Annotated in this window: 112 protein-coding genes, 1 tRNA gene, 1 other RNA gene and 1 pseudogene (1 of these 115 cut by a window edge); 54 read left to right on the top strand and 61 right to left on the bottom strand. The window is 66.8% G+C overall.

Annotated elements, in window-relative coordinates; all coding sequences use genetic code 11:
• From nuoE to ACNQVK_RS27165, 8 genes are all read right to left on the bottom strand, one after another.
• Positions 1-346 carry the start of an NADH-quinone oxidoreductase subunit NuoE gene (gene nuoE, locus ACNQVK_RS27200; RefSeq protein WP_418032010.1) on the bottom strand. 383 nt of this gene lie to the left of the window's left edge, so the window shows 346 of its 729 coding nt (coding positions 1-346); the start codon lies at positions 344-346; the stop codon falls past the left edge of the window.
• On the bottom strand, positions 343-1,647 hold the full coding sequence (nuoD, locus tag ACNQVK_RS27195) for an NADH dehydrogenase (quinone) subunit D (protein ID WP_418032009.1): 1,305 nt from the start codon (positions 1,645-1,647) through the stop codon (positions 343-345). The genes nuoE and nuoD overlap by 4 nt, the downstream gene beginning before the upstream one ends.
• Positions 1,647-2,324 carry an NADH-quinone oxidoreductase subunit C gene (locus tag ACNQVK_RS27190; protein ID WP_418034362.1) on the bottom strand — a complete coding sequence of 226 codons (678 nt, stop codon included), beginning with the start codon at positions 2,322-2,324 and terminating at the stop codon, positions 1,647-1,649. The genes nuoD and ACNQVK_RS27190 overlap by 1 nt, the downstream gene beginning before the upstream one ends.
• 26 nt (positions 2,325-2,350) lie before the next feature.
• On the bottom strand, positions 2,351-2,905 hold the full coding sequence (locus ACNQVK_RS27185) for a NuoB/complex I 20 kDa subunit family protein (RefSeq protein WP_036388633.1): 555 nt from the start codon (positions 2,903-2,905) through the stop codon (positions 2,351-2,353).
• Positions 2,896-3,264, bottom strand: coding sequence for an NADH-quinone oxidoreductase subunit A (locus ACNQVK_RS27180; RefSeq protein WP_044516957.1), 369 nt, complete (start codon positions 3,262-3,264; stop codon positions 2,896-2,898). The genes ACNQVK_RS27185 and ACNQVK_RS27180 overlap by 10 nt, the downstream gene beginning before the upstream one ends.
• A gap of 173 nt (positions 3,265-3,437) precedes the next feature.
• On the bottom strand, positions 3,438-3,836 hold the full coding sequence (locus tag ACNQVK_RS27175; RefSeq protein ID WP_409542380.1) for a hypothetical protein: 399 nt from the start codon (positions 3,834-3,836) through the stop codon (positions 3,438-3,440).
• Between the two features lie 64 nt (positions 3,837-3,900).
• Positions 3,901-4,416 (bottom strand): YceI family protein, encoded by a 516-nt coding sequence (locus tag ACNQVK_RS27170; RefSeq protein WP_418032008.1) that lies wholly within the window; start codon positions 4,414-4,416, stop codon positions 3,901-3,903.
• A 37-nt stretch (positions 4,417-4,453) separates the two neighbouring features.
• Entirely contained in the window at positions 4,454-4,843 is a 390-nt protein-coding gene (locus ACNQVK_RS27165; RefSeq protein WP_418032007.1) for a nuclear transport factor 2 family protein, read from the bottom strand.
• 58 nt (positions 4,844-4,901) lie between these two features.
• Here ACNQVK_RS27165 and ACNQVK_RS27160 point away from each other — a divergent pair, with 58 nt between their 5' ends.
• Positions 4,902-5,537 carry a class I SAM-dependent methyltransferase gene (locus ACNQVK_RS27160; RefSeq protein WP_418032006.1) on the top strand — a complete coding sequence of 212 codons (636 nt, stop codon included), beginning with the start codon at positions 4,902-4,904 and terminating at the stop codon, positions 5,535-5,537.
• A 5-nt stretch (positions 5,538-5,542) separates the two neighbouring features.
• Here ACNQVK_RS27160 and ACNQVK_RS27155 read toward each other — a convergent pair whose 3' ends face one another.
• From ACNQVK_RS27155 to ACNQVK_RS27120, 8 genes and pseudogenes are all read right to left on the bottom strand, one after another.
• Entirely contained in the window at positions 5,543-5,899 is a 357-nt protein-coding gene (locus ACNQVK_RS27155; RefSeq protein ID WP_418032005.1) for a DUF6285 domain-containing protein, read from the bottom strand.
• Positions 5,896-6,876 carry a phosphotransferase family protein gene (locus ACNQVK_RS27150; protein WP_418032004.1) on the bottom strand — a complete coding sequence of 327 codons (981 nt, stop codon included), beginning with the start codon at positions 6,874-6,876 and terminating at the stop codon, positions 5,896-5,898. Before ACNQVK_RS27150 ends, ACNQVK_RS27155 begins: the two co-directional genes overlap by 4 nt.
• A complete protein-coding gene (locus ACNQVK_RS27145; protein WP_418032003.1) occupies positions 6,873-8,117 on the bottom strand; it encodes an acyl-CoA dehydrogenase family protein in 1,245 nt (414 codons plus the stop codon). Before ACNQVK_RS27145 ends, ACNQVK_RS27150 begins: the two co-directional genes overlap by 4 nt.
• 33 nt (positions 8,118-8,150) lie before the next feature.
• A complete protein-coding gene (locus ACNQVK_RS27140; RefSeq protein WP_418032002.1) occupies positions 8,151-8,762 on the bottom strand; it encodes a TetR/AcrR family transcriptional regulator in 612 nt (203 codons plus the stop codon).
• A 7-nt stretch (positions 8,763-8,769) separates the two neighbouring features.
• The gene (locus ACNQVK_RS27135) at positions 8,770-9,672 is read right to left on the bottom strand and encodes a hydroxymethylglutaryl-CoA lyase (protein ID WP_418032001.1); all 903 of its coding nucleotides are present in this window, start codon (positions 9,670-9,672) and stop codon (positions 8,770-8,772) included.
• A 1-nt stretch (position 9,673) separates the two neighbouring features.
• Positions 9,674-10,872, bottom strand: a pseudogene (locus ACNQVK_RS27130) (CaiB/BaiF CoA transferase family protein).
• The gene (locus ACNQVK_RS27125; RefSeq protein ID WP_418032000.1) at positions 10,869-12,047 is read right to left on the bottom strand and encodes an alpha/beta hydrolase family protein; all 1,179 of its coding nucleotides are present in this window, start codon (positions 12,045-12,047) and stop codon (positions 10,869-10,871) included. Before ACNQVK_RS27125 ends, ACNQVK_RS27130 begins: the two are co-directional and overlap by 4 nt.
• 20 nt (positions 12,048-12,067) lie before the next feature.
• The gene (locus ACNQVK_RS27120) at positions 12,068-13,159 is read right to left on the bottom strand and encodes a homogentisate 1,2-dioxygenase (protein WP_418031999.1); all 1,092 of its coding nucleotides are present in this window, start codon (positions 13,157-13,159) and stop codon (positions 12,068-12,070) included.
• A 175-nt stretch (positions 13,160-13,334) separates the two neighbouring features.
• Between ACNQVK_RS27120 and ACNQVK_RS27115 the strand changes: the two genes are divergently transcribed.
• Positions 13,335-13,892, top strand: coding sequence for a type 1 glutamine amidotransferase domain-containing protein (locus ACNQVK_RS27115; protein WP_418031998.1), 558 nt, complete (start codon positions 13,335-13,337; stop codon positions 13,890-13,892).
• Between the two features lie 7 nt (positions 13,893-13,899).
• On the opposite strand, the gene ACNQVK_RS27110 is transcribed toward ACNQVK_RS27115, so the two are convergent.
• Positions 13,900-14,523 (bottom strand): NAD(P)H-dependent oxidoreductase, encoded by a 624-nt coding sequence (locus ACNQVK_RS27110; RefSeq protein ID WP_418031997.1) that lies wholly within the window; start codon positions 14,521-14,523, stop codon positions 13,900-13,902.
• A gap of 13 nt (positions 14,524-14,536) precedes the next feature.
• Complete coding sequence (locus ACNQVK_RS27105) at positions 14,537-15,703, bottom strand: acyl-CoA dehydrogenase family protein (protein WP_418031996.1); 1,167 nt, start codon at positions 15,701-15,703, stop codon at positions 14,537-14,539.
• Between the two features lie 462 nt (positions 15,704-16,165).
• On the opposite strand from ACNQVK_RS27105, the gene ACNQVK_RS27100 reads away from it, so the two are divergent.
• On the top strand, positions 16,166-17,143 hold the full coding sequence (locus ACNQVK_RS27100; RefSeq protein ID WP_418031995.1) for an esterase family protein: 978 nt from the start codon (positions 16,166-16,168) through the stop codon (positions 17,141-17,143).
• Between the two features lie 79 nt (positions 17,144-17,222).
• Here the strand turns inward: ACNQVK_RS27100 and ACNQVK_RS27095 are convergent, their stop codons facing one another.
• The 4 genes from ACNQVK_RS27095 to ACNQVK_RS27080 form a co-directional block, all read right to left on the bottom strand.
• Positions 17,223-18,221 (bottom strand): oxidoreductase, encoded by a 999-nt coding sequence (locus ACNQVK_RS27095; RefSeq protein WP_418031994.1) that lies wholly within the window; start codon positions 18,219-18,221, stop codon positions 17,223-17,225.
• A gap of 83 nt (positions 18,222-18,304) precedes the next feature.
• Positions 18,305-19,525 carry an acyl-CoA dehydrogenase family protein gene (locus tag ACNQVK_RS27090; RefSeq protein ID WP_418031993.1) on the bottom strand — a complete coding sequence of 407 codons (1,221 nt, stop codon included), beginning with the start codon at positions 19,523-19,525 and terminating at the stop codon, positions 18,305-18,307.
• A gap of 39 nt (positions 19,526-19,564) precedes the next feature.
• Positions 19,565-20,962 carry an acyl-CoA dehydrogenase family protein gene (locus ACNQVK_RS27085; RefSeq protein WP_418031992.1) on the bottom strand — a complete coding sequence of 466 codons (1,398 nt, stop codon included), beginning with the start codon at positions 20,960-20,962 and terminating at the stop codon, positions 19,565-19,567.
• Between the two features lie 94 nt (positions 20,963-21,056).
• The gene (locus ACNQVK_RS27080; RefSeq protein ID WP_418031991.1) at positions 21,057-21,506 is read right to left on the bottom strand and encodes a winged helix-turn-helix transcriptional regulator; all 450 of its coding nucleotides are present in this window, start codon (positions 21,504-21,506) and stop codon (positions 21,057-21,059) included.
• Between the two features lie 125 nt (positions 21,507-21,631).
• Between ACNQVK_RS27080 and ACNQVK_RS27075 the strand changes: the two genes are divergently transcribed.
• Complete coding sequence (locus ACNQVK_RS27075) at positions 21,632-22,549, top strand: NADP-dependent oxidoreductase (RefSeq protein WP_418031990.1); 918 nt, start codon at positions 21,632-21,634, stop codon at positions 22,547-22,549.
• A 2-nt stretch (positions 22,550-22,551) separates the two neighbouring features.
• On the opposite strand, the gene hisN is transcribed toward ACNQVK_RS27075, so the two are convergent.
• Positions 22,552-23,334, bottom strand: coding sequence for a histidinol-phosphatase (gene hisN, locus ACNQVK_RS27070; RefSeq protein ID WP_418031989.1), 783 nt, complete (start codon positions 23,332-23,334; stop codon positions 22,552-22,554).
• A gap of 23 nt (positions 23,335-23,357) precedes the next feature.
• Between hisN and ACNQVK_RS27065 the strand changes: the two genes are divergently transcribed.
• Complete coding sequence (locus ACNQVK_RS27065; protein ID WP_418031988.1) at positions 23,358-23,705, top strand: hypothetical protein; 348 nt, start codon at positions 23,358-23,360, stop codon at positions 23,703-23,705.
• Here the strand turns inward: ACNQVK_RS27065 and ACNQVK_RS27060 are convergent, their stop codons facing one another.
• Positions 23,706-25,076: an FAD-dependent oxidoreductase gene (locus ACNQVK_RS27060; RefSeq protein ID WP_418031987.1), complete on the bottom strand. Its 1,371-nt coding sequence runs from the start codon at positions 25,074-25,076 to the stop codon at positions 23,706-23,708.
• Positions 25,077-25,225: 149 nt separating this feature from the next.
• On the opposite strand from ACNQVK_RS27060, the gene prfB reads away from it, so the two are divergent.
• The 8 genes from prfB to ACNQVK_RS27020 all read left to right on the top strand — a co-directional run bounded on the left by prfB (position 25,226) and on the right by ACNQVK_RS27020 (position 31,508).
• Positions 25,226-26,335 carry a peptide chain release factor 2 gene (gene prfB, locus ACNQVK_RS27055; protein ID WP_044516995.1) on the top strand — a complete coding sequence of 370 codons (1,110 nt, stop codon included), beginning with the start codon at positions 25,226-25,228 and terminating at the stop codon, positions 26,333-26,335.
• On the top strand, positions 26,322-27,296 hold the full coding sequence (locus ACNQVK_RS27050; protein WP_418031986.1) for a mechanosensitive ion channel family protein: 975 nt from the start codon (positions 26,322-26,324) through the stop codon (positions 27,294-27,296). Before prfB ends, ACNQVK_RS27050 begins: the two co-directional genes overlap by 14 nt.
• On the top strand, positions 27,293-27,823 hold the full coding sequence (locus tag ACNQVK_RS27045) for a hypothetical protein (protein WP_418031985.1): 531 nt from the start codon (positions 27,293-27,295) through the stop codon (positions 27,821-27,823). The genes ACNQVK_RS27050 and ACNQVK_RS27045 overlap by 4 nt, the downstream gene beginning before the upstream one ends.
• Before the next feature lie 45 nt (positions 27,824-27,868).
• Positions 27,869-28,558 carry a cell division ATP-binding protein FtsE gene (ftsE, locus tag ACNQVK_RS27040; RefSeq protein WP_044517000.1) on the top strand — a complete coding sequence of 230 codons (690 nt, stop codon included), beginning with the start codon at positions 27,869-27,871 and terminating at the stop codon, positions 28,556-28,558.
• Positions 28,559-29,455 carry a permease-like cell division protein FtsX gene (gene ftsX, locus ACNQVK_RS27035; RefSeq protein WP_418031984.1) on the top strand — a complete coding sequence of 299 codons (897 nt, stop codon included), beginning with the start codon at positions 28,559-28,561 and terminating at the stop codon, positions 29,453-29,455.
• A 10-nt stretch (positions 29,456-29,465) separates the two neighbouring features.
• Positions 29,466-29,957 (top strand): SsrA-binding protein SmpB, encoded by a 492-nt coding sequence (smpB, locus tag ACNQVK_RS27030; RefSeq protein ID WP_036439802.1) that lies wholly within the window; start codon positions 29,466-29,468, stop codon positions 29,955-29,957.
• 108 nt (positions 29,958-30,065) lie between these two features.
• Positions 30,066-30,434, top strand: a transfer-messenger RNA (tmRNA) gene (gene ssrA, locus ACNQVK_RS27025).
• Between the two features lie 129 nt (positions 30,435-30,563).
• The gene (locus tag ACNQVK_RS27020; protein ID WP_418031983.1) at positions 30,564-31,508 is read left to right on the top strand and encodes a cutinase family protein; all 945 of its coding nucleotides are present in this window, start codon (positions 30,564-30,566) and stop codon (positions 31,506-31,508) included.
• A 6-nt stretch (positions 31,509-31,514) separates the two neighbouring features.
• Here the strand turns inward: ACNQVK_RS27020 and ACNQVK_RS27015 are convergent, their stop codons facing one another.
• A complete protein-coding gene (locus tag ACNQVK_RS27015) occupies positions 31,515-32,750 on the bottom strand; it encodes a sensor histidine kinase (RefSeq protein WP_418031982.1) in 1,236 nt (411 codons plus the stop codon).
• A gap of 143 nt (positions 32,751-32,893) precedes the next feature.
• Here ACNQVK_RS27015 and ACNQVK_RS27010 point away from each other — a divergent pair, with 143 nt between their 5' ends.
• The 4 genes from ACNQVK_RS27010 to ACNQVK_RS26995 all read left to right on the top strand — a co-directional run bounded on the left by ACNQVK_RS27010 (position 32,894) and on the right by ACNQVK_RS26995 (position 39,039).
• Positions 32,894-33,622 carry a TIGR02206 family membrane protein gene (locus ACNQVK_RS27010; RefSeq protein ID WP_418034360.1) on the top strand — a complete coding sequence of 243 codons (729 nt, stop codon included), beginning with the start codon at positions 32,894-32,896 and terminating at the stop codon, positions 33,620-33,622.
• A gap of 197 nt (positions 33,623-33,819) precedes the next feature.
• Entirely contained in the window at positions 33,820-36,690 is a 2,871-nt protein-coding gene (locus tag ACNQVK_RS27005) for an RND family transporter (RefSeq protein WP_418031981.1), read from the top strand.
• 113 nt (positions 36,691-36,803) lie between these two features.
• On the top strand, positions 36,804-37,076 hold the full coding sequence (locus ACNQVK_RS27000) for a hypothetical protein (protein WP_418031980.1): 273 nt from the start codon (positions 36,804-36,806) through the stop codon (positions 37,074-37,076).
• Positions 37,077-37,629: 553 nt separating this feature from the next.
• Positions 37,630-39,039 carry a DUF4185 domain-containing protein gene (locus tag ACNQVK_RS26995; protein ID WP_418031979.1) on the top strand — a complete coding sequence of 470 codons (1,410 nt, stop codon included), beginning with the start codon at positions 37,630-37,632 and terminating at the stop codon, positions 39,037-39,039.
• On the opposite strand, the gene ACNQVK_RS26990 is transcribed toward ACNQVK_RS26995, so the two are convergent.
• Together ACNQVK_RS26990 and ACNQVK_RS26985 are read right to left on the bottom strand one after the other, a co-directional pair.
• Positions 39,011-39,673 carry a TetR/AcrR family transcriptional regulator gene (locus ACNQVK_RS26990; protein WP_418031978.1) on the bottom strand — a complete coding sequence of 221 codons (663 nt, stop codon included), beginning with the start codon at positions 39,671-39,673 and terminating at the stop codon, positions 39,011-39,013. The genes ACNQVK_RS26995 and ACNQVK_RS26990 overlap by 29 nt on opposite strands.
• Positions 39,670-41,007 (bottom strand): aromatic ring-hydroxylating oxygenase subunit alpha, encoded by a 1,338-nt coding sequence (locus tag ACNQVK_RS26985; protein ID WP_418031977.1) that lies wholly within the window; start codon positions 41,005-41,007, stop codon positions 39,670-39,672. Before ACNQVK_RS26985 ends, ACNQVK_RS26990 begins: the two co-directional genes overlap by 4 nt.
• Positions 41,008-41,107: 100 nt before the next feature.
• On the opposite strand from ACNQVK_RS26985, the gene ACNQVK_RS26980 reads away from it, so the two are divergent.
• Together ACNQVK_RS26980 and ACNQVK_RS26975 are read left to right on the top strand one after the other, a co-directional pair.
• Positions 41,108-42,868: an N-acyl-D-amino-acid deacylase family protein gene (locus ACNQVK_RS26980; RefSeq protein WP_418031976.1), complete on the top strand. Its 1,761-nt coding sequence runs from the start codon at positions 41,108-41,110 to the stop codon at positions 42,866-42,868.
• An 18-nt stretch (positions 42,869-42,886) separates the two neighbouring features.
• Complete coding sequence (locus ACNQVK_RS26975) at positions 42,887-43,900, top strand: alpha/beta fold hydrolase (RefSeq protein ID WP_418031975.1); 1,014 nt, start codon at positions 42,887-42,889, stop codon at positions 43,898-43,900.
• On the opposite strand, the gene ACNQVK_RS26970 is transcribed toward ACNQVK_RS26975, so the two are convergent.
• Positions 43,845-44,462 carry a TetR/AcrR family transcriptional regulator gene (locus ACNQVK_RS26970; protein WP_418031974.1) on the bottom strand — a complete coding sequence of 206 codons (618 nt, stop codon included), beginning with the start codon at positions 44,460-44,462 and terminating at the stop codon, positions 43,845-43,847. The genes ACNQVK_RS26975 and ACNQVK_RS26970 overlap by 56 nt on opposite strands.
• A 133-nt stretch (positions 44,463-44,595) precedes the next feature.
• Here ACNQVK_RS26970 and ACNQVK_RS26965 point away from each other — a divergent pair, with 133 nt between their 5' ends.
• The 6 genes from ACNQVK_RS26965 (at position 44,596) to ACNQVK_RS26940 (ending at position 49,553) form a co-directional block, all read left to right on the top strand.
• Complete coding sequence (locus ACNQVK_RS26965; RefSeq protein ID WP_418031973.1) at positions 44,596-45,546, top strand: metal-dependent hydrolase; 951 nt, start codon at positions 44,596-44,598, stop codon at positions 45,544-45,546.
• Positions 45,539-46,699: a hypothetical protein gene (locus ACNQVK_RS26960; protein WP_418031972.1), complete on the top strand. Its 1,161-nt coding sequence runs from the start codon at positions 45,539-45,541 to the stop codon at positions 46,697-46,699. The genes ACNQVK_RS26965 and ACNQVK_RS26960 overlap by 8 nt, the downstream gene beginning before the upstream one ends.
• 68 nt (positions 46,700-46,767) lie before the next feature.
• Positions 46,768-47,823, top strand: a complete 1,056-nt coding sequence (locus ACNQVK_RS26955; protein ID WP_418031971.1) for a DUF2993 domain-containing protein — start codon at positions 46,768-46,770, stop codon at positions 47,821-47,823.
• Positions 47,823-48,380: a chorismate mutase gene (locus ACNQVK_RS26950; protein ID WP_418031970.1), complete on the top strand. Its 558-nt coding sequence runs from the start codon at positions 47,823-47,825 to the stop codon at positions 48,378-48,380. The genes ACNQVK_RS26955 and ACNQVK_RS26950 overlap by 1 nt, the downstream gene beginning before the upstream one ends.
• Before the next feature lie 73 nt (positions 48,381-48,453).
• Entirely contained in the window at positions 48,454-49,125 is a 672-nt protein-coding gene (locus tag ACNQVK_RS26945; RefSeq protein WP_418031969.1) for a hypothetical protein, read from the top strand.
• Complete coding sequence (locus ACNQVK_RS26940) at positions 49,122-49,553, top strand: hypothetical protein (RefSeq protein WP_418031968.1); 432 nt, start codon at positions 49,122-49,124, stop codon at positions 49,551-49,553. Before ACNQVK_RS26945 ends, ACNQVK_RS26940 begins: the two co-directional genes overlap by 4 nt.
• Positions 49,554-49,566: 13 nt before the next feature.
• Here ACNQVK_RS26940 and ACNQVK_RS26935 read toward each other — a convergent pair whose 3' ends face one another.
• Positions 49,567-51,138, bottom strand: coding sequence for a PTS transporter subunit EIIC (locus ACNQVK_RS26935; RefSeq protein ID WP_418031967.1), 1,572 nt, complete (start codon positions 51,136-51,138; stop codon positions 49,567-49,569).
• Positions 51,139-51,283: 145 nt separating this feature from the next.
• Between ACNQVK_RS26935 and ACNQVK_RS26930 the strand changes: the two genes are divergently transcribed.
• The 4 genes from ACNQVK_RS26930 (at position 51,284) to ACNQVK_RS26915 (ending at position 56,461) form a co-directional block, all read left to right on the top strand.
• Positions 51,284-51,754 (top strand): PTS sugar transporter subunit IIA, encoded by a 471-nt coding sequence (locus tag ACNQVK_RS26930; RefSeq protein WP_418031966.1) that lies wholly within the window; start codon positions 51,284-51,286, stop codon positions 51,752-51,754.
• On the top strand, positions 51,755-52,540 hold the full coding sequence (nagB, locus tag ACNQVK_RS26925) for a glucosamine-6-phosphate deaminase (protein WP_418031965.1): 786 nt from the start codon (positions 51,755-51,757) through the stop codon (positions 52,538-52,540).
• Positions 52,541-53,686, top strand: a complete 1,146-nt coding sequence (gene nagA / locus ACNQVK_RS26920) for an N-acetylglucosamine-6-phosphate deacetylase (protein WP_418031964.1) — start codon at positions 52,541-52,543, stop codon at positions 53,684-53,686.
• Between the two features lie 87 nt (positions 53,687-53,773).
• Entirely contained in the window at positions 53,774-56,461 is a 2,688-nt protein-coding gene (locus ACNQVK_RS26915; RefSeq protein WP_418031963.1) for a LuxR C-terminal-related transcriptional regulator, read from the top strand.
• Position 56,462: 1 nt separating this feature from the next.
• On the opposite strand, the gene ACNQVK_RS26910 is transcribed toward ACNQVK_RS26915, so the two are convergent.
• Positions 56,463-56,672 (bottom strand): hypothetical protein, encoded by a 210-nt coding sequence (locus ACNQVK_RS26910; protein ID WP_418031962.1) that lies wholly within the window; start codon positions 56,670-56,672, stop codon positions 56,463-56,465.
• A gap of 20 nt (positions 56,673-56,692) precedes the next feature.
• Between ACNQVK_RS26910 and ACNQVK_RS26905 the strand changes: the two genes are divergently transcribed.
• Positions 56,693-57,052, top strand: coding sequence for a DUF488 domain-containing protein (locus tag ACNQVK_RS26905; protein ID WP_418031961.1), 360 nt, complete (start codon positions 56,693-56,695; stop codon positions 57,050-57,052).
• Positions 57,053-57,113: 61 nt separating this feature from the next.
• Entirely contained in the window at positions 57,114-57,755 is a 642-nt protein-coding gene (locus ACNQVK_RS26900; RefSeq protein ID WP_273732541.1) for a GNAT family N-acetyltransferase, read from the top strand.
• A gap of 13 nt (positions 57,756-57,768) precedes the next feature.
• On the opposite strand, the gene mbtN is transcribed toward ACNQVK_RS26900, so the two are convergent.
• From mbtN to crcB (ACNQVK_RS26865), 7 genes are all read right to left on the bottom strand, one after another.
• Positions 57,769-58,944 carry a mycobactin biosynthesis acyl-ACP dehydrogenase MbtN gene (gene mbtN, locus ACNQVK_RS26895; protein ID WP_418031960.1) on the bottom strand — a complete coding sequence of 392 codons (1,176 nt, stop codon included), beginning with the start codon at positions 58,942-58,944 and terminating at the stop codon, positions 57,769-57,771.
• On the bottom strand, positions 58,941-60,506 hold the full coding sequence (mbtM, locus tag ACNQVK_RS26890) for a long-chain-fatty acid--ACP ligase MbtM (RefSeq protein WP_418034358.1): 1,566 nt from the start codon (positions 60,504-60,506) through the stop codon (positions 58,941-58,943). Before mbtM ends, mbtN begins: the two co-directional genes overlap by 4 nt.
• Before the next feature lie 5 nt (positions 60,507-60,511).
• Positions 60,512-60,781: an acyl carrier protein gene (locus ACNQVK_RS26885; RefSeq protein ID WP_019348478.1), complete on the bottom strand. Its 270-nt coding sequence runs from the start codon at positions 60,779-60,781 to the stop codon at positions 60,512-60,514.
• A 92-nt stretch (positions 60,782-60,873) separates the two neighbouring features.
• Entirely contained in the window at positions 60,874-61,602 is a 729-nt protein-coding gene (locus tag ACNQVK_RS26880; RefSeq protein ID WP_418031959.1) for a sulfite exporter TauE/SafE family protein, read from the bottom strand.
• 202 nt (positions 61,603-61,804) lie between these two features.
• Entirely contained in the window at positions 61,805-62,872 is a 1,068-nt protein-coding gene (locus ACNQVK_RS26875) for a DUF190 domain-containing protein (RefSeq protein WP_418031958.1), read from the bottom strand.
• Positions 62,869-63,234 (bottom strand): fluoride efflux transporter CrcB, encoded by a 366-nt coding sequence (crcB, locus tag ACNQVK_RS26870; RefSeq protein ID WP_418031957.1) that lies wholly within the window; start codon positions 63,232-63,234, stop codon positions 62,869-62,871. Before crcB (ACNQVK_RS26870) ends, ACNQVK_RS26875 begins: the two co-directional genes overlap by 4 nt.
• A complete protein-coding gene (gene crcB, locus ACNQVK_RS26865; RefSeq protein WP_418031956.1) occupies positions 63,231-63,626 on the bottom strand; it encodes a fluoride efflux transporter CrcB in 396 nt (131 codons plus the stop codon). Before crcB (ACNQVK_RS26865) ends, crcB (ACNQVK_RS26870) begins: the two co-directional genes overlap by 4 nt.
• Before the next feature lie 70 nt (positions 63,627-63,696).
• Between crcB (ACNQVK_RS26865) and pgm the strand changes: the two genes are divergently transcribed.
• The 5 genes from pgm to ACNQVK_RS26840 all read left to right on the top strand — a co-directional run bounded on the left by pgm (position 63,697) and on the right by ACNQVK_RS26840 (position 67,935).
• Positions 63,697-65,331: a phosphoglucomutase (alpha-D-glucose-1,6-bisphosphate-dependent) gene (gene pgm, locus ACNQVK_RS26860; protein ID WP_418031955.1), complete on the top strand. Its 1,635-nt coding sequence runs from the start codon at positions 63,697-63,699 to the stop codon at positions 65,329-65,331.
• Complete coding sequence (locus ACNQVK_RS26855) at positions 65,328-66,590, top strand: MFS transporter (protein WP_418031954.1); 1,263 nt, start codon at positions 65,328-65,330, stop codon at positions 66,588-66,590. Before pgm ends, ACNQVK_RS26855 begins: the two co-directional genes overlap by 4 nt.
• A 55-nt stretch (positions 66,591-66,645) precedes the next feature.
• A tRNA-Ala gene (locus ACNQVK_RS26850) sits at positions 66,646-66,718 on the top strand.
• Positions 66,685-67,512, top strand: coding sequence for a hypothetical protein (locus ACNQVK_RS26845; RefSeq protein ID WP_418031953.1), 828 nt, complete (start codon positions 66,685-66,687; stop codon positions 67,510-67,512). Before ACNQVK_RS26850 ends, ACNQVK_RS26845 begins: the two co-directional genes overlap by 34 nt.
• Positions 67,513-67,620: 108 nt before the next feature.
• Positions 67,621-67,935, top strand: coding sequence for a DUF732 domain-containing protein (locus ACNQVK_RS26840; RefSeq protein ID WP_418031952.1), 315 nt, complete (start codon positions 67,621-67,623; stop codon positions 67,933-67,935).
• A gap of 256 nt (positions 67,936-68,191) precedes the next feature.
• On the opposite strand, the gene ACNQVK_RS26835 is transcribed toward ACNQVK_RS26840, so the two are convergent.
• The 5 genes from ACNQVK_RS26835 to ACNQVK_RS26815 all read right to left on the bottom strand — a co-directional run bounded on the left by ACNQVK_RS26835 (position 68,192) and on the right by ACNQVK_RS26815 (position 72,003).
• Complete coding sequence (locus tag ACNQVK_RS26835) at positions 68,192-68,917, bottom strand: hypothetical protein (RefSeq protein ID WP_418031951.1); 726 nt, start codon at positions 68,915-68,917, stop codon at positions 68,192-68,194.
• A gap of 17 nt (positions 68,918-68,934) precedes the next feature.
• Entirely contained in the window at positions 68,935-69,120 is a 186-nt protein-coding gene (locus tag ACNQVK_RS26830; protein WP_090434029.1) for a DNA-directed RNA polymerase subunit alpha C-terminal domain-containing protein, read from the bottom strand.
• 87 nt (positions 69,121-69,207) lie between these two features.
• On the bottom strand, positions 69,208-69,642 hold the full coding sequence (locus ACNQVK_RS26825) for a DUF6319 family protein (RefSeq protein WP_418034356.1): 435 nt from the start codon (positions 69,640-69,642) through the stop codon (positions 69,208-69,210).
• Positions 69,643-69,750: 108 nt separating this feature from the next.
• Positions 69,751-70,455 carry an HAD family hydrolase gene (locus ACNQVK_RS26820; protein WP_418031950.1) on the bottom strand — a complete coding sequence of 235 codons (705 nt, stop codon included), beginning with the start codon at positions 70,453-70,455 and terminating at the stop codon, positions 69,751-69,753.
• Positions 70,456-70,506: 51 nt separating this feature from the next.
• A complete protein-coding gene (locus ACNQVK_RS26815) occupies positions 70,507-72,003 on the bottom strand; it encodes a potassium/proton antiporter (protein ID WP_273732532.1) in 1,497 nt (498 codons plus the stop codon).
• 79 nt (positions 72,004-72,082) lie between these two features.
• Between ACNQVK_RS26815 and ACNQVK_RS26810 the strand changes: the two genes are divergently transcribed.
• Together ACNQVK_RS26810 and ACNQVK_RS26805 are read left to right on the top strand one after the other, a co-directional pair.
• Positions 72,083-72,775: a potassium channel family protein gene (locus tag ACNQVK_RS26810; protein ID WP_418031949.1), complete on the top strand. Its 693-nt coding sequence runs from the start codon at positions 72,083-72,085 to the stop codon at positions 72,773-72,775.
• A 10-nt stretch (positions 72,776-72,785) separates the two neighbouring features.
• Positions 72,786-73,076, top strand: a complete 291-nt coding sequence (locus ACNQVK_RS26805) for a hypothetical protein (protein WP_418031948.1) — start codon at positions 72,786-72,788, stop codon at positions 73,074-73,076.
• A gap of 3 nt (positions 73,077-73,079) precedes the next feature.
• Here the strand turns inward: ACNQVK_RS26805 and ACNQVK_RS26800 are convergent, their stop codons facing one another.
• From ACNQVK_RS26800 to ACNQVK_RS26790, 3 genes are all read right to left on the bottom strand, one after another.
• Positions 73,080-74,462: an NtaA/DmoA family FMN-dependent monooxygenase gene (locus ACNQVK_RS26800; protein WP_418031947.1), complete on the bottom strand. Its 1,383-nt coding sequence runs from the start codon at positions 74,460-74,462 to the stop codon at positions 73,080-73,082.
• 19 nt (positions 74,463-74,481) lie between these two features.
• On the bottom strand, positions 74,482-75,642 hold the full coding sequence (locus tag ACNQVK_RS26795) for an LLM class flavin-dependent oxidoreductase (protein ID WP_418031946.1): 1,161 nt from the start codon (positions 75,640-75,642) through the stop codon (positions 74,482-74,484).
• Positions 75,643-75,796: 154 nt separating this feature from the next.
• Positions 75,797-76,309 (bottom strand): methyltransferase family protein, encoded by a 513-nt coding sequence (locus ACNQVK_RS26790; protein ID WP_418031945.1) that lies wholly within the window; start codon positions 76,307-76,309, stop codon positions 75,797-75,799.
• An 89-nt stretch (positions 76,310-76,398) separates the two neighbouring features.
• On the opposite strand from ACNQVK_RS26790, the gene ACNQVK_RS26785 reads away from it, so the two are divergent.
• Entirely contained in the window at positions 76,399-76,998 is a 600-nt protein-coding gene (locus tag ACNQVK_RS26785; protein WP_418031944.1) for a TetR family transcriptional regulator, read from the top strand.
• On the opposite strand, the gene ACNQVK_RS26780 is transcribed toward ACNQVK_RS26785, so the two are convergent.
• Genes ACNQVK_RS26780 through ACNQVK_RS26770 form a run of 3 tightly spaced genes read right to left on the bottom strand, consistent with a single transcriptional unit; the run spans position 76,974 to position 79,439 of the window.
• On the bottom strand, positions 76,974-77,633 hold the full coding sequence (locus ACNQVK_RS26780) for a nucleotidyltransferase domain-containing protein (protein ID WP_418031943.1): 660 nt from the start codon (positions 77,631-77,633) through the stop codon (positions 76,974-76,976). The genes ACNQVK_RS26785 and ACNQVK_RS26780 overlap by 25 nt on opposite strands.
• Entirely contained in the window at positions 77,620-78,426 is an 807-nt protein-coding gene (locus ACNQVK_RS26775; RefSeq protein WP_418031942.1) for a Fic/DOC family protein, read from the bottom strand. The genes ACNQVK_RS26780 and ACNQVK_RS26775 overlap by 14 nt, the downstream gene beginning before the upstream one ends.
• Entirely contained in the window at positions 78,420-79,439 is a 1,020-nt protein-coding gene (locus ACNQVK_RS26770) for a putative nucleotidyltransferase substrate binding domain-containing protein (RefSeq protein ID WP_418031941.1), read from the bottom strand. Before ACNQVK_RS26770 ends, ACNQVK_RS26775 begins: the two co-directional genes overlap by 7 nt.
• A gap of 172 nt (positions 79,440-79,611) precedes the next feature.
• On the opposite strand from ACNQVK_RS26770, the gene ACNQVK_RS26765 reads away from it, so the two are divergent.
• From ACNQVK_RS26765 to atzF, 5 genes are read left to right on the top strand one after another with little or no spacing between them, the layout of a single operon-like run.
• On the top strand, positions 79,612-81,153 hold the full coding sequence (locus tag ACNQVK_RS26765) for an amino acid permease (protein ID WP_418031940.1): 1,542 nt from the start codon (positions 79,612-79,614) through the stop codon (positions 81,151-81,153).
• A gap of 3 nt (positions 81,154-81,156) precedes the next feature.
• Positions 81,157-81,984 carry an urea amidolyase associated protein UAAP1 gene (locus ACNQVK_RS26760; RefSeq protein WP_418031939.1) on the top strand — a complete coding sequence of 276 codons (828 nt, stop codon included), beginning with the start codon at positions 81,157-81,159 and terminating at the stop codon, positions 81,982-81,984.
• A complete protein-coding gene (locus tag ACNQVK_RS26755; protein WP_044517130.1) occupies positions 81,981-82,601 on the top strand; it encodes an urea amidolyase associated protein UAAP2 in 621 nt (206 codons plus the stop codon). The genes ACNQVK_RS26760 and ACNQVK_RS26755 overlap by 4 nt, the downstream gene beginning before the upstream one ends.
• A complete protein-coding gene (locus ACNQVK_RS26750; RefSeq protein WP_418031938.1) occupies positions 82,598-84,592 on the top strand; it encodes a 5-oxoprolinase/urea amidolyase family protein in 1,995 nt (664 codons plus the stop codon). Before ACNQVK_RS26755 ends, ACNQVK_RS26750 begins: the two co-directional genes overlap by 4 nt.
• A complete protein-coding gene (gene atzF / locus ACNQVK_RS26745) occupies positions 84,589-86,250 on the top strand; it encodes an allophanate hydrolase (RefSeq protein ID WP_418031937.1) in 1,662 nt (553 codons plus the stop codon). Before ACNQVK_RS26750 ends, atzF begins: the two co-directional genes overlap by 4 nt.
• Before the next feature lie 18 nt (positions 86,251-86,268).
• On the opposite strand, the gene ACNQVK_RS26740 is transcribed toward atzF, so the two are convergent.
• The gene (locus tag ACNQVK_RS26740; RefSeq protein ID WP_235732821.1) at positions 86,269-86,847 is read right to left on the bottom strand and encodes a TetR family transcriptional regulator; all 579 of its coding nucleotides are present in this window, start codon (positions 86,845-86,847) and stop codon (positions 86,269-86,271) included.
• Between the two features lie 183 nt (positions 86,848-87,030).
• Here ACNQVK_RS26740 and ACNQVK_RS26735 point away from each other — a divergent pair, with 183 nt between their 5' ends.
• The gene (locus ACNQVK_RS26735) at positions 87,031-88,617 is read left to right on the top strand and encodes an FAD-dependent oxidoreductase (protein ID WP_418031936.1); all 1,587 of its coding nucleotides are present in this window, start codon (positions 87,031-87,033) and stop codon (positions 88,615-88,617) included.
• On the opposite strand, the gene ACNQVK_RS26730 is transcribed toward ACNQVK_RS26735, so the two are convergent.
• From ACNQVK_RS26730 to ACNQVK_RS26715, 4 genes are read right to left on the bottom strand one after another with little or no spacing between them, the layout of a single operon-like run.
• The gene (locus ACNQVK_RS26730) at positions 88,595-89,494 is read right to left on the bottom strand and encodes a DMT family transporter (RefSeq protein WP_418031935.1); all 900 of its coding nucleotides are present in this window, start codon (positions 89,492-89,494) and stop codon (positions 88,595-88,597) included. The two genes, ACNQVK_RS26735 and ACNQVK_RS26730, sit on opposite strands and share 23 nt — an antisense overlap.
• Before the next feature lie 45 nt (positions 89,495-89,539).
• Positions 89,540-90,547, bottom strand: coding sequence for a 4-hydroxy-2-oxovalerate aldolase (gene dmpG / locus ACNQVK_RS26725; protein WP_418031934.1), 1,008 nt, complete (start codon positions 90,545-90,547; stop codon positions 89,540-89,542).
• Positions 90,544-91,485 carry an acetaldehyde dehydrogenase (acetylating) gene (locus ACNQVK_RS26720; protein WP_418031933.1) on the bottom strand — a complete coding sequence of 314 codons (942 nt, stop codon included), beginning with the start codon at positions 91,483-91,485 and terminating at the stop codon, positions 90,544-90,546. The genes dmpG and ACNQVK_RS26720 overlap by 4 nt, the downstream gene beginning before the upstream one ends.
• The gene (locus tag ACNQVK_RS26715) at positions 91,482-92,132 is read right to left on the bottom strand and encodes a TetR/AcrR family transcriptional regulator (RefSeq protein WP_418031932.1); all 651 of its coding nucleotides are present in this window, start codon (positions 92,130-92,132) and stop codon (positions 91,482-91,484) included. Before ACNQVK_RS26715 ends, ACNQVK_RS26720 begins: the two co-directional genes overlap by 4 nt.
• A 63-nt stretch (positions 92,133-92,195) precedes the next feature.
• On the opposite strand from ACNQVK_RS26715, the gene ACNQVK_RS26710 reads away from it, so the two are divergent.
• From ACNQVK_RS26710 to ACNQVK_RS26695, 4 genes are read left to right on the top strand one after another with little or no spacing between them, the layout of a single operon-like run.
• A complete protein-coding gene (locus ACNQVK_RS26710) occupies positions 92,196-93,788 on the top strand; it encodes a bifunctional 3-(3-hydroxy-phenyl)propionate/3-hydroxycinnamic acid hydroxylase (protein WP_418031931.1) in 1,593 nt (530 codons plus the stop codon).
• Positions 93,785-94,660: an alpha/beta fold hydrolase gene (locus ACNQVK_RS26705; protein WP_418031930.1), complete on the top strand. Its 876-nt coding sequence runs from the start codon at positions 93,785-93,787 to the stop codon at positions 94,658-94,660. Before ACNQVK_RS26710 ends, ACNQVK_RS26705 begins: the two co-directional genes overlap by 4 nt.
• On the top strand, positions 94,653-95,669 hold the full coding sequence (locus ACNQVK_RS26700) for a VOC family protein (protein WP_418031929.1): 1,017 nt from the start codon (positions 94,653-94,655) through the stop codon (positions 95,667-95,669). Before ACNQVK_RS26705 ends, ACNQVK_RS26700 begins: the two co-directional genes overlap by 8 nt.
• Entirely contained in the window at positions 95,666-96,697 is a 1,032-nt protein-coding gene (locus tag ACNQVK_RS26695; RefSeq protein ID WP_418031928.1) for an amidohydrolase family protein, read from the top strand. The genes ACNQVK_RS26700 and ACNQVK_RS26695 overlap by 4 nt, the downstream gene beginning before the upstream one ends.
• An 87-nt stretch (positions 96,698-96,784) precedes the next feature.
• On the opposite strand, the gene ACNQVK_RS26690 is transcribed toward ACNQVK_RS26695, so the two are convergent.
• Genes ACNQVK_RS26690 through ACNQVK_RS26680 form a run of 3 tightly spaced genes read right to left on the bottom strand, consistent with a single transcriptional unit; the run spans position 96,785 to position 100,271 of the window.
• Positions 96,785-97,927, bottom strand: coding sequence for an acyl-CoA dehydrogenase family protein (locus tag ACNQVK_RS26690; protein ID WP_418031927.1), 1,143 nt, complete (start codon positions 97,925-97,927; stop codon positions 96,785-96,787).
• Positions 97,928-98,989 carry an IS630 family transposase gene (locus ACNQVK_RS26685; protein WP_016895231.1) on the bottom strand — a complete coding sequence of 354 codons (1,062 nt, stop codon included), beginning with the start codon at positions 98,987-98,989 and terminating at the stop codon, positions 97,928-97,930.
• A gap of 43 nt (positions 98,990-99,032) precedes the next feature.
• The gene (locus ACNQVK_RS26680) at positions 99,033-100,271 is read right to left on the bottom strand and encodes an acyl-CoA dehydrogenase family protein (protein ID WP_418031926.1); all 1,239 of its coding nucleotides are present in this window, start codon (positions 100,269-100,271) and stop codon (positions 99,033-99,035) included.
• Between the two features lie 200 nt (positions 100,272-100,471).
• On the opposite strand from ACNQVK_RS26680, the gene ACNQVK_RS26675 reads away from it, so the two are divergent.
• Together ACNQVK_RS26675 and ACNQVK_RS26670 are read left to right on the top strand one after the other, a co-directional pair.
• Complete coding sequence (locus ACNQVK_RS26675) at positions 100,472-100,834, top strand: PAS domain S-box protein (protein WP_418034354.1); 363 nt, start codon at positions 100,472-100,474, stop codon at positions 100,832-100,834.
• Between the two features lie 115 nt (positions 100,835-100,949).
• Positions 100,950-101,921 (top strand): IS481 family transposase, encoded by a 972-nt coding sequence (locus ACNQVK_RS26670; RefSeq protein WP_047328137.1) that lies wholly within the window; start codon positions 100,950-100,952, stop codon positions 101,919-101,921.
• Here ACNQVK_RS26670 and ACNQVK_RS26665 read toward each other — a convergent pair.
• On the bottom strand, positions 101,918-102,571 hold the full coding sequence (locus tag ACNQVK_RS26665) for a ScbR family autoregulator-binding transcription factor (RefSeq protein WP_418031925.1): 654 nt from the start codon (positions 102,569-102,571) through the stop codon (positions 101,918-101,920). The genes ACNQVK_RS26670 and ACNQVK_RS26665 overlap by 4 nt on opposite strands.
• Before the next feature lies 1 nt (position 102,572).
• Positions 102,573-103,322, bottom strand: a complete 750-nt coding sequence (locus ACNQVK_RS26660; protein WP_418031924.1) for a TetR family transcriptional regulator — start codon at positions 103,320-103,322, stop codon at positions 102,573-102,575.
• A gap of 333 nt (positions 103,323-103,655) precedes the next feature.
• Here ACNQVK_RS26660 and ACNQVK_RS26655 point away from each other — a divergent pair, with 333 nt between their 5' ends.
• Positions 103,656-104,525, top strand: coding sequence for an FAD-binding protein (locus ACNQVK_RS26655; RefSeq protein ID WP_418031923.1), 870 nt, complete (start codon positions 103,656-103,658; stop codon positions 104,523-104,525).
• On the opposite strand, the gene ACNQVK_RS26650 is transcribed toward ACNQVK_RS26655, so the two are convergent.
• The 3 genes from ACNQVK_RS26650 to ACNQVK_RS26640 all read right to left on the bottom strand — a co-directional run bounded on the left by ACNQVK_RS26650 (position 104,505) and on the right by ACNQVK_RS26640 (position 109,353).
• Positions 104,505-106,304: a putative bifunctional diguanylate cyclase/phosphodiesterase gene (locus ACNQVK_RS26650; RefSeq protein ID WP_418034352.1), complete on the bottom strand. Its 1,800-nt coding sequence runs from the start codon at positions 106,302-106,304 to the stop codon at positions 104,505-104,507. The two genes, ACNQVK_RS26655 and ACNQVK_RS26650, sit on opposite strands and share 21 nt — an antisense overlap.
• Positions 106,305-106,384: 80 nt before the next feature.
• Positions 106,385-108,589 (bottom strand): Rv1355c family protein, encoded by a 2,205-nt coding sequence (locus ACNQVK_RS26645; RefSeq protein WP_418031922.1) that lies wholly within the window; start codon positions 108,587-108,589, stop codon positions 106,385-106,387.
• An 8-nt stretch (positions 108,590-108,597) separates the two neighbouring features.
• Complete coding sequence (locus ACNQVK_RS26640) at positions 108,598-109,353, bottom strand: hypothetical protein (protein WP_418031921.1); 756 nt, start codon at positions 109,351-109,353, stop codon at positions 108,598-108,600.
• A 442-nt stretch (positions 109,354-109,795) separates the two neighbouring features.
• On the opposite strand from ACNQVK_RS26640, the gene purU reads away from it, so the two are divergent.
• Positions 109,796-110,704 (top strand): formyltetrahydrofolate deformylase, encoded by a 909-nt coding sequence (gene purU, locus ACNQVK_RS26635; protein ID WP_418031920.1) that lies wholly within the window; start codon positions 109,796-109,798, stop codon positions 110,702-110,704.
• 22 nt (positions 110,705-110,726) lie between these two features.
• Positions 110,727-111,179: a MaoC family dehydratase gene (locus tag ACNQVK_RS26630; protein WP_418031919.1), complete on the top strand. Its 453-nt coding sequence runs from the start codon at positions 110,727-110,729 to the stop codon at positions 111,177-111,179.
• Positions 111,180-111,313: the final 134 nt, after the last annotated feature.

Below are 111,313 nucleotides of genomic sequence, written 5' to 3'. Positions count from 1 at the left end.
CCATGATCGCGCACAACGTGTTGGTGCACACGCCGACGAGATATTCGCCGGTAGGGGTGCGCCGGTACATCGAATAGAACGTGGCCACCGCGGTGACCTCGGCATCGGTCAGTCCCAACAGCCCGGCGCAGAAACCGATTCCGGCGGGGGTGAGGCATCCGTCCTGCGCCTGCACCAGGTGCAGCAGCGGCAGCAGCGCCGAGCGGGCGTCGGGGTAACGGGCGATGATCTGCTCGGCGTCGGCAGTGAGCCGGGCTGTCACCTCCTCCGGATATGCCGCGGGCCCGTTGATCGGCGGGCCCGCTTCATCGGGGCGTTGCCCCAGCTCCAGGAACACTTCAGTCACCTATCCACACCTCCCATGACCGGATCGATCGACGCCACCGCCGCAATGGCATCGGCCACCATGCCGCCTTCGCACATCGCCGCCACCGCTTGCAGATTCGTGAACGAGGGGTCGCGGTAGTGCACGCGGTAGGGCCGGGTGCCGCCGTCGGACACCATGTGCACCCCGAGCTCCCCCCGCGGGGACTCCACCGCGACGTACACCTGCCCGGCCGGTACCCGGATGCCCTCGGTGACGAGCTTGAAGTGGTGGATCAGCCCCTCCATGGAGTGGCCCATGATCTTGGCGATGTGCTCGGGGGAGTTGCCCAGTCCGTCCGGGCCGACCTTGAGATCGGCCGGCCAGGCGAGCTTCTTGTCGGTGATCATCACAGGACCGGGGCCGATTTTCCCCAGCTTCTCCAGGCACTGCTCGACGATCTTCAACGACTCCCGCATCTCCTTGACCCGGATGATGTACCGGCCGTAGGAGTCGCAGCGGTCATCGGTGATGACGTCGAATTCGTAGTCCTCGTATCCGCAATACGGTTGTGCACGACGCAGATCGTGGGGGAGTCCGGTGGAACGCAACACCGGACCGGTGATCCCGAGCGCGATGCACCCGGTCAGATCGAGATACCCGACACCGACGGTGCGCGCCTTCCAGATGTAGTTCTCGTTGAGCAGATCCTCCAAGTCCTGCAAGCGGTTCGGCAGCAGATCGACCAGTGCCCGGACCTGGCTGACCGCGTCGTCGGGCAGGTCGGCCGCCAGCCCGCCCGGCCGGATGTAGGCGTGGTTCATGCGCAGGCCGGTGATCGACTCGAAGACCCGCAGGATCTCTTCGCGTTCCCGGAACCCATAGAACATGGCCGACATCGCACCCAACTCCATACCGCCGGTGGCCAGCGCCACCAGATGTGAGGAGATCCGGTTGAGCTCCATGAGCATCACCCGCACGACGCTGGCCCGTGGCGGGATGTCGTCGGTGATGCCGAGCAGCTTCTCCACACCCAGGCAGTACGCCGTCTCGTTGAAGAACGGCGAGAGGTAGTCCATCCGGGTGACGAAGGTGACGCCCTGGGTCCAGTTGCGGTATTCCAGGTTCTTCTCGATGCCGGTGTGCAGATAGCCGATGCCGCAACGGGCTTCGGTGATGATCTCGCCCTCGATCTCCAGGATCAACCGAAGCACCCCGTGGGTCGACGGATGCTGGGGACCCATGTTGACCACGATGCGTTCGCCGGCGTGCTCGCGGGCCGCGGCCACCACGTCGTCCCAGTCCTGTCCGCCGACCACCACGACGGGGGATTCGGTGCTCATCAGTTGTAGGACCTCCGCTGATCGGGCGGCGGAATCTGCGCGCCGTGGTACTCGACCGGAATCCCGCCCAGCGGATAGTCCTTGCGCTGGGGATGGCCGATCCAGTCGTCGGGCATCTCGATCCGGGTCAACGCCGGATGCCCGTCGAACACGATGCCGAAGAAGTCGTAGGTCTCGCGCTCGTGCCAGTCGGTGGTGGGATATACCGAGAACAGCGACGGTATGTGCGGATCTCCGTCGGGCGCCGCGACTTCCAGCCGGATCCGGCGGTTGTGGGTGATCGACATCAGCGGGTAGACCGCATGGAGTTCGCGGTCGGTGTCGTCGGGGTAGTGGACCCCGCTCACCCCGAGGCACAGCTCGAACCGCAATTGGGGATCGTCGCGAAGGACGCTGGCCACGGCGGGTAGTTGGACCCGGCTTACCTCCAGGGTCAGCTCATCTCGATGAACCACCACGCGCTCGATCGAGACCGCATAGCGCTCCTCGCCGAGGAGGTCGGCGAGCCGGTCGATCACCTCGTCGAAATACCCGCCGTAGGGCCGGGGGGAGCCGCCCGGCAATGCCACCGAACGCACCAACCGGCCGTATCCGGACGTGTCGCCCGTGCCCGTGGCGCCGAACATGCCGCGGCGCGTCCCGATCACCTCGGGCCCCTGACCGGTGCCCGCGTCGATGCTCTCGCCGCTTCCGTTGACCGTGCTCACCGCAGCAGGCCTTTGAGTTCGATGGTGGGTGTGACGGCCAGTGCGGCCTGTTCGGCTTCCCGGATGGCCTCCTCGCGGTTCACCCCGAGCGGCATCTGCTGAATCTTGTCGTGCAGCTTCAGGATTGCGTGCAGCAGCATCTCCGGTCGTGGCGGGCAGCCGGGCAGGTAGATGTCCACGGGAACCACGTGATCGACGCCCTGGACCACCGCATAGTTGTTGAACATCCCGCCCGAGGAGGCGCAAACCCCCATGGCCAGCACCCATTTCGGCTCGGCCATCTGGTCGTAGATCTGTCGCAGCACCGGCGCCATCTTCTGGCTCACCCGGCCCGCCACGATCATCAGATCGGCCTGTCGCGGCGTCGCCGAGAAGCGCTCCATGCCGAACCGGGCGATGTCGAAACGTGGTCCGGCGGTCGACATCATCTCGATGGCGCAGCAGGCCAGGCCGAACGTGGCGGGCCACAACGACCCTTTACGCACGTAGCCTGCGACTGCCTCGACCGTCGACAGCAGGATTCCACCTGGCAGACGTTCCTCTAGTCCCAATTCAGGCCCCCTCGCCGCCAGACATAGGCGTATGCCACGAACACCGTGAGCATGAACAGCAGCATCTCCACCAGCGCGAACAGACCGAGACTGTCGAACGCCACGGCCCACGGATAGAGGAAGACGATCTCGATGTCGAACACGATGAACAACATCGCGGTCAGGTAGTACCGGATCGGCATGCGCTGGCCGGTCACGCCGGCGGCCCCGGGCTGCATCGGCTCGATCCCGCATTCGTAGGCCTCGAGTTTGGACCGGTTGTAACGGCGCGGGCCGATCACGAGCGCGATCCCCACGGAACCTACGGCGAACGCGGCCGCGATCGCTCCGAGAACCAGGATGGGCGTATATAAATTCATGCCACTTATCGCTCCCTCGCTGGGCTGTCGATGTGAGCTAACCCACAGCCTAGCGAGGTTTGCGGCCTGCGCCACACATTTTGGTTAGTATCGTTTCATATCGGGGCAGCGTGTCGCTGCGGCCACAGCCATGCCGCGAACAATCAACGGCAGCAGGGCAATTCGCGAAGAAGCTACTGGACCGGGGTGCGCAACAGCGACACCACCGCGTCGCCCAACCGGATCGGGTCGATCGGGTGTGGCACCGCCGCCTCGGCCTGTGACCAGCTAGCCAGCCAGGCATCGTCGGGCCGCCCGGTGAGCACCAGGATCGGCGGGCACTTCGCGACCTCGTCCTTGAGCTGTTTGGCCACCCCCATGCCCCCGGCGGGGGTGGCTTCACCGTCGAGGATGGCCAGGTCGATACCCCCGGCGTCCATCCGCGAGACCACCATCGGTGCGGTGGCGATCTCCACGTATTCCAGTTCGGGCAGTTCCGGATGCACGCGTTTGCCCAGTGCGAGACGTACCTGTTCGCGGGTGCGCGGGTTGTCGCTGTACACCAGGATGTGCAGCGGCGCGGGGCCGGCCATGACGCCGATGCTACTGCTCAGGGTGCCGTGGACCGGACAACTCAGCGAATTCTGTTGCGGGGCATCAGACTCGGGTGAACACAAGTTCACCCGACAGGACCGTCGTCGGACCGACCATCCCGAGCAGGTCTCCCGACACGCCGAAGTCGTCTCGCTGAACCTCACACCGGCCCGACAGTCGCAGCGCGCCGTCGTCGAGTACCTCCGCGTCGACCGGTAATTCGACGGGCTTCGACACTCCGCGAACCGTCAGGACCGTCGTCAACCGCACGCTGTCGTCGGACGGCTCCAAACCTGTCACCTGCACGGTGATGTCGGGATGAGTCTCGACGTCGAAGAAATCGGCCGACCGCAGATGGTTGTCCCGCTTACCGATCCCGGTGCGGACCGATGCCGCTGCGATCACCACCTGGCCGTTCACCCCGGTGCCGGCGGATCCTTCACCGGTGAACTCGGTGAACCTCCCGGTGACCGTTGCCAGGCCCCACAGCGTCTTGTTCCGGAACGTCACCGTGGACCGGTCCGGGTTCAGCGTCCAGTTTCCGGCGCTCGCGGTCAGGATGTCGCTGGTCGTGGCCATGACACCTCCATTTCGTCGGTTCGGTTCAGGTGGACGTTCAGGTGAACAGCGGCGCGATGTCCTTCGGATCGAAATACTCGTCGATGCGATGGATCAGACCGTCGGTACCCACTCTGATCACGATGCACACCCGCAGTGCGATCAATGTGCCGTCACGGGTACCGGCGTGCAGGACATGTTGCTGGACGAAGCCGCCGTCGAAGAACTGCCGGTCCAGCACCTCGTAGTGGCGCTCTCGGGTGGCGTTGATGAACCAGTCGATGACCTTCAGCGCGCGGGTCCGGTCGTTGTCCTTCGGATCGCCGGCGTGCCATACCGCGACGTCGTCGGCCCACAGTTGGGCCACGCCCGCCTTGTCGCCGCGCTCGATCGCAGCGAACAGTCGGTGTGCGACGTCGTCGACGACTGAGACTTCGGCAGGGGACATCATCGGCTCCTCGGTTAGGGCTTGACCTAAATGGCCATTCAGGTTTCAGACTCGAATCATGAACTCCACGCCCGCACATTCGCTGTTCGACGAAGCCTACGAGTCCCGTTCCGCGCCGTGGGTCATCGGCGAACCGCAACCGGCCATCGTCGAGTTGGAACGCACGGGCCGCCTGGGCGGCAAGGTGCTCGACGTCGGCTGTGGCGCCGGCGAGCACACCATGCTGCTGACCCGGCTCGGCTATGACGTGCTCGGCATCGACTTCTCCGAACATGCCGTCGCCCAGGCCCGTGAGAACGCCGCGCAGCGGGGTGTCGACGCGCATTTCGCCGTCGCCGACGCGACCCGCCTCGGCGAGTCGCCGGGCCCGCGTTACGACACCATCGTCGACAGCGCGCTGTTCCACGTCTTCGACGACGCCGACCGGCCTCGCTATGTGGCCAGCCTGCACCGAGTGGCCCGTCCCGGTGCGACGGTGCATGTTCTGGCACTGTCGGACGCGGGCCGTGGATTCGGGCCGCAGGTCAGCGCCGAGGTGATCCGCCGGGCCTTCGCCGAGGGCTGGGAACTGGAGGCCCTGGCCACCACGACGTACCGCGGCGTGGTCGGCGCTGCTCATGCGGAGGCGCTGGGCGAGCAAGTCGGAGCCCGGGTGGACGAGCCGGCGTGGCTGGCCCGGATCCGCAGGCTCTGACGGGTTCACTGCTCGTCGTAGCCCGGATGCGCGGCGGCAAGCCGTTGACGTACCAGGGCACGCAGGCAGGCGGTGACGTCGTCGGGTCGGTCGTCGAGTTCACCGGCCCGGATCGCCGCGGCCAGCACGGCCTCATCGGTGAACCCGAGACCCGCCAGGGCCGTCAACGAGGTAGTGGCCCCATCCGGGGTGTCGGAGGCCAGCAGTTCGCGTTCGACCATGCGTAGCGCGTTGGCCGCGACCCTGGCCTGGAATTTCACCGGAGCCGCGACCGTCTCACTGTCGCGCACCTCGGTGTCGAGGAATTCGGCGACGGCGGCGACGAGCTCGGCCGCCGTCGGCCGTCCGTACAGGTTGCTCACCAGCTGCTCCCGTCCAGCAGACCCAGCAGGTCCCACTCGGTCTCGCAGACCCGACGGCCGATCGTGGCCAGCTCCACCGAACGGGTCTGCCCGCTCAGGTGACGTTCGGCCTGATAGCGGCAGATGACGCCCCAGCGCAGCGTGGCGAGCACGAGCCACCACCGGATCGCCGACCTGTCGAGGGTGGCGCCGCCGGCTTCCTCATAGGCGTTCAGAAAACTCTCGATGCTGCCCAGCCCGCCGGCGCCGAGGGCTGCCGGGGCCCCGAACCGCCAGGCCCGGATGCAGAACCAGGTCAGGTCCTCGTACACCTCGCCGAGGTGCACCAACTCCCAGTCCAGGACCGCGGCCAGGCCCGAGTCGTCGACGATCACATTGCCCATCCGGAAGTCGCCGTGCACCAGCCGCACTGGCGACGCGGGCGGCCGGTTGGCGGCCAGCCAGCGAAACGCCCACTCGAAAGTGGCCGTGGTGTCGCCCATCTCGTCGAGCTGTTCGCGCCACTGGGTCAGCTGGTCCTGCTCGACGAGACCGGGTAGTGCGGGCGGTGAGGCCCGGTGGATGGCGGCCAGCGCCTGTGCGCACTGGGTGAGCAGCCGGGTCCGGCCGGCATCGTCGAGCCGGCGTTGGATGCGCCGCACGATGGTCTCGCCACCGATGAAGTCACAGATCAGGAAGGGATCACCCAGCGCGGCAACGGAATTGTCGGCGACCAGAACGTGGGGGACCGGTGCCCCGGCCAGCGCCGCCGCCCGTTGGGCGCCGGCCTCCAGTTCCATCCCGGCATGTATCTCGTCGGGCGCGCCGGTGCGCAGGATCAGCGGACGCCGAGCCGAGTCCGTGACGGCGTCGAAGGACCAGGTGGTGCGGCTGGCTCCGCCGGTCAGCTCGCGCAGATTCTCCACCGCCGGTTCGTCGCCCAGCACCGGCGTGAGGACCTCGACCAGCCGCGGAACGAGGAGGGCGGCCTCGCTCACCGCTTGGCCTTGCCGAACCCGAACAGCCGCTGCGCCACCCGGCGCATCTGGATCTCCTCGGCACCTTCGGTGATGCGGTAGCGACGATGATGGCGGTAGATGTGCTCGAACGGTTCGTGACGGCTGTAGCCGATGCCACCGTGCACCTGCATGGCCCGGTCGGCGGCTTCGCACACCAGGCGGTTGGCGCGGTAGTTGGCCATCGACACCTTGTCGGACACCTCCATGTGGTGGTTGTGGTCCAACTGCGTTGCCGCGTACCGGACCAGCAGCCTGACCATCTGCGCCTCGGTCTGCAGTTCCACCAACGGCCACTGCACGGCCTGGTTCACCGCCAGTGGCTTGCCGAACACCATGCGCCGGTTGGCGTAGTCCACCGCGCGGTCGATACAGAACTGGGCCGCGCCCAAGCTGCTCGCCGCCTGACGAATCCGGTTCTCGTGCAGGAACGTCTGCCCGACCTCCAGGCCGCGGTCGACCTCGCCGAGCACCGCATCGGCGGGCACCCGCACGTTGTTCAGCTCGACCTCGCCGTGATCGGTGGGCATGTTGAACGTCCACCAGTAGAACGGGACGGTGAAGCCCGGGGAGTCGGTGGGCACCAGGAATGCGCTGATGCCACGGGCCTGTCCGGGTTCGCCGGAGGTCCGGGCGAAGATCAGATCGTGGGTGGCGCGGTGTACTCCGGTGTTCCACCGCTTGCGCCCGTTGATGACCCAGCCGTCCCCGTCAGGTGTCGCGGTGGTCTCCAGCCAGGTGGCATCCGAACCGTGGTCGGGCTCTGTCAGACCGAACGCCATCGACCGCTTGCCGGTGAGCATCGCCTCGACCCATTCGGACTTCTGCGCCTCGGTACCGAACCGGTCCATCATGATCACCTGCGGGAAGTTGCCCACGATCGAGGACTCGTCCTGCAGATCGTTGTGCAACCCGAGGCCCTTGTGCGCCAGGTGTTCCCGGATGACCGCCATGTCCAGGTTGCTGCCGTCACGCCCACCGAATCGGGCGGGCAGGCCGTACCGCAGCCACCCGGCCGCATCCGCACGCCGACGCATCTCGTCGAGCAGGTCCTCCCAGGCCCGGGCGGGCACTCCGCCGTTCTCCCAGTCGGTGCGGGCATATTCGCGGCGCTGGTCGAAGTACTGCATGTGCTCACGCTCAAGCGGCTTGATCTCGGCCTCGATGAACTCGTCCATCTCGGTGAGCACGGATGAAAGATGTTCGGGCAAAGCGAAATCCACGATGATCTCTCTTTCTCGGGTCAGAGGCTCGGGTCAGAAGCCGTACAAGGTTCTCTTCCAGATGGTGGACAGGGTGGCGATGGCGTCGGCATCGCCGATCTCGATGCCGAGTCCGGACTGGCCGACGAAGACGGTGGTGAAGTTCTCGAACAACAAGGCGATCGCCGCGCCCACGTGTTCCGGCTGCAGTCCTTGAGCGTGGCCCTGTTCCTGGGCGTGGCGCACCGACGCGATCACGATGTCGATGCCGAACCGCCGGAACTTGTTCTGCACGTTTGCGAATCGCTGCTGGGTGGCCGCCAGCTGGGCTACCGCGATCATGATGCCGATGTTCTGTTTGAAGATGTTCCAGTAGCCGGTGACCACCGTGGTGAAGAAGTCGGTGTCGTCGGGGGAGTCCGGCAGGTGCAGATTCAGTCCGGATGGTTCCACGACGTCGTGCAGGAACGATTCGGCCAGCGCCGCCAGCAGATCTTCTTTGTCGGTGAAATACCGATAGAACACCGCCGGGCTCTTGCCCGCGGCCGAGGTGATGTCGGACAAGGTGGTGCCGTGAAAGCCCCTCTCGGCGAACAGCTTCCGCGCGGCCAACTCGATGGCGGACCGCGTCTGTCGGCCCTTGGTGCCCAGCTCGGCGGCGGTCATCGACGCCTCAGCCCAAGATCCGGTCGCCGGCCCGCAGCAGCGCGCTGGGAAGTTCATGGCCCACGGCATCCTGGGCGACACGGGCCGCGTCGATGGCCGCGGTCAGTTCGACATCGACCTCGATATCGCTGTCGCGCAACATGTAGACCAGGTCTTCGGTGGCGATGTTGCCGCTGGCACCCGGCGCGAACGGGCAGCCGCCCAAACCGCCGACCGACGCGTCCAGGCGGGTGACCCCGGACTGGACGGCCGCATAGGCACTGGCCAGTCCCGCGCCGCGGGTGTTGTGGAAGTGTGCGCCCAGTGGCAGGTCACCGATCAGCGGCCGGACCTTCTCGATCAGCGAGCTGACCCGGCGCGGGGTTGTGGTGCCGATGGTGTCGGCGATCGCCAGGCGGCTCGCTCCGAAACCGACGGCAGCCGAGGCGATGTCGAGCACCCGCTGCGGATCGGTCGGGCCGTCGAACGGGCAGTCCCACGCCGTGGCGATGATCACCTCCACCGAGGTGTCGCTGTCACCCGCGATGGCCACGATGTCGGCGATCTGTGCCGTTGCCTCGGCCGAGGTCCGTCCCACGTTGGAATGGGAGTGGGCATCGGAAGCGGACACCACGTACTCGATCGAACGCAGGCCGGCGGCGATGGCGCGTTTGGCGCCGTTGGGGCTGGCCACCAGCGCGGAGAACTCCACCTCGGGGAATCTGTGTAGTTCTTCGGCGAGTTCGGCCGCGTCGGCCAGTGCCGGCACTTTCGAAGGTGAGACGAATGCCGTGGCCTCCACCTCCCGCACTCCTGTGGCGACGATCGCTTCGAGGATGGCGACCTTGGCGGACAACGGAATCGGCGTCTCGATCTGCAGGCCGTCCCGCAGGCACACCTCGCGGATATCGACCTTCGTCGGCAGGTTCATCTCACAGCACCCCCTCTGTACGCAGGGTTTCCAGGTCTTGTGCACTGCGCCCGAGCAGGTCGCCGTACACCTCGTCGTTGTGCTGGCCCGGGCTGAGCCGGCGTTGCGGATCGTGCCGGGTGACTCGGAGAGCACCGGGACCACGCCCGGGCCTTTCACGGTCCGTCCGATCCGCTCGTCGAAGTGATCGGCGATCATGCCACGGGCCTGCAACTGCGGATCCTGCACGACCTCGGCCACGGTGTTGATCGGCCCGCTGATAACTCCGGCCTGCGACAGGGTTTCGATGATCTCCTCCGGCTGCCGTTTGCCGGCCCAATCGCCGATGATCTTGTCCAGCTCGTCCTGATTGCGGCCGCGGGCAACGTGATTGGAGAACCGGTCGTCGGTCGCCAGCTCAGGGCTGCCCATCGCCGCGCACAACCGGCGGAACACGGTGTCCTGGTTGGCGGCGATCACCACCCAGCTGCCGTTGGCGCTCTGGTAGATGTTCGACGGCGCGATACCTTCCAGCCGCGTGCCCGACGGCCCGCGAACCACCCCGCCGATGTCGTAGTCGGGGATGGTGGATTCCTGTATCGCCAGGCAACTTTCGGTCAGCGCGGTGTCGACGATCTGCCCCTCGCCGGTGACGGTCCGCCGGTACAGCGCGGCCAGGGCGCCCTGAGCGGCGAACATGCCGGCCAGGCTGTCGCCCAGCGACAGGGCCAGCCGCGGCGGGGGGCCGCCGGGGAACCCGTTCATGTGCCGCAGCCCGCTCGACGCCTCGGCCACCGAGGCGTAACCTGCCTTGCCGGCGTCCGGGCCGGTCTGTCCGTATCCGGACACCCGCACCAGGATGATTCCCTTGTTGCGTTCGCGCAGAACGTCGTAGCCCAGATTCCACTTCTCCAGGGTGCCGGGCCGGAAGTTCTCCACGATGATGTCCGACTGCTCGACCAGCTCCAGGAACAACTCTCGGCCCTTGGCGGTGCGGAGGTCCAGGGTGACGGCCTTCTTGTTGCGGGCGTGCACGGTCCAGAAGAAGTGGTGCCCGTCGAGTTCGGCCTGTCCCCAGGTGCGCAGCGGATCCGGGGTGGACGGGAGTTCGATCTTGATGACCTCGGCGCCCATGTCGCCGAGCAGCCTGCCGGCGAACGGGCCGGAGATCAGGGTGCCGAGCTCGATCACCCTGATGCCGTCCAAAGCTCCGGTCGTCATGCCGGATCCAGCGAAAATCCGTGCCGGTGCAGCCAATCCGTGCAGATCGCGACGGCCTGGCGCAAGGTGCCGCGCTGATCCGGGCCCGAGTAGTAGTGGTTGGCGCCGGGGATCTCGTGCATCTCCTTGTCGGAGTGACCGATCGCTTGATAAAGCCGGCGGGTGTGACTGGGCGTGCAGGCGTCATCGGCCAGGTTCCCGATCACCAGGGCGGGGACCGCGATATCCGGGCCGGCCTTGACGGCGTCACCGTTGGCGTCGTCGTAGCTCCACTGCGACAGCCAGCTGCGCAGCGTGCAGAATCGCGCCAGGCCGACGGGACTCATGTTGACCACCTGGGGATCACCCAGATAACAGGTTCCGGGTTTGCGATCGTTGGGATCGACGGTGGGGTCCAGCCATCGCGGGTCGGCCATGGTGCCGTGCACGACGAACGCGAACTCGTCATCCGGCCGCCCGGCGGCCCTGAGCTCGGCGAGCTTCTCTTTGACCCACTTGGTGATTCGCCGGTTGCGGGCGATCTGGGCCTGGTGGTAACGCTCCAGGAACTCCGCTGTGTAGGGCGGCTGGTTGGGATTGTCCGGGTTGTACAGGTCCAGCTCGGGGTCGCGCTTGGAGGGATCGTTCTCATCGAGGATGGACGCGTCCATCCACTCGGTCATGGTGCCGTGCCGGCTGATGTGGGCCGCCAGCAACATGATTCCGTCGGCGGGGATCAGGCCGAGCTTGGTGAGGTCGGGCCCGTCACCGGACGGGCTCGCCGTCACGGTGGGATTCTGTGCCTGCTGCTGGTAGAACACCGACAGCGACCCACCGCCGCTCCACCCGGCCAGCACCACCTTGTCGTAGCCGAGCCGGTTCTTCGCGTCCTTGATGCACTCGCCGAGATCCTCGACCACCTTCTCCATGAGCAGTGCCGAGTCGGTGCCCCGGAACCGGCTGTTGCAGTAGATGACATGGTGTCCGGCGCGGGCCAGGGCATTGATCATCGGCAGGTATGCGCCGCCGCCGATCGGGTGCATGAACACCAGCACCGTATCGGAAGGTTTCGATTTCGGCCGCAGCAGGTAGCTCTCCAGCACCACGAGCTCGGCGACACCGCCGTACACGTCGCGCACCGACGAGTTGTTCTGGTAGGCAACCAGATACGGGATGCGGTCGTATTCGTGCTTCACAGGTGCTTCTACGGTGGTCACTAGTGCTGCCCCAGATCGTTGGCGAGGATTTCGGCGGACGGGATGAGACGGCGACGGGTGTCGATGGCGATCACCGACCAGTCGACCCGGTCGTAGTCGTCGAACTTGCGGCGGGCTCGTTCCCGCGCTTTCTCTGGTGCCCCGTGGTGAACACCCTGCGGTGCATGGGAGACCAGGCCGGGCGGCATCGGGATGCCGTAGAGCGAACCGCTGTGGAAGAACGCGATCTCGTCGTAGTCGACGTTGCGGTGATACCACGGGGTGCGCTCGGTGCCCGGCACGCTCTCGGCGGGCTTGGGCAGGAAGTTCATCACGTACACGCCGGTGGCCTGCATGAAGAGGTGCACGGTCGGTGGCAGGTGCACGCTCTCGGAGGTGATGACGGTGTAGTCCTCGATATTGAAGGTGAACGGGAAGTTGTCGCCCCGCCAGCCTTCCACGTCGAGCGGATGATGTTGGTAGAACAGCGAAGTCGGACCACTGTCATGGATCAGCCGAACCTCGTACTCGTCCCGCCCGTCATCGTCGATGGGCTGCGGTTCGGGGATGGTCACCTGCGCCGGGTCAAACGGGAAGTGGCGGCCCAGGGTGCCCGCCGGCGGGACCCGGAAATCCTCGGTGGCCTGGATCATGAGCCACGTGCTCTCGGTCTCGGGCACCTGGCGGAACGTGCACGCCTTGGGGATGTAGACCCAGTCGCCCTCGCGGTAGCGCAGCGGGCCGAACTCGGTCTCCAGCAGGCCCGATCCCTTGTGTACGAACAACAGCAGGTCGCCGTCGACGTATCGGACGAAGAACGGCATCTCCTCGGTGCGCCGGCTCAGCAGGACCTGGCAGTCGGCGTTGGAGAACATGAGCAGCGGGCCGCCCCGGGCATCGGTGGCGTCGCTGGGCTTGAGCTCACTGGACAGCACGTCGGTGGGGCGCAGCGGGCCGACGGTGCGGTAGGCGGTGGGGTCGTTGCGCCGGTACATGTTGGCGGTGCGGCCGACGAAACCGCCGCGACCGAGTTCGTCGTCCTTGAGGCCGTCGAGGTCGGCATGCACCCGTTTCGGGGTCTTGCCTTTACGCAGGTGGACGAAGGATTCCATGCTCGACTCCTGAAGGGTGCGGGCTAAAAACTGAAAGTGACTTTACTTTTTGTTACGGCCGGTGACAAGAGGCGGGGGGACTGAACTTCTGCGTTTCGGGTCCGGCCTCCCGGGGTAGCCCTCGAGCGGGCGCCCAGGCTCTCTGCTGCCCGCCGGTGTCAACGAAAGGACTGTCATGAGAAAGGAATTGGAAGGCCGCAGGGTCGGGATCCTTGCCGCCGACGGTGTGGAGCGCATCGAACTGGAACAACCGCGCGCGGCCGTCGAGAACGAGGGTGGCCACGTCGAGCTGCTGTCGCTTCGGGCCGGCGAAATCCAGGCCCGCGATCACGATCTCGAACCCGCGGGCAGCTTTCCGGTCGACCGCACGGTCGCCGAGGCGAAGGTCGATCAGTTCGACGCGCTGATCCTGCCGGGCGGGACCGTGAACCCGGACAAGTTGCGTCTCGACGAAACCGCGGTGGCCTTCGTCCGCGATTTCGTCCGGTCGGGCAAGCCCGTCGCGGCGATCTGTCACGGTCCGTGGACCCTGGTCGAGGCGGACGTGGTGCGCGGCCGCACGCTGACCGGCTATCCGAGTATCCGTACGGATCTCGGCAACGCCGGTGCCACCGTGGTGGATCGGCAGGTCTGCATCGATGGCAACCTGATCACCAGCCGCGCTCCCGGCGATCTGCCCGCGTTCTGTGAGGCGATCACCGAGGCGTTGGCGTGTACTCCGGCCCAGACCTGAGCGCCGGTCAGGCCTCGGCGGCGCGGGCGGCTTCCCGGGCCAGCTCGACCGCCTCCGCGCGCATCTGTTCCCGTTCAGCAGGTGTCCACCGGGTGGTGGGCTCCACGACAAGGGTGTCGACGCGGTAGCCCAGCATCCCGAACACGTACTCCAGATAGGGCTTCTGGAAATCCTGCAGCTCAGGGTGGCGCCCGTCGTACGCGCTGCTGCGGGTCAGGATGAGCTGCAACGGTTTTCCCTCGCCGAGGGTGCCGACGTGTTCACCGCGCTCGTTCAGGGTGAAGCTGGCCACCGGTTGCACGATGATGTCGATCCACGCCTTGAGCGCATGCGGCACATGCCAGTTCCACATGGGGGAGGACACCACCAGGCGGTCGAAGCCGCGCACCCGCTCGATCTCGCCGAGCACCTGCTGCCATAACGCCTGCTGATCCTCGGTGATCGGTTCGCCGAACAGTTGCGCGAACTTCGCGATCGCCGCATCCCGGCCGAACCGCAGCACATCGTCGTCCCATACCGAGAACCGTTCCACCCCGCCGACGCCGTCGGCGGCATCCAGATAGGCCAATGCCAACTGTGAGGACAGCGCGTCGTCCCCTTTTGGGCTGGCCTCGATCCACAGAGTCCGCATCAGTTCAGCTCCCTCAGATCATGGAGGTCCGGGGGATCTTCATCCCCAGCGCCAGTGCACCGGCCAGCTCGCGGCTGGTGTCGTAGTCGAACACCACGTGGCCCGACAGGACGTCGACATCGCGCTTGAACCGCTGCAGTGGGCTGGACAGGAAATGGATGCTCGCGCCGCCTGCGCCCAGGAGATCGGCGATCACCGACTTGGACTCGCTGACGATGTGCGCGGCCGACAGCCGGGCCTGTGCGCGCACCGGCTTGTCCACCGAGTCGCCCGACGCCACGATGGCCTCGATCTCGCCGACGGTGTCGGCCAGCAGGGCACGCAACGCGCGGACCCGCACCTGAGCCCCGGCCAGATGGGCCTGGGCGATCGGCTTGTCCTTCTGTATGACCCCTTCATAGGGCAGTACGCGTTCGCCGAGGCGCTGCGCGTAGATCTCGGTGACCCGCTCGGCGCTGCCCAGGGCGGGCATCGCCGCCAGCAGAGCCAGGGCGGGCACCATCGGCCAGCGGTAGGCGGTGCTGTCGTGCAATCCGGCGCCCGGGGCCGTGCCGGAGTAGATGTCGAGCACTTTCACCAGTCGGTGCTCGGGCACGAAGACATCGGTGGCGATGGCGTCGTTGGAGCCGGTGGCGCGCATGCCGTCGGTGTGCCATACGTCGGCCACGGTCACATCGCCGATCGGCAGCAGCGCCAGCGCCGGATACAGCGCGTCGTCGGGTCCGCACAGGGCGGCGACGATGATCCAGTTCCCGTGCATGACGCCGGTGGCCCAGGACCATCTGCCGGTCAGGCGGATGCCGCCGTCGGCCGGCAGCCCGCGCCCGGTCGGCGCGAGTGGGGCAGGGGCGAGGAACGGGCGGCCGGCGAATGCCTCCTCCTGGGCCTGCTCACCGAACAGCGCCAGCATCCAGTTGTGCAGGGCCAGGAAGCCGATGGTCCAGGCGCTCGACGTGCAGCCGTGAGCCATCCGGCGCACGGGATCCAGGATTGCCGGGAAATCGGCCTGCAGGCCGCCGAAACGGGCGGGCACCAGGAGCTGGGTGAAACCGGACTCGACGAGGTCGGTGACCGTGGCATCGGGTAGCCGGCGCAACTCCTCGGCTTCGGCGGCGCGGTCGGCCAGTCGTGCGACGAATTCGGGGCTGATGACGCAGTCGGCGGTGGGGGGCGAGATCATGGCCCGAAAGCTACCATACTTTTTAGTATGGTCCGGTTTCGGAGCTGTGGAACGGCTCCTGGCGGGCATTTCGAAAACCGGTTGGCGACGATCGGATAACCCTCCGGACACCAGTTGTGAACGGAAAGGCATCGGCGTTCATCGACTGCCGCTGGTGCCGTCCGGGGGTATGAGGCGTTTTCCCAGCTAGATCGCCTGCGCGGCCGTGATAGATAAAGCCGAATTCACTTTTTTGAATCCGAAGATATGCAGTTCGGCGGCGCGCGGCGGGTTTTCCCCCGTCGTGGGCCCGTGATTTACTCATGGCGCAACAACTGAATTCTTCGGTCCGCTCTTCAGAGGCACCGGCTCAGACGGGCGGGCGTGACAGTGCAGTGACTCCGTCGCTGTGGTGTCGCTTGGCGATGCTGATCGCCGACCGCGCAAATGGCGTAATGACCGGAAGACGGATGGATTCGCAGTATGACCTTCATTGACAAGATTCGTGGCCATTGGGCCCGCCGCATGACGGTGGCGGCTGTGGCAGCGCTGATGCTGCCTGGCTTGATCGGCGTTACCGGCGGATCGGCGACCGCGGGGGCATTCTCCCGGCCGGGCCTGCCGGTGGAGTACCTGATGGTCCCGTCGCCGTCGATGGGCCGTGACATCAAGATTCAGTTCCAGAGCGGTGGGCCGGGTTCGCACGCGGTGTACCTGCTCGACGGCCTGCGCGCCCAGGACGACTTCAACGGCTGGGACATCAACACCAACGCGTTCGAGATGTTCCTGAACAGCGGTCTGTCGGTGGTCATGCCGGTCGGTGGTCAGTCCAGCTTCTACACCGACTGGTACTCGCCGGCGTGCGGTAAGGCCGGCTGCGTCACCTACAAGTGGGAGACGTTCCTGACCAACGAGCTGCCGGCATGGCTGGCCGCCAATCGCGACGTCGCAGCCAACGGCAACGCCGCAATCGGTCTGTCGATGGCCGGCTCGGCCTCGCTGATCCTCGCGACCTACCACCCGGACCGGTTCATCTACGCCGGATCGATGTCGGGCTTCCTCAACCCCTCCGAGGGCTGGTGGCCGTTCCTGATCAACATCTCCATGGGTGACGCCGGTGGCTTCAAGGCCAACGACATGTGGGGTCCGACGGAAGACCCGAACAGCGCGTGGAAGCGCAACGATCCGATGTTGCAGATCCCGACGCTCGTCGCCAACAACACCCGGCTCTGGATCTACTGCGGTAACGGACAGCCCAACGAGCTGGGCGGCGGCGACCTGCCTGCCACCTTCCTCGAAGGCCTGACCATCAAGACCAACCGCACCTTCCAGGACAACTACATCGCCGCGGGCGGCACCAACGGTGTGTTCAACTTCCCGGACAACGGCACGCACAACTGGGCCTACTGGGGCCGGGAGCTGCAGGCCATGGTTCCGGACCTGCAGCGGGTGCTCGGCTGAGCCGAACAGCACGCGATAACGAAATCGCCCAGAACACCACGTGTTCTGGGCGATTTCGTTTGTGTGGGGTGTCCGCGGTCTAGAAGCCGCCGGCCACCTTCACCACTGCGCGGCCGGAGTACCGGCCGGCGCGGACCTCGTCGAGCACCTCGACGACGTCCTTGACGTCGATCTCATGGGTGACCTCATCGAGGTGACGCGGTTTGAGCGGTCCGCCCAGCTGTGCCCACAACTCGCGCCTGGGCTGGATGGGTAGCTGCACCGAATCGATGCCCAGCAGCGATACCCCGCGCAGGATGAACGGCATCACGGTGGTGTTCAGGGCCGCGCCGCCCGTCAGCCCGCTGGCCGCCACGGCCCCGCCGTACTCCAGGGTGCTCAGCACCTCGGCCAGCGTGGTACCGCCGACACAGTCCACCGCCGCAGCCCACCGGGTCCGGCCCAGGGGACGGGGCTTGGCGTCGGGATCGGCCGGGAGGCGGCCGATCACCTCGGATGCCCCCAATGCGCGAAGGTGATCGGCCTGCTCGGGCTTTCCGGTCGACGCCACCACCTGATAGCCGGCGGCGGCCAGCAGGTCCACGCTCACCGAACCGACCCCGCCAGTCGCACCGGTCACCACGATCGGTCCGTGCGGCGGCTTGATACCGCGGCCGACGAGAGCGAGGACACTCATGGCGGCGGTGAACCCAGCGGTGCCGATCGCCGCGCCCTCGCGCGGACTCAACGCACCCAGCACTACCACCTGATCGGCGGGCAGCCGCGCGTATTCGGCGTAGCCGCCGTGATGACCGGTGCCGATCTGATAGCCGTGGGCCAGTACGAGATCGCCGGGCACGAAGTCCGGGGACTCCGAGCTCACCACCTCACCGGTGAGGTCGATGCCCGGGACGATCGGATAGTCGCGCACCACACCGCCTTTGGGGGTCAGCGCGAGCGCGTCCTTGAAGTTGACGCTGCTGTACAGCACCCGGATGGTGACCTCGCCGGCCGGCAGATCGGATGCCTGCAGTGTTTCGACCGCCGCGACGATGTCGTCGCCGTCCTGCCTCGCTACCAGTGCTTGAAACGTATCCATGGCCTCACCCTATTGGCCGAGCAGACGCGAAAACCCCCCAAAACCGTGGTCTTGGGGGGTTTCGCGTCTGCTCGCCGGAAGAGCTACTTGAGCTCGGCCGAGGACAGGCCCAGCAGGCGGCGGGCGACCACCAGCTGCTGGATCTGCTGAGTGCCCTCGAAGATGTCGAGGATCTTGGAGTCGCGGGCCCACTTCTCCAGCAGGGTCTGTTCGGAATAGCCGGTGGTACCGGCCATCTCGACTGCCTTGAGGGTGATGTCGCTGGCCACCCGGGCAGCCTTGGCCTTACCCATGGAGGCTTCCTTGGAGTTGGGGATGCTGTTGTCGGCCTGCCAAGCGGAGCGGACGGTCAACAGGTAACCGGCCTCCCAGTCGGCCTCCATCCGCAGGAACTCCGCCGCGGCGGCGCTCTGCGCATGGGCCGGCTTGTCGTAGGAGATCTCGATGCCGGCATCGGTGAGGATCGCGCGCAGGTCCTCCAGCGCGGCCCGGGCGATGCCGACCGCCATGGCCGCCACGATCGGCCGGGTGTTGTCGAAGGTCTCCATGACCCCGGCAAAACCCTTCTCCACGTGGACCTCCGGATCACCCAGCAGGTTGTCCTTGGGGATGCGCGCGTTCTCGAAGCGGATAACCGCGGTGTCGGACGCCTTGATCCCCAGCTTGTGCTCCAGGCGCTCGACGGTGACGCCGGGGTGCTCGCGCGGCACGATGAAGGACTTGATGGCCGCCCGGCCCAACGACTTGTCGAGCGTCGCCCACACCACGATGTGGCTGGCCCGCGAACCCGCGGTGACGAAGATCTTCTCGCCGTTGATCACGTACTCGTCGCCGTCGAGCACCGCGGTCGTGGTCACCGCCGCCGAATCCGACCCGAACGACGGCTCGGTGATGGCCATCGCGGCCCACACGTCCTTGCCGAGGCGGTCGAGCTGCTCGGGGGTGGCCACCGAGGAGATGGCGGCGTTGCCGAGGCCCTGCCGCGGCACCGACAGCAGCAGGGCGACATCGCCCCAGCTGACCTCGAGCGCGTTGAGCAGTGCGGACATGTTGGCCCCGTTGACCGTGACGTGCTCGCCCTTGGTGTTGGCGTCGTCGCGGAAGGCCTCGGCACCGGCGAACGAGATCGTCTTGGCTTCCGAGATGCCTTCGAAGAGCGTGGCCAGCGTGTCCAGCTCGACAGGGTAGGCGTGCTCGGCGAGGTCGTACTTGCGCGAGATCGGGCGAAGCATCTCGGCGGCGCCCTGGTGGCCCTTCTCGATGACCGCCTGGAGCTTGCGGGGCATTTCCAGATTGATTGCCATGATTAGTCTTTCAGCTCAAGAAATGGAATGACGGCTGGATCAAATAACCACGACACCCTCGGCGACGCCGATGGCCCGCAGATCGCGGTACCAGCGCTCGACCGGGTGTTCCTTGGTGTAACCGTGACCGCCGAGCAGCTGCACGCCGTCCAGGCCGATCTGCATGCCCTTGTCGGTGCCGAGCTTGCGCGCGAGGGCGGCCTCACGGGCGAACGGCAGGCCCTGCTCGGCGCGGGCGGCGCCGCGCCAGGTGATCAGCCGCAGGCCGTCGAGCTCGATGGCGATGTTGGCGGTCATGAACGCCACCGACTGGCGGTGGGCGATCGGCTCACCGAACGCGGTGCGCTCCTTGATGTACGGGATGACGTAGTCGAGCACCGCGTGCGAGGTGCCGACCGCCAGCGCGGCCCAGCCCAGCCGGGACAGCGCGATGGCCTCGCTGTAGTCCTGGTCGGTGGCGCCATCCTCGCCCAGCCGGTTGGCCAGGGGCACCGCCACGTTGTCGAGCTCGATCTGGCCGAGGGCGGCCGCACGGATACCCATGCTCGGATCGGCCTTGACGGTGAGACCCGGTGACGAGGCCTCGACGATGAACAACGCCGGCTTGCCGTTCAATTGCGCTGCCACGATGAACAACTCGGCATCGGCGGCGGCCGGAACCAGCGACTTGACCCCGGACAGGCGGTAGCCGCTGGGGGTGCGCACCGCGGTGGTCTTGAGCGCGGTGGGGTCGAACAGGGCGTGCGGTTCGGCGATCGCCACACAGGCCTGCGGCACGTTCTCGCCGGCGAATTCCTTGAGGTAGGTGGCCTGCTGGTCGGCGCTGCCCCAGTGGGTGAGTGCCGAGGCGACGCCTCCGGGGGCGAGGATCGGCAGGGCCAGACCCATGTCGCCGTAGGCCAGTGCCTCGGCGACGAGTGCGTTGGTGACGGTGCTGCGGTTCTCGGCGATGCCGTCGAAGTCCTCGGGCACGTTGACGGCGGTGATGCCCAGTTCAGCGGCCTTGGCGATCAGGTCCGCCGGGTAGACGGCGGCCTCGTCGGCGTCGTGCGCGGCCGGTCGCAGGATCTCCGCGGAGAACTCCCGGACCGTCTCGACGATCATCTGCTGGTCTTCGTTGGGGGTCAGGTCGAAGTAGTCGGCCCCGCTGGACTTCAAGCGGGTCGGGGCCTTGCCCAGGCCCTGAACCCGCTGGAATTGCCGGGTGGCCGCACCGGCGGCCGAAAATGCCTGCTTGACACCGTATTTCAGGCCGCGGTTGAGCGGATCGCGCAGGCCGTAGCGGTCCAGAAATTCCTGACCGACGATGGGCGTGATCAGCGCCAACCCGATGTCGGTCGCTGTCCGCTTGTGCTTGTGCAGTCCGACAGCGCTTTGCTGGCCGGAGCTGGAGGGACGGGAGGGGGTGCCGTTCTTGGACGGCAGGGTGTTGGTCATGTCAGCTGCCTCTGCTGGTCGTGGCGACGCATCTGACCGTATCTTACTCCGGAGTAAGGTACGGCATCTGTTACCAACTTCACACCGCCTGCACTCAGGGTTCCGCCGGCGAAATCCGGTCGTACTGCTCGCGGTTCAGACGCACCTCGTCCATGTGGGCCTCGGCCCATGACTTGATCCCGATCATCAGGTGGTGCAGGGAAAAACCCAGTTCAGTGAGCTCGTAGGTGACTGTGACCGGCACGCTCGGGGTCACTTTGCGGGTGAGCAACCCGTCGCGCTCGAGGGATCGCAGCGTCTGGGTGAGCATCTTCTGGCTGACTCCGGCCAGGCGCCGGGACAGCTCGGAGTAGCGCATCTGACGCGGTTCGCCCACGTCGCCGGCCCCCGGGTGCGGACCGTCGCCGCCGAGCGCCGCCAGGATCAGCGCGACCCACTTGTCGCTGATCCGGTCGAGCAGTTGGCGGCTGGGGCAGTTCGCCAGGAAGGCGTCGTATTCCAGCTTTGCTCGTGCCCGCTTCTGGGCCGCGGTTGTCGTCGGCACGCCGGCTCCATTCGATCCGAGGTGAGTTACGCACTTCGAGGTGCGTACTTCCCATTGGAGAGTTACCCCTCCATCGTGGAGTACGAGAGCAGTTCCCCACAAGGTTCCAAAAGGAGTGAATTTTCATGTCTGTTGCCACGTTTCGCACAGCGGTCGTCCGTACTCCGGGCGGACCGGATTCAATCGAGATCGTCGATGCCCCCCTGGTCGAACCGGGTCCCGGCCAGGTCCGGGTGAAGGTCGCCGCGGCCACGGTCAACCCTGTCGACCTCGCTGTGGTCGCCGGCGTCTTCCACGATCTCGGGCTGGTGGACCAGCCGAATTGGACCGGGCTCGGCTGGGATTTCGCGGGCACCGTCGAGTCTGCCGGTCCTGGTGTGGATCTGGCCGTGGGCACGCGCGTCGCCGGGGTGGTGGCCGGATTCGACCGGGACTACGGCACCTACGCCGAGTATCTGGTGGTGTCCGCCGCCGACGTCGCGGTCGTGCCCGGCGCGCTGGACCTGATCGCCGCATCGACGTTGCCGCTCAACGGATTGACCGCAGCGCAGATCCTCGATCTGCTCGGCGACGCGGCCGCCGGCGGTCGCCGCCTCTTGGTCACCGGTGCCGCCGGCGCGGTCGGGGGTTACCTGCTCGTGCTCGCCCAGGAGCGCGGCTGGACGGTGACCGGTCTGGCCCGCGAACATGACGAGGAGTTCGTCCGCAGTCTGGGAGCAGACTTCACCGTGGACGCCGAACCGGGGTGGGACGCGGTCGCGGACGCCGGTGCGATGCAGCAGTCGGCGCTCGCGCTGGTCCGCGACGGCGGGCGGTTCGTCGGAGTGCAGCCGAGTTCCCAGCTGCCGACCGAACGCGGTATTGCCGTCGCGGCCGTGACGGCCCACCCCGACGGCATGCGGCTTGCCGACCTGCTGGCCCGTACGGTGTCGGGGCAGCTGCCGGCCCGGGTGCATTCCGTGCTGCCGTTGGATCAGGCGGCTGATGCCCACCGGACACTCGCCAAAGGCGGCGTACGTGGACGGATCGTCCTCCAGCCGTGAGCTCAGTTGCCGGCGAGCCGGTCCAGCACGGCGGCGTGGAGCGGCCCGTTGGTGGCCAGCGCACTGCCGCCGTGCGGGCCCTCGGCGCCGTCGATGCTGGTGAAGGTGCCGCCGGCCTCGCGGATGAGGATGTCGAGGGGGGCGATGTCCCACAGTTTCACCTCGGGCTCGCAGGCGATGTCGACCGCGCCCTCGGCGACCATGCAGTACGACCAGAAGTCGCCGTAGGCGCGTACCCGCCACACCGCGTCGGTGAGTTCCACGAACCGGTCGCGACGGTGCTCCCACCCCGTCGTCAGGTCCGAGTACGACAGGCTTGCCGATGCGAGGTCCGTGACGCCCGACACCGACAACTTGCGGGTCGCCCCGGCGAACGAGCCGAACGCGCCCTGGCCCAGCCCGGCCCACCAGCGCCGCGCCAGGGCCGGCGCACTGACCACCCCGATGGTCGGGACGCCGTCGTCGAGCAGTGCGATCAGCGTGCACCACACCGGGACGCCGCGGACGAAGTTCTTGGTTCCGTCGATCGGGTCGATCACCCACTGGCGGCCGGTCAAAGTCGTTGTCCCACCGAATTCTTCGCCGAACACCGTGTCGTCCGGGCGGGCCGCCGCCAGCGAGTCGCGCAGTGCTTCCTCGGCGCCACGGTCGGCGTCGGTGACCGGGGTCAGATCGGGCTTGGTCTCGATGTGCAGATCCAGGGCGCCGAAGCGATCCATGGTCAGTGCGTCGGCCTGGTCGGCCAGTTCGAGGGCCAATGCCATGTCATCCGCGACGGAACTCATGGCTGCAGTCCTACCATGGCCTGGTGTGGGAATTCGGCATACTCCTGTTGCTCGTGGGTGCTCTGGTGCTGCTACTGGCACCACGGATCATGCGGCGCCGGGGAATTCGCGGTGAACTGGCGCACGGCACCCTGCTTGTGACCGGGGTGAGCCCGCGTCCGGACGCGACGGGGGAGCAGTACGTCACCATCACCGGCGTCATCACCGGACCGACGGTCAGCGAGCATGTCGTGTATCAGCGGATGGCTGTCGACGTGAACAACTGGCCGGCCATGGGAACCCTCTTCCCGGTCGTCTACTCGCCGAGCAACCCGGACAAGTGGGCCTTCGCGCCCGCGGAGCCGCCGCCGGACGGACCGCCGCCGGCCTGATCAGGCGTGTGCGATCCGGAGCAGTTCGGCCACGCTCGCCAGCTTCACCCGGGGGCGCCCCACCGATTCGCCTGCGGCGCGCTCATGCGCGTCGATCAGCTGCCAGTGGTCGCCGGTGACGAGGGCGGGCTGGTGTTCCAGCAGCCATTCGGCCAGTTCGCGCTCGTACTCGGAGCCGCGCTCGTCGACTCCGCTGGCCCGGAGGTCTTCCAGCAGGGTGTCGACGGTGTCCTGGGAGTCCTTCTTGTTGCTGCCGATCACGCCGGACGGTCCCCGTTTGATCCAGCCGACCACGTACTCGTTGCTGCTGCCGTCGATGCGTCCGCCGGTGTGCGGAATGGTGCCGGAGCGTTCGTCGAACGGCAGCCCCGGTGTGGGCACACCCCGATAACCGACCGCCCGCACCACCAGCTGGACGGGTAGCTCTTCGCGGTCGCCGGTGTCCTTGGCCACCATGCGGCCGTCCGCGTCACGGACAAGTTCGTTGCGGCCCAGCACAATCGACTCGACACGATCCTCGCCGCGCAATTCGATGGGGGAGGTGCAGAAGCGGAACACGATGCGCCGCTTGGCCTCTCGCGGCTGCTCATCGACGTACTTCCGCAGCACCCTGATGTTCTGCTTGACGGTCTTTCCCGCCGCCTCGAGGTCTTCGTCGGTGATGCTGTCGAAATCGGCCGGGTCGAGGATGACGTCGACGTCGCCCAGCCCCTCAAGGTCGCCGAGTTCGCGGAGTTCCAGCGTGGTGAACGTCGCCTGCAACGGTCCGCGGCGCCCGATCACGACGACCTCTTCCACCCCGCGGGTGTCCAGAGAGGCCAGCGCGTGGTCGGCGATGTCGGTGTTGGCCAGGGCCTGTGGGTCGCTGACCAGGATGCGGGCCACGTCCAGTGCGACGTTGCCGTTGCCGACCACCACCGCGCGTCCGCCCGCGAGATCGGGTGCCATGCCGTCGAAATGGGGATGGGCGTTGTACCAGCCGACGAAATCCACCGCGGCGACGCTGCCGGGCAACTCTTCCCCGGGGATATGCAGCGCCCGGTCGGATTGCGCACCGATGGCATAGACCACCGAGTCGTAGCGCTGCGCCAGCTCGGCCGGAGTGATGTGCTCGCCGACCTTGATGTTGCCGAAGAACCGGAACCGGGGATCGGCCGCGGTCTTGTCGAACTGCGCGCTGATCGACTTGATCTTGGGGTGGTCGGGCGCCACTCCCGAACGCACCAACCCCCACGGGGTCGGCAGCATTTCGAGCATGTCCACTCGCACGTCGCGATCGGAGTCGGGCAAATCGGCGAACTTGAGCAGCGATGCGGCAGCAAAGAATCCCGAGGGGCCGGAGCCGACGATCGCTACATGATATGGGCGCATACCCTGCCTTCTTAGAGCGGAAAAGCCGTCACAGCCCGACTCAACTGCGTGCTGTGACGGGTACCACCCGATGCTAAACACAGATCGTCTGCGCTGCCGCCAGTCGGAGAGAACTGCCGCCGAAATGCCGCCGGGTACCCTGAACATTCGTGGATCCAGACCGCCAAGCAGCCGTAGCCGCACTCGACACCACCCTGACGACCGTGGAGCGGGTGCTCGACATCGATGGCCTGCGCCAGCGGATCGACATGCTCGAGCAGCAGGCCTCCGATCCGAAGCTGTGGGACGACCAGTCGCGCGCGCAGAAAGTCACCAGTGAGCTCTCGCATGCGCAGAGCGAGATGCGCCGGGTGCAGGACCTGCGTCAGCGCGTCGACGACCTGCCGGTGCTGTTCGAACTTGCCGCCGAGGAAGGTGGTGAGGACGAGCTGGCAGAGGCTGACGCCGAGCTCGCCAAGCTTCGCGAGGAGATCGAAACCCTCGAGGTCCGCACCCTGCTGTCGGGTGAGTACGACGAGCGCGAGGCCGTCGTGACGATCCGCTCCGGCGCCGGTGGCGTCGACGCCGCGGACTGGGCCGAGATGCTGATGCGGATGTACATCCGATGGGCCGAGAAGCACGATTATCCGGTCGAGGTGTTCGACACGTCCTACGCCGAGGAGGCCGGGATCAAGAGCGCGACCTTCGCCGTGCACGCCCCGTTCGCCTACGGCACCCTCTCGGTCGAGCAGGGCACGCACCGGCTGGTCCGGATCAGCCCGTTCGACAACCAGAGCCGGCGCCAGACATCGTTCGCCGACGTCGAGGTGCTGCCCGTCGTGGAGACCACCGACCACATCGACATTCCCGAAGGGGATCTGCGGGTCGACGTGTACCGCTCCAGCGGTCCCGGCGGGCAGTCGGTGAACACCACCGACTCCGCGGTCCGGCTCACCCACATCCCCACCGGTATCGTGGTGACCTGTCAGAACGAGAAGTCCCAGCTGCAGAACAAGGTCGCGGCCATGCGCGTGCTGCAGGCACGGCTGCTGGAGCGCAAGCGATTGGAAGAGCGCGCCGAGATGGATGCGCTGAAGGGCGACGGTGGCAGCTCGTGGGGTAACCAGATGCGGTCCTATGTTCTGCACCCCTATCAGATGGTGAAGGATCTGCGCACCGAGTACGAGGTCGGAAACCCGGCCACGGTGCTGGACGGAGACATCGACGGATTCCTGGAAGCAGGGATCAGATGGCGCAACAGAAAAGATGACGACGACTAATACAGTGCTAGCCCTTCCCCTCGCCGAGCGCTGGCACGATTTTTGGCGCGGCGAGATCGGCGTGTGGATCCTGACCACCGGCCTGCACATCGCCCTGCTGATCATCGGCGGCCTGCTGGCCGCACGCTTCATCAACTGGGCGGCGCAGCGGGTGGTGCGCCGGATCGACGCGGAGTATCAGGAGAGCGATCAGCTGGTGCGCTCGGAGAGCGCCAAGCATCGGCAGGCGGTCGCCTCGGTGATCTCCTGGGTGTCGGTGGCAGTCCTGTTCATCATCGTGCTCGTCGAGGTCACCGACGCCCTACAAGTGCCGGTCGCCTCCCTGGTCGCCCCGGCCGCGGTCCTGGGCGCCGCGCTCGGTTTCGGTGCGCAGCGCATCGTGCAGGACCTGCTCGCCGGCTTTTTCATCATCACCGAGAAGCAGTACGGCTTCGGTGACCTCGTCAGGCTGACGATCGCCGCCGCCAACGAGGCGGAGGGCACGGTCGAGGACGTCACGCTGCGCGTCACCAAGCTGCGGTCGTCCGAGGGCGAGATGTACACCGTGCCCAACGGGCAGATCGTCAAGGCGCTGAACCTGTCCAAGGACTGGGCACGCGCAGTCGTCGACATCCCCGTACCGGCCACGGTCGACCTCAACATGGTCAACGACGTCCTCAACGATGTCGCCGAGAAGGCGGCCGAGGACGGCGAGCTGTCCAAGCTGCTGCTCGACAAGCCCCAGCTGATGGGCATCGAGAGCCTCGGAGTCGACACCGTGAACCTGCGGATGGTCGCCCGGACCCTGCCGGGCAAGCAGTTCGACGTGGGCCGACGGTTGCGAATACGGGTGGTGCGCGCGCTGCGCCGCGCCGGCGTGGCCTCGTCAGGCGCGTCGGTCGCCGCGGCAGGAGACGTCATGAGCCAGCCGGTTGCCGAGACGGCCGCGACATCTGCGTCGGCGCAGGAGCCGAAGAAGTGAAGAAACTCGACTTTTCGCGGGTGACCGCCGCCGCCGACCGCGTCTGGCGTAGCCGGGTGGGGCGGCTGCGCACCTCGACGGTGGTGCTGATCGTCGTCTTCATCGCGCTGTCCTGGGTGCAGCAGGAGTACCGGCCGCAGCAGGCCGCACCGCAGTCGCCCGACACCCAGGTGGTGCCGCCCGGATTCGTGCCCGATCCTGACTACACCTGGGTGCCGCGGACCAAGGTGCAGCCGCCCCGCACCACGACGCCGACCGAAACCCCGGAGACGACCGAGACCACGATCCCGACGACCACGACGCCGACCGAGACGCCGGAGACGACCGAGACCACGACTCCCGGTGCGCCGACGAGTCCCACCACGACGCCGCCGCCGGGCGCTCCGCGGACGACGGTGATCGATCCGGACGGCCCCGGACTGCTGCCGCCCTTCACGTTGCCGCTGGGCCCCGGCCCGGCTCCGGCGCCGCCGGTCGAGCAGCAGCAACCAGCCCTGGAGCCGGTGGCGCCGACATTGCCGCGATAGCCTGACCAGCCCGATGCTCTCGCCCCGCTACACTGGCGTGCCGTGATGATCACCCTCGACCACGTGACGAAGCACTACAAGTCTTCGGCGCGCCCAGCGCTCGACGACGTCTCGTTGAAAATCGACAAGGGTGAGTTCGTCTTCCTGATCGGTCCCTCGGGTTCGGGCAAGTCGACGTTCATGCGGCTGCTGCTGGCAGCCGAGACGCCCACCTCGGGTGACATCCGGGTGTCCAAGTTTCACGTCAATAAGCTCCCCGGCCGGCACGTCCCGAGCCTGCGCCAGGTCATCGGCTGCGTGTTCCAGGACTTCCGGCTGCTGCAGCAGAAGACGGTGTTCGAGAACGTGGCGTTCGCCCTTGAGGTGATCGGCAAGCGCGGCGAGGTGATCAACCGGGTGGTCCCGGACGTGCTGGAGATGGTCGGCCTATCCGGCAAGGCCAACCGGCTGCCGAGCGAACTGTCCGGTGGCGAGCAGCAGCGTGTCGCCATCGCGCGGGCCTTCGTCAACCGCCCACTGGTCCTGATCGCCGACGAGCCCACCGGAAACTTGGATCCCGAGACCAGCAAGGACATCATGGATCTGCTGGAACGGATCAACCGCACCGGAACCACGGTGCTGATGGCCACCCACGACCATCACATCGTCGACTCCATGCGCCAGCGGGTCGTCGAACTCGAACTCGGCCGGCTGATCCGTGATGAGCAGCGCGGCGTCTACGGAATGGATCGCTAAGTGCGCTTCGGCTTTCTTGTCAATGAAGTTCTGACCGGGCTTCGTCGCAACGTCACGATGACGGTGGCGATGATCCTGACCACCGCGATCTCGATCGGGTTGTTCGGTGGCGGTCTGCTGGTGGTGCGGCTGGCCGACCAGTCCCGCGACATCTACCTGGACCGCGTCGAGAGCCAGGTGTTCCTGACCGACGACATCTCGGCCAACGATCCCAACTGCGACGAAGAAGCGTGCAAGACGCTGTACCGCATGATCGACGACCGCGACGACGTGCGCTCGCTGAGCTTCCTCAACCGCGAGCAGGCCTACGACGACGCGATCAAGAAGTTCCCGCAGTACAAGGATGTCGCGGGCAAGGACGCGTTCCCGGCGTCGTTCATCGTCAAGCTCAACGACCCCGAGCAGCACGAGGCGTTCGACAAGGCGATGCAGGGTCAGCCCGGTGTGCTCAACGTGCTCAACCAGAAGGACCTGATCGACCGATTGTTCGCGGTGCTCGACGGCCTCAGCAGCGTCGCCTTCGCGGTGGCGCTGGTGCAGGCGATCGGTGCGGTGCTGCTGATCGCCAACATGGTTCAGGTGGCCGCCTATACGCGGCGCAACGAAATCGGCATCATGCGACTGGTCGGCGCGACGCGCTGGTATACCCAGTTGCCATTCCTCGTGGAGGCGATGATCGCGGCCCTGATCGGTGTGGTGATCGCGATCGTCGGGCTGATCGTGGTGCGAGCGGTATTCCTGGAGAAGGCGCTGGACCAGTTTTATCAGTCGAATTTGATTGCCCGGGTCGACTACGCTGACGTGCTCTACTTCAGCGCACCGTGGATGCTGTTCCTCGGCCTGGCGATGTCCGGCATCACCGCGTATGTGACGCTGCGGCTCTACATACGAAGGTAGTCGTGAACTAGTGGCGACCAAGAAGTCCAGCCCCGCCGGCAATAAGCAGATTGTGGCCAGCAATCGCAAGGCGCGGCACAACTACATGATTCTCGATACCTATGAGGCGGGTATCGCGTTGATGGGCACCGAGGTCAAGAGCCTGCGCGAAGGCCAGGCCTCACTGGCCGACGCGTTCGCCACCGTCGACGACGGCGAGATCTGGCTGCGCAACGTGCACATCGCCGAGTACCACCACGGCACCTGGACCAACCACGCGCCGCGGCGCAACCGCAAGCTGCTGTTGCACCGCAGGGAGATCGACAACCTGATCGGCAAGATCCGCGACGGCAACCTCACGCTGGTGCCGTTGTCGATGTACTTCTCCGACGGCAAGGTCAAGGTCGAGCTGGCGCTGGCCCGCGGTAAGCAGGCCCACGACAAACGCCAGGACTTGGCCAAGCGCGACGCCGACCGGGAGATCACCCGCGAGTTGGGCCGCCGCGCCAAGGGCATGTCCTGAGCATTTGCACCGCGAGCGACACGAAAATGCCTCGGAATAATGGCTTGGCGTTCGCCGTTGGCTGTGACGTACCATTGACTGTCCTGCTGAGATTCGGCAGGGATGCGAGGGGCTGATCGGTTTCGACTTCGCGCATCGAATCAAGGGAAGCGTGCCGGTGCAGGCAAGAGACCACCGTAAGCGTCGTTGCAACCAATTAAGCGCCGATTCCAATCAGCGCGACTACGCTCTCGCTGCCTAAGCCAGAGCGTGTCTGTCAGACCGGGAGCGCCCTCGGCCCGGACCCTGGCATCAGCTAGAGGGACCCACCCACGGGTTCGGTCGCGGGATCCGTGGGGACATCAAACAGCGACTGGGATCGTCATCTCGGCTTGTTCGCGTGACTGAGAGATCCGAGTAGAGGCAAAGCGAACTGCGCACGGAGAAGCCTCGAGGAAGTGCCGTAGGACCCGGGTTCAATTCCCGGCAGCTCCACCGGAAAGATGCAGGTCAGGGATCTAATCCCTGGCCTGTTTTCTTTTGCCTCCACCACGTCGTCGCGGCGGAACCCTGAGGTCGGTCCAGGCACCGAGGCCCATCTGTCCTGGATACGGGTTAGATTGAGGCATGATTTCTCGCCGCATAGCTAGCCCTCAGGGCAGTGCGCGGTCAGGTGGTCGCTGGGTCGGGCTTGGCGCTGCTGCACTTCTCACCACGGGCATTCCGCTCGTCGCTCTCACCGCGCCGCCGGTGGCGGCCGCCGACGACTGTGCCGATGCGGAGCTCGTCTTCGCGCGCGGTACCGACGAACCGGCGGGCATGGGCCGGGTCGGAGATGCCCTCGCCGATGCGATACGCAAGCAGACCCCCAGCCTCAACCTCAAGACCTACGGGGTGAACTACAAGGCCAGCAAGCTGCAGTTGCACGGCGGTGACGGCGCCAAAGACGCGATTTCGCATATCAAGTCCACGCTGTCCTCCTGCCCCGACACCAAGATCGTGCTCGGCGGCTATTCGCAGGGTGCCAGCGTGATCAACATCGTGGCCGGAAACCCGCTGGGCAACATCAAGTGGGGCGATTCGCTCCCGCCTGAATATGCGGACAACGTCGCGGCGATCACCACCTTCGGTGACGTGGGGACCCGGACGAAGCAATCGATAGCAGCCCAGAGCGCACTGTACGGGTCCAAGGCGATCGACCTGTGCAACCCCATGGACCCGATCTGTCACGAGGGCCAGGGCAACGAATGGAGCGGGCACACCGAGGGTTACGTCCCCGTGTACACCACCCAGGCGGCGGCATTCGTGGCGTCGAAGCTGCTCGCCGGCTCGGGCCAGTCGGTGCCCGGGTACGGCCCGGCGCTGCCGGATTACGGATATGGCCCGGAGACGCCGGGTTACAGCCAGTACCCGGGCTACGGGTCTGCGCCGGGGTATGACCCCAACACCTCGCTGCACGGTCCGCAACCGGGGTACGGTCCCGAGACGCCCGGGTACGGGCAGCAGCCACCCGGGTCCGGTCCGTCGACACCCGTGCCTGCCCCTCCGCCAACCGGGATCGGATGGGTCTGAGCGGTTTCAGCCCGCTGTCTGCGACGGCAGCGAGATCGCGATCTCGGTGCCGCGGGCATCGTGGACGTCCAACATGCCCCCGAGCGCCAACACCTTGGCGCGAATCGACGCGAAGCCGATGTGACCGGTTTCGACGCTCAGTGCGAGGCGCTCGGGTCGTATGCCAACGCCGTCGTCCGCGACGCACAGCGAGGCTCGCCCTTCGGACCGTTGCAGCGTGAACCTGAGGTTGTCGGCCTTGGCGTGCTTGATCACGTTCGTCGAAAACTCGCGCGCCGCACTGTAGAGCAGGTGGTCGGCGTCGGTTCGCAGGTCATCGGGCCAGTCGTCGAAGTCCAGGTGGACGGCCAGGTTGGTGCGCGCCGCGATGCCGTCGGCCAGTGAGGTGATGGCGGCCCTGCGCCCGGCTCGCGCCAGCACCTCGGGGTGCAGTTCACGGACCACGTCGCGAAGCAGTCGGGAGCACTCGCCGAGCGCCAGATCGACGCGGTCCATCGATTCCGCGGATCCTTCGCGGACCTCTTCCATCTCCCGGCGTGACGCCAGGACGTACTGCAGTGCTCCATCGTGGAGTCTTTCGGACAGGGTTTGCCTCTCGCGCTTTTCGAGGGTGACGATCTCTTCCAGCAGCTGACTGCGTTCCAGGGCCAGCCGGGCGATCGTCCGCTCTTTCGACTGCTGGATCCATGACAGCGCGACCGAGCCTGCGGCCAACCCGAACAACACTCCTGTCGTCGTGAGAATCGAACCCCACGGCTCGTCTCCGTTGGCCGCCTGGTTTACCCAGAGCACGACGACGTATGCGACGACAGTGGGGACGGCGATCACCGCGCTCACGAACGGATCGAGCTGAGCCGCGGCGATCAGTGGGATCAGGAACAGTCCATAGTGGAGCACATCGGAGGTCCAGGTATTCGGCGAGCTGAGGCCTGATTCCACCGAAAGTAGCGACACCACAGCGACATCCGCGCACAGCATGAGCAGCGCAACCGAACGCCGGGCCTCGATCCCGGCGTCATTGGCCGGCCGCAGCGCCCAGAAACCCCAGCAGGCGATGGCTGCTATGTAGCCGATCCAGACCAGCCCGTAGGGCCAGCGGTACGTTTCGGGCGGTTGTAGGAACAGCGCGAAGAAGATGAACGCCACCAACAGGACCCGCAGGGCGAATTGCAGCAGCAGCCCGCGAAAAGCCGCGCCCTGGGCGTACTGCCCCAAAGCCGTTGCCGCCGCGCGCCTGACCATTCTCGACTCCCGCCAACCGCAAGGTTCGGCAGGAGTATAGGGCGATTCGATCGTGTCCTGAGGCAGGTTAATGAAGTTTCCCCACTGGCCTGCGATCATGGATAACGGTTCCTGCGTGTGACGAGACGGGGGAGTTGATCGAATTGTTCTCTGCGCAGCGCGAGTTTTCGGCGTACGGCCCGTCGCATTTGGTCGTGCTGGCGGTGTTCGCAACGGGCGCCGTGCTTCTGGTGATGATCGGCCGCAGGCAGACCGAGTCGCAGGCCCGAATCCTGAGCCGTGTCCTGGCGGTCCTACTCGTCGCGGCATTCATCGTCGCCCTTGTCTACAAGCTGGTCGATCCCACCATCGACACCTCGGTGCCGCTGCAGTTGTGTGATCTCGCGGAACTCGCGGCGGCCTATGCCTTGTGGTCGCAACGGCATTGGGCCTTCGTCCTCACCTATTACTGGGGCCTGGTCCTGAGCTCGCAGGCGTTGATCACACCGGATATCGGCACGCCGAAGGAGGGCGCTCCCGACTTTCCCCACCACCTCTTCGTCACCTTCTTCACGCTTCATGTGCTCGTCGTGCTGGCGGCGATCTATCTCACGTGGGGGAGAGGTATGCGACCTCGGTGGCGCGACTACCGCTTCGCCGTCGTCGCGACCCTGGGATGGGCGGCATTCACTCTCGCCTTCAACGCGATCACGGGGGCCAACTACGGCTATCTCAACCGGAAGCCTCCCACCGCGTCGCTGCTGGACGTACTGGGCCCGTGGCCGGTGTATCTGCTGGCTGAGGTCGCGATCGTGCTGGCCGTGTGGGCGCTGATGACCTGGCCGTGGGAGCGGGTGAGGCAGCGTGCGACGACGGCCGCGCCCCAGCTGTGAAGTTGCTGTCAGTAGGCGTGCAAAGTGATTGTTGACACTGACACTTTGACAGGCTAGGTATATTACGCGCGTTTGCGAATGTGTATCGCTTGCGACCTGTCCCACCCGGGCGACAGTGGCCTGATCGAAGGGGCGGGTTGTGTGCAGACCACGGCATCGCGGACACGCGCGGAAGACCGCACCCCGGAGCACACGCGATGAGTAGCCACAGCAGCGGCACGCAGGACAGGTCGGGCATCGCCCGGGCCATCCGTGTGCTGGCGGTACCCATCGTGCTCGGCTGGATCGCTCTGACCGTCCTGACGAATGTGCTCGTCCCGCCGCTGGAGAAGGTCGGTGAGGAGCACACCGTCGGGCTGAGCGCCAATGACGCCCCGGCGATGATCGCCATGCGCAAGATCGGCGCCAATTTTCAAGAGTTCGATTCCGACAGCAACGCCATGGTGGTGCTGGAGGGCGAGCAGCCGCTCGGCGACGACGCGCACCACTACTACGACGGCGTCGTCGACAAGCTCGAGGCCGACACCGCCCACGTGCAGCACGTCGCCGACTTCTGGGGCGACCCGCTGACGGCCTCGGGCGCGCAGAGCAACGATGGCAAGTCGGCTTACGTCCAGGTCTATCTGCGCGGCAACCAGGGCGAGACGCTGGCCAACGAGTCGGTGTCCGCCGTCCGTGAGATCGTCGACCAGTCGTCGCCTCCGCCCGGGGTCAAGGTGTACGTGACCGGCGGCGCGCCGCTGATCAACGACCAGCACCACGCCGGTGACAAGAGCATCGCCAAGGTCACCACCATCACGCTCGTGGTGATCGCCGTGATGCTCGTGCTCGTCTTCAGGTCTGTCGCCACCATGATCCTGGTGCTGGTCATGGTGTTCATGGAGCTCGGCGCTGCCCGCGGCATCGTGGCGTTCCTGGCCTACACCGACATCATCGGGTTGTCGACCTTCGCGGTGAACCTCCTGACGTTGATGGTCATCGCGGCCGGCACCGACTACGCGATCTTCGCGATCGGTCGCTATCAGGAGGCGCGCGGCGCCGGCGAAGACCGAGAAACCGCGTACTACACGATGTTCCGCGGCACCTCTCATGTGGTCCTGGGTTCCGGCATGACCATTGCCGGTGCCATGTTGTGTCTCAGCTTCACGCGCCTGCCGTATTTCCAGACCATGGGTGTGCCGTGTGCTGTGGGCACGTTCGTCGCAGTCGTCGCCGCGCTGACGATGGGCCCGGCGGTCATCGTGATCGGCAGCCGGTTCGGGCGTTTCGAGCCCAAGCGCAACATCCGGTCTCGCGGCTGGCGTCGCGTCGGCATCGCGGTGGTGCGGTGGCCCGGTCCGATCCTGGCCGCGACGCTGGGTCTGGCGCTCGTCGGCCTGCTCACGCTGCCGGGCTACAAGACCAATTACGACGCCCGCAAATACCTGCCCTCCGACCTGCCTGCCAATGTCGGATACGCCGCGGCCGAACGGCATTTCAGCGCCGCCCGGATGAACCCCGAGCTGCTGATGGTGGAGGCCGACCACGACCTGCGAAACCCGGCGGACTTCCTGGTCATCGACAAGATCGCCAAGGGGATCGTCCGGGTGCCCGGCATCTCCCGGGTACAGGCGATCACCCGGCCCAACGGCCGCCCGATCGAGCACACCTCGATCCCGTTCCTGCTCAGCCGGCAGGGCACGACCAACACGATGAACCGGAAGTACCAGCAGGACCGCATGGACGACATGCTGGTTCAGGCCGATGAGATGCAGAAGACCATCGACACGATGGAGCAGATGTCGCGGCTGACCCAGCAGATGGCCGACATCACGCATTCGATGGTGGCCAAGACCAAGGTGATGACCCTCGATATCGCCGAATTGCGCGACAACATCGGCGATTTCGACGATTGGCTGCGTCCGCTGCGTAATTACCTCTATTGGGAGCCGCACTGCGCCGACATCCCGATGTGCTGGTCGATCCGGTCGATCTTCGACACCCTCGACGGCATCGACGCCCTGACCGATGACGTTCAGGAGCTGGTGCCCGAGCTGGAACGGCTGGACACGTTGATGCCGCAGTTGGTCGCGCTGATGCCCGAGCAGATCGAATCCATGAAGTCCATGAAGACGATGATGCTGACGCAGCAGGCCACGCAGGCCGGTCAGCAGGATCAGATGGCCGCGATGCAGGAGAATTCGACGGCCATGGGCAAGGCCTTCGACGAGGCCCGCAATGACGACACGTTCTACCTTCCGCCGGAAGCCTTCGACAACAAGGACTTCAAGCGCGGCATGAAGAACTTCATCTCTCCCGACGGAAAGTCGGTGCGGTTCATCATCAGCCACGAGGGCGATCCCGCGACGCCGGAGGGCGTCAACCATGTGGACCCGATCAAGCTGGCGGCCAAGGAAGCGCTCAAGGGCACGCCGCTGGAAGGCTCGAAGATCTATCTGGCCGGCACCGCGGCCACGTACAAAGACATGAAGGACGGATCGTTCTACGACCTGCTGATCGCCGGAATCGCCGCGGTATCACTGATTTTCATCATCATGCTGCTAATCACACGCAGTGTGGTGGCGGCGGCGGTGATCGTCGGTACGGTGCTGCTGTCCCTCGGCGCGTCATTCGGATTGTCCGTGCTCGTCTGGCAGCACCTTCTCGGGCTGGAACTGCACTGGATGGTGTTGGCGATGTCGGTCATCCTGCTGCTGGCGGTGGGTTCCGACTACAACCTGCTGTTGGTGTCGCGGTTCAAGGAAGAACTGTCCGGTGGCCTGAAGACCGGCATCATCCGGGCGATGGCGGGAACCGGTTCGGTGGTGACCTCGGCGGGCCTCGTGTTCGCCTTCACCATGGCGTCGTTCGCATTCAGCGATCTCAAGGTCATGGCACAGGTCGGCACCACCATCGCACTCGGCCTGCTGTTCGACACCCTCATCGTGCGGTCGTTCATGACCCCTGCGATCGCGGCGCTGCTGGGCCGGTGGTTCTGGTGGCCGCAGGTCATTCAGTCGGCGGCGTCGAAGCGGCGACTGGCCGAGCTACAGCGCCGGCCGACATACAAAGCCTCCGCACAGCCCTGACTTAATAAGCAGACCTAACCTAATTGATGGAAGCCGGAAAACATCCGCTTCCGCTGACTCTGGACCGACGGGGCGATCCATAGTCTGGTTCTGCAAGTCAGAGGGGTTGGAAGATGCTGAAGTCCATCGCCATCAGCGCCGCAGCGGCCGGCGCACTGGGCCTGGCCGCACTGGGGATCAGCACGGGGGTGGCCAATGCGGCCCCCGCGCCGGTCGCCGGATCGGGAGTCGGTTGGGCCGAGCACCCCGGGTGGGGTTACGGCCCCGGCCCGTGGGGCCCGCCGCCGCCGCCGCCCGCCTACGGGGCCGGTTGGGGCTACGGCGGCTATGGTCCGCCGTCGGTGTGTGCCACCGGGCCGTTCCGGTTGGTGCAGGTCTGTAGCTGACAGGCAAAAGAAACTGCCCATGTGCGAGCCGAAAACCCTCGCACATGGGCAGTTTCGTTCAATTACTTCTTGTTGCCCCCAGGCCGCGGGGGTGGCGGCGGCTTGGCCTTGGTCGTCGGCTCGAACTTGCCGCCCTTTTTCGGATCGAATGTTCCGGCCATGGTGATCCCTCTCGCTCGTTTCGATAGTTCCACCACTTCCCACCGTAACCACGATGGCAAGGCCCGGCGGGGCGAACGGCGATGAACAACTGAGAGTTCGGTGTGAACCGTGCAGGTGCCAACGGTTTTCGCAGCGGATCGGCGCGACGAGGCCGACGAGAATCACGATGAGCAGAACGTAGCCGGCCATGCCGGGTCACGGTGGTGGCGCGTGGCAAGGCAACACGCCGGGTCTGGTTGCGACACGGTCACGGGACGATACCTTTCGGTACATCACCGGTCACATCGGCAACATTGATCACTAACGTCACATCAGCCAACTGTGACGTCATGTCGACGTCCCTGCATTGGGAAGGTGTGACATGTCGCGACGTCCTCGAGGTGCTTCGACGATGGCAGCGGCGGCCGCAATCGGACTCGTCGTCGCCGTCGGCGTAGCGCCCTCGGCATCGGCTGAACCATGTGAAGGTGCTGCTGCGGCCGCGCAACCCCTCCCTAACCAGGCCTTCCAGATCCCCAAGCCGTCCAGGCTCGCCCCGCTCAACCGGCCGATCGGGCACATGCCCGCCGGGGCCAACGACCGGGCTCCGCTGCCGAAGCTCGGGCAGTTGCCGCTGGCCCTGCTCAAGGCGCTGATGCCCAACTCCGGGCAGGTCAGGCAGAAGGCGGCGGTCGTCCCGGCACCCAATCCCGGCGGCGCCCAGCCTGTCCCGAACGCGGCACAACCGGCACCGGCCCCGGCGGCGGCTGCGCCCGCACCGGCTCCCGCGGCTCAACCGGCGCCAGGGGCGCCTCCCGGCACATCGATCGTCGGGTGGGTGACCGGCCCCGACAGCCCCAACCAGACGATCAAGCGCTTCGCCATCACCGGCACCGACCTCGGAATCATGTGGGACAACGGGGATCCGGTGAACCGTCAGGTACTCATGGCCTTCGGCGACACCAACGGATACTGCGGCATTCCCGGCAAGCAGTGGCGATACAACGCGCTGTTCCGCAGCCAGGACGGATCGCTGTCGAACACCGTCGCTGTGCCCGACGGTGTGGTCGCCAACAAATACTCGGGTTCTCCGGTGTGGCGCCAGGGTATTTCGAAGCAGATCATCAACAGCATCGGCCGGGCGCCGGAGGAGACCGGCATCATCCCGACCGCGGGCGTCGCCGTCGGGCGCAACCAGTATCTGAACTTCATGTCGATCCGGAACTGGGACAGCCCCGGAGCATGGTCGACCAACTTCTCGGCGATCGCGATGTCGCCGGACAACGGTGAGAACTGGGGTGTCTACCCGGGGACCATCCGTCCGCCCGGTGGCGGCAACGAGAACTTCCAGATGGGCGCATTCCTCAAGCCTGGCCCGGGAGATCCGTACATCTACACCTTCGGCACCCCGAACGGGCGCGGCGGGTCGGCCTATATCGCGCGGGTGTCGCCGGCCTTCATTCCGGACCTCACGAAATACGAGTACTTCAACGCCGACAACAATGCCTGGGTGCCGGGCAATCCGGCGGCGGCGACACCGGTGATCCCGGGTCCCGTCAGCGAGATGTCAGCCCAGTACAACACCTATCTCAAGCAGTACCTGGTGCTGTACGGCAACGGGATGAACGACGTGGTGATGCGGACCGCGCCGGCCCCTCAGGGGCCGTGGAGCCCGGAGCAGTTGATCGCACCGTCGTCACAGATCCCCGGCGGCATCTACGCGCCGTATCTGCATCCGTGGTCGACGGGCAAGGAGCTGTACTACAACCTCTCGCTGTGGTCGGCCTACAACGTCATGCTGATGAAGACCGTGTTGCCCTGACCCGTCCATTGGTCTGTCGCCCAGGTGACAACGGCGCCAGCATCGCCTCGAGGCCGTATTCGAACACCGCGTCGTAGTCGGTGGGGGACTGCAGGGCCGCGACGAGGGCCTGATCGGGCCAATCCGCGGTCCACAGCGACGGGTCCTCCTCCTGGTGCCGCGGGCCCCGTACAGCCGAGAACAGCATCACCGCAGAGGCGGTCACGTGCACCTGCACGGCCCGCAGCACCAGTGCGGCGCGGGCCCCGGTGAGGCCCGCCTCGGCCAGTTCGGCGGCGAGTTTCTGCTGGACCGGCAGGAACAACGTCGGTGTCCGGTCCCGCTCGTGGGCGATCGCCAGGAGATGCTGGCGGCGGATCAGCAGGCTGCGCTGGTTGCGGGCAAGCGCGGCAATCCGATTCACCGGAGTGTCGCCCTCCATGGGCAGCCCGGCCATCTCGGCGACCAAGCGGTCGACCAGGCTGTCGAAGAGCGCGTCACGGCCGCCGACATGCCAGTAGATCGAGGTGACGGCCACGCCGATCCGCTCGGCGAGCCCGCGCATCGAGAATGCGTCCACCCCATCGGATTCGATGAGACCGGCCGCCGCGTCGAGGATGACGTCGGCGTCGATCGGCTTTGCCTTCGGACTCATCCGCCGGCTTCCGCCTGACAGATGCGTTCTGGCCCGGGCAGGTCGAGGTAGCGCTCGAGATTGCGGTGCATGTTGATGATTCTCCGCTCCTCGGCCGACAGCACCAGATGGGTGAACCCCGGCTGGTGCATACCGCGCTGCAGGCCGGTCAGTACGGCGATGTCCTGGCTCATCACCACGCCGGGGTGGGCTTCGTCGGCGCCCATCCGGACGTCCGTCGGCCTGACCCGCGGTGCTTGCGGCGGCATGCGGGTCATCAGCGTCATCACGAGCTGCCCTCGGTCGGGGTCGGGGCCGGGCAATGACGTCATCACCGTCAGATGGTCGGCGCTGGCCAGCAGGGTCAGGTTGGGGAAGACGTTGTACTGGTGCAGACACATCACCTGGTCGGTGCTGGCCCACCCGATGTCGACGCCGCGCCCGGCCGCGAATTCCTTGATCTGCGTGGCGATCACGTCGGCCACCGTCTGGCCGTGGGACTGCCGGTCACGGGGAAAGGGAGTGCCTTCGGCCACGCCCATCAGCGCGCCCTGGGTGTACACGTAGGCGTCCCACACTTCTTCGTCGCTCAGCGATCCGGCGAGTCGCGGGCTGGGAACTCCGTAGAGGGATTCGGATTTGCCGGTGTGGCCCCAGATCTTCTGTGGTGCGTACACGTCGTCCATGCACCGGTGCAGTTCGGGATGCAGCGTCTGGACGTGATAGGTCTCGCTGTAGCCGTCGGCGATCGTCTTCCAGTTGGCGTCGACGTCGATGGTCATCGTTGCGTAGCAACGGAAGTCGCCGAGGCCGCACCAGGCGATGTCGCCGGGGACCGCCTCCAGGTAGTCGGCCAGGGGCATCGCACCGGGGTCGAGGTTGACGAAGACCAGCCGTTCCCATGTGTCGACCCGCACCGGAGCCAGCGGAAACTCGGACATGTGCACCGACCCGAACCCCTTGCGGTTCGGGATCCGTTTGAGCGCCCCGGCCAGGTCCCAGGTCCAGCCGTGATACCCGCATTTCAGTTCCCGCAGCGAGGAACCGGCGCCGGTGCACAGGGCGTTGCCGCGATGGCGGCAGGCGTTCTGGAAGGCGCGCAACCCACCGTCGTCCCCGCGGACGATCAGCACCGAATAGGGGCCGCAACGGTATTCGAAGTAGTCGCCCGCCTCGGCCACGTGATCGACCGTGCATGCGACCTGCCAGACCCGCGGCCACATGCGCTCCACCTCGAGTTGGGCGAACGCCGGTGAGACGTAGCGTTCGGCCGGCACCAGGGTGGGGCGCGCGGGTGGATCACCGATCGCGTCCACCCGTCGTGGGTGGTCGGTGTGCGTGGAACTCAGGGCCATGGAGGTGCCTCCCACTGAGAAGGACAAACTCGGGACGGTGGCAATGTAACGGTGTTACATTGCCACCGTAGCGGCCTCCACGCCTCAAGGGAGCAAAAACGTGTTCGATCTCAAAATTACCGGCGGCACCGTCGTCGACGGGACCGGTGCGGACCGGTTCACCGCCGATGTCGCGATCAAGGACGGCAAGATCGTCGAGGTGCACCGGCGCGGCGCCGACGACCCGGCCCTGGGCGGCGATGCAGCCGAAACCATCGACGCCACAGGCAAGATCGTGGCCCCCGGCTTCGTCGACATTCACACCCACTACGACGGCCAGGTCTCCTGGGACGCCGTGCTCGAGCCGTCCAGCAACCACGGCGTCACCACCGTGGTGGCGGGCAACTGCGGTGTCGGCTTCGCGCCGGTCCGGCCCGGCCAGGAAGAGTGGCTGATCTCCCTGATGGAGGGCGTCGAGGACATCCCCGGCACGGCCCTGACCGAGGGCATCACCTGGGGCTGGGAGACCTTCGGCGAATACCTGGACGTGATCGGGCAGCGCGAACTGGCCGTCGACATGGGCACTCAGATCGCCCACGGCGCCATCCGGGCCTACGCCATGGGGGAGCGTGGCGCCCGCAACGAGCCGGCGAACCCCGATGACATCAAGGCCATGGCGAGGCTGGTGCAGGAGGCCATCGAGGCCGGGGCACTTGGCTTTTCGTCGTCGCGCACCATTGCGCACACCGCCATGGACGGCGAGCCGGTGCCCGGCACCTTCGCCGCCGAGGACGAGTTGTTCGCCCTGGGCCGGGCCACCGCGGCCGGTGGCGCGGCGGTGTTCGAGCTGGCCCCGCAGGGCGCCGCCGGCGAAGACATCGTCGCACCCAAGAAGGAACTCGAATGGATGCGCCGCCTCGGTGAGGAGATCGACTGCGCGCTCAGCTTCGCCCTGATCCAGGTCGACGCCGATCCCAATCTGTGGCGCGAGCAGCTCGATCTGTCGGCAGCGGCGCACCAGGCCGGCAGCCGGTTGTTCCCGCAGGTGGCGGCGCGGCCGTTCGGCATGCTGCTGGGCTTTCCCGGTCACCACGCCTTCACCCACCGCCCGACCTACCGGCGCCTGCAGGCCGAATGCACGCGTGAGGAGCTGGCCGAGCGGCTCGCGGACCCGAAGGTGCGCGCGGCGATCCTGGCCGAGGAAGACCTGCCGATCGACCCGGGCAAGCTGTTCGACGGCATGTTCATGCTGGCGCAGAATGCGGCAAATCGCCTGTACCACATCGGGGAACCGCCGGACTACGAACCGACCGAGGAACGCACTGTTGCGGCGATCGCCAAGCAGCGCGGCCTGGACCCGCTGGCCGCGATGTACGACCTGATGCTCGAGGCCAACGCGGGCGCGATGCTGATGTACCCGATGTTCAACTACTCCGACGGCAACCACGATGCGATCCGGGAGATGCTCACTCACCCGGCCGGCGTGCTGGGCCTGTCCGACGGCGGCGCGCACTGCAGCATGATCTGCGATGCCTCCTACCCGACGTTCCTGCTGACGCACTGGGCCCGCGACCGTCATCGCGGCGAGAAGCTGCCGCTGGAGTACGTGATCCGCAAGCAGTCGCACGACACCGCGCAGCTCTACGGGATGTCGGACCGCGGCGTCATCAGCGTGGGCAAGAAAGCCGACGTCAACGTCATCGACCTGGACGCGCTGACCTTGCACGCGCCGAAGATGGCGTATGACCTCCCCGCAGGCGGAAAGCGGTTGGTGCAGGGCGCGAGTGGTTACGACGCGACGATCGTGAGCGGCACGGTGACCCGCAGGCACGGCGTCGACACCGGTGCCCGCCCGGGTCGGCTGGTGCGCGGGATCCGCTGATCCGTAGGGTCTTTCGCCATGGCGGATTTTCGTTACGATCCGCGTCAGCGCCCGGCGCAACCTCCGGCGCCGGCTGCTGACGCTTTCACCATCCACACTGCCGTTGTCGCCGAAGAGGTTTCGCTGGCATTTGTCCGCGAGGGCATCGGCGGTGTGCCCCTTCTGCTGGTGCACGGCTATCCCGAGACCAAGCGGATCTGGTGGCGCAACATCGAGGCCCTGGCCGCGGCAGGCTTCGAGGTCATCGTCCCGGACCTGCGCGGTATGGGTGACAGCTCGACGCCGCCCGACGACCGGCACGACATCGTCACGTACTCCCGCGATCTGTATGCGCTGGTGCACGACGAGCTGGGGCACGAGTCCTGCCTGATCGCCGCGAGCGATGTCGGGGCTGTGGTCAGCACCGACCTGATTCACCGGTTTCCCGGATTCGTCACGCAGTTCTGTGTTTTCAACACCGTGCCGCCCATGGCCGTCGACTACTCGGGAATCGGCACGCGGCATCCGGGATCGGTCGGCGGTGCGGCCGACCCCACCGGCGACTACCGGTGGATGCAGGGTGCCTTCCCCGACGAACTCGCCGCAATGCTGACCACACCCGAGGCGCGCAGGCAGTGGGTGGCGGCGATGTACACCAATCGGTTGTGGGGCTCGGCCTACGCGTTCAACCAGTCCGACGTGGATTTCATGACCGAGCCGTTCGCCGACGAGGCGCGGCTACGCGCGGGCTGGGCGTCCTACCAACTGGCTTACGGCCGCGCGATGTCCGACATCCCGTTGATGGATGCGGTCGAGGTGCCCACGTTGGTGCTGTACGGACCCGACGATCATGTGGTCGGCGAGGATTTCGTCCCCCGCACCGAGCGCGCGTTTCTCAATCGCATCGGGCCGTTGGTGATTCCGGGTGCGGGTCACTTCCTACAGTGGGAGCGCGCCGACATCTTCAACCGGCTGATCCCCGCGGTGTTCGGCGACGTCATCGCGAACCATCGGCGGGCTGCGCCAGAATCGACCCGCCCAGCCAGCGTCTGACGAAGCGCCGCAGTTCCTCGGGGCTGCGGGTGGGATCGTTCGGCGCGACGAAGAACGACAGCATCGTGCGCAGGGTGAACTCCACCAGGTCGCGCAGCGATGATTCGTCGTACCCGTACTTCTCCCAGTCGACGTCGAAGCGCGTGATCATCCGCATACCGAACGCCTGGCCTTCGTCGGAGGCCACGTTGACCGAGCTGGCCGCGGCCTGGGGTCCCGACAGCATGATGCGCAGGTGCGGTATCCGGGCGACCTCCGCCAAGGTGAACATGACGCCCTCGGTCATCGCCTCGGCGGGATCGGTGATGCCGCGCACGCTCTCGGCGAGCCGGTCGAGAAACCCGTCGACCGTGGCGATGGCCGCCGCGTGCATCAGGGTCTCGGCCGTGGGGAAGTAGCGGTACACGGTCTGGCGGATGACGCCGAGCGATGCCGCGACGTCGGCGATGCTGATGCTGGTGCCGGTCTCGGCGATCAACCGCACGGCCGCGGCCACGATGCGTTCCGAGGCTTCCTCGTCGCTGCCGGGCGGCTGCCCGTCCCACCCCCGCCTACGCGCCACGGTCTGGATTCCTGGCCGGCAACATCCCTGCAGGATATCGCCACCTGTCGTTGACGGGCCGCATCCGCGTGTAGTAATCATACAAAGCAAGCGTTGCTTGTATGATTACTTTGGACGAGCTGAGGTGGCACCGATGACGGATCTGATCGTGCGGAAGATGCGGTTCGCGTTCGCGGACCACCGTGTCCCGTTCCTGTGGAACGAGGACAACCCGGCCTTCTCGTCGATGGCCAATGCCGTGTCGTTCCTGGCCATCGCCTTCGAGAAGATGATCGGCCAGATGATCACCGAGGCCATGCCGTTCATCACGGATCCCGAGGTGGCCGAGGAGGCCCAGGCCTTCGTGCGGCAGGAGGGTCAGCACTCGATGGCCCACCGTCAGCACGCCAAGGGACTGCTCAAGACGTACCCGGCCTTGAAGGAAACCCTCGACGAGGTGATCAAGGCGTTCGACGACCTCACCGCAGAGACTCCGCTGAAGTACCGGTTGGCCTACACCGCCGATCTGGAGGCGACGTTCACGCCGGTCTTCAAGTTGATGCTCGATCATGACGACACGCTGTTCGCTCCGGGGGACGACCGGGTGGCGTCACTGTTCCTGTGGCACTTCGTCGAAGAGGTCGAGCACCGCAGTTCGGCGCTGATCATCTACGACGCGGTCGCGGATGACCCGTGGTACCGGATGCGGGTCGCCCCGTCGATCTTCAAGCACGTCTGGGCAGTGATGAAAATCGCCTGCGAGGGGTTCAACAAGCACGTTCCGCTGGAGGAACGCAAGATCGACGCCCTGTCGATGTTCGGCATGCAGGCACGGAAAAAGACACTGCTGCAGAAGCTTCCGTTCGGCAACGCCCCCTATGACGGACCGATCGCAAACGCATTCGCGCACCTGCCCAAACGGGAGATGCTGACGGCCGTCGCGGGCGTGGTTCGCAGCCAGATCCCGGGCCACAACCCGGCCCACGAGAAGCTGCCGGTGCTGGCCGACGAATGGTTCCGCCGTTATGAGGAGGGCTACGAGGTGACGCAGTGGTACACCGCCGGCGACGCCGCGGAGCAGAAAGCGACCACCGCCGATGTCTGATCTGTGTACCCCGACCTTCTCGGGTTTGGCTGAACGCCTGGGATTTTCGTGTGACACCGCTGGAGGACTGGTCGAGTTCCGCAACCCGTTCGGGCTGGAGAACTGGACGCTGCCGGTGCTGGAGATCACCGTGATCGTCGGCGCGGTGCTGGCCCTGGTGTACGCCATCGTGCGGCTGCGCCGGCACAACGACCCGACCAACCTGGTGTTGTGGTTCGGTGCCATCGCCTATCTGCTGATCATCGAACCGCCGCTGTATTTCCCGGGCGCGTTCGGGATCGCCGACCACGTCGACACGATGTTCGCGCACAACGTGTTCACCGTCGACTTCCTGTGGGGCCGGCTGCCGCTCTACATCGTGGCGATCTACCCGATGATGGCGACGGTGGCCTACGAGATCGTCCGGATCCTCGGGGTCTTCCGCAGGCGCGGTGTGCTGGTCGGCGCGATCTGTGTCGGGTTCGTCCACCACGCGTTCTACGAGATCTTCGACCACATCGGGCCACAGCTGCGGTGGTGGGAGTGGACCCTGGACCATCCGATGAACCAGCCGTTCTTCGATTCGGTGCCGCTGCCCAGCGTGGTCGTGTTCGCGGCCCTGTGGCCGATGTCGCTGGCGTTCTGCGTACAACTGTTCGTCGGCCGCCACGTCCAGGACGGCAAGACGTTCACCGGCTTGCAGATCCTGTGGCGCACCGTCGTGGTCGGCGTGCTGGCGTCGATCGGCACCGCGATCCTGCCGCTGCCCGCCACGCTCGCCGCGACGATCTCGGGGAGCACCGCGGTAGGCGGGGTGGTCTATGCCGCCGAACTCGTGGTGCTCACCGTGGTGGCGATTCCGGTGCTGTTCAGTCAGTGGTCGAGCCTGCGCAAGGACCGCGACCCGGCCACCGTGCGCCATTCGAACCCGCTCATCCTGGGCTACGCCGCGGTGTATCTGGCCGTCATGACGGTCCTGTGGCTGACGGCCCTGCCGGCGTACTTCGGTGCCGTCGACGGTGTCACCTCCAACGGTGATCCGATCGGCAGCCTCGCCTACGCGGTGATCTGCGTGCTCATCGCTGGGTTGTCGATCGCCGCGGCCGCTACCGCAAACCCGGCTGAACTGCAGAAACCGCTCGATGTGGAGACATCGGACAGCGTCGGAAGCTAGGTATGGGCGGCGGATTCACAGGCGCGCCACACCGCTGACGCGATGTGTGATGGGGCAGAATTGCGGAGATGCCGACACCGCCGCAACGCCCTGGCGATCCCGGCCGGCGAGGCGCGCCAGGCCGGGGTCCGGTGCCGCCGCCCGACCCCGCCACCCGGCGACTGCCCCGACCGGGACGCCCCGAGGCGCCGACCGAACAGATCCGGGCACGCCAACAGCCGCCCGAGGTCGCGACCGAGAAGATCCGGGCGCGGTATCAAGCCCCGGAGGCGGCGACCGAGAAAATCGCGCAGAACCGCCCACCGGTCGCGCCCCGGCCCGGGGGGCCACCTCCGCCGCCGCTGCCCCCGGTCGAGCCCAATCGGTCGCCGCCTCCTGAGCCTGCCAAGCCGTCGTCACGATGGCGCAACCCGCTGGCGATCATCCTCGCGGCCGTCATCGTCGTCGCGCTTGTGGTGATCGGGCTGACCGGCGCCGAACTGTACGCCCGGCACAAAGCGGGCTCGGTGCTCGTCGCCGTGACCGAATGTGTGGTGGAGGACAGTGCCACCGTCTCGTTCGGGGTGAAACCGCCGTTCCTGTGGCAGCACATCACCGGCCACTACACCAACATCTCGGTGGAAACCGGCGGCAAGCAGGTGCAGGCCGCCAAGGGCATGACCGCAGACGTGGCGCTGTCCGACATCCGGTTGCAGGGCACCGAGGATTCCAAGGGCACCATCGGATCGTTGAGCGCCACGCTGAGCTGGACGTCGGCCGGTATCAAGGACACGGTGGCCGAGAACCTGCCCGGCGTCGGCTCCCTGGTCACCGATGTCAGCACCGACCCGTCGGCGGGAACCATCACCATCGAGGCGGTGGGGGACACCAAGGTGACGGCAAAGCCGTTGGTGAACGACGGACACCTGAACCTGGAGATCACCGACGTCAGCGGTCCGTTCGAGAAAGACACCGTGCAGGCAGCGCTCGACGGCCTCATGACGAAGCTGAACGACGCCTACCCGCTCGGGATCCACGCGGACAGCGTCTCGGTGACCGACACCGGTGTGGTGGGCAAGTTCTCCAGCCAGAACGCGTCCATTCCCAACGACGAATCCGACGACGCCTGCTTCGCGAAGCTCTGATGCGGGTACGAATCGCGGCGGCCGGGGCGGTGACGCTCGCGGCGCTGATCGGCGCTCCGCTCGCCCGCGCCCAGGAACCCGGCCCGCTACTGCCGCTGGTCGACGCCGCGGCGCAGCGCCTGCAGACCGCGGACCCGGTGGCTGCCAACAAGTTTCGCAACGGTGGATCGATCGAGGACCCGCGCCGCGAGCAGCAGGTGATCGATGCCACCACTGCCGAGGCTGCCGGCCGCCACATCGACCCGGCCTACGTGGCCCAGGTTTTCCGGGATCAGATCGACGCGACCGTGGCCGTGGAACACGGACTGTTCTCGCAATGGAAGCTGGATCCGGTAACCGCTCCCGCAAGCGCGCCCGATCTCGCGGCGTCGAGAACCACCATCGACGGGCTCAACCACACGATGGTGAACGAGATCGCCGACCAGTGGCCGACCCTGCATTCACCGTCGTGCCCGGCCGACCTGGCGAGCGCCATCGATGGCGTGGCCACGGCGCGAAATCTTGATCCGCTGTATCGGCAGGCGCTGGACTACGCCACCAGGTCTTATTGCCGCTGACCGTCGGGCGCATTCGGGAATTGACGTTTCTGTCGACGGTGCGCGGGTACTCCTGGCCGCAGGAGGTCTTGAAATGCCTACATGGAGTTGGATCGTCATCGCTGTAGTCGTCGTGGTGATCGTGCTGCTAGCGGTGATCGTGGCCGCATCGATGATGCGTCAGAGGCGCAGCGAGCGGCTCAAGGATCAGTTCGGCCCGGAATATGAGCACACCGTCGAGAAAGCCGGTGGTCAGCGTGCTGCGGAGCGGGAATTGCTTGCGCGCGAACGGAAGCACAACAAGCTCAAGATCAATGAGTTGCCCCCCGAATCCCGGGCGCGGTACGTCGAAGCGTGGGGTGTGACCCAGGCAGGGTTCGTCGACGACCCGTCGAAATCGGTCGGTGAGGCAGATCGCCTGGTGACCGAGGTGATGCGCGAACGGGGTTATCCGATAGACGATTTCGAGCAGCGTGCTGCCGACGTCTCGGTCGATCACCCCAAGGTGGTCGAGCACTACCGCGCCGCGCACATCCTGCACCTTGCTCAAGAGCAGGGTGACATCGGCACCGAGGCGCAACGTGAGGCGATCGTGCACTATCGCGCGCTCTTCGAGCAGTTGGTCGGCGCTGGACCCGGAACACAGGCCGGGCCCGATCCCCGGGCCGCCGAACATGTGACGCAGACCGAACACGACAACCCGGCCCGGCGTGAGACCGGCAAGAACGAAGCCGGCACGGATTCCACCAAGGAGGCGCGAGCATGACCACCCACGACGAACAAGCGACAACCGCCCGACCGCAGGCCGCGGAAGTGCCGGAGACCCGGGCCGCGGAAGTGCCGGAGTCTGAGGGTGGGGACACGGCGGTGCCTGCGCACGAGGCAGATTCAGGAGCTGCCGAGGCCGAGCCGTCGAGCGAGGACAACACGATGTTGTTCGCCGGCGAGCATCGGTCGGGATTGCACTCGCGCTGGAACGACGTTCAGGCGGCTTTCGTCGACGACCCGAAAGAGTGTGTGCAGAAAGCGGACAACCTTGTCGCCGAAGTCGTCGAGGAGCTCACCGCGAGCTTCGCCGACACCCGGTCCCGGCTTGAGGCGCAATGGTCTCGGGGCGAGGAGGCGTCCACCGAGGATCTCCGCGTGGCTCTGACGCGCTATCGCGATTTCTTCCAGCGGCTGCTGTCGGTGTGAGGCCCGTGAAGGGCTACAAACTGTCCACTATGGCGTTTTTCAGGGCCTCGGAACTGGTGCCGAACACCGCCTGAACGCTGTTCCCGACCTCGATGACGCCTGCGGCGCCGAGGGCCTTCAGCCGGTCTTGGTCGACCTTGCTCTTGTCGGCGACCTCCATGCGGAGCCGGGTGATGCAGGCATCGACATTGACGAGGTTGTCCCGGCCGCCGAAAGCCGCGATGATCTGTTCGGCCTGAGTGTCCGCGCGCGCGGGTGCGGTCAACGTGCCGGTGCCGCCTGCGGTCACCGAGGTGGTGGAATCGGCGCCCTCACCGAGGTTGGCCCGTTCCTCGGCCTCGAACTCCGTCTCGGGTTCACGGCCGGGTGTGAGCATGTTCCACCTCTTGATCGCGACGTAGAACAACACGAAGTAGACGATCGAGAACACCGCTCCCATCACGATCAACAGCCAGATGTTCTTCGCCGCGGGCGCCCCGCCGTACAACAACAGGTCGAGGAGCCCGGCCGAGAACGAGAAGCCCAGGTGGATGTCGAGCAGGTAGGCGATCGCCAGGGACAGCCCGGTCAGGACCGCATGGATGACGTAGAGCGGGAACGCCACGAACATGAACGCGAATTCCAGCGGTTCGGTCACGCCGGTCAGGAACGCGGTGAGGGCGGCTGCCGAGAGGATGCCGACCGCCACCTTGCGTTGCTTCTTGTTCGCGGCGAGGATCATCGCCAGTGCCGCGGCGGGCAGACCGAACATCAATACCGGGTAGAACCCCGAGGTGAGGATGCCCGCTGTCGGGTCGCCCGCCGCGAACCGGGTGAGCTCACCGGTGACCACGGTGCCGTCCGCGTTCTGATAGTCGCCGTAGAGGAACCACACGTAGGAGTTCGGGATGTGGTGCAGGCCCAGGGGAATCAGCATGCGGTTGGCGAATCCGTAGACGAACGCCCCCAGCGCACCGCTGCCGCCGATGAACCGGCCCAGCCCGGTCAGTCCCGCGTCGAAGATCGGGTAGAAGTAGCTCATCAGGAAGGCGATGAACAAGCTCGCCACGGATACCACGATCGGGACGAACCGCCGTCCCCCGAAAAATCCGAGATAGGACGGTAATTGGATGGTGTGGTACCGGTCGAACAACCATGCCGTCACCAGACCCACCACGATTCCGGCGAACACGCTGTAGTTGATCTGGGCTTGATCGCCGGCCTTGTCCACCTCGCCGGCCAGCACGATGGGGGACATGGTCTTGAAGACCGCCGCCATCACCAGGTAGCCGACCACCGCTGCCAGCGCCGTCGAGCCGTCGGCCTTGCGGGCGAAGCCGATCGCGACACCGACCGCGAACAGCAGGGGCAGGTTGGTGAACAGCGCGTCGCCTGCGGCACTCATCGCCTTGAAGAAGGGGCCGATGACGGGCGAGTCGATCCGGCCCAGCAGGTCGGGTTGGCCCAGCCGCAGCAGGATGCCGGCGGCGGGCAGCACTGCGATCGGCAGCATCAGGCTCTTACCGAGTCTTTGCAGTTGTGCGAACGCTGGTATGCGCAGACCGGATTTCGCCTGTGCTACTTCAGATTTCGTCGTATCGCTCATAGCCTTATCGCCCTCCTGGCCACCCAGCGTGACCCGCCGCGAAGCTGAGCGGAAGCTTAGACGAGAACCCGTAAACTTGAGGCCGTCTTCCGGCCGCGCTCGTATTGTTTGTGGCACGAGCACCCCGCCCAAAGGAGCCCCACAAGTGAGCAGCACGCGAGTACTCGCCCCGGTTGCGGGGCGTGCAGTAGCACTACGGGACGTTCCGGACCCCGTGTTCTCGGCCGGCATGGTGGGGTACGGCGCCGCGGTGGACCCACCGCGCGGGGTGATCGACGCGATTGCCCCGGTCAGCGGCAAGTTGTTGAAACTGATGCCGCACGCCTACGTGATCATGACCGCCGACAACGTCGGCGTCCTGGTCCACCTCGGGCTGGACACCGTCGCACTGAACGGAGAAGGCTTCACCACGCATGTGAGTCAGGGCGACGAGGTCACCGCCGGCCAGGTGGTGATCACTTACGACGTGCCGGCCGTGGAGGCGAAAGGCCTGAATCCGATTGTCCCCGTTGTGGTCATGGACGAGCGTGAGCCCGGCAATGTGACGGTGGCCGAGCCGGTGGCCGCAGGTGCCGACATTGATTCGGGTGCAGACCTTTTCACGGCGAACAAGTAGATGGAAGTCATCATCCTCGCCGATGCCGCGAAGATCGGCGGCGTGGCCGCCGATGCGGTCGGCGCGCTGCTCGACCGCAAACCGGACGCGGTTCTGGGCCTTGCCACCGGCTCGTCGCCGCTGGCGATCTACGACGAACTCGCCGCGCGGTGCAGCGCCGGGCAGGTCTCGTTCCGGCAGGCCCGCGGCTTCACCCTCGACGAGTACGTCGGCCTGCCCGCCGACCATCCCGAGCGCTACCGCAACGTGATCGACACCGTGTTCGTCTCGCGCGTCGACTTCGCCCCGGGTGCGGTGCTGGGCCCCGACGGCCTGGCGACAGACATTCCGGCGGCATGCGCGGCATACGAAGATGCCATCCGCGGCGCGGGCGGAGTCGATCTGCAGATCCTCGGCATCGGTACCGATGGACACATCGGCTTCAACGAGCCCGGATCCTCGCTGGCGTCGCGCACCCGCATCAAGACGCTGACGCAGCAGACCCGCCTCGACAACGCCAGGTTCTTCGGAGACGATCTGGACGCGGTGCCGACGCATTGCCTGACCCAGGGGCTGGCCACCATCATGGCGGCCCGGCACGTGATCCTGGTGGCGCTCGGCCGTAGTAAGGCCGAAGCCGTGCACCATCTGGTCGAGGGTGCCGTGAGCGCCATGTGGCCGGCGACCATCCTGCAGCATCACCCACACGTCACGGTCCTGCTCGATGACGCTGCGGCACAGCGGCTTCAGCTCATCGGCTACTACCGTGAGACCTACCGCTCGAAACCGGATTGGCAGGGCATCTGAATGCTGCTGACCGCCGGCACGCTGATCACGGGCGCAGAACTGTTGCGGCCGGGGTGGATTGACGTGTCGGGCGGCCGGGTGACGGCCGTCGGCGCCGGTGCGCCGCCCCGGCCCGCCGATCGCGATCTGGGCCCACTGACCCTGGTGCCGGGTTTCGTCGACACCCATACGCACGGCGGTGGCGGCGGCAGTTTCTCGGTCCCATCGGAGGCCGACGCGTCGGCCGCGGTGGCGCTGCACCGTCGGCACGGCACCACCGCCATGATCGCCTCACTGGTCACCGCGACCCCGGACGATCTGCTGCATCAGGTGAGGGCGCGGGCCGAGGACGTCCGGGCCGGGCGGATCGACGGAATCCACCTCGAAGGTCCGTGGCTGTCGACCGTGCGGTGCGGGGCCCATCAACCCGCGCTCATGCGCGACCCGGATCCGGCTGAGATCGACCGGGTGCTCACCGCCGCCGCGGGGACGATCCGGATGGTGACGATCGCGCCCGAGCGGAGCGGCGCGCTCGCGGCGATCCGGCAGTTCGTCGACGCCGGTGTGGTGGTGGCCGTGGGTCATACCGAGGCGACCTACGAACAGACCCGCGCGGCGATCGCGGCCGGTGCCACGGTCGGCACGCATCTGTTCAACGCCATGCGCCCGATCGACCGGCGAGAACCGGGCCCGGTGATCGCGCTGCTCGAAGATCCTTCCGTCACCGTCGAACTCATCACCGACGGGGTCCACATCGACCCAGCCATCTACCGGCATGTCACGCGTTCCGCCGGCCCGGATCGCGTTTCGCTGATCACCGACGCGATGGCGGCCACCGGCATGTCCGACGGGCGGTATCACCTGGGCCCGGTGCAGGTCGACGTGGTGGACGGGGTGGCGTTCGTCGGGGGCACCGACACCATCGCAGGGAGCACCGCGACCATGGACCGGGTGGTCCGATTCGCGGTCACCCATTGTGGACTGCCCCGCGACGAGGCGCTGCTGCTCGTCGTTCGTCAGGCCTCGCTGAACCCGGCGCGGGCGATGGGTCGGCCCGGTGACGGCCTGATCCCCGGGGCCGCAGCCGATCTCGTGGCACTGGGGGCGGATCTGACCGTCGCGGCGGTGATGCGCCGGGGCGTGTGGGAGCTGGAACCGGCGGGGTAGGTCGCTCGTCGCACGCCCTTCGCCCGAGAAGTGTTTTCTGAGGCAAACATTCGCGTTGCGGCGGCAGTGAATAGCCGTTACAAATTCTTGCACCGGCGTACCGTCACCGGGGTAACGCCGCGGAGCATCTGGGGGTCGTTTTTGTCGGACTGGCCATTTGTCGCACGGGATGTCGAGTTGCGCGAAGCCGCGCAGGCGCTGCGGGGCGGCTCTCGCGGGGTGGTTCTCGCCGGAAAGGCCGGAGTCGGGAAATCGGCGCTGGCGCGGGTACTGGCCGAGGGCCTGGAGGCAGACGGTTGCCCGGTCCGGTTCGTGCTGGGGACCGAGACCGGGCAGGCGGTGCCACTCGGGGCATTTCGCCACGCGCTCACCCTCACCGATGCGCATGACCCTACGGTGATGCTCGCCGTGGCCCATCAGATGCTGGCCTCCGATCCCGACCTGGTCATCGTGGTCGATGACGCGCAGCACCTGGACCCGTTGTCGGCGCTGTTGATCCAGCAGCTCGCGGTGCACGGCTCACCGAGGCTGATCGTCACCATCGGGAACGGCGCGGCCGCATCCGATGCGGTGACGGCGTTGTGGAAGGAACAGCTGCTGCTGCGGTTGGACCTCGAACCCTTCACCCGGGAGCAGACCGCTGAGTTGGCCGCGGCGGTACTGGGCGGCGAAGTCGACGAGCGTGCGATTGCGGAACTGCACCGGTTCTCCTCGGGAAGTCCGCTCTACCTGCGGGGTGCGCTCAACGCGGCCCTGGGCGACTCGGCGTTTGTCTGCGATCAGGGCCGCTGGCGGTTGCGCGGGCAGCTGCGGGCGAGTGCCGATCTGCACGCACTGATCAATTCCCGGTTCGACACGCTGACACCGGACGAGCGGGACGCCATGGAGGTGGTCTCCACCGCCGAGGTGCTCGACTGGGACGTGTTGGTGGGGGCCTGCGACCTCGAGGCGATCTCCAGACTCGAGCGCAGGGGAGCGATCCAGGTGCTCAACGACGCGGCCTGCACCCTCGTACAGCCCGGCCATCCCATCATCGGAGAAGTGGCCCGCAGCCGGTGCTCGAAAACTCGTTCCCGGCAGATCAATACGCTGCTGGCCGCGCTGCTGGGGGCACACCTGCAGTCGGCGCAGAACGGGCGGCTGCCTGACGTCCGGGGACGCATACAGCTGGCGCGATTCATGGCGGGCGGCAACGGTCCTACGGATCCGGGCGCCATCGCCGACGCCGCAGCCAGTGCGGTCACCATGTCCAACCTGGCATTGGGAGAGGAACTGGCGCGATACGCACTGGATCACGGCGCAGGGGTGCCCGCTGCGATCGTGCTGGCCGACGCGATGAGCTGGCAGGGGCGCGGCGAGCAGGCCGAGGAGCTGCTGGCCCGGTCGGTGCCACCGGCCGGCGACGAACCGATGCTGGCGCGGTGGGGCTGCCTGCGGGCATCCAACTTGTTCTTCGGGTGTGCCCGCCCTGACGCGGCGCGGTCGGTGCTCGCCGTAGTGCGGCAACAGGTGCACTGCCCGCAGACGTTGAGCCTGGTGGTGGCGATGGAAGCGGTTTTCGCCTTCTTCGCCGGCGAGCTCGCCGGTGCGATCGCGCTGGGCACCGAAACTCTGGGCGCCGAGGCGTTGTCGATCACCAACGGGTCGACGGCGAACGTATGGGCGGCACTGGCCACCTCAAGTGCGCTGGCCCTGTCGGGCCGTTCGGACGAGGTTGCCGCGGTGGCGCAGGCGGGCGAGTTGGCAGCCGAGGATTGCGAGTCGGGGCCGCAGCGCTACTGGCTGGCTTTCGCGCAGGTATCGGCCGCCGTGGCCGAAGGGGAGCTCGAGCGGGCGCAGCGGGTCTGTGACCGATACGCCGTGCTGGCGGCCGGTTCTCCGCAGGCCGAGGCCATTGTCACCGCGCTGAGTGGGCGGGTGGCTTTGGCCCGCGGTTGCCTGCCGTCGGCGGGTGAAGCCCTGCAGGCCGCCTTATGGGCCACCCCACAGGTCCTTCCGCCGGGGTGGCTGATGGTGGTCGCCGCATGGCTGGCCCAGGTCGAGGGGATGCGCGGCAACGGCGCCGCCGCGGGCGCCGCGTTGCTCCGGGCCGAGGCTGCCGCAGCCGGGCCGCTCGAAGTGTTCCGGCCAGAGCTGGACTTGGCCAGGGCCTGGACGGCGGCAGCGGTCGGTGACACGAGATCGGCCGTGGATCACGTTGCCCGGGCGGCACAGTGCGCCAAGGCGGGCGGTATGGAGACGGTTGAGCTCACGGCCCTACACGCAGCGTTGCGATTCGGGGAAACCTCGGGTCAGCGCAGGATCCAGCAACTGGCGCGCCGCCAGGGCGGCCGGCTGGCCGAGGCCATCGCCGCGCACAGCCGCGGCCTCGCCCGCCAGGATCCCGATGAACTCGTCGCGGCCACGGACCGGTTCGAGGTGATCGGTGCGCTGGGGTTGGCCGCCGATGCGGCCGCGCACGCGGCCAGAGAGCATGCCCGGGCGGGTTGCCGCGGCGGTGAGTTGGAATCGGCCGCGCGGGCGCTGTGGCTGTCGGGCCAGAGTGGCGCGCTGACCCCGGCCCTGTGCTGCGCCGGTGACCCGCTGCCACTCACCGAGCGGGAGTGGGAGATCGCCAATCTTGTCGGTATCGGGATGAGCAACCGCCAGATCGCGGGCGAGTTGTGCCTGTCGGTGCGTACCGTCGACGGCCACCTGTACCGCATGTTCGCCAAGCTCGGTGTGGAGGACCGCGACCACCTGGCCCGGCTGGCACGTTTCGGCCCGGCCAGTTGAATCAGGCGGGGCGTTCCGGGTCCTCGCTGGAGGTCCGCGCACCCACGAAATCGAACAGTCGCGGATCGGTGGAGCTGAACCGGTCCACTTCCTCGCCGCCATCGCATCGCAGCAACGCGATCGTGAGACTGTCCGCGGTGCGGGTGAGGACGCACCAGTGCGCGCCGGAATCTTCCCAGCGCCGCAGATCTGCCACCCGATCGAGGCTCATGCCTCCTACCATGGCATGTCATGGCCGAGAAGAACCGTGTGCGGTTGGCCCGTGTGTACACCGAACCCGAACCCGATGAGGGGCAGCGGGTGCTGGTGGACCGGCTGTGGCCCAGGGGCCTGAAGAAGACCGACCCGCGGGTGGGGCACTGGCTGCGCGCGGTTGCCCCGTCGACGGAGTTGCGGCACTGGTACGACCACAAGCCGGAGCGCTATGACGAGTTCGCCGCGCGCTACACCCAGGAGCTGCAGTCCGGTGAGGAGGCCGCGGGGCTCGATGAGTTGCGCGCGTTGGTCAGCGAGGGCCCGGTCACCTTGGTGACCGCCACCCGCGAACTCGACCTGAGCCACCTGACCGTCCTGGCCGAGCTGCTGGCCTGAGGTCGGCGGCGGGGAGGAAGGTAAACCTACCCTCAGTCGCTACGGTAGGCTCGGCGCTCAAATGAGCGATATCGATACCGACTTGCCGGGTGCCCCCGTGCTCAAGCGCGAGCTGACCGACATCACCGATGAGGTGCGCGCAGTCGACGCCCCGCCGACCCCGATCCTGGCCGAGCCGTACGACATCCGGGTGGCCGACGCCGGTGCCGACGCCGAACTGGTGTCGGAATGGATGAACCGCCCGCACCTGGTGGAGGCCTGGGAGTACGACTGGGCGCCGGACCGCTGGAGTCGGTATCTGCAGGCTCAGCTCGACGGTGAATACTCGCGGCCGTTCATCGCGAGCTTCCGCGGCAAGCCTGTCGGATACATCGAGTTGTACCGGGCGGCCAAGGATTCCATCGCACCCCGGTACGCTGCCGATCCGTACGACATCGGAATGCACGCCGCCATCGCCGATCTGAGATTCGTCAACCGCGGCATCGGCCCGATTCTGTTGCCGCGCATCGTGGCCAACGTGTTCGAGCTCGAACCGAACTGTCGACGGGTCATGTTCGATCCGGACCATCGCAACAACGGCGCCCGCCGGGTGTGCGAATGGGCGGGATGCGAATTCCTGGGCGAGCACCAGATGTCGAACCGGCGGATGGCCCTCTACGCGCTGCCGCGCACACCCGACGACGCCCTGGGCGCCGCCGGGTAGCTGGCGAACCGGTTCAGGCTCCGGCGAATTCGGCGTAGCCGTCGTAGTCGGGCTTCATGGCCGCGGCCACCAGCTCCCACAGCACCTCGTCGGTGCCGCCACCGACGCGGGCCAGCTTCATGTCGCGCCACCACTTGCCCAGTGGCGTCTCGTCGACCAGATAGCCCGAGCCGCCGAAGATGTGCATGCACTCGGATGCGACCTCTTCGCCCAGCCGTGCGGCGGTCACCTTGAAGGCGGCGGCGGCCCGGAGATCGAGCTTGCCCTGTGCGGCCGCCCCGGCCAGGGCGTAGCGCAGAAGATCGACGCGGGCCTGCAGATCGGCGATCCGCATCCGCAACGCCTGGTGCTCGTAGAGGCTGTGGCCGAACTGCCGGCGTTTCATCATGCGCGCCAACGTGATCCCGAGGATCCGTTGTGATCCTGCGGCGACCTGTCCGGCGATCGACATACGCTCGTGGGCCAATCCCCACGAGATCGCCGCCAGTCCGGTGCCGGCCCGGGCCACCAGATGATCTGCGGGCACCCACGTGTCGATGTGCACCGCAGCCGTGGCCAGGGGGCCGTTGCCGACCTTGCGATACGGCGTCTGGATCTCGACCTGGGAGGTGGGCACCGCGATGACGACGACATTGCCGTGCCTGCTGGTCGGATCGTGGTCGACGTTGCGGGCCACCACCATGATGTGATCGGCGATCGTCGACAGGGAGACGAACTTCTTGATGCCCTTGATCTCGAATCCGTCACGGGCCGTGCGGACTTCGGTCTCCACGATCTGCAGGTCCGAACCGCCGGATTCCTCGGAGGCCGCGATGCACAGCACGGCCTCGCCGTGGATGGCCTGTTCGCAGATGGTGCGCAGGTGATCGGATTTGCCGAAGCGACGCAGCAGGGCGATCGCCGAATCATGCAGGCTGACCCCCACGCCGATACCCGAGGAGCCGGTCCGGCCCAGTGCCGAGGCCAGTTCGATCAGCTTGGCCACGTCAGGTTGTTGTCCGTCGCCCCACTTCTCGCTGAACACCCCGTTGCGGCCGAGGTGCTCGATGAGTTGGCGCGGAAAGCTCTCGGTCTCTTCGGCTTCGGCGGTCCATGCCTTGACCTGGTCGTCGAACACCCGATCCAGCAGATCGCGGTACTCGTCGAGCGTGGTGGTGGCCGGCGCCGGTGTGGGCACTGTGGCGGTCATGACTTCGCTGTCTCCAATTGTCGTTTGACCTCCAGGCGACGCAGCTTGCCCGAGGAGGTGCGGGGGAGTGACCCCGGTGCCAGGAACACCACGTCGGCGGGCACGATGCCGCACTCGGATGCCACCTGCTGGATGACCTGGCTGCGGGCCCCGGCCTCGTCGGGGCCCCGGAATTCGGCCGCGATCACCAGGCCGGAGCGGACCGACTTCTCGCCGGCACCCACGGCCACGACGGCGCCTTCACGAACGCCCTTGACCTGAGCGGCAACCCGCTCGATCTCGGTGGGGAAGATGTTGCGCCCGGCCACCGTGATCAGTTCCTTGCTTCGCCCGCAGACCACCAGCCCGCCGTCGACGAAATAGCCGAGATCGCCCGTGGCGAACCAGCCGTCCGGGTTCAGCGGCGTCTGGCCGAGGTAGCCCGACATCATCGAGGTGCCGCGGATCTCGATCTCGCCCACCTCGCGGTCGACGATGCCCGCGTTGTCCTCGCTGGGACGCAGGCGCACTTCCATCCCGGGGATGGCGTCACCGAGGACGGCGAGTTGCTGCCGGTTGGACCCGGCGTCCGTCGCGACGGTGATCTCGTCGAGAACCACACCGAGTCCCGGCACGGGAACCGTGACAGCACAGGATGATTCCGCCATACCGTACGACGGCGAGAGGGCTCCGGGGTTGAAGCCGAATCGGGAGAGCTCGGTGCCGAACCGGCTCGTCGCCTCGCAGTCGACCGGCTCGCCGCCGTTGAGCGCGAACCGCACGGCCGACAGGTCCAGATCGGTCAGGCGCTTGGAGTACTTGCCGATCAGGCCGTAGGCCATGTTCGGCGCGGCGGTCAGGGTGGCGCGGCTCTCGGTGAGCCACCGCACCCAGCTGAACGGTGAGGCCGCGAATGCCATGGTCGGGGCCTGCCACACCTCGATGCCGTTGACCGCTCCGGCCAGCAGGAAGGTCAGTCCCATGTCGTGGTACAGCGGCAGCCAGGAGCACCCGATGTCGCTGCGCGACAGGCTGATCCGCTCGCTGAGTCCACGAAGATTGGCCAGCACCGCCGATGGTGTCAGCTGTGCGGTGCGGGGGGTGCCGGTCGAGCCGGCGGTGCCCTGCAGGACCGCGAACTGGCCGGCTCCCAGCGTCAGCGTGGTGGAGCGTTGGGCGTGGGCGACGACGGCGTCGTCGTGGATCCTCAGCGAGGTCTCGGCCGTCCGCAGCAGATCCAGGTAGGGGCCGTGGCTGAACACCGTGCCCACGCCGATATCGGAGAATCGCTTCAACGTGGACTGCGCCCACGTGTCCGCGTCCGCGCCCCGGATCGGGCCGGGCAGAACCGACAGTGCCGCGCCGGCCAGGACGGCGCCGATGGCCGTCGCGATGCCCTCAACGGTGGGCTCACCGACCACACCGACACCGGTCGCACCGTCTTGGCCGATCTGTTCGGCGACGTTCTCGGCGCGCGCGTACACCTGTCCCCAGGGATGGCGGGTCCAGGTGCGTGTCTCGTGGTCGTACACCACGAGGTCGGTGTCAGTGGTGGTCAGCGACGCGGCGAGCGCCGATGCCAGCACGCTCACTGGCTGCTCTGCGCGGCAGGCACTTTCGCCAGGATGGCCGCTTCGAGGTCACCGACGGTGTCGCAGCTGAGCAGGTCTTCCTCGGAGAGGGCAACCCCGAGCTTGTCCTCGATCGCCACCATGCCGACGGCGAATGCCACCGAGTCCAGGCCGACGTCGTCGATGAGTCGGGATTCCCTGGTCACCCGGCGGACGTCGACGTTCATGTCGTCGCGAAGGATCTCGGTGAGGGCGGCGCTGACCGCTTCGGGTGTTGTCGACTGCATGGGGTGGCACGGTACACGGCAGGGGAAAGGTAGGCTAGCCTTACCCGCTCGGCTGTGAGGTCGCTAACTGAGTCGGCGGCTGGGGAGCCCGCTCAGACGGAACCAACGGCGATGAACATGCCGCTCGCAGCGGCAACCAGGACCAGGTCGATCAGGCGTGCGTAGGTGTGCGGCTGAAGTCGATGCACGATCCGGCGGACCAAGAACGGGCCGATCATCAACGCTGCGCCGATCGCCAGACCGCCGGCGATGAGACCCGTTGTCAGCACCCCGCCTTGACCGAACGTGGCCAGCTTCGCGGTGTACAGAAGCAATGCGCTGGCTGCTTCGGATCCGAGGAAGGCACCTGCCCCGAGCCCGTAGCCGGTGAACATCGGCACGCTCAACGGTCCCGTCGACAAGACCAGGCCGGTCAGGAAACCCACCACCGCACCCGCGATACCGAGCTGCCACAGCCGCACCCGCCATGCGCGCTTGGCCATCGCTCGACGAACCGGAATCATCACGAGGAAGAACCCGCCCAAGAGCCCGTCGACGATTCTCGGGGAGATCGTCAGCAGGGTGTGCGCACCGAGGACGGCGGCCGGAGCGCCCGGTGTCGCATAGGCGAATACAGGACCCCAACGGATCTCTCGCCACCAGGCGGCCACTCGGCCGATATTGGCCATCACGGCGGCGATCGCCATCATCGGGACCGCTGCGCGCGGCCCGTACAGAAGTACCAGCACCGGCAGCAGCACCAGTGACGATCCGGTCCCGACCAGGCCGCCGAGTGCGCCGGCGCCCAAGGCGAGAACGAAAACCAGGACGAGAGTCAGCATCGCAGGACCTTCTCGCCGGCGCGGGGCACGCCGACGGAGATCCTCCAGGCTTTTGTCCGTTCAGATGACCGCGCTCCGTCTGGGACCACGGTGGCGCCGCTCGGACCAGACGCACACCATCCACTGGCGCACCGGAACCCTAGGCGCTATCTCCCTCACCCTAACAATGGCGGCCGGCGCTTGCCGGGCACGCGGCCGACCTTCAGAACTGGGCCAGATCCGTCCCGCCGAAGCGTTGACCCGTATCGGTAACCGTCACCGAAGGCACCCGTTCGGAGCTGACCACGCCATGCTCGCGGGTGATCTCGTCGATGATCTCGAACGACGCGGCGATCCGCTGCGGCGTGTCGACCACGATCGTCGTCACCGGCACTTGCCGTCCGAACTGAAACAGCTTGTCGCCGTGCGGCTTGCCCTCGCCGGTGAAGCCCCAGACCGCGCGCAACACGGTGGCACCGCCGGCGGTGCCGGATTGGAGCAGCCTGCGGACGATGGCCCGGTGGACGGGCACCCCGTCATGTTGTGCGGTCTCGGACGTGTGGACCATCAGCTTCTGCCACAGCGGACGGCCCTTCTCGTCGGTGTCCGGCAACTCGGCCGGACACGCCAGCAGTTGACCGCCCTGCTTGCACAGTTGCGCCCGCTCGACGGTGAGCAATGGGTTGTTCTCCAACAGCTCGGTGAGCTCACCGAGCACGGCGTTCACCTGGGGCCCGGTCCCGAGCCCGATGATCATGAGCGGTACCTCGGTGTTGCGGCTGAAGAACCCGGCGCGTCGACGCTGGCCGTGCGCGGTGCCGTCCACTCCAAGGAACACGGTGGCCCCCGCGAAGCCGCGCTGATACAGCAGGTCGCACACCGCACGATAGGCCGGAACTCCGCCGATCCGGTGATGACGACCGACATAGACGGTCAGCTTGCAGAAGTCGGTGACCGTCGGCGCCGGCGACTGGCGCCGGATCAGCTGGGCCCGTTCCAGGGTGATCAGGCCACGGGGAACCAGCTCCACAGTCTGCGCGGCCAGCGCGGAGATCTTGTCGGCCGCATCGACAGCCGCGATGGCGATCGGGGGATCCTCCGAGGCACTCAGTGTCTCGTCGGTGCGCAGGTGGTGGTGTGGACCGAAGCTGGAGATCCCGCGCAGCATCACGCTGATCGCGATGTCGCTGCCGCCGTACAGATCCAGGAGAGCGTCGGCGACGAAGCGGTGCTCGTGGCGCAGCCGCTCGGCGAAGTAAGCGGTCAGCTTGAGGTAATCGGTGGTGGTCACAGCCGGCCTCCCAGCAACATGCCCAGCCACGCCGCGGTCAGGCCGAGCACCACGCTGACGACGATGTTGCCCACCGCGGGCCAGATCCGGCGTTCCTCACCAAGGCGTTGCGTCTCCAGCATCCAGGTGGAGAACGTCGTGTAGGAGCCGACGAATGCGGTACCGGCCAGCAGCGCGGCGTGCCGGTCCAGAGCCAGCCCGCCCAGGAACCCGAGCACAAAGGCGCCGCTCAGGTTGACCGCCAGGGTGCCGAACGGGAAGCCCCGGGTGTGGCGGGCGGACACCGCGCGGTCGAGGAGGAACCGGCAGACCGCCCCGACACCGCCCAGCAGCAGGACCCCGGCCCAGACGACGGCGGTCATCGCAACGCGGCCCGGCGAACCAGAGCGGTGGCGAGCACGACCGCGAGTAACCCGGCGGCGACGCTGGCCGCGGTGTAGCCCGCGGCCAATGCCCAGTTTCCGTGCTCGAGCATGGTGACCGTCTCGACCTGCATCGTGGAGAACGTGGTCAGCCCGCCGCATATCCCGGTCCCCAGCAGCGGCCTGCGGTAGCTCGACACCGGCAGCCGCTCCAGCAGTCGCGTGGTGAAGTACCCCAGCATGAACGCGCCGACGATGTTCACGATGAACGTCGGCCACGGCCAATGCCCGGGTTGAGGTGCTGCGAGCACCGCCAGGCCGGCACGCGCGAGCGTGCCCAGCGCTCCGCCGACGAAGACGGCGGCCAACTCTCGGGGGTCATGGCCAAACATGAAGTAAAAGTATGGCGTCTGGTGTGTGAGTGCCGGGCACCGACATCCGATCGGGAGCACAATCGGGTTCATGGCTGCCAATCCCCGCGCCGGACAACCGGCTCAACCCGAGGATCTGATCGATATCGCCGCGGTGGTGACCGCCTACTACACCCGCAGGCCCGACCCCGACGACATTGCGCAGCAGGTGGTGTTCGGCACCTCCGGGCACCGCGGCTCCAGTCTGGACACCGCGTTCAACGAAGGCCACATCCTGGCCACCACCCAGGCCATCGTCGAGTACCGCGCGGCGCAGGGCACCACCGGCCCGCTGTTCCTCGGCCGCGACACCCATGCCCTGTCGGAACCCGCCTGGGCCTCGGCACTCGAGGTGCTGGCCGCCAACGACGTTGTGGCGATGATCGATTCGGCCGATCGCTACACCCCGACGCCGGCGGTCAGCCACGCCATCCTGACCTTCAACAAGGGCCGCGACACCGACCTGGCCGACGGCATCGTGGTCACCCCGTCGCACAACCCGCCGCGCGACGGCGGCTTCAAGTACAACCCGCCCAACGGCGGCCCCGCCGACACCGATGCGACAGGGTGGATCGCCAAGCGCGCCAACGAGATCCTGCGTGACGGGTTCAAGGACGTGAAACGCATGCCGCTGTCGCGGGCGCTGCAGATCGCCCAGCGTCACGACTACCTCGATGCCTACGTCGCGGATCTGCCCAATGTGGTGGACCTGCACGCGATCGGGGCCGAGGGTATCCGCATCGGTGCCGACCCGCTCGGCGGCGCCAGCGTGGACTACTGGGGCGCGATCGCCGAGCGGTACAAGCTCGACCTGACCGTGGTGAACCCGCTGGTGGACGCCACGTGGCGGTTCATGACCCTGGACACCGACGGCAAGATCCGGATGGACTGCAGCTCACCGAATGCCATGGCGTCTCTCATCGCCAACCGGGACTCGTATCAGATCGCCACCGGCAACGACGCCGACTCGGACCGGCACGGCGTCGTCACCCCGGACGGCGGGCTGATGAACCCCAACCACTATCTGGCCGTGGCGATCGACTACCTCTACACCCACCGGCCGAACTGGCCGGCCGCCACCGCGGTGGGCAAGACCGCGGTGAGCAGTTCGATCATCGACCGCGTGGTGGCCGGGCTGGATCGCAAGCTGGTCGAGGTGCCGGTCGGCTTCAAGTGGTTCGTCGACGGGCTGATCGGCGGCGGTATCGGTTTCGGCGGCGAGGAGAGTGCCGGGGCCTCGTTCCTGCGCACCGACGGGTCGACGTGGACCACCGACAAGGACGGCATCATCCTGGCGCTGCTGGCCTCGGAGATCCTGGCGGTCACCGGGTCGACGCCTTCGCAGCGGTATGCGGAACTGGCCGAACGCTACGGGTCGCCCACGTATGCGCGCATCGACGCCCCGGCCGACCGAGAGCAGAAGGCGCGGCTGGCCAAACTGTCGCCCGAGCAGGTCAGCGCCACCGAACTGGCCGGCGAGCCCATCACGGCGAAGCTGACCTCGGCACCGGGCAACGGCGCACCGCTGGGCGGGCTGAAGGTCACGACGGAGAACGCCTGGTTCGCCGCACGACCGTCGGGAACCGAGGACGTCTACAAGATCTACGCCGAGTCCTTCCTCGGCCCCGACCATCTTGCGGAGGTGCAGGAGGCCGCCAAGGACGTGGTTAATACAGTCATTGGGTGAGCCTTACGGAGGACGACTGTCAGAGCGTCACCAAGTCGAAGCTGCCTGGTGAAGTCTGGGTCCTGATCGTCGCCAACGCCGTCATCGCGCTCGGCTACGGCGTGGTGGCGCCGGTGCTGCCGGCCTACGCCCGCCACTTCGGGGTCAGCATCAGCGCCGCGACCTTCGTCATCACCGCATTCGCGCTGATGAGGCTGTGTTTCGCGCCGGCCACCGGGGTTCTGATCCAGCGGTTGGGGGAGCGCCGGATCTACGTCTGGGGTCTGCTGATCGTCGCCGTGACCACCGGGGCGTGTGCGTTCGCGCAGACGTATTGGCAGCTGCTGCTGTTCCGGTCGCTGGGCGGTGTCGGCTCGACCATGTTCTTCGTCTCTGCGCTGGGGTTGATGATCCGCGTCAGCCCGGAGGACGCCCGCGGCCGGGTGGCCGGGATGTTCTCCTCGGCGTTCCTGATCGGGTCGGTCGGCGGGCCGGTGCTCGGCAGTCTCACCGCGGGGCTCGGCCTGAGCGCTCCGTTCGTGATCTACGGCGCCGCGCTGTTGGTGGCGGCCGCCGTGGTGTTCATCAGCCTGCGGCACTCGTCGCTGGCCGCGCCCGCGCCGGACGAAGGTGCCACGGTGACCGTCCGCACGGCGCTGCGCAACCGGGCCTACCGGGCGGCGCTGTTGTCGAATTTCGCCACCGGGTGGTCGGCCTTCGGACTCCGAATTGCCTTGGTGCCGTTGTTCATCGTCGACGTGCTGCATCGCGGCCCCGGGATGGCAGGACTGGCGCTGGCCACCTTCGCGGTCGGCAACGTGTCAGCGGTGATCCCCAGTGGTTACCTCTCCGACCGGGTGGGGCGACGCCTGCTGCTGATCGTCGGGCTCACCGCGGCCGGGATCTCGACCGTGATGGTCGGGTTCACCGACGGGCTGACGTTGTTTCTCGTGAGCGCCTACATCGCGGGGTTCTCGACCGGAATCTTCACCGCGCCTCAGCAGGCCGCGGTGGCCGACATCATCGGCAACAAGGCCCGCGGCGGCACCGCGGTCGCGACGTTCCAGATGATGGCCGACGTCGGTTCGGTCGGCGGCTCACTGCTGGTCGGGCTCATCGCGCAGTACCTGTCGTTCTCGTGGGCCTTCGTGATCAGTGGGGTGATCCTGCTGCTCGCCGCCGTCGGCTGGATCTTCGCTCCGGAGACCCGCGGACGGCCCTCCGCAGAGCACACTCCGGCCCGCGCGCTCGGTCCGGAGGCCGGTGGCGAGGTCCCCTGACCAGCGATTTTGAACCTGGGGTAGCGGTGGTGTAACTTCGTGGGGCACGACAAACGGGGCTATGGCGCAGTTGGTAGCGCACCACACTGGCAGTGTGGGGGTCAGGGGTTCGAATCCCCTTAGCTCCACGTTTGAAAAACCCGCTCTGACTTCGGTCGGAGCGGGTTTTTTGGTTTGCTGTTCGGTTGGGAATGGCGCCTCATACGCTAGGGGGATCGCTGTGCTGTGGATCATCGGTGGTTGGGGCAACCGTCCTGATTCTCTTGAGTCAGCCGTTGACCGGTTGCAGCGCTCGCTGAGTCGCATCCCGGAAGAATCTGGGAAGTACGGGCCGTGGGGATATTGGCAGCGCCGACATCCCGATGACGAAGATTCTCGACTGGATTTCGTACCGATCGATGCCGGCGACGCCGGCGCCCTTGCCGATGCCATCGTGCGGGAAACGGAGCAAGTCCGACTCGGGCCTAACACGGCGCCCGGTGCGTACGTCGATCTGTCGAGGCCCGTAACCGTCCAGCGATCACCGACCAGCTCGGCCTGGTTCAAATGCATAGTGCGAGTGGGCTTCATCGACCAACCACGGCCGCTCAACCACATCGCATTTGAGGTTGACGACGACACCGACGAGCCCATTCTTGCCGGTTACCTGGGCGCACTGATCGAAGCGTGGCAGCCTGACCGCCTCGGGGTACTCACTGTCGCAACCAAACGGGCCCAGGGCCATAAAGGGCCGCAGGTCGCAGTCGGCCGCCTAACCTACATTGCGGACAGTGTCCCGCTGAACACCAATGCTCTTGGCGGTGAAGTGGATGTCGCCGAAGCCGAGGGCGGCCGGTACATCAGGGTCCCTGGCACTCCGGCCGATCCGAGCCTCGAGCACATCCGTCAGGTCCGCAAAGCACTCGGATACGCCGACGTGTGAGTCATCTGGCGCTACGGTGCGGCGATCCGTCAAAAAAATTGACGATCCAGTCAGATGATTAGTTGAAAAGCCACAGATAAATCCAATAGGACCGGTACCGTTCCGCTCGTGAAAAGCCAAGCGGCCAGTCGCCGGATGACGCTATCGATCGTCATAGCAGCAAGTTTCGCGTCGTTCGCGATTGGAGCATCAGGAAATGCTCACGCTGATGAGCAGAGTTATCTCGGGGCGCTCGGGCCCCAACTCTTGCCATCGACGTCGTTGCTGGTGCTCGGTCGCACCATCTGCGACAAGCTTCACTACGACGGCGCGACCCCGGAAAATGTCCTGATGTCCTTTGAATTGATCGGTTGGGCAAATCCTCAAATGGTGGACGCCGCTCAACATGAGCTGTGTCCGGACACGCTCGCACCCGCGCCATGACGAAAGGTGCCGGCCTCCTCCGCGGCTCTATGGGTGAAAGCCCGTTGCCGCGGAGGCCGGCATCTGGTTCGACAGAAACGCCTCGCTCGAAGTCGGACAAGACCTTTCGCGCGGCCTCGATCACGAGACGGGTATCAAACGCCGGATGAGGCGCGCCGGGGCATGCGGCGAGAGGTTCCAGACGGCGGCGTTGTCGATGCCTGTATAGGCGGGCACGCCGTCGACGAGTAGGTCCGGAACACGTGGCTCTCCGAGCTCATCGGCTGACCACGCGAACAGTGCCTCGACGCGTGGGCGGATCAGCCCGATGTCGAGGACGTGGCCGAAGCTGTGTTCGTCGTCGACGTAGTCCGAGAGCTTCCCCGAGCGGGTACGCGTCGGGCAGAACTCGCGAGAGGGACAGGAAGATGCCGGTCATGCCGAGACGCGGGTCGCCGAGCAACGGGGCGAGAGGGGCGCACCAGCCCAGCGCGAGACGGGGTGCTGCGACGAGTGCGTGAGCGAACAGCACCCGCACCAGCACCAGGTTGATGAAGAACCGCTCGATCGGGTTCTCCTTCGCCGCCAGCTGCTCGTGGTCGAGGTAGGCGGCGACCACGGCGGCGTTGTGGGCGCGGTACCAGTTGTGAACCGTTGGGCACCGGGCGAATTCGATGCACAGCTGTGCACTGGGCGAGGAAGCCTCGTTCCGGTACCCCTCAAGAACTGCTCTGGATTCGGCGGTGTCGTGAAGCAGTCGCTCGTTGACCGCGCGCCACCATGGGCTTCCGGGCGCGGTCTCGTCGGCTGGCCGGGTGGGATTGAGCAGCCCGCGGCGGATCTGCCAGCCCATGAACGCCAGGGCCGCGCGACGGTAGGGCAGGTGGTCGCCCCGTCGGTTCGGAGAGCCCTCGTAGAGTGCGGCCATCAGGGCAACCCGTCCGGCGGGATCGTCGCGGACGGTTGCCACCTGATCGTCAGCGCGGTCGGCTGCGCTCTTCATCCGGCGGCCGCCGGCACCTACACAGCCCGCACTTCGGCGAGGCTGAGATACCCGAAGTTGCGTAACGCCAGGAGTTCGGCGTCACTGGCCGACTGAACCTCGCCGAGTCGGCGGTAGCCCCCGCGGACCAGTGCGCGTGCGGTTCGGGGGGTGAACTGCTCGAAGTCGGCTGGGATCGGGGGCAACTCTTGGCCTTCACCCATACCGCTGACCGTAGCTGAAAAGGCGACGCGCGATGCCTTATCGCGCTCGTCGCGGTGAGCGTACCGGACCGACTTCGCGCGACCGCCTCACTCCAAGTCGGACAAGACCTTGCGGGCCGCTTCGAGTTCGGCTTCCAGGGCGGCGACTCTGGCGGCCTGCTGGGAGCGTGCTTCTTCGATGATCTCGTCGATCGGGGTGGCGAGGTCATCGTGGAGTTCCTTGGCGGCGCGGGAGACCGCGGCGGCCGCGACCGCGAGGTTGCGGGCGAGATAGGTGGTGCCCTGCTTGAGCTCGGCGTGCCATTCGCCGTCGGCCGTACCGGTGACGGTGAGGGTCAGCTCGATTGTCTTGGACCGCTTGCCCGCTGCCTTTTTGGCCGGGGCTTTCCTGGGCTTGTCGTCGGCGGGCGTTTCGGAGGTGGGCGCGTCGCTCTCGGGCGTGCTCCCGGTCGGGGAGGTCAATGTGTCGGGAGTGTCGGAGTCGGTGGTCAACGTTTCTGGCGCCTGAGTGTCTACAGTCATTGTCACGGCGAACTCCTTCTAAGCATCGCATGCGCTGGGCGGGCTGGCGGTCGCAGATATTAGAACACACGTTCGATGTCCGTGGTCAAGTCGACGCGCCCGCTGCGTTCACTTCGCCGGGTGGACAGCCTCGCTGATTCGAGCGCCGACGACAGACCTGTCCAAGTGCCGGAGCAGGTCACGCGGATCGTCGAAAATTCCCTGCGCACCGGCCTTTTCGAGTTCACAGTCGGCGACGCCGCCGCAACGTACGCCGATGAACGGCACGCCGGCGCGAGTCGCTGCTTTACCGTCCCACACCGCGTCGCCGACGAAGACCGCCCGACCGGCGGATACGCCGGCGCGTCCGAGGGCCACCTTGACGATGCCGGGGTCGGGCTTGGCGGTGTCCACGTCCTTCGACGACGTTGCCGCCGCGATGGCGTCGTCGCTGTCGAGAACCTCTCGGGTGATGGTGAGTTCGTCTTCCGGCGCGGAACTGGCGAGGACCACCCGGACCCCGTTCTCAGCGAGATGGTGTAGCAGTTCTCGTGCGCCCGGGAGGCGCACGATCAGATCTGCGCTCTCCCTGTAGAGACCGCTGTGACGGTCCTTGAGCCGTTGCTGCACAGCATCACTGGCGTTCCCGGACAGGGTCCTCACCAGGGTGCTGCCGTCCATGCCGATACTGCGATGTATCCGCCAGGACTCCACGTCGATGTTCTCCTCGCGGAACGCCTGAGCCCAGGCGTGCACGTGGAGATAGTTCGAGTCGACGAGGGTTCCGTCGACGTCGAACAGCACGGCAAAGGGATTGCTCGACGTACTTGCCATGCCGCGCGGTATACCCGTCTGACAGTTGGGCAAACGGGGCGCCAACCGGGCTCAGTCCTCGAGCCCGTATTCGTCGAACCAGTAGGCGAGTTTGCCTCGTCGGCTGACGGCGCGCATGCGCGCCTCGGCCGCGTGCCGCATCTTGCTCGTGGTGACGATGAGCAGTTCGTCGCCGACGGCGATGCGCGTGTCCGGTAGCGGTACGAACGTGCGGCCGTTGCGGATGATCAGCGTGATCACCGCCGGATCGGGCAGGCGCAGTTCGAGGATCGTCACGTTGTGCAGCCTCGAATGGGGTTGCACGGTCATGGTCAGTAGCTCGGCGTCGAGCACATCCAGCGGCGCGGCCTCGACCTGGATCTCGCGGGTGATGTCGCGGGTGATCAGCCCCAGAGCGTTGGCCACGAATTTGATACTGGGCGCCTGGACCAAGGTGAAGATCACCACGAGGACGAACACGATGTTGAGCAGCCGGTAGCTGTCGGGCACACCGGCGACGATCGGGAATGTGGCGAGCACGATCGGCACCGCACCGCGCAGCCCGGCCCAGGACAGAAAGAGTTGTTCGCGCAGCGGGATCCGGAATCCGGCCAGCGACAGCACCACCGACACCGGCCGGGCGATCAGCAGCAGCACCAACCCGATGACGATCGCCGGGATGATGTCGCCGGGCAGATCGTGGGGGTTCACCAGCAACCCGAGGAGCACGAACAGCCCGATCTGTGCCAGCCAGCCCACTCCCTCGGCGAAGGACCGGGTGGCTGATTTGTGCGGCAGGCCCGAGTTTGCGAGAACCACCGCGGACAGATAGGCGGCGATGAAACCGCTCGCGTGAGCACTGCCCGCGGCAGCGAACGCGATGAAACCCAGTCCGAAGGTGGCGATCGGGTAGAGACCCGAGGCGGGCAGCGCGATCCGGCGCAAGGCGAACGCACCGGCGAACCCCACGCCCAAGCCCAGCAGTGAACCGGTGACCAGTTCGTAGAGCAGATCGGTGATGGCACCTTCTGGGTGGAACACGAACGGCACCACGCTGAACATCAGCACGAGGATGACCGCGGGTGCGTCGTTGAAACCGGATTCGGCCTCCAGCAGGCCGGCCAGCCGACGGGGCAGCGGCAGGATCCGCAACACGGAGAACACGGCGGCCGCGTCGGTGGAGGCGACGATGGCCCCGAGCAGCAGCGCGAGTTGCCAGTCCATGCCCAGCAGCAGGTGCGCACCGACGGCGGTCAGGAGGGTGCTGACCACCACGCCGACGGTGGCCAGCGCCGAGGCGGGTGCCAGGACCCCGCGGATATCGGAGAAGCGTGTGGTCAAACCACCTTCGACGAGCACGATCGCCAGCGCCGTGGTGCACACGTTGCGGGCCAGTTCGACGTTGTTGAACTCCAGCCCGATCCCGTCGACGCCCAGCACCATGCCGACCAGCAGGAAGAATAGGAGGCTGGGGAACCCGATCCGGGTCGCCACGCGCGTGCCGATGATGCTCGCCAGCAGCACGATGCCGCCGGTGAGCAAGGTGAGGTACAGCTGGTTCAGGCTCATCGGGAATTAGTTAATCAGGACGAAGGGCCGTGAGTGTGCCGTGCGAATAGGCGAAAATGGCTGAGTGGCGGAACGGAATATGCGAGTAGTGGTTGCCGGTGCGGGCAATGTGGGTCGTTCCGTTGCGCGTGAGTTGCTCGATAACGGCCACAAGGTGTTGCTGATCGAGCAACTGCACCGCCGGTACGAGCCCCACACGGTGCCGGTCGCCGACTGGTTGCTGGCCGACGCGTGCGAACTCTCGGCGATGGAGGAGGCCGGGATCGAAACCTGCGATGTGCTGATCGCGGCCACCGGTGATGACAAGTCCAATCTCGTGGTCGGGTTGCTGGCAAAATCGGAGTTCGGGGTGCCACGGGTGGTGGCCCGCATCAACGACATCCGCAACCAATGGTTGTTCGGGCAGGACTGGGGTATCGATGTCGCGGTGTCGACGCCGGGCTCGTTGGTGGCCGGCATCGAGGGCGCCATCGATGTCGGGCACATGGTGCGGTTGATGACGCTGCGCGGGGGACGGGTGGAGCTGACCAAACTCACGCTGCCGGAGGACAACCCGGTGGTCGGTCAGCGGGTGGACCGGCTGGACCTGCCGGTGGATACCGCGCTGGTGACCGTGGTCCGCGGAAACAAGGTCAGGTTCCCCAAGCCTGACGACGTGCTGGAAGCCGGCGACGAGCTGCTGTTCACCGCCAACCGCACATCGGAGAATTCGCTGCTGGCCGCCATCCACGGCGGGGAGTTCCTCCGGGAAGTGGTGTCCGACGAGCCCTAGGCTGATGCCCATGGACGCCGAAGACGCCGAACCGGAACGCCGGCTGGTCATCAGGGTCAATTCGAACGCCAAGATGTCGCGCGGCAAGGCCGCGGCGCACGCCGTGCATGCGGCGCTCAAGCTCTACGGCATCGAATACGACCATCCGGTCATCGTGATCGGCGGCAAGCCCGACGAGATCCTCGCGCAGACGGTGCACGTGCGCGACGCCGGGCGCACCGAGTTGGAGCCCGGCACGCTGACCGCGGGGGCGAGCTGGGAGTACAAGGACCGCGCCGAACCCGACGAGGCGGACGAGTAGCCGCTATCCCGTTGCGGCCGTGTGCGCCCCGTGTCCGGGGAGCTCGGGCAGAGCCAGGCCCAGATGCTCGCGCAGGGTCGTCCCCTCGTAGTCGGTGCGGAACACGCCGCGCTCCTGCAGCAGTGGGACGACGCGGTCGACGAACGGGTCGAGCCCGTCCGGGGTGACGTGGGGGACCAGGATGAAGCCGTCGCTGGCGTCGGATTGCACGAGATGGTCGATGGATTCGGCGATCGTGGCGGCCGAACCGACGAAGTTCTGCCGCCCGGTCACCTCGACGATGAGCTCGCGGGTGGTCAGGTTGTGTGCCTCGGCCTTGGCGCGCCATTCGTTGGCGACCGCGATCGGGTCGCGGTGCATCCGCACACTGGCCCGTCCCTTGGCGATGGTGTTCTCACCGACCACCGGGTCGACCGTGGGCAACGGACCATCCGGGTCGTGGTCGGAAAGGTCGCGGTTCCACAGCTGTTCGAGGAATTTGATCGCGGTGGCGGGGGACACCTGGGCCAGCCGCACTTCGTGGGCCAGGTCGGCAGCCTCGTCGTCGGTGTCTCCGAGGACGAAGGTGGCTGCGGGAAGGATCAGCAACTGGTCGTGACGGCGCCCGTATTTGGCCAGGCGACCCTTGACGTCGGCATAGAACTTCTGCCCCTCCTCCAGCGTCCCGTAGCGCGAGAAGATGGCATCGGCGGCCGCCGCGGCGAACTCACGCCCGCGATCGGAGTCCCCGGCCTGGAAGATCACCGGACGCCCCTGCGGGCTGCGGGGGACGTTGAACCGGCCGCTGATATCGAAATGATCGTTGCGGTAGGCGAACTCACCGGCAGCCGGGTCCGACAGGAACACGCCCCGGTCCTTGTCGGCGATGACTTCGTCGCCGTGCCAGGAGTCGAACAGCGTGTGGGTGGCGGCCAGGAAGCTCTCGGCCCGCTCGTAGCGCTGGTTCTCGGGCAGGAAGCCGCCGCGGCGGAAGTTCTCGCCGGTGAAGGCATCCCACGAGGTGACGACGTTCCAGGCGGCCCGGCCGTCGGACAGGTGGTCCAGCGAGGCGAATTGCCGTGCCACCTCATAGGGTTCGTTGAAGGTCGAGTTGATGGTGCCGGTCAGCCCGAGCCGGTCTGTCACCGCGGCCAGCGCGGCCAGGACCGTGAAGGTGTCCGGGCGGCCGACGACGTCGAGGTCGTAGATCTGGCCGCCTTGTTCGCGCAGCCGCAATCCTTCGGCCAGGAACAGGAAGTCGAACTTGCCGCGCTCGGCGGTCTGCGCGAACCGGACGAAGGAATCGAATTCGATGTGGCTGCCGGATTCGGGGTCACTCCACACCGTGGTGTTGTTGACCCCCGGGAAGTGTGCGGCCAGATGAATCTGCTTGATGGGCTTGCTCATGGGCGTTTCCTGGTCCGTGTCAGACGGTCGTGTAGCGGTTGGCGGGGCGGGTGAGGCCGAGCAGGCCACGCAGCGTGGAGGCTTCGTAAGCCTCGCGGAACAAGCCGCGGCGTTGCAGGTCGGGGACCAGTGCATCGGTGATCTGCTGCAGGTCGTGCGGCAGGGACGCCGGGCGCAGCCGGAAGCCGATGACGCCGGCGGTGTGCCAGGCCTGCAACAGGTCGGCCAGCTCGCTTGGGGTTCCGACGAAAATCTCGGCGTCGCTGCGGTATTCGGTGCCGGCCAGCTCGTCGAGGCGGTCTCGTCGGGCCTGCGCCGCATCGGTCGTGTCGTCGAGGAACACCACCAGGTCGGCGAATACCCGCACCGGCGGAGCCTGCGTGGGGCGGAGCGCGGCGATGGTGTCGACCAGGGCGGTGGCCTCGTCGGCGCTGTGCGGGGTGACGAACCCGACGTCGGTGCGGCCCGCGATGAGCTGGTAGGCGGGGTCGACGTGGCCGAGCGCGGCCACGATCGGTTGCCCCTGCGGCGGCCGCGGGGTGATCGACGGCCCCTTGACCGAGAACGACGCGCCCTCGAAATCGATGTAGTGCAGTTTGTTTCGGTCGACGAACCTGCCAGTGACCACATCGCGGATCTCGGCGTCGTCCTCCCAGCTGTCCCACAAGCGACGCAGCACTTCCACGTAATCCGCGGCCTCGCCGAACAATTCGGTGGTCAGCGCGGCACGATCCTCGGGCAGTGCGCGTCGGCCGAAGTGTGCGGCGGCATCCCGGCGAGACGACACCTGGACCCGTACCCCGGCGCGGCCGGTGCTCACGTAGTCGAGCGTCGCGATGGCCTTGGACGCATGGAATGGCTCGGTGTGGGTGGTGACGACGGTGGGCACCAACCCGATGTGTCGGGTGCGGGGCGCGACACGCGCGGCGATGAGCACCGCGTCGAGACGGCCGCGCACCTGGTCGATGCGGTCATCGGGGCGGAACGGGTGATCGGACTGCAGGGTGAGTCCGTCCTCGATCGTGGCGAAGTCGAGCAGGCCGCGTTCGGCCTGGATGACCAGGTCGGTCCAGTAGCGCGGGGACAGCGTTTCGGTGGGGCGGGCCAGCGGCTCGCGCCACGACGCCGGGTGCCAGCCGGTGCCATCGAGTGCGACGGCGAGGTGCAGTGGGGTCCCCATCGACGGTTCTCACTTTCAGTCGCGGTCTCTGGCGACAACGCGAGCTCACACCCGGGTAATCCCGGGCGGGAGCCGCTGCGAGTGTCCAACCCAGTTTGACCTGCCTGAAGAGATCGACGCAGGGTGATGCGAAACCCGTGCCTCGCTGTGGGCGTCAGGCCGGGGCCCACGGCGTCACCCGCGGAATCCAGCGGGGCACGTGCCGGCGGTACGCCTCGTATTGCGCGCCGAACCGCCTGACGAGGTGCGGCTCCTCGATCGTCGGGATCGCGATGACGACGATGGTGCAGAACAGGGCGAACCAAGCGAACAGCCAGGGTGAGGCCGTGGCGACGGCCGTGCCGAGCTGGATGCAGAACACCGCGGTCATCATCGGGTTCCGGACATGCCGATACGGCCCGCGCAGCACGAGGTTGATCGGGGACCCGATCGCCAGTGTGCCTTCGCCGACGCGGTCGAACAGCACGACGGTCCAGACCAGGAACCACAGCCCGAGCGCGATCAACGCTGCCCCCGCGAGGGTGAGCAGTAGGCCCGAAGGGGTGCCGAAATCGGGCGCTCTCACGCCGGTCAGCCAGATGATCAGGCCCGGAATGAAGACCGTCATGGTGGCCGGGGCGATCAGCACCGAGATCAGGTGTCGCCACCAGAGTCGCCGGTTGGTCATGTCGAACTCCTTTGTTCAACCTCTGTTGAAGAAAGACGCTACGCCCGGGTGCGACATAGGTCAACGGGTGTTGACGTAAGCTCGCGGCCATGTCGGAGACCCGGCGCAGCGGCCGGTGGCGCACCGGGCAACAGAACAAGCAGCGCGTCATCGACGCGGCCCGCGAGCACTTCATGCGTGACGGCTATGAGCGTGCGACGGTGCGCGGGATCGCCACCGACGCCGGTGTGGACGTCGCGATGGTCTACTACTTCTTCGGCAACAAAGAGGGCTTGTTCAACGCATCGGTGCTCGATACTCCGCAGCATCCGTTGCACCAGCTGGCGCTGTTGCTCGACGAGGGAGCCGAGGACATCGGGGCGCGTCTGGTCCGTGACGTCGTTCTTCGTTGGGATGAGGGAGCGTCGTTCGACCCCCTGCTGACGGTGTTCCGGTCCGCGAGCATCCAGCCCATGGCGCGCAAGCTGTTACACGATTCCCTGGCCGGGCCGGTGGCTCAACGCGTGGCGACGGAGTTCGGCGTCGACAATGCCGAGCTCCGAGTCGAATTGGTGACCGTACACCTCGTGGGACTGGCATTCGCGCGGTATCAGCTCAAGATCGAGCCGATGGCGTCGGCCGGTGTCGACGATCTGGTCGCCTGGATGGGGCCGACCGTGCAGCGCTACCTGACGGATCCGAATCCCTGAATCCGTAGTTGCGCCAACCAGGGATGGTCGGGGTAGAGCCGGGTCAGCCAGCTCAGGAGCCGTGTTCGCCCCGTGCTCGTCAGTCGTGGTGCCGTGCGGCGGAAGTCCTGCTCGTCTTTGGTCGCGGTGCGGTGCGCCTTGAACAACAGCGCGACTTCCGGTATCAGGTAAGGGATTCCGTCGCGGAAGCCGATCAATTCCTGGTAGGGCAACCTGATCGACGGATCGCGCCGGCACAACCATTGATCTCCGGAGTGCGGCTCGCGGAAGACATCGAGGTGATACCGCCCGGTGGTCGGGTCGCGGCACCAGGTTTGGTGCAGCGCGGGGTGATCGCCCACGTCCGAGTAGGGCCACAACCGGCCGCCGCCTGCAACGTCCCAATCGAATCCGGCCAGTGCGGCCGCGATCTGCGGAAAGTCCCGGCGGGGGACGGCGATCTCGACGTCGGCGTGCGGCCGAGGCGGATCACCGAGGTACAGGTCGATCGCCCATCCCGCGGCTACACACCACGGAGCATCGACGCCGGTCAACCGCCGGGCCACCTCGGCCGGAGTCCATGGGTCCCAAAGCTGGTCAGCCTCGGCGGCGCTGATCGCCAGGCCGTGCGGGGGAAGGTCATCAGACATCGGCATCCAATATCCTCTGTGGCCGTAGCCGTCCGCGCAGCACGGCCAGGAACGGCCGTGGGTCGGCGCGCCCGTCGCGCCGGAACGGCATCGAATCACGGGACGCACTGATCCACTCGGAACGGGACATGCCGTCGAGGCGTAACCGGCGCCCGGCCCGGTCGGCGAGCAGGTGCAGCAGCAGGGTCCCGGTGCGTCCGTTGCCCTCCCGGAAGGGGTGGATCTGGTTGTAGTCGGCATAGATTCGGGCCAGTCGGTAGGACAGCGTGCCGTCGTCGACCTCGCTGCCCTCGTCGGCGAGCCTGCCGATCTCGACGTGTAGTGCCTCCAGGGCGGGTGGAATACGTGCGCACAGGCCGAAAGAGCTGTCACCCTTGCGGAGTTCGACGATGCGGGGTTCGCCTGCCCACGCGTAGACATCCCCGAACACGTGCTGATGCAGCGACCGGATGTCCAGATCCGTGTCTTGGGCCCGGAGGTGTACCTGCAGGATTCTGCCCGCGGTCGCCACGAATTCCAGCTGCGCGAGCACAATGGCGTCCTGCACGCCGAAGTTGTTGCGCAGCACAGATGTTCCCGGGATGAAATACGGGCGGCGGCGGGTGAACACTCGTCGGCGTGGCGGTGGGGCAGTGGTGGGGAGATGCCGCCCGAGGTACTCGCCGAAGGTCTCGGCGCCGGAGAGCAGAGCAGTCAGGGAGTCGATCTGGCCCGGCGTGGGCCGCCAGCCCTCCAGTCGCTCGGCGGCAACGGTCTGGGCCAGGGCATGACGCTCGGCCTCGTCGGGCTCGGTCACCACGTCGAAAACGTCGAGGTCGACGCCAGGTAGTCGAGTTTGCGCCGGACCCCGGTGAGTTCGCGGCCGATGCTGCGCAGGGCGGTGCGGTCCTGCGGTGAGAGTTCTGACAATTCGACCCGCTCAGGGAAACCGGCCGAGTCGGCGCCCTCGGCCGGCCAGCGCGCGGCCCGCACCCGCCAGCGGATGCTGGACCCGATGGCGTGACATTTCGCGAGCACCCGGGCGTCGTCAGCGTCGAGGTAGCGGGTGCCGGCCGCCGCGGCGATCCGGTCGGCGGTGGGCAGGGCGTCGGATCCGCAACTGAGCGCGGCCCAGCGCGCGATGCGGACCACCGGGTCGACGGCTGCGAGCTTGATGTCGATGCGGCTGTCACTGGACGTCAGTACACGCAGCCGGGACGGGACGTAGGCGCGGGCGAAGGTGGAGTCCTGCAGCATTGCCGCCAGTGCGGCCGGCTGCGCCCTGGCTGCGATACCGGCCTGATCGCGGATATCGGGTCCGTCACCGACGGGGACGGCGTCGGCCAGCAGGCCGATCATCACCACACCCCGATCGGCCGTGGGGTCGGCGGCCCACCGGCCGATGCCGACCGCCCAGTCCTGGGCGGTGCGGTTGAACCGCACCCGGGAGGCGACCGCACCGTTGTCGTCGGCCCGGAATCCGCAACAGGCCAGCAGATCGTGGACGTGTGCGGCCTGGTGCAGGGCCGACTCCGAGGTGACATCGGGACCGCGGACCACCAGCGTTTCCAGGTCCGATCCGGGCAGGGCATCCCCGCGGCCGACGCTGCCCGAGGCGTACCAGTCGATGCCGGGGGCCACCAGCCGCGCCGCGGCGGACAGCGCGGCGCGGGCCACGGCCGACCACGCCTCGGCGACGGAGGCGGCACCGGCGCGGGTGTCGATCACGGTCTTCACCGCATCGTGGGCTGCTGCCGCCGCCACCACCAGGTCGCTCTCGCCGGCCGCCGACGCAATGCGTCGGTGAGCGTCGTCCAACGGAGCCACAGCCATGTCGGCGATTGTGACAGGCGAAGGGTCCGGTGAGGATTCGGCAACGCAATGCTTACCGCCGGCTACACGAACGAAACACGTGGGTGACAGCTCGGACATGCCAAGACGCTTATCTATCAAGTGACAGTTAAGGAGCTGGCGGCATCGCCCCCGAGCCTGAGAGAAAACGCCTATGACCAGCAGCGCTACCGAGAAACGGCGAGAAGTGGCCGACAGTTCTGGCGACCATGACGATCTGGCCGAGTTTGGTTATGACCAGCAGTTGCACCGTCGGCTCGGCAAGTTCGAATCCTTCGCCGCGGGCTTCTCCTTCGTGTCCATTCTGACCACGATCTTCCAGTTGTTCGGCCTCGGGTTCGGCTTCGGCGGCCCCGCCTTCTTCTGGACCTGGCCCGCGGTGTTCCTCGGCCAGTTCCTCGTCGCACTGTGCTTCGCCGAGTTGGCCGCGCGCTATCCGATCTCGGGTGCCATCTACCAATGGTCCCGGCGGATGGGCGGCGAGGTGATCGGCTGGTTCGGCGGCTGGTTCATGATCCTGGCCCAGATCGTCACCGCCTCGGCCGCTGCCATCGCGCTGCAGGTGGTGCTGCCGTCGATCTGGTCCGGGTTCCAGGTGATCGGGGAGGACCCGGCCCTGACCTCCCCGAGCGGGGCGGCAAACGCGGTGCTGCTGGGCACGGTCCTGCTGGTTCTCACCACCACGATCAATTGCCTTGGCGTCAAATGGATGTCACGCGTCAACAGCGCCGGGGTGATCTGCGAGATCGTCGGTGTCATCGCGGTCATCGGAGTGTTCTTCACCCATGCCCAACGTGGCCCACAGGTGGTGTTCGACACCGGTCACGCCGGCGGCCAACCCGGCTACGTCTGGGCCTGGATCATGTCGGGATTGATGGCGGCCTACGTCATGGTCGGTTTCGGCTCGGCGGGTGAACTCGCCGAGGAGACCCGCAACCCGCGTCGTGTCGCGCCACGCACCATCCGGCTGGCGCTGTCGGTCTCGGCACTCGGGGGCGGGCTGATGATCCTGGGCGCCCTGATGGCCGCCCCCAGCCTGACCGACGGACGCCTGGCCACCGAAGGCCTGCCCTACGTACTCGACACCGTGCTGTCCTCACCGTGGGGCACGGTGCTGCTGATCGACGTCTGCATCGCGATCACGATCTGCACCTTGGCAATCCAGACGGCGGCCTCCCGGCTGATGTTCTCGATGGCCCGCGACGGGCGGCTGCCGGCATCGTCGATCCTGTCCCGGGTCAACAGCCGCACCGGTACGCCGATCTGGCCTTCGGTGCTCATCGGTCTGCTGTGCATCGGGGTGCTGCTGGTCAACGTCGGCAACTCGGCCATCTTCGCGACCCTGGCCAGCGTCTGCATCATCCTGATCTACCTCGCCTACCTGCTGGTGACCGCGCCGCTGCTGTATCGCCGGCTCAAAGGCTGGCCCGCCCAACGCAACCAGGTCGATGCCGAAGGCCTGCCGCTGTTCTCCCTCGGCAAGTTCGGTGTCGTCGTGAACGTCCTGGCCGTGCTCTACGGCGCGGTGATGATCGTCAACCTGGGTTGGCCGCGTGCCGAGATCTTCAACCCCACCGGCGAATTGCCGATCCTGCAATGGGCCGGACCCCTGAGCATCGCGGCCGCTGTCGTCCTGGGCGCACTGTGCTTCCCGCGCGGCAAGACCCACCCCAAACCCGTCACGATCGGAGCCTGACCGATGACCACCGCCACAACCACCGGTGCCCGCGACCACGCCCGGGCACAGGCAGGCACCCTCACCGACTCCATGCCGGTCGTGCCGGCAACGAGCTGGCCCACCCCGCCACAGGGCGTTGCGTCCGAGCGACTGACATGGGCGGAAACAGTTCCCGGTGGCCGCTACACCAGCAAGGTGCTGGCCCGCGGCACCCGGCTGCGGCTGCGCGATCTGGATGGCACCGCGTGCGCCCACCTGCTGCTGTGGCGGGCAGACGCACCCTGGGAGCGGCTCAATGTCGCCGACACCGTGAAAGTTCCTTGGCAGGCCTACCTTTCGGCAGGGCACCCGCTGCTGAGTGACCAGGGACGGGTGCTGGCCACCCTGGTGTCCGACACCTCGGGCCACCATGACGCCCTGTGCGGCACCACGACCCTGACCGGCAATACGGCCAAGTACGGTGCGGGCGAGGTGGAGTCGTCCAGCCCCGCCGGGCGGGAACTGCTCGCGCTGGCCGCCCTCAAGAACGGGCTGACCCGTCGCGACGTGGCGCCGAGCCTGTCGTTCTTCCACGGCGTTCGGGTGGACGCCGACGGCGCGCTGGTGTCCACCGGGTCGGCCGGGGCCGGCACCGCCGTCGAACTGATCACCCATCTGCCGCTGACCGTTGCGGTCGCCAATACCGCCCACCCACTGGATCCGGCGCCGCGGTTCACCGTCGGCTCACTCGAGGTGCTGGCCTGGTCAGCGCCCGGTGACCTGGCCGAGATCGGCGCCACGGTCAGTGGCCGCGATCCCGAATACCAACGCGCCTACCTGAATTCCGAAGATGTCTGGAGTGCCCGATGACTGTCACCGCTGCCCACACCGTTGTCGATGAAATCGTCGCCCCCCGCGCCCCGTGGTCGAAGATCGTGCGGGCGGGCGACGTGCTCACCATCGTCGACCTGCACGGCAACCAGGCCGTGGACACCCTGTTCTACGGGGCGGCCGATCACGGCGTGCGGTACAGCGCGCCGGCCACGATCGCGGCTCAGGGCAACATCTTCCTGACCACCGGATCGGTGCTGCGCGACAGCGACGGTGCACCGATGCTGACCATCGTCGACGACGAGGTCGGTAACCACGACACCCTCGGCGGGGCCTGCTCGCAGGAATCGAACACCCTGCGCTACGGGCACCACACCAAGCATCAGCACGCCTGTGTGGAGAACTTCATCGGCGAGGGTGCGCGGTGGGGGCTGACCAAGGCCGACATCGTCAGCAACATCAACTTCTTCATGAACGTCCCGGTGGACCCCGACGGCGCGCTGGGTATCGTCGACGGCCTGTCCGCTCCGGGCAAGACCGTGTCGCTGCGCGCCGAGATCGACACCCTGGTGCTGGTGTCGAACTGCCCCCAGATCAACAACCCGTGCAACGGATTCGACCCGACCGCCGTGCGAATGGTCGTGACGCGCCCATGACCACACTAGAGGTGATCCGGCCCGGCATGGCCACCACGATCCAGGACTGGCCGGGGCGGACCGGGTACTGGCAGATCGGGGTGCCGCCCTCGGGACCGATGGACGACGTGTCCTTTCGGCTGGCCAATATCGCGGTCGGCAATCCGGAGGGCGCGCCCGGTCTCGAGGCCACGATGGGCGGACCGGCGTTGCGGTTCGACACCGACACCTGGGTATGTGTCACGGGTGCGCCCGCTGCCGTGACCATCGACGGAACGCGGGTCGCGCAGTGGGTACCAGTCCTGGTCAAGGCCGGTCAGGTCCTGGACGTGGGAATGGTCGACGGCCCGGGCCTGCGGATCTACATCGCGCTGGCGGGCGGTCTGCAATCCGACGAATACCTGGGCAGTGCGTCGACATTCACTCTCGGCCGGTTCGGCGGGCACGAGGGCCGGGCGCTGGCCGTGGGGGACAAGCTGGAAACCCTCGACGCGGCCGGCGGCACCCGCCGCCGCATCCTGTTCGAGGAACAGCCGGCCATCAGCGACCACTGGTACATCGCGGTGACCGTCGGCCCGCACTCCGCGCCGGAGTTCTTCACGCGCAACGACATCGACACACTGCTCAAACATGACTACGAGGTGCACTTCAACTCCGACCGCACCGGTGTCCGGTTGATCGGGCCGAAGCCGGAATGGGCCCGCCCCGACGGTGGGGAAGCCGGATTGCACCCGTCGAACATCCATGACAACGCCTATTCGGTGGGATCGCTCGACTTCACCGGGGACACCCCGATCCTGCTCGGTCCGGACGGCCCGAGCCTGGGTGGTTTTGTCTGCCCTGTCACCGTCACCGCTGCCGACCGCTGGAAACTGGGTCAACTTGCCCCCGGTGCCACGATCCGGTTCGTCCCGGTCCGGGCGTCCGCGGCACCCGCGCCGGCCACGGTCGGCGTCGCGCGGCGTGCCTCGATCCCCGCGGTGTTCTCCGCCGGTGGTGACGAGGACGACGGAATCATCGCCGGCGCAACCTCATCCGATGGCACCACGACGGTCACCTATCGCCGGATCGGGGACGACAACGTCCTGGTCGAGTACGGCGAGATGCGGCTGGACCTGGCGCTGCGGGCCCGCGCGCACGCACTGCACCACGCACTCGAACAACACCGGCCGGACGGGCTGATCGACCTCACACCGGGGATCCGGTCGCTGCAGGTCAAGGTGGACCCGGCCCGGCTCCCGCAGGCCAAGCTGGTGCCCCTGCTGACCGAGCTCGAAGCCTCGCTGCCTGCCGCGCAGGATCTCGTGGTACCAAGTCGCACCGTGCGGTTGCCCCTGAGTTGGGATGACCCGTCCACCCGGGAAGCGATCGAACGCTACATGCACGGCGTGCGCGCCGATGCGCCGTGGTGCCCGTGGAACATCGAGTTCATCCGCCGCATGAACGGCCTGGCCTCGGTCGAGGACGTACACCGAATCGTCTATGACGCCGAGTATCTGGTGCTCGGTCTCGGCGACGTCTACCTGGGTGCCCCGGTCGCCACCCCGCTGGATCCGCGTCACCGTCTGGTGACGACCAAATACAACCCGGCGCGGACCTGGACCCCGGAAAACGCGGTCGGAATCGGTGGGGCATACCTGTGCATCTACGGGATGGAGGGCCCGGGCGGATACCAGTTCGTCGGCCGCACCACCCAGATCTGGAACCACCGTCACCCACTGGTGGCCCAGGGTTTCGAGCCCGAACACCCTTGGCTGTTGCGATTTTTCGACCGCATCCAGTGGTATCCGGTGTCCGCCGAGGAGCTGTTGGACCTGCGTGCCGACATGGCAGCCGGACGCGGCAAGGTCGAGATCACCGACGGAACGTTCTCACTGGCCGAGCATGAGGAGTTCCTGGCCGCCAACGCCGAGGACATCGCGGCTACCCGCGCGGCGATGGAAGCCGCCCGGGGTGAGGAGCGCGAGCGTTGGGCGGCGGCAGGAGAATTCGCACGAAAGGAATCTGCGTGACCCGCATTGCCGAGATCTACCGCGCCATCGCCGACAGCGGACGCGACGAGGTGTTCATCCACCTGCGCCCGCAGGCCGAGGTGGAGGACGAACACCGCGCCGCGCTTGCCGGTGACGGCCCGTTGGCCGGGTTGCTGCTCGCCGTCAAGGACAACGTCGACGTGGCCGGGGTACCGACCACTGCGGCGTGCCCGGATTTCAGCTATATTCCCGATGCCGACGCACCGGCGGTGACCGCTCTCAAGGCCGCCGGTGCTGTCGTCATCGGGAAGACCAACCTCGACCAGTTCGCCACCGGATTGGTTGGGACACGCAGTCCCTATGGCGCAGTGCGGGATTCCCGCCGGGCGGACTACATCTCCGGTGGGTCGAGTTCGGGTTCGGCGGTGGCCGTCGCGCTCGGCTTCGCCGACATCGCCATCGGCACGGACACCGCAGGGTCGGGTCGCGTTCCTGCCGGACTACAGGGCATCGTCGGAATCAAGGCCACGGTCGGACTGGTCTCCACCGAGGGTGTGGTCCCGGCTTGTGCGAGCTATGACTGTGTGACGATCTTCGCCGCCAACCTGGTCACTGCCCAGTCGGCGATGGCGGTGATGAGTGCCGGTGCGCCGCAACGGCAGTGGCCGGCCGACGTCCCTTTCGCCGCGCCGGTGACTCCCCGAATCGCGATACCGGACACATTGGCCGGGCTCGATGATGAATGGCAGGCCGCGTTCGGCGCTGCCGTGCGCCAGGCGAACGACGCCGGATTCGAAACGGTCCCGATTCCGATGGATGACTTCTTCGCCGCGGCCGGCCTTCTGTACAGCGGCGCACTTGTCGCCGAAAGGTGGTATGCGGTAGGGGAGTTCGTCAGCTCGGCCGGTCCCGATGCGAGGCTGGACCCGACCGTGGCGGCCATCATCACCGCGGCGGGAACGTATTCGGCGGCGCAGCTGCTGCGGGACCGGCGGCGGGTCGAGGAGCTCCGCGGTCAAGCGTTGGCCCAGCTCGCCGGCTGTCACGCGCTCATGGTCCCGACGGCTCCCGAGCATCCGCGCATCGACGAAGTCGCGGCCGACCCGGTCGCGGTGAACTCCCGGATGGGCCGGTACACCAACTTCTGCAACCTGTTCGACATGTGCGCCATCGCGATTCCCGCGGGGGTGGTGTCCGACGGTGCGCAGTTCGGAATCACCCTGCTGGCGCCGGGATTCCACGACGGCGTCATCGCCGATCTGGCAGCCCGGTTCCTCGACGTTCCGTCGGCCGAGACCTGGCCGGAGTCGGGCGGCGCGCCATTGACCGAACTCGCGGTGTTCGGTGCGCATCTGCGCGGGCAGCCGTTGGAGCATCAGCTCACCGGGAGGGGTGCGCGCTGGGCGGGTCCGATCACCACCGCGCCGCACTACCGCCTGTATGCGCTCGACACGGTCCCGCCCAAGCCCGGCCTGACCCGCGTCGGAGAAGGCGGGGCGCCGATCGTTGGTGAGCGGTGGCTGTTGTCCCCGGCCGCGCTGGGAGAGTTCCTGGCCGAGTTACCGGAGCCCATGATGCTCGGGAAGGTGGAGCTCGACGACGGGCGCTGGATCACCGGATTCGGTTGTGACCACATCGCTCCCGCACAAGGCCGTGACATCACCGAGTACCGGGGTTGGTTGGCCGCGATGGCGTGAGCCGGAATGGGTGGCCCGTCAGTCTCCGGGGACGATCAGCGAGACCATCGTCTCGAGCTGACGGGCCATCTGCCGGTAACTCATCGCGCCCGTTTGTGCCTGCAGCAGTGCGCCCCAGAACACCGACTCCAGGGTGGCGAGTACCTCCGGCCACGCCCCGCCGCCCAAGGCCGTCGAGATCCGGCGGGTCACCTCGGCGGCGATCCGTGAGCGGACGTCGTCGACCATGTCGTCGTCGGTACTCACCAACGCCTGGGTGCAGGCGCGGGCCAAGCGGGGCTCGTCGGCCATCAACAGCGTGAGTGCCGTGAGCTGCTCGACGACTCGACTGGTCGCACTGGCCGCGGGATCGATGTCCAGCGGGAGCTGAACCACCCGGTCGAGGTAGAGCTCGGCGAAGACCACCTCGATGGACGGGAAGTGTGCGTAGAGCGCCGCGGGCGCGAGCTTGGCGCGCGCGGCCAACTCGGGCACCGAGACATGCGAATGCGCATCGAGCAGTTGTGCCGCAGCGCCGAAGACGCGACGCTGCGTGCGAATTCGCTGACCGTGCGCGTCGTGTAGGCGAGTGACAGTTGCCACCACCGGCCTGGACATGTGTCCAAGATATAGATCTGCGACGTCGTTGGCAATCGCTCCGTCAAACAGCCTGTATCGAGCCTTTTTCGGCGGCGCTCTTCGTGTAGTTCGACCGCAGCCGAGTGGGTGCGTGAGGCTTTCGAGTCGATAAACCAGACAGGTGTCCAGTAGGATCTACCCAGATCTGAAAGGGGAGGTCCGATGGCTTACGTGATCACGCAGAACTGCTGCAAGGACGCCAGCTGCGTTCCGGTGTGCCCGGTGGACTGCATCCGCCCGGCTGAGGGCGGGCTGGACTCCGCGTCGGCCGAGATGCTGTACATCGATCCGGAATCGTGCATTGACTGCGGGGCCTGCTTCGAGGAGTGCCCGGTCGGAGCGATCCACTACGAAGAGGACCTGCCCGGCGAACTGCAGCGGTTCAAGGACCTCAATGCCGCCTACTTCGAGCGTCATCCGCTCGAGCCGGTGAGCGCACCTGCGCCGGCGTCCCGGGCGCGGGTCGAGCCGGGGGCACTACGGGTGGCCATCGTCGGATCCGGGCCTGCCGCCTGCTATGCCGCCGCCGAGCTGATCGATGTCGACGGCGTGGAGATCAACCTGTTCGAGCGGCTGCCCACGCCGTTCGGATTGATCCGGGCGGGCGTGGCGCCTGATCACCAGCACACCAAGTCGGTGGTCGACATCTTCGAGCGGGCATTCATGAACCCGCGGTTCGCCAGCCATTTCAACGTCGAGGTCGGCCGCACCGTCAACCACGACGAGCTGCTGGCCCATCACCACGCGGTGATCTACGCGGTGGGCGCGGCCACCAGCCGGCGGCTGGGAATCGACGGCGAGGATCTCATGGGTCACCATGCGGCGGCCGAGTTCGTCGGTTGGTACAACGGGCATCCCGACCACGCCGCGCACCAGTTCGATCTGTCGGGCGAGCGGGCGGTCATCGTCGGCAACGGTAACGTCGCCCTCGACGTCGCCCGGGTGCTGTTGATGGACCGGACCGCGCTGACAGCCACCGATATCGCCGAGCACACCCTGGATGCGTTGGCCGACAGCGAAATCCGGGAAGTGGTGATCCTCGCGCGTCGCGACATCGGGCACGCCGCATTCTCGGCGGGGGAGTTCCTGGCGCTGGGGCATCTCGACGGTGTCGACGTGATCGTGGACCCGCAGGACCTACCCGCCGATGACGAGCACGACGACGTCGAGACCTCGTTCAAGCTCGCCATCGCACGCGAATACGCGCAGCGCAGCACGACTCCCGGGCACAAGCGCGTGGTGTTCCGCTTCGGCACAACCCCGGTCGCCATCCACGGAACCGGCCGTGCCGAAGGGTTGGAGGTCAGCAGCGAGGTCCGTGGCACCGAGGTGATCGAGACGTCGCTGATCCTGCGGTCGATCGGCTATCGCGGCCTGCCCGTCTCCGGGCTGCCCTACGACGAGGACTCCGGGACCGTGCCCAACGACTCGGGCCGTGTCGTGCCCGGCACCTACGTGACTGGCTGGATCAAACGCGGACCGCGTGGGGTGATCGGCACGAACCGGTTGTGTGCCGAGCAGACCGTGGCCCAGTTGTGGGCGGATTTCGATGCCGGCCTGTTGACTCGTGACGTCGAGGGCGTCGAGTCGCTCGATGCGCTGTTGGCCGCCCGGGGAGCCGAGCCGGTCGGGTGGCCGGGATGGCGTGCGATCGACGCCGCCGAACGTGACCGCGGGGTGCAGGCGGCGCGGCCCCGGGTGAAGTTCGTGTCGATCGAGGAGATGCTCAGCGCGGGCCTGCGCGGCTGACTTCGGCCTCGACCTGCGGATCGGGGTCGCGGGGTGTGCGGGTCGCCAGGACCGACCCGGCGAGGATCAGCGCCAGCCCGGCCACGTTGTACACGGTCAGCGGCTCGCCGAGCACGACGACGCCGGCGGCCAGCGCAACGGCCGGGTTGATGTAGGTGAACACGAGCGCCCGCGCGCCCCCGACCTCGCGGATCAGCGCGAAGAACACGACGAATGCCAGCGCGGTGCAGACCACGGCGAGCGCGGCCAGCGCGATGAGCACGCGCCGCGACGGCATCTGATCGGGCCAGGTCAGCAGTGCCGGTGTGGTGTAGATCAGTGCTGCGATCGTCAGACACGCCGCGGTCAGCGGAAGGGTGGGCACGTCACCCAGATAGCGAGCGGCGATCAGCGGAGCGATGGCGTAACAGGTTGCCACCAACAGCACTTCGGCGATCGGCCAGCCGTGCCCGCCGGCCAGCCCGGGACCGGCGAGCACTGCTACACCGGCCAGCCCGATCCCAAGTCCCGTGATTCGCTTGGCGCTCAGCCGTTCTCCGCCGGTGAGCCGGTCGAGAACCGCGGCGATGATCGGGGCGGTGGCGATCAGCAGACCTGTCAACGAGCTGCTCAGGTGGCGTTCGGCATCCGAGAGCAGGTACCACGCCGCGATGATCTCGAAGAACGCGAACGCCAGCACGGGCCGCCAATGCCGCAGCACGGGCACCCATGCGGCGCGCGACATCACCAGCGGCAACAGCACGGCTGCGCCGACCGCGGTGCGGGCCAGGACCAGCACGGGTACCGAGACGCCTTCGACGGCGATCTTGATCAGCAGGTACGGGATGCCCCAGATGATGCTCATGGCGCCCAGCAGCAGCCAGCCCCGCACACTCATCCGATCCAGACTACGGATCGCGCGACACCGGTGTCCCGAACCGCCTTATGACGCGGTCAGATCGAGCGCGATGTCGACGAGCATGTCCTCCTGGCCACCGACCATGCCGCGGCGACCGGCCTCTTCGAGTAGCGAGCGTGCGTCGAGGCCGTAGCGCTCGGCGGCGGCCTCGGCGTGGCGCAGAAAGCTCGAGTACACCCCGGCGTATCCGAGGGTGAGCGTTTCGCGGTCCACCCGGACCGGCCGGTCCTGCAGGGGGCGCACGATGTCGTCGGCAGCATCTTCGAGGGCATGCAGGTCGCAGGCGTGCCGCCAGCCCAGTTTGTCGGCGGTCGCGACGAACACCTCAAGCGGTGCGTTGCCGGCTCCGGCGCCCATGCCGGTCAGCGACGCGTCCACCCGGTTGGCGCCGTGCTCGACCGCGATGACCGAATTGGCCACGCCCAGCGACAGATTGTGATGAGCGTGAATGCCTATCTCGGTGGTGGGGGAGAGGACTTCGCGGAGCGCGTCGACCCGGTCGGCGACGTCGCGCATGGTCATGGCGCCACCGGAGTCGACGACGTAAACACATGTGGCTCCGTAGCTTTCCATGAGTTCGGCCTGACCGGCGAGCTTCGCCGGCGTGGCCATGTGGCTCATCATCAGGAAGCCGACGCTGTCCATACCGAGATCCCGTGCGGCGGCGATGTGCTGGGCTGAGATGTCGGCTTCGGTGCAGTGGGTGGCCACGCGCACCACGGAGGCGCCGGCGCGGTGGGCGTCCTTGAGGTTGTGCACGCTGCCGATGCCGGGCAACAGCAGCGTCGCGACCCGCGCGTTGCGTACGACCGCGGCGACCGCTTCGATCCATTCCAGGTCGGTGTGCGCCCCGAAGCCATAGATGCAGCTCGATCCTCCGAGACCGTCGCCGTGGGCGACCTCGATGGAATCCACGCCGGCGGCGTCAAGTGCGGCGGCGATGGTGGTCACCTGGTCGAGGCTGTACTGGTGACGCACTGCGTGCATGCCGTCACGCAGGGTGACGTCGCTGACGTACAAGTCGTGATTCATGATTGTGTGATGGCACTTTCGGAGGCGGCGATGCGTTCGGCGGTTGCTTTGGCTGCCGAGGTCATGATGTCGAGATTGCCTGCATAGGCGGGCAGGTAATGCGCGGCGCCGGTGACTTCGAGCATCACGGTCACCCGGGTCCCGCTGAACTTTCCGGTCTCCGGGATGTACAGAGGCCGTGCGGCACTGAATGTCTCGAACTGGACCCGTTGTTTGAGCCGGTAGCCGGGCACGTAGCTGCTGACCCTGTCGGCCATGGTCGCGACGTCGTTCTCGATGGCGTGCCGATCGGCGTCACCGTCGACGAGGCAGTACACGGTGTTGCGCATCAGGACCGGCGGGTCGGCCGGGTTGAGAATCATCACCGCCTTACTCCGCAGTGCGCCGCCGACGATACGCAGTGCCGCAGAGGTGGTTTCGGTGAACTCGTCGATGTTGGCGCGAGTTCCGGGGCCCGCCGACCGCGACGAGATGGACGAGATGATCTCGGCGTAGGACACGATGCCTGATTGCGCGACGGCGGCCACGATCGGCACAGTGGCCTGTCCGCCGCAGGTCACCATGTTGAGGTTGGGCGCGTCGAGGTGCTCCTCGATGTTCACCACCGGCACGCAGTAGGGGCCGACGGCGGCCGGGGTGAGATCGATCATCCGGACGCCGTGATCGCCCAGCCGGGCCCAGTTGGCGTGGTGAGCGCCTGCTGAGGTGGCATCGAAAACCAGTTTGATGCCGCCGAGTTCAGGCATCGCGAGCAGTCCGTCGACGCCGTCGGCTGTGGTGGGCACCCCGAGGCGGGTGGCGCGCGCCAGACCGTCGGACTGCGGGTCGATGCCGGCCATGGCGGCCACGGCCAACGGCCCGTCACTGCGCAGGATCTTGATCATCAGATCCGTGCCGATGTTGCCCGAGCCGACGATCGCGACCGGATAGCCGCTCATCGGTTGTCCCGCTTGTTGACCAGCCGACGGGCCGCCTCGATGAGATTCAGCGCGTGCAGCTCGAAAAGAGCCACCAGGTCCACGGAATCGCCGTCGATCTCCTTGGCGATGAAGAGCCCGTCAGCGCCGGCCAGCGCGTAGGTGGCGAGTTGGTCGACGTCGGCGTCGCTGAGTTCGGGTGTCCAGTCCCGAATCGTGTCGGACATCTGACGGAACGCCTCCGCGCGCGCTTGGAGAAACATCGCCCTTGCGCGGGGTTCGACCGGACGTCGCTCAAGGGCCAGCATCAGGCCCAGCCGGATGAAGTCGGGGGAGTCCAGCAGCGCCTTCGCGACCTGTGTCCCCACGCTCACCGCGCGATCGTCGGTGGTCCCGTCGGTCGGCACCTGCCAGGCCGCCAGCCAGGTCCCGAAGCTGCGCTCGATCACCGCCGCGATCAGGTCGTCCTTGTCCTTGAAATGCCAGTAGATCGAGCTGGCCGGCAACCCGCACTTCTTGCTGACCAGCGCGATGCTGGTGCCTTCATACCCGCGTTCGGCGGCGATCTCGGTGGCGGCGTCGAGGATCCGTTCCCGCGACTGCTCGCCATCGAGGCGGCGGCGGCGCGGCTTGGACTGCTCATCATCGGGCATCTGGACTCCCGTCATCTTCCTTCTTGACTCTGTAGTGATCGCTACATTACCGTAGCGATCACTACAGGACAACCCTCGATGACGAGAGAGGCCACCGTGACTGCAGACCTCTATGACGTGGCGGTGATCGGCTATGGGCCCACCGGCGCCACCGCGGCCAATCTGTTGGGCCGACAGGGATTGAAAGTGCTTGTCATCGAGCGTGATCCAGACGTGTACGGCAGGGCCCGGGCGATCAGTACCGATGAAGAGGTGCTGCGCATCTGGCAGTCGGTCGGCCTGGCGGACCGGCTGCAGCAGGACATGCTGCCCGACCGGCCCGCGGCGTTCGTCGACGCCGATGGCGTGCCTTTCATCGAGACGACGATCTTCGCGCGAGGTTCGGGCCACCCGGCTCAGCAGTTCATCTACCAGCCCGCGGTCGACCATGTCCTGCGCGAGGGGGTGGAGCGCTTCGACACCGTCGAGGTGCTGCTCGAACACGAGTGCCTGCGCGTGCTGGCCCAATCGGATCACGTCGAGCTGATGCTCGCGGACCTTCGCACCGACACGTTCAAGAGGGTTCGGGCTTCCTACGTCATCGCCGCCGACGGCGGATCGTCCCCGACGCGGGGGCAATTGGGCATCGGATACTCAGGCAACACCTATGCCGAACGATGGGTCGTCATCGACACCCAGGTGCTATCCGAGTGGGATGCCCACGACCGGCTCCGATTCCACTGCAACCCCGACCGTCCCACCGTCGACTGCCCGACACCGCTGGGGCACCATCGCTGGGAGTACCCGGCCCGGGCCGGTGAGGACGAGCGGAAACTGGTCAGCGAGGCCGAGATCTGGAAGGTGCTGGAGGATCAGGGCATCACTCGCGAGAATGTCGAGATCCTTCGGGCCGTGGTCTACAGCCACCATGTCCGGGTTGCCGACCGATGGCGGGTGGGCCGCATCTTCCTGGCCGGCGATGCCGCGCACGCCATGCCGCCGTGGATCGGCCAGGGCATGTCGGCCGGCGTGCGTGATGCTGCCAACCTGTGCTGGAAGCTCGCCGAGGTGCTGGCCGGCCGGGCGCCCGATGCCCTGCTGGATTCCTATGAGGCAGAACGCAAACCACACGTCGTCGAAGTAACCCGCCGCGCCTGTCTCGTCGGCCGCGTGATCACCGAGCGCAACCGCGTGATCGCCGCCGTCCGTAACCACGCCCTCCGGGCGCTGACCAAGCTGCCCGGGGTGCTGCGCGGCGGCCAGAAGCTCTATTGGATCCCGGACGCGCGCTACGACGAGGGATTCTTCACCCGGCCCGGAAATGACGCGGCCGGCTGCCAGATCCCACAACCGTGGGTCATCGACGACGCGGGCGCGACGGTCCGCCTGGACGACGTCGTGGCCGGGCGATGGACGGTGCTGCACACCGGAGACGCCCCGGCGGGCGTTCAGTCCTGGACGGACCTGGGCGTGCCCGCGATCGCGCTGGGTGGTCCTCGAGACAAGTCCGGGCCCGGAGCGATCCGTGACGTCGACGGCACGCTCATCGCCTGGCTGCACCAAAAGAAGGCCGCAGCCGTGGTGCTGCGCCCCGACGGATTCATCTACGCCACAGCCGAATCCGGGCAGCGGCTACCCGCACCACCGGCCGGCTATGAGCTGGCGCCGACCAGAACTGGAGCTCACTCATGATCACGACCGCACTCACCGAACGCACCGTGACAGTCGCGGGCCGGGCCATCTTCTACGCCGAGGCCGGCACCGGACCCGCGGTGGTGATGCTGCACGGTGGCGGTCCCGGCGCCTCGGGGGTGTCCAACTACGGCCGCAACATCGACGCTCTCGCCGGGCATTTCCGGGTCATCGTGCCGGATATGCCCGGCGATGGGCGCTCGGCCAAGGGGATCGACAAGGCCGATCCGTTCGGGTTCCTCGCCGACATGATCCGTGGTCTGCTCGACGAACTGGGTGTCGAGACAGCGCATTTGATCGGCAACTCATACGGCGGCGCGGCAGCGTTGCGGTTGGCGCTGGACACCCCACACCGCGTTGGCAAGCTGGTGCTCATGGGCCCCGGCGGCATCGGCACCACGCGCGCCTTGCCCACCGCGGGCCTGGGCAGCCTGCTGGCCTACTACACCGGCGACGGGCCGAGCCGCGAGAAGCTGGGCACCTTCATCCGCAATTACCTTGTGTACGAAGGCAGTTCGGTGCCCGAAGAGTTGATCGACCTGCGATACCGTGCGTCCGTCGATCCGGAGGTGGTCGCCGATCCACCGTTGACCCGGCCGTCGGGACCGAAGGCCTTGCGCACGCTGTGGCGCATGGACCTCACCCGCGACAGCCGGCTCAAGAACCTGCAGACGCCCACGCTGATCTTGTGGGGCCGTGACGACAAGGTGAACCGGCCGGCCGGGGGCCCGATGCTGCTCAACGCGATGCCGAACGCCGAACTCGTGATGACCTCGCGCACGGGCCACTGGATGCAGTGGGAACGCTCCGAGTTCTTCAACGAACTCGTCACCGAGTTCCTGGGCCAGAACTCGAAGCTCGCTCATGCCTAGCGTATTCGGCAATGTCCGCCTCGGCTACGTCGTCATCGACACCGAGAAGTTCGGTGATTGGCGGCGTTTCGGCCGCGACGGCGTCGGCCTGCACATCGACGACGCCTTGCCCGATGTCCTTCGGTTCCGGCTCGACGAGCACCAATGTCGCTTTCTGCTGCAGCGCGGACCGGCCGAGGACGTCACGGCGCTCGGGTGGCAGCTCGATGATCACGACACGTTCGACGACATCGTCGGACGTGTCGTGCGGCACGGTGTGCCGGTCAGCGAGGGAAGCGCAGAAGAGGCTGCCCTGCGAGGGGTCGAGAGGCTCGTGCGGTTCCCCGGCCCCAACGGGTTGACGCAGGAGATCTTCACCCGCGCCCGTCCCGCCGTCGCACCACTGCGGATGACCGTGCGCGGGGGGTTCGTGACCGGCGACTGCGGCATCGGGCACGTCGCGATCACCACGAAGAAGCCGCAGCAGATGCGGGGCTACTACGACACCGTGTTCGACGCCCGGCTGTCCGATTTCATCGACGAGACCATCAGCGGCGTCAAGATCAAAATTCGGTTCCTGCGGGTCAATCAGCGCCACCACTCGGTGGCCATCGCCTCGGTGAACCGTCTGCCCGTCAATCCGATCCGCACCCGCGTCCAGCACCTCAATATCCAGGTCGCCGACCTCGACGACATGACCACGTCCTACCAGCGGATCAAGGAACTCGGGTTCGGCATGGCGTTGGGAGTCGGGCAGCACACCAACGACCGGGAACTGTCCTATTACGCGATGACCCCATCGGGGTTTGAATGGGAGGTGGGGTGGAACCCGCTGGTCGTCGACGAGACGACGTGGGAGCCCACCACCCACCAGGGCATCAGCATCTGGGGCCACACCCCGGAAGGACAGACGATCATCGACAAGCTCGCCCAGTTCAGGACCGGCGCCCGCTCCGTGCTGCGGCACGAGCACAGCGTCGCAGCACTGGCCGGTGCCGGCATCGCCGACAGCCAGGGAGGAAGATCATGAACCGAATCGATACTCATCACCATATGATTCCGCCGGTCTACCGAAAGGCGTTGCAGAAGGCGGGGATCGACGAAGCGGGCGGACGGGCGATGCCCGACTGGAGCCCGGAGGCCTCGTTGCAGACCATGGCAGAACTCGACGTTGCCACCGCGGTGCTGTCGGTCTCGACCCCGGGCACCACGTTCCTGCCGAATGCGTCCGACGCCACGGCGCTGGCCATCGATCTCAACGACTTTGCAGCCGAGGTGTTCGCCTCGCAGTCGGATCGGTTCGGTTTCTTCGCCACGCTTCCCATGCCGCACGTCGAAGCCGCGACCACAGAGGCCATCCGCGCGCTCGACACACTCGGTGCCGATGGAGTCGTACTGCTGGCCAACAACGGCGGGACATATCTCGGGCAAGGGGGACAGGACGAGTTGTGGGCCGCGCTCGACGCCCGGTCGGCCGTGGTGTTCATCCATCCGGCCGAGTTGCCCGGGCCCACGGTGCCCGGTGTGGTGCCGTTCGCCGCCGACTTCCTGCTCGACACCACTCGGGCGGCCTATCTGCTGGTACGCAACGGGATACGGCGCAAGTACCCGAACATCAAGTTCATCCTCAGCCACGCCGGCGGGTTTGTTCCGTATGCCTCGCACCGCATGGCAGTGGCCATCATGGGGGACACCGGTCGCAGCCCGGCTGACACCCTCGACGACTTCGCGAGTTTCTACTTCGACACCGCGTTGTCGTCGAGTGCCGCCGCGCTACCGACCCTGCTCGCGTTCGCCAAACCCGGTCACATCACGTTCGGTTCCGATTGGCCGTTCGCCCCGCTACCCGCGAGCCGGCTGTTCGCCGCGGGCCTGGACACGTACGACGGGCTCGATACCGCTGGCCGCCAGGCGATCAACCGCGACAACGCGCTGGCGCTGTTCCCGCGGCTCGGCACTGCGTCGGCGGCTCCGGCGCCCTCACCGCTGGATCAGGTGCGGCATCAGGCCACCCGGGCGGTGATGCGCGGAGTCGCCCGCCTCATCAACACGAGATGAGCCCTGCTGGAACACCGAAACTGAAGCCAGGGACAAAATCGGCGCTGATTCTGTCCCTGGCTTCAGTTTCGGTGCGGTGTCACCGTTTCAGGCTCGCGTCAGCTCCGCGTACCGGCTCACGTGGTAGTCGGTTGAGCCGAACTCGTACTGCACCGCGGTGAGCCGCTTGAAATAGTGGCCGATCGCCAGTTCCTCGGTCATGCCCATGCCGCCGTGCAACTGGACGGAGTTCTGCCCGACGAAGCGCGCGGCCCGTCCGATGGTGGCCTTGGCCGCCGACACCGCTCTGGCCCGTTGCGCGGGCTCGGCATCGAGGTTCAGTACGGCGAGATAGACCGCGGCCGACGCCTGTTCGACCTCCATGTGCATATCCACCATCCGGTGCTGCAACGCCTGGAAGCTACCGATGGGCAGGCCGAACTGCTGGCGCTGTTTGCAGTACTCGACCGTGTCGGCCAGCACCTTTCGCATTCCTCCCACGGCCTCGGCGCATACCGCCGCCGCCCCCTCGTCACGGGCCAGCTCCAGCGACGGCCAGGCCTGCCCCTCGGTCCCCAACAACGCCCCGGCCGGCAACCGGACGTCGGAGAACGTCAGGTCCGACGCCCTGCGGTCGTCCACTGTGCGGTACGGGTGCGCGGTGAAACCCGTTGTCAACGAGGCGATGTCGACCAGGAACAGGGAGATCCCGTCGGCGTCGGCGCGTTCCCCCGAGGTACGCGCTGTCACCAGCAGGTGGGTGGCCAGCGGTGCGTCGACGGCCATCACCTTGGAGCCGTCGAGCACCCATGCGTCGCCGTCTCGGCGCGCGGAGGTGGATACGTCGCGCCAGTTGTCGCCTGAGGTCGGCTCGGTGGCCGCCAGGGCGACGATGGCCGAACCCGCCACGATGTCCTCCAGCAGGGCAGCGGCGGCCACGTCGCCGGATCGGTGCAGCAATCCGCCCGCAACGACCACGGTGTCCACGAACGGCTCGATCACCAGGGCGTGGCCCAAAGCCTCGGCGATGACCATGGTTTCGACCGGCCCGCCACCGATGCCACCGGCCTCCTCGGGCAGGGTGGCGCCCAGGATTCCCAGTTCGTCGGCGAAGCCGCGCCAGATCTCGGGCTGCCAGCCGGGGCCGGTCTTGGCCGCGGCGCGGCTCGACGCCAGGTCGTAGCGGCTGGCCAGGAACTTGGTCAGGCCATCGCGCAGCAGTTCCTGTTCGTTGGTCAGGTTGAAGTCCATCTAGTGTCGCGCGTCTGAATTTGTTTTACGGGCGTGGGGCAGGATTTCGTCGGCGGTCTTGGTCCACACGAATGGGTGGCAACGTTGGTTCCAACCGTCGATGAATGCGCCGATGGCTGCGATGAGTTCTTTGACGCTGTCGAACGATCCCCGGCGGATCGCTTGGCGGGTGATGATCGAGAAGAACACTTCGACCATGTTCAGCCAGGAACCTGATGTCGGGGTGAAATGCAGTGTCACACGCGGATTCTTGGCTAGCCACGCGTTGATGTCCGCATGCTTGTGGGTGTGGTAGTTGTCGCACACCACATGTAGCCGGCGCCTCGGATACGCCCGGGCCACGGTCTTGAGGAAGTCGAGGAACTCGGCTTTGCCGTGACGTTCATAGCAGCGGTCGGTCACTTTCCCGGTCGCGATCTCCAGTGCCGCGAACAGGGTCGCGGTGCCGTTGCGCTGGTAGTCGTGTGTGGCCTTCTCTGGCAGACCCGGGCGCATCGGCAGGATCGGTTGGGTCCGGTTCAGTGCCTGAATCTGCGATTTTTCGTCTACGCACAAAACGATCGCTTTCTCGGGCGGGTTCAGATACAGCCCGACGACGTCACGAACTTTGGCTTCCAGTTCGGGGTCGGTGGAAAACTTGAACGTCTGGCGGCGCCACGGTTTGACCCCGTAGCGTCGCCACGCCCGGGCCACGGTGGCATCCCCGACGCCGAGGTACTTACCCAGCAGACGACTCGACCAGTGCGTCACCGCCAACGAATCCGGCGGCGGATCGAGTGTGGCCGCCAGGATCGCCGCGTCATCGACAGTCTTAGGTCGACCACTACGGGGTTCATCGTCCAGACCGTCAATGCCTAACGCGGCGAACCGATCCCGCCACTTGATCACCGTCGGCCGCGACACCCCCACCAGTCGGGCCGCTCCCGACGTGCCCGCACCATCGCCCACGGCCAACACGATCCGGGCCCGCTCAACATGGCCGGCAGGCATCGTCGAGGACCGTGTCCACGACTGCAATGTCGCACGATCCTCATCACTGATCACCAACGCAGATGACGGCATACACCATCATCGCACACTGTAAACTAATTAATGACGCGCGACACTAGAGCCCCAGTTCTGCCTTGGCGAGGATGTTTCGCTGAATTTCGTTGCTACCGGCGTAGATCGAGCCGGCCCGGTCGTTGAAGTAGCGCAGCGGGGCGACCGCCTGCCACGGTGCTCCGCTGTGATAGCCGTCGGTGGGCGGTTCGTAGTCGGCCACCGGGCCGCCCGGGAAGGTGGCGTGCGGCTGGTAGGCGCGGGCGAGCGGGCCCGCGGCCTCCATGGACAGTTCGGTCAGGGTCTGGCTCAGTTCGGTGCTCAGGATCTTGAGCATCGACGACGCCGTGCCGGGATGGCCGCCCTCGGCCACCGCGGCCAGCACCTGATACTCCAGGATTTCCAGCACATCGGTACGGATCCGGGCGTCGGCGAGCCTGCGGCTGAAAGCCGGGTCGTCGATCAGCCGGCCACCGGCCGGTCCGGGCTGTTCGGAGGCAACCGCCGAGATTTCGTCACCCAGCACCTGCAACGCCGGTGCGTTGGCGCCGCCACCACGCTCGAATTCCAGCAGATACTTGGCGACGGTCCAGCCGTCGTCGATTGTGCCGATCACGTTGGACTTCGGTACCCGCACCTCGTCGAAGAAGACCTGATTCTGGACCTCTTCGCCGGAAGTCATGACCAGCGGGCGGATTTCGATGCCGGGGGAGGTCATGTCGATCAGCACGAAGGTGATGCCCTGCTGCTTCTTGGCGCCACGGGTGGTGCGCACCAGAGCGAACATCCAGTTGGCTTCCTGGGCGTGGGTGGTCCAGATCTTGCTGCCGGTGCAGATAAGGTCCCCAGCCGCTTCATCCAACACCGCTGCCATCGACAGCGCGGCCAGGTCCGACCCGGCCTCTGGCTCGGAGTAGCCCTGGCAGAAGAACACCTCACCGGTCAGGATGCCGGGAAGGAAGTAGTCCTTCTGCGCCTGCGTACCGAATTTGATGATCGCGTGGGCCACCATGCGGATGCCCATGGGCGACAGTGACGGGGCGCCGGCCAGCGTCGACTCGCGACTGAAGATGTAGTGCTGCGTGAGGCTCCAGTCGCAGCCGCCGTGTTCCACCGGCCAGGCCGGGGCTGCCCAGCCACGCTCGTGGAGGATCTTCTGCCAGGCCATGCTGGCGTCGTGATCGGCATACACGCTGGTCATCAGCTGGCCCGCACGCCGGATCTCGGGAGTCAGATTCTTGGCGAGAAAGTCGCGAACCTCGTCGCGGAATTCCTGGTCGCTCGTCGACCACTTCAGGTCCATGCCTGCCCCTGTCTACTGGTGTCGCTCCACAGAGTAAACCTAGTTAGTCAAGTGGCGCAGGCCACCCCGGCCCCGGGCGTCGGCTCGACCGGGGCGGGTCCTGGCCGCACGTTGCTGGCCGGTGGTGGCACCGGGTCGGGGCGGCGGGCGATAATCGACTCGTGGAGCGTCGCCAGAGCGGTCAGGACCCGCAATCGCCGATGACACTGCTGCAGAACATTCCTGCGCTGGTGGTGCTGGAGCGGTTCCCGGTGCCGGTGTTGGCGATCGCCGAGGACGGGACGATCCTCTTCGCCAACAGTGCGTTCGGCGAGATGGTCGGCCGCGACACCGATGCCGTCAAGAGCATGCAGTTTGCTGAGATATTCCATTCGCTGCCGGCCGACACGTCGGCGGTCTCGGTGATGCGGGCCAATGCCGGCCTGCTGGTCGACCTCGTCCACCGCGACGGTTCGATCGTGCGGGCGCGGATGAGCAAGTCGGCGCTGCTGCGCGGCGACGACCCGGTGGTGCTGGCGACGTTCCAGGACCTCACCGAGCGGTTGTGGTCCGAAGAGTTGTAGGGGCTAGCTGTAACTCCCAGACAGGTTGTGAACGGCGTGGTGAGCGGAAGTAGGTGAGGACCTCCGGTATCGGTGTGGTTACCAAATACGCACATCCGATTACCGAGAGGTCCTCATGGTCCACGCTAATGCTTCGTTGACTCCTCGTGGGCGGTTGCGGCTTGCGCAGGCGGTTGTTGATCAGGGCTGGAGTTTGCGGCGCGCGGCTGAGCGGTTCCAATGTTCGGTGGCCACAGCCAAGAAATGGGCCGACCGTTATCGCGACGGTGGCGAAGCAGCGATGGTAGACCGGCCCAGCCGGCCGCATCGCAGTCCGTTGCGGTTGCCGAAACGACGTGAGCGGCGCATCGTCAACCTGCGCTTCACCCGGCGCTGGGGCCCACATCGCATCGCCGCTTACCTGCACCTGCCACGCTCGACCGTTGAGGCGGTGCTGCGCCGCTACCGGATGCCATTGCTGCGGCACCTGGACCAAAACACCGGGTTACCGGTACGCCGGCCCAAACCCCGCCGCTATGAGCACCCGGCTCCCGGCGACTTGGTCCATGTCGACGTCAAGAAACTGGGCCGCATCCCCGACGGGGGCGGCCATCGCAAGCTGGGTCGCCAAGCCGGCCGGCGCAACCGCTGCGGCATGGGATACACGTTCTTGCACCACGCCGTTGATGACCACTCCCGGCTGGCCTACTCCGAGGACCTCACCGACGAACGCAAAGAAACCGCCGCGGGATTCTGGAAACGCGCCAACGCGTTCTTCGCCGACCACGGCATCACCGTCAAACGAGTGTTGACCGACAATGGATCCTGTTACCGGTCAAAGAATTTCGCTGAAGCGCTCGGCCCCGACATCACCCACAAGAGGACCCGGCCCTACCGGCCACAGACCAACGGCAAAGTCGAGCGATTCAACCGCACCCTGACCACCGAATGGGCCTATGCGCAGACCTACCGCTCTGAGGCCGAACGCGCCGGAACCTACCAGCACTGGCTGCATCACTACAATCACCACCGACCCCACACCGGCATCGGCGGAATGACACCAATCGAGCGCCTACGCGTTCACAACCTACCCGTGAAGAACAGCTAGCCCGCGGCCTGTGTTCGGCGCAGCGATTCGCGGGCCAGGAATTCCCGGAAGTAGTCCAGCGATTCCCTGCTGACGATCGCGGGGAGCAGCAGATCCCATGTGTGGGCGACGCGTTCGCGTAAGTCGGTGCCCGTCGCGTTGGCGCGCGAGAGGGCCTCGGCGCCCAGCATGGATCCGAGGATCACCTCGGCGGCACCGGCGATGTCGAGGTTTTCCCGCAGGTCGCCTTCCTCTGCCGCCTGGATCAACTGCGTTCTGAGCTCGTCGAGCCAGCTCGCGTAGACCTGGGTGGCGGCGGTGTTGATGCCGCTGAACGTCCGCAGCAATTGCATGCCGATTTGCGCGACCTTGTCCGAGCGGGCGAAATCGGCCACCACGAACAGTCCGTGGATCGTGTTTTCCAAAGCCGGCGATGAGGATTCGGCGATGGCGCGGAACGTGGCCAGCATCGCCGTGCCACCGTCGCTGATGATCGCCTCGGCCAGTGATTCCTTCGAGTCGAAGTGGTAGTAGAGCGCGCCTTTGGTCATCTCGGCCCGCGCGATGATGTCGCCGAGCCCGGTCGCCGGATAGCCGTGCTCGCTGAACAGGTCGACGGCGGCGGCGATGATCTTCTGCCGGGTCAGCTCGGATCGAGCCTGGCGTGCCATGTCAGGCTCGCCCGGCGGCCGCGTTGGGTGCGCCGTGCGGTGAGTGGGGGCGCAGGGGGACCACCTTCTTGACGCCGACCGCGGTGCGGCGCCGGATGAACTGCTTGAGGTACGCGAGCCGCTCCGGTTCGACGAACCCGGGGAGCGCCAGTCGCCAGCCGTTCTCGAGCTCGGTGAGGAACCGCGGCGGATCGTCGAGATCACTCGTCTGCCGCACGCCCAGGTAAAGGGACACCAACAACCGGGCGATCGCTTCCGGGTCGCTGTCGGCGGTGAAGTCGCCTTCACCGATGGCGCGTTTGGCGATTCCGGCGAAACCCTGCACCCATTCTCCGAGTACCCGCGGCCCCAGGCCGTCGGTCCGGCCGATCGATTCGACCAGGTTCAGGGCTGCCCGCGCCATCGGGTCCCCGATGTCTTCGGCTGCCACCAGGCAGGAGAGATCGATCAACGTCTCCGCTCCCGACAGGTTGCGGGCCAGGACGTCCTCGACGGCCTTGTTGGCCCGCGCGGTGCGATGCTCGACGATCGAGACCGCCAGCGCGTGCTTGGACCGGAAGTGGAAGTACAGCGCACCCTTCGTGACGGCGGCGTCGGCGAGGATGTCGTCGAGGCTGACCAGGCTGTACGGCGTGTGGGCGAACTGCCGCGCTGCCGCCTGCAGGATCTGGAGGCGGGTCAGCTCTGCTCGCCGGTCGAGCTGCTCAGTCACCTCGGGGCCTTCCTGACTCTGATCGGCCGGCGGTCCCATCTGATTTCACCGTCGCCACCAGCAGACTCAAAGTCTTCACCGTACGTGCATAACATTCTAAAGGTATGTATCGTGCTTAGCGTGATAACTCTTGGTTCGTCGCGGGTTGCCCGCCCGGTAGTGGCGCACGCCACGGCCGCGGGCGCAGTGGCGAGCGCCACCATTTGGCGGTCGGCAGTAGCCAAGGGCTATCCTGGAAGCGTTGTCATGGCCTGCACCGGCAATCCCCCTCGAATCCCGGTGCGGGCCATGGCGACCTCAATTTCTGGTTCCTACCAAAGTGATTCGATCTTGATGATGCGCCCTGTGGTTCAGTCGGAGTGTCGCTAGCCGATGTGGGATGACGAAGTCGACGTCGTTTGCTGTGGCTCGGGCTTCGGTGCGTTGGCCGCGGCTGTCGCGGCAGCGGATGCCGGGCTCGACGTGCACATCGTCCGCCCAGCGGCCGCGGGCAACGGCTCGGTGACGGCGGGTGCGGAAACGCCGTGGCTGGGCGCGGGCATCCAGGATCCCGAGACCCGCGACTACCTCGATGAGTTGTCGGCGGACTTGAAGCCGGTCGACGACGCCGAATACGACACCGCTCTGGCGGTTCGGACGGTCACCGACTGGACCCCGGTCACCGGACGCGGCCGCATCGCTCCGTTCTACGGCGCCCGGCTGCAGGACTGGGCGCAATCCTGCCTGACGTCTCCCTACGGCGTGCTCTACACCCGGTTGGCCGATCGGGGCACGACCTCGATGAAGACCCGCACCGGCGAGGAGATCCAGGTCAAGGTGCTCGGGACGCTGGAAGTCGAGAGTGAGTCCGGCGCCGCGTCGGTGCTGGGCGACTGGCTGTCGGCGCAGGCGCTCCACCGCCAGATCCACACCCTGGACAACAGCACGCTGCGACGCATCGTGTTCGAGGAGGGCGAGGTTCTCGGGGCGGTGTTCGACACCGCCGACGGTCCGCTGGCACTGCGGGCCCGCCACGGCGTGGCCCTGTCGACCGAACCCCGCGTCGACGGCTCGGCGACCGGTGAACTCATCGAGCCCGGTAAACCATTGCAGGTGGGCCTGGTCGGTTACAGCGCCAGCCGATTCGGTCGCGTGGAATTGCTGGCCCACGAGCCCGACACCGCACGATCGGACTACTGCCGGTCGGGAGGAGTGCACGACTCACCGCGTGAGTCGTACCGATCACGTGCGCGGCGCGGCTGAGAAGTGCACCGGTACCCGCCCTTTGGCCAGTAGCGCGGCCATCTCGTGGCCGAGGATCGGCTTGGACAGCAAGAAGCCCTGTGCTCGGTAACAGCCGTGTCGCAGCAGCGTGAGCGCGGCCCGTTCGGTCTCCACCCCTTCGGCTACCAGCTGTAGGCCGAAGGCGCCCGCCAGGGCGATCACCGCGCGCACGATCGGCAGGTCGCCCGGGTCGGATCCGAGTCCCGCGACAAAGCTGCGGTCGATCTTGAGGGTGTCCACCGGGAGTGATTTCAACAGCGACAGCGCGCTGTAGCCGGTGCCGAAGTCGTCGATGGCCACCTGCACGCCCACCTTGTGCAATCCCGTCAACGTCGAGCGAGTGGTTTCGATGTCCTGCACCACGATGCTCTCGGTGATCTCCAGGCACACCGACCCGCGCGGGAGGCGGAACTCCTTCATGACCCCGGCCACCGACGCGACGAAGCCGTCGGTCACCAATTGCACCGGGGACACGTTGATCCGCAGCACGATGTTGCGGCCGACGCCGTTGGCCCGCCAGCGGGCGAACTCGGCACATGCGTTGCGCAGCACCCAGCGGCCCAGTTCGCCTGCCAGGTTGATGGATTCGGCCACGCCGATGAAGGAGTCGGGGGACAGCAGGCCGCGGGTCGGGTGCTGCCAGCGGACCAGGGCCTCGGCGGCGAGCACCTCACCGGTGCGCATGTCGATCTCGGGTAGATAGTGCAGCACCAGTGCGCCGCTCTCGATCACGCTCTGCAGGTGCAGCTCGATGTCGTTGCGGAAGTCGATCTCCATCGCCATCTCGTCGGAGAACACCGCGACCTGGTTGCCCCCGGAGTTCTTCGCGGTCAGCACTGCATGGTCGGCCCGGTTGAGCAGGTCGGAGGTGGAGTCCCGGCCCGGAACGCCTTGCGCCAGACCGATGCTGACGGTACGGGTGAGCATCTCGCCTTCGATGGTCACCCGTTCGCGTAGAACCGACTGGAGTCGGTACGCCAATGCCGTGGCTGCCTCGGCCGTCATCGAGGCCGCGGGGACCACGACGAACTCGTCGCCGCCGAGTCGAGCGATGAGCTTGGGTGAGTCGTCTCCGCGTTGCAACCGTTCGGCCAGGATGCTGATGAAGGCGTCACCGGCCGTATGGCCCAGATAGTCGTTGATCGCCTTCAACCGGTCCAGGTCGAAGAACATCACCGCGACCGGGCCGGGCTGGCCCGCAGCCAGCCGGGCCTCCAGGTGGGCCATGAGCGCCCTGCGGTTGTGCAGCCCGGTGAGGTGGTCGTGGTCGGCGAGGTACCGCAATCGGTCCTCGGCCTCGATGCGGGCCTGCACCTGGGCGAACAGCGAGGCGATCGCCTTGAGCGCGTTGAGTTCGGCGGGTAGCCACTCGCGATCGCCGAACTTGACGAACCCCAGGACGCCGGTGGTGACGTCCCCGGACAACAACGGCACACATGCCATCGAGGTGCTGGCGATGTGGCGTCCCGCCTCGATCGTGCGCTGGTAGTCGTCGGTGGCCGGCTCCGGGCGGAACACCGCCGGTTCCTTGAGGTGCTCGGCCATCGCGAACACCGGGTCGGCATCGGCGAAGTGGATGACCGCGATCGGGTCGGTCAGGGTGTCCGATGGGCGCGGCGGCCACTCGGCCACCAGCCGGGTCGCGTGCGTCTCGTGATCGTTGTGACGCAGGAAGCTCACGTCGACATCGAAGAACGAGACCAGCTCGGCCAGCACCTGCTGGCTCACAGTGACCGACGTCGCGGCGTCGACCGCCATCAGTTGCGTGGCAACCGATGTGACGAGCAGTTCGAGGCTGCCTGGCACCAGATACCTCCGCGTATGGCTCGGCACGTGACTCAGCTGTACTGCGGCGTCGAACCCGTGTGGGCTCTGCGCCGGCTGCGTACGGTCGGACGCGGTGCGTAGGACAACCTGAGCACCAGAGCCTGTGACTCGTCGCGCTCGGTGCCGGTCAACCTGCGAAAAGCGTACTGCAGGTCGTGCAGCGCCTCGGCGTGACCAGGCGAGAGTGCACTGCGGTCCTGGTCATCGTGGGCGTAGAGAAACGCCGGTGACACGGGCTGAACCGCCAGCCCACAGCGCTGGGCGCCGACCCAGACGGCCTCGACCGCCGACCCCGCCAGGGCGTAGTCGGTCAGCCTGCGGCCCCGTACCGAGACGACTGCCAGCGCGGAGCTCGAGGTGACCCGTTCATAGGTGTCGTCGCCGAGCGCAGAGCCGGCGTCCCAGTCCGACAACTTCGCCATCACCTCCGGCCTGCGCAGGATGTCGAGCACCACCATGTCGGCCGGGTCCAACCCGAGCGTCGTCACGTCGATGCCGGTATCGGGATCGGGGTCACCGGCCCAGCGCAGCTCCGACATCATCTCCCGGTGCAGAGTCGGGGTGAGGTAGCGGATCCGGTCCGCCTCGGCGAGCAGGCGCGCGGCGGTTTCGATGTCGGCCGGATCGTCGAGGACCGTCAGTTCGGCACCTTCGTCGCGGGCGGCGGCCCGCAGTCCGTGGAGCACCTCGGTGGCGATCGGCGCCGAGGTGCCCCGGAGCCGGTTGGTCTCTCGGGCCAGCATCGGTTCATAGAGCTCAGCCAACTCGGGTGCGTTGCCGGGGGAGAACTCCGCGATCCCGTAGAGGGGCGTGCCCTCGTCGCCGCGGGACCACTGCACGTGCCCGGTCATGCCGTGCGCGGCCGCGGCCACCCGAGCATTGAACGCGGCCGCCCCCAGCGCCACCGCGCTGCCGCGGTACCCGACATCCATCGCCGAGGTGTACTTCGTGGCCAACCGGAGGTTGATCCGGTCGTCGGTCGCCTCGATGTGCCACGGTTGGACATTGCCGCCCGAGGGTGCGCGCGTCGCGGCATCGGCGAGGATGTCTGCCAACCCGCCCGATTCGGCCCGGGCGTCCGCCGGACGGGGCGCGGATGCGGATGCGGGTGCGGGCGCGGACCCGCTGACCAGCGGGTCTCCGATGCGGTCGAGCGCGTCGGCCACGTCGACCCGAACCCGCCCCGACGGCATCGGCTCACCCAGGCCGATGCGCCGCACGGCATTGGCGATGACGGTGGCCCCGAGTACGACCTCGGCGGCGAGTTGGGGCCAGGTGCTCAGTGTCTTGCCCACCTCGACGAGTGAGGCCGCCATCCGGGGTGACAGCTGGGGTGCGTCGAGAATGCGCAGCACGTGGGGCACCTTGTCCTTGCTGCTGAGCCCGGCCAGATCGCGCGCGGCGATGTCGCCGAGCAGACCGTGCAGGATCGGCCGCGCGGGTTCCAGGTCGAACCGCTCGACATCGAGCAGACCGCGGTCGCCCGTTGTCATCAGCACCGGCAGCCGTCGGGCCCGGGCAGCTTCGCGGACAAGCACTTTCGCGTCCAGTGAGTCGCATTCCTCGACGACGATGTCGAGTCCGTCCAGGAACTGGTCGATGGACTCGGACACCGCACCGTCGCGGTCGATCCGCACCGTGATGTACGGGTCGATCTCGGCGATCCGGCGTGCGGCCACCACGGCCTTGTTCAAGCCCAGGTCGAACACGGTGCCGGGGACCCGGTTCAGATTCGCCAACTCGAGTTCGTCGAAATCGGTCAGGCGGATCTCGCCGCACAGTCCCTCGGTGGCCAGGTTGTAGGCGATGGCGTGTCCGACGCTGAGGCCGATGACACCGATCGTCAGGCTCGACAGTCGTCGTTGTTCATCGGCGGTGATGAGGTTGCGGTTGCGATCCAGGCGCAGCCGGTTGAACGCGGCCGGGCCCAGGATGTGGACCAGGCACCGACGCCACGGGTAGTACGCCCACCGCGTCGGTTCGTCGAGCATTTCCTGGTCGACCGCGGGGACGAGCGTGCGTAGTGCGGCCTGCTGTTCGCGACATTCATCGATGACGGTGATGCGCGGGTCGCGGCGCAGCTGGTCGACGGTGTTCTCTGAATGTCCGTCGTCTTCGATGAAGATGACTCGATATTGGTCGGGATCGTTGAGTTCGTTCAATTCGGAATTCTCAATGCTTGCGTAGGGGTGTTCCTGGGTGTTTTCGGAGATCATCTCGCGGATCATCCTCCCGCCGCGGTCCGGGTATGGGCGTCGAAGCCGACGGCACGGGGGTGAGGAGCGATTCGCTGGGCCTCGGCGAAGTATCGCGAGAGCTGTCCCGCGTCGGCATGGTTGGCGAATGTTCTGCTATCCCACCACATCATCTTCGTCTGGTACCGCTCGTCCGGATAGGGCGTCGCCGGGATTTTCGAAGCCAGCACCCCACCCGATGACAGCCAGCGTTTGAGTACATAGGCCGCCGCGGTGGCCATGGCAAACTGAATGTCCAACAGTGTCATGGCATGCAGCGGCATACGCGCCAGCGTATCGGTGAGTGCCCGGCTCTGCTCTGGGTCATCGCACACCCATGCGGTCTTCATCTCGACCACTCCGAACGGCAGACGGTCGGCGATCATCTTGCGCACCGAGTCGAGCGCGGGCTGTCCGCTCCATTCCACGATTGCGTGGCTGTCCTCGACGCTCTGGTGCGGGCCCTTGGCCCGCAGACCGCCGACGACGTCGCCGGCGCTGTTGATCCCGACGCAGAACAGCGCCGTATCCTCGCCGGTCCGTAGGGTTTTCGGATCCAGCGCTCGCTGCACCCCGTGTTTGCGGTAGTTGGACTGTGCCCCACGGACGTACTCGGTCCACAGTTCGCGCTCCGCGTCCGGTCGAGCCACCACGATCGTGCACTCGCTGTCGGGGTCCCACCAGCTTGGGCTTTCGTCCAATGTCACGCAGTGGTTGCCGGCGGCATCGAGTTGGGGAGCGGTCATCTGGAATCCATTTCGTCGGTCAGCCGTGCCTTCCGACTGGGACGGCTGATTTTGGCGCGCAGCACGGTTGTGCGAATACGTGTGATGAGTATCGCGCCGCTCCGTATGGGAATTCCAGCGAGCGGAGAAATCTTGTCCAGGCGCGTGGTGAATTCCGCGCCGACGTCCCCGATTTACTCACCAGTACATGCAATTTTGGCAAATTCTGTATTCGCCATTCATGCCGTATAAGTGGGTTGAACTCAGATATGGCAAAAATCAAGAATTGACGTCGATGTCGAATGGGAGGTGGCCGGGGCTGCGGGAAAGCTTTTGCTGTGGCGGTGCTCAGCCAGCCCATCGCCGATAGCACGCCACGGTGAATGGCGCCCGGCTTCGCGTCGGCCCGGCCCTTTCGGATCGGTGATGCGTTGGAGGGTTGTGTGTCGGCCGGGCGGCTCGGATGAGATTCTGTTCGGTGATGACAGAGGAGTACCCGAAAGCAACCGCCCTGCCGGCCCAGGATGTCGGCAGGTTGCTGCTGCGTTGCGCGGACCGGCCCGGCCTGGTTGCGGCGATCAGCGGCTTTCTCACCGGCGCGGGCGCCAACATCGTGTCGCTGGATCAGCACTCCACCGAGCAGTCCGGTGGCACCTTCATCCAGCGCACGATCTTCCACCTACCGGGGCTGGCCGCGGTGCGCGACGAACTCGAGCGCGATTTCCGGCGGCAGGTGGCCGAACCGTTCGAGATGGACTTCCGTCTGACGGAGGCCTCCAAACCCAAGCGGGTGGCGCTGATGGCATCCCGTGAAGACCATTGCCTGCTGGATCTGTTGTGGCGCAACCGGCGCGGCGAACTCGACATGTCCGTGGTCATGGTCATCTCGAACCATCCCGACCTTGCCGAGCAGGTGCGCGCGTTCGGTGTTCCGTTCCTCTACGTTCCCGCGACCCGGGAGAACCGGGCCGAGGCCGAGCAGCGGCTCCTGGAGTTGTTGCGGGGCAACGTCGATCTGGTGGTGCTGGCCCGGTACATGCAGATCCTGACCCCCGATTTCCTCGAAGCCGTGGGCTGCCCGTTGATCAACATCCATCATTCGTTCCGGCCGGCGTTCATCGGCGCGGCGCCGTACCGCAGGGCCAAGGAACGCGGGGTCAAGTTGGTCGGCGCGACAGCGCATTACGTGACCGGCGACCTCGACGAGGGCCCGATCATCGAGCAGGACGTGGTCCGCGTGGATCACCGCCACTCGGTCGGTGACCTGGTGCGCCTGGGTGCGGATGTCGAACGGCTGGTGCTGTCGCGTGCAGTGCTGTGGCACTGTGAGGACCGCGTAATCCGGTTCGGGAATCAGACCGTAGTCTTCTGACCACGGTTCGAGAGGAGTGAGCGTGAAAATCTTCAATGGTCTTGACGAGTTCGTGGCCGCGAAGGGCAGCGAGCTGGGCCCCACCGAGTGGCTGGAGATCACCCAGGAACGGGTGAATCTGTTCGCCGACGCCACCGACGACCATCAGTGGATCCACGTTGACCCCGAGAAGGCCGCCGGTGGCCCCTTCGGCGGGACCATCGCGCATGGTCTGCTGACGCTGTCACTCTTGCCGCATTTCACTCATCAGCTGTATCGAGTCGACAACATCGCGATGGCGATCAACTACGGCTACAACAAGGTTCGGTTCATCACGCCGGTGCGGGTCGGTTCCAAGGTGCGGGCGAGCGCGGCGATCGCCGATGTCGCCCAGCTCGAGGGAGCGGTGCAGGCGACCATGACCGTCACCGTCGAGATCGAGGGCTCGGACAAGCCCGCCGCGGTCGCCGAGTCGATCGTCCGTTTCATCGGCTGATCTCAGGCCGGCTTTCCGGCGCACTTTCCGACGAGCAGTCTCCCGATACGGGGGACTGCTCGCGGCATTTCTGACACTTGTCAGAATTCATTGACGTCCGTCAAAGTCCGCTGTTAGTGTTCGGCATCACAACG

The organism is Mycobacterium sp. 134 (genome assembly GCF_048282715.1).
GTDB lineage: Bacteria > Actinomycetota > Actinomycetes > Mycobacteriales > Mycobacteriaceae > Mycobacterium > Mycobacterium septicum.
The sequence above is the reverse complement of the archived record's forward strand: the minus strand, read 5'-3'. Positions and strand labels throughout refer to the sequence as shown.

Coding starts and splice junctions, on each gene's coding strand:
- ACNQVK_RS26710 (WP_418031931.1), top strand. CDS start 92,196: ATGACGAGAGAGGCCACCGTGACTGCAGACCTCTATGACGTGGCGGTG.
- ACNQVK_RS26985 (WP_418031977.1), bottom strand. CDS start 41,007: ATGGCCCTGAGTTCCACGCACACCGACCACCCACGACGGGTGGACGCG.
- ACNQVK_RS27095 (WP_418031994.1), bottom strand. CDS start 18,221: ATGGATACGTTTCAAGCACTGGTAGCGAGGCAGGACGGCGACGACATC.
- ACNQVK_RS27110 (WP_418031997.1), bottom strand. CDS start 14,523: ATGCGGACTCTGTGGATCGAGGCCAGCCCAAAAGGGGACGACGCGCTG.
- ACNQVK_RS26950 (WP_418031970.1), top strand. CDS start 47,823: ATGCGGGTACGAATCGCGGCGGCCGGGGCGGTGACGCTCGCGGCGCTG.
- ACNQVK_RS26955 (WP_418031971.1), top strand. CDS start 46,768: ATGCCGACACCGCCGCAACGCCCTGGCGATCCCGGCCGGCGAGGCGCG.
- ACNQVK_RS26740 (WP_235732821.1), bottom strand. CDS start 86,847: ATGTCCAGGCCGGTGGTGGCAACTGTCACTCGCCTACACGACGCGCAC.
- ACNQVK_RS26755 (WP_044517130.1), top strand. CDS start 81,981: ATGACTGTCACCGCTGCCCACACCGTTGTCGATGAAATCGTCGCCCCC.
- ACNQVK_RS27170 (WP_418032008.1), bottom strand. CDS start 4,416: ATGGCCACGACCAGCGACATCCTGACCGCGAGCGCCGGAAACTGGACG.
- ACNQVK_RS26900 (WP_273732541.1), top strand. CDS start 57,114: ATGAGCGATATCGATACCGACTTGCCGGGTGCCCCCGTGCTCAAGCGC.
- ACNQVK_RS26675 (WP_418034354.1), top strand. CDS start 100,472: ATGACACTGCTGCAGAACATTCCTGCGCTGGTGGTGCTGGAGCGGTTC.
- nagA (WP_418031964.1), top strand. CDS start 52,541: ATGCTGCTGACCGCCGGCACGCTGATCACGGGCGCAGAACTGTTGCGG.
- hisN (WP_418031989.1), bottom strand. CDS start 23,334: ATGAGTTCCGTCGCGGATGACATGGCATTGGCCCTCGAACTGGCCGAC.
- ACNQVK_RS26645 (WP_418031922.1), bottom strand. CDS start 108,589: ATGATCTCCGAAAACACCCAGGAACACCCCTACGCAAGCATTGAGAAT.
- crcB (WP_418031956.1), bottom strand. CDS start 63,626: ATGTTTGGCCATGACCCCCGAGAGTTGGCCGCCGTCTTCGTCGGCGGA.
- ACNQVK_RS27000 (WP_418031980.1), top strand. CDS start 36,804: ATGCTGAAGTCCATCGCCATCAGCGCCGCAGCGGCCGGCGCACTGGGC.
- ACNQVK_RS26795 (WP_418031946.1), bottom strand. CDS start 75,642: ATGGGGACCCCACTGCACCTCGCCGTCGCACTCGATGGCACCGGCTGG.
- ACNQVK_RS26965 (WP_418031973.1), top strand. CDS start 44,596: ATGACGGATCTGATCGTGCGGAAGATGCGGTTCGCGTTCGCGGACCAC.
- ACNQVK_RS26945 (WP_418031969.1), top strand. CDS start 48,454: ATGCCTACATGGAGTTGGATCGTCATCGCTGTAGTCGTCGTGGTGATC.
- ACNQVK_RS26910 (WP_418031962.1), bottom strand. CDS start 56,672: ATGAGCCTCGATCGGGTGGCAGATCTGCGGCGCTGGGAAGATTCCGGC.
- nagB (WP_418031965.1), top strand. CDS start 51,755: ATGGAAGTCATCATCCTCGCCGATGCCGCGAAGATCGGCGGCGTGGCC.
- ACNQVK_RS27120 (WP_418031999.1), bottom strand. CDS start 13,159: ATGGAATCCTTCGTCCACCTGCGTAAAGGCAAGACCCCGAAACGGGTG.
- ACNQVK_RS26760 (WP_418031939.1), top strand. CDS start 81,157: ATGACCACCGCCACAACCACCGGTGCCCGCGACCACGCCCGGGCACAG.
- ACNQVK_RS26820 (WP_418031950.1), bottom strand. CDS start 70,455: ATGGCAAGTACGTCGAGCAATCCCTTTGCCGTGCTGTTCGACGTCGAC.
- ftsE (WP_044517000.1), top strand. CDS start 27,869: ATGATCACCCTCGACCACGTGACGAAGCACTACAAGTCTTCGGCGCGC.
- ACNQVK_RS26665 (WP_418031925.1), bottom strand. CDS start 102,571: ATGGCACGCCAGGCTCGATCCGAGCTGACCCGGCAGAAGATCATCGCC.
- ACNQVK_RS26680 (WP_418031926.1), bottom strand. CDS start 100,271: ATGGACCTGAAGTGGTCGACGAGCGACCAGGAATTCCGCGACGAGGTT.
- nuoD (WP_418032009.1), bottom strand. CDS start 1,647: ATGAGCACCGAATCCCCCGTCGTGGTGGTCGGCGGACAGGACTGGGAC.
- ACNQVK_RS26735 (WP_418031936.1), top strand. CDS start 87,031: ATGGCTTACGTGATCACGCAGAACTGCTGCAAGGACGCCAGCTGCGTT.
- ACNQVK_RS27060 (WP_418031987.1), bottom strand. CDS start 25,076: ATGCGCCCATATCATGTAGCGATCGTCGGCTCCGGCCCCTCGGGATTC.
- ACNQVK_RS27160 (WP_418032006.1), top strand. CDS start 4,902: ATGAACTCCACGCCCGCACATTCGCTGTTCGACGAAGCCTACGAGTCC.
- ACNQVK_RS26690 (WP_418031927.1), bottom strand. CDS start 97,927: ATGGACTTCAACCTGACCAACGAACAGGAACTGCTGCGCGATGGCCTG.
- ACNQVK_RS26990 (WP_418031978.1), bottom strand. CDS start 39,673: ATGAGTCCGAAGGCAAAGCCGATCGACGCCGACGTCATCCTCGACGCG.
- ACNQVK_RS26720 (WP_418031933.1), bottom strand. CDS start 91,485: ATGAGCGGCTATCCGGTCGCGATCGTCGGCTCGGGCAACATCGGCACG.
- ACNQVK_RS27105 (WP_418031996.1), bottom strand. CDS start 15,703: ATGATCTCGCCCCCCACCGCCGACTGCGTCATCAGCCCCGAATTCGTC.
- ACNQVK_RS27015 (WP_418031982.1), bottom strand. CDS start 32,750: ATGGTCAGGCGCGCGGCGGCAACGGCTTTGGGGCAGTACGCCCAGGGC.
- ACNQVK_RS26765 (WP_418031940.1), top strand. CDS start 79,612: ATGACCAGCAGCGCTACCGAGAAACGGCGAGAAGTGGCCGACAGTTCT.
- ACNQVK_RS26905 (WP_418031961.1), top strand. CDS start 56,693: ATGGCCGAGAAGAACCGTGTGCGGTTGGCCCGTGTGTACACCGAACCC.
- pgm (WP_418031955.1), top strand. CDS start 63,697: ATGGCTGCCAATCCCCGCGCCGGACAACCGGCTCAACCCGAGGATCTG.
- ACNQVK_RS27020 (WP_418031983.1), top strand. CDS start 30,564: ATGATTTCTCGCCGCATAGCTAGCCCTCAGGGCAGTGCGCGGTCAGGT.
- ACNQVK_RS26780 (WP_418031943.1), bottom strand. CDS start 77,633: ATGCCGATGTCTGATGACCTTCCCCCGCACGGCCTGGCGATCAGCGCC.
- ACNQVK_RS26880 (WP_418031959.1), bottom strand. CDS start 61,602: ATGCTGACTCTCGTCCTGGTTTTCGTTCTCGCCTTGGGCGCCGGCGCA.
- ACNQVK_RS26830 (WP_090434029.1), bottom strand. CDS start 69,120: ATGGGTGAAGGCCAAGAGTTGCCCCCGATCCCAGCCGACTTCGAGCAG.
- mbtN (WP_418031960.1), bottom strand. CDS start 58,944: ATGACCGCCACAGTGCCCACACCGGCGCCGGCCACCACCACGCTCGAC.
- ACNQVK_RS26655 (WP_418031923.1), top strand. CDS start 103,656: ATGTGGGATGACGAAGTCGACGTCGTTTGCTGTGGCTCGGGCTTCGGT.
- dmpG (WP_418031934.1), bottom strand. CDS start 90,547: ATGAATCACGACTTGTACGTCAGCGACGTCACCCTGCGTGACGGCATG.
- ACNQVK_RS26995 (WP_418031979.1), top strand. CDS start 37,630: ATGGCAGCGGCGGCCGCAATCGGACTCGTCGTCGCCGTCGGCGTAGCG.
- ACNQVK_RS27075 (WP_418031990.1), top strand. CDS start 21,632: ATGTCTGTTGCCACGTTTCGCACAGCGGTCGTCCGTACTCCGGGCGGA.
- ACNQVK_RS26700 (WP_418031929.1), top strand. CDS start 94,653: ATGCCTAGCGTATTCGGCAATGTCCGCCTCGGCTACGTCGTCATCGAC.
- ACNQVK_RS26975 (WP_418031975.1), top strand. CDS start 42,887: ATGGCGGATTTTCGTTACGATCCGCGTCAGCGCCCGGCGCAACCTCCG.
- ACNQVK_RS27005 (WP_418031981.1), top strand. CDS start 33,820: ATGAGTAGCCACAGCAGCGGCACGCAGGACAGGTCGGGCATCGCCCGG.
- ACNQVK_RS26825 (WP_418034356.1), bottom strand. CDS start 69,642: ATGACTGTAGACACTCAGGCGCCAGAAACGTTGACCACCGACTCCGAC.
- ACNQVK_RS26750 (WP_418031938.1), top strand. CDS start 82,598: ATGACCACACTAGAGGTGATCCGGCCCGGCATGGCCACCACGATCCAG.
- ACNQVK_RS26715 (WP_418031932.1), bottom strand. CDS start 92,132: ATGACGGGAGTCCAGATGCCCGATGATGAGCAGTCCAAGCCGCGCCGC.
- ACNQVK_RS27050 (WP_418031986.1), top strand. CDS start 26,322: ATGACGACGACTAATACAGTGCTAGCCCTTCCCCTCGCCGAGCGCTGG.
- ACNQVK_RS27180 (WP_044516957.1), bottom strand. CDS start 3,264: ATGAATTTATATACGCCCATCCTGGTTCTCGGAGCGATCGCGGCCGCG.
- ACNQVK_RS27115 (WP_418031998.1), top strand. CDS start 13,335: ATGAGAAAGGAATTGGAAGGCCGCAGGGTCGGGATCCTTGCCGCCGAC.
- ACNQVK_RS26800 (WP_418031947.1), bottom strand. CDS start 74,462: ATGAGCAAGCCCATCAAGCAGATTCATCTGGCCGCACACTTCCCGGGG.
- ACNQVK_RS26730 (WP_418031935.1), bottom strand. CDS start 89,494: ATGAGTGTGCGGGGCTGGCTGCTGCTGGGCGCCATGAGCATCATCTGG.
- ACNQVK_RS27135 (WP_418032001.1), bottom strand. CDS start 9,672: ATGAACCTGCCGACGAAGGTCGATATCCGCGAGGTGTGCCTGCGGGAC.
- ACNQVK_RS27100 (WP_418031995.1), top strand. CDS start 16,166: ATGACCTTCATTGACAAGATTCGTGGCCATTGGGCCCGCCGCATGACG.
- ACNQVK_RS27090 (WP_418031993.1), bottom strand. CDS start 19,525: ATGGCAATCAATCTGGAAATGCCCCGCAAGCTCCAGGCGGTCATCGAG.
- ACNQVK_RS26770 (WP_418031941.1), bottom strand. CDS start 79,439: ATGGCTGTGGCTCCGTTGGACGACGCTCACCGACGCATTGCGTCGGCG.
- ACNQVK_RS26660 (WP_418031924.1), bottom strand. CDS start 103,322: ATGGGACCGCCGGCCGATCAGAGTCAGGAAGGCCCCGAGGTGACTGAG.
- ACNQVK_RS26785 (WP_418031944.1), top strand. CDS start 76,399: ATGTCGGAGACCCGGCGCAGCGGCCGGTGGCGCACCGGGCAACAGAAC.
- ACNQVK_RS26885 (WP_019348478.1), bottom strand. CDS start 60,781: ATGCAGTCGACAACACCCGAAGCGGTCAGCGCCGCCCTCACCGAGATC.
- ACNQVK_RS26810 (WP_418031949.1), top strand. CDS start 72,083: ATGCGAGTAGTGGTTGCCGGTGCGGGCAATGTGGGTCGTTCCGTTGCG.
- ACNQVK_RS26705 (WP_418031930.1), top strand. CDS start 93,785: ATGATCACGACCGCACTCACCGAACGCACCGTGACAGTCGCGGGCCGG.
- ACNQVK_RS26650 (WP_418034352.1), bottom strand. CDS start 106,304: ATGGCGGTCGACGCCGCGACGTCGGTCACTGTGAGCCAGCAGGTGCTG.
- purU (WP_418031920.1), top strand. CDS start 109,796: ATGAGATTCTGTTCGGTGATGACAGAGGAGTACCCGAAAGCAACCGCC.
- ACNQVK_RS26960 (WP_418031972.1), top strand. CDS start 45,539: ATGTCTGATCTGTGTACCCCGACCTTCTCGGGTTTGGCTGAACGCCTG.
- ACNQVK_RS26940 (WP_418031968.1), top strand. CDS start 49,122: ATGACCACCCACGACGAACAAGCGACAACCGCCCGACCGCAGGCCGCG.
- ACNQVK_RS26670 (WP_047328137.1), top strand. CDS start 100,950: ATGGTCCACGCTAATGCTTCGTTGACTCCTCGTGGGCGGTTGCGGCTT.
- ACNQVK_RS26640 (WP_418031921.1), bottom strand. CDS start 109,353: ATGACCGCTCCCCAACTCGATGCCGCCGGCAACCACTGCGTGACATTG.
- ACNQVK_RS26935 (WP_418031967.1), bottom strand. CDS start 51,138: ATGAGCGATACGACGAAATCTGAAGTAGCACAGGCGAAATCCGGTCTG.
- ACNQVK_RS26685 (WP_016895231.1), bottom strand. CDS start 98,989: ATGCCGTCATCTGCGTTGGTGATCAGTGATGAGGATCGTGCGACATTG.
- ACNQVK_RS27140 (WP_418032002.1), bottom strand. CDS start 8,762: ATGACCGCCGCCGAGCTGGGCACCAAGGGCCGACAGACGCGGTCCGCC.
- ACNQVK_RS26695 (WP_418031928.1), top strand. CDS start 95,666: ATGAACCGAATCGATACTCATCACCATATGATTCCGCCGGTCTACCGA.
- ACNQVK_RS27085 (WP_418031992.1), bottom strand. CDS start 20,962: ATGACCAACACCCTGCCGTCCAAGAACGGCACCCCCTCCCGTCCCTCC.
- ACNQVK_RS27165 (WP_418032007.1), bottom strand. CDS start 4,843: ATGTCCCCTGCCGAAGTCTCAGTCGTCGACGACGTCGCACACCGACTG.
- ACNQVK_RS26835 (WP_418031951.1), bottom strand. CDS start 68,917: ATGAAGAGCGCAGCCGACCGCGCTGACGATCAGGTGGCAACCGTCCGC.
- ACNQVK_RS26790 (WP_418031945.1), bottom strand. CDS start 76,309: ATGACCAACCGGCGACTCTGGTGGCGACACCTGATCTCGGTGCTGATC.
- crcB (WP_418031957.1), bottom strand. CDS start 63,234: ATGACCGCCGTCGTCTGGGCCGGGGTCCTGCTGCTGGGCGGTGTCGGG.
- ACNQVK_RS27175 (WP_409542380.1), bottom strand. CDS start 3,836: ATGGCCGGCCCCGCGCCGCTGCACATCCTGGTGTACAGCGACAACCCG.
- ACNQVK_RS26805 (WP_418031948.1), top strand. CDS start 72,786: ATGGACGCCGAAGACGCCGAACCGGAACGCCGGCTGGTCATCAGGGTC.
- ACNQVK_RS26815 (WP_273732532.1), bottom strand. CDS start 72,003: ATGAGCCTGAACCAGCTGTACCTCACCTTGCTCACCGGCGGCATCGTG.